Source organism: Methylococcus sp. S1M (assembly GCF_051295855.1).
GTDB classification, from domain to species: domain Bacteria; phylum Pseudomonadota; class Gammaproteobacteria; order Methylococcales; family Methylococcaceae; genus Methylococcus; species Methylococcus capsulatus.
The window spans coordinates 399,727-511,183 of the sequence record NZ_JBPDXO010000001.1 but is presented as its reverse complement, the minus strand read 5'-3'; the positions used below and the strand labels follow the sequence as shown (position 1 = coordinate 511,183).

General features: G+C 63.6%; 107 protein-coding genes, 2 tRNA genes and 1 other RNA gene (2 of these 110 running past the window's edge). 36 read left to right on the top strand and 74 right to left on the bottom strand.

Annotated elements, in window-relative coordinates:
• Positions 1 to 356, bottom strand: partial view of a transcription termination factor NusA gene (gene nusA / locus ACSHWJ_RS02305; protein WP_017365885.1) — the start only. 1,144 nt of this gene lie to the left of the window's left edge; only the first 356 of its 1,500 coding nucleotides appear in the window; the start codon lies at positions 354 to 356; its stop codon lies off the left edge, out of view.
• An 18-nt stretch (positions 357 to 374) separates the two neighbouring features.
• Positions 375 to 827, bottom strand: a complete 453-nt coding sequence (gene rimP, locus ACSHWJ_RS02300; protein WP_010960598.1) for a ribosome maturation factor RimP — start codon at positions 825 to 827, stop codon at positions 375 to 377.
• A 227-nt stretch (positions 828 to 1,054) separates the two neighbouring features.
• Between rimP and ACSHWJ_RS02295 the strand changes: the two genes are divergently transcribed.
• Positions 1,055 to 1,801 carry a UDP-2,3-diacylglucosamine diphosphatase gene (locus ACSHWJ_RS02295; protein WP_432539228.1) on the top strand — a complete coding sequence of 249 codons (747 nt, stop codon included), beginning with the start codon at positions 1,055 to 1,057 and terminating at the stop codon, positions 1,799 to 1,801.
• An 11-nt stretch (positions 1,802 to 1,812) separates the two neighbouring features.
• Here the strand turns inward: ACSHWJ_RS02295 and epmA are convergent, their stop codons facing one another.
• Together epmA and efp are read right to left on the bottom strand one after the other, a co-directional pair.
• Entirely contained in the window at positions 1,813 to 2,802 is a 990-nt protein-coding gene (gene epmA, locus ACSHWJ_RS02290) for an EF-P lysine aminoacylase EpmA (protein WP_218797654.1), read from the bottom strand.
• A complete protein-coding gene (efp, locus tag ACSHWJ_RS02285) occupies positions 2,792 to 3,358 on the bottom strand; it encodes an elongation factor P (protein WP_010960601.1) in 567 nt (188 codons plus the stop codon). Before efp ends, epmA begins: the two co-directional genes overlap by 11 nt.
• Positions 3,359 to 3,457: 99 nt before the next feature.
• Between efp and epmB the strand changes: the two genes are divergently transcribed.
• Entirely contained in the window at positions 3,458 to 4,429 is a 972-nt protein-coding gene (gene epmB / locus ACSHWJ_RS02280) for an EF-P beta-lysylation protein EpmB (RefSeq protein WP_432539227.1), read from the top strand.
• A 72-nt stretch (positions 4,430 to 4,501) separates the two neighbouring features.
• Here epmB and ACSHWJ_RS02275 read toward each other — a convergent pair whose 3' ends face one another.
• Positions 4,502 to 5,446: a 5'-nucleotidase gene (locus tag ACSHWJ_RS02275; protein ID WP_432539226.1), complete on the bottom strand. Its 945-nt coding sequence runs from the start codon at positions 5,444 to 5,446 to the stop codon at positions 4,502 to 4,504.
• Between the two features lie 147 nt (positions 5,447 to 5,593).
• Between ACSHWJ_RS02275 and ACSHWJ_RS02270 the strand changes: the two genes are divergently transcribed.
• Positions 5,594 to 6,028: a hypothetical protein gene (locus tag ACSHWJ_RS02270; RefSeq protein ID WP_010960605.1), complete on the top strand. Its 435-nt coding sequence runs from the start codon at positions 5,594 to 5,596 to the stop codon at positions 6,026 to 6,028.
• 34 nt (positions 6,029 to 6,062) lie between these two features.
• Here ACSHWJ_RS02270 and ACSHWJ_RS02265 read toward each other — a convergent pair whose 3' ends face one another.
• From ACSHWJ_RS02265 to ffs, 5 genes are all read right to left on the bottom strand, one after another.
• Positions 6,063 to 6,407: a histidine triad nucleotide-binding protein gene (locus tag ACSHWJ_RS02265; protein ID WP_010960606.1), complete on the bottom strand. Its 345-nt coding sequence runs from the start codon at positions 6,405 to 6,407 to the stop codon at positions 6,063 to 6,065.
• A 27-nt stretch (positions 6,408 to 6,434) separates the two neighbouring features.
• Entirely contained in the window at positions 6,435 to 7,031 is a 597-nt protein-coding gene (recR, locus tag ACSHWJ_RS02260) for a recombination mediator RecR (RefSeq protein ID WP_432539225.1), read from the bottom strand.
• Between the two features lie 6 nt (positions 7,032 to 7,037).
• Positions 7,038 to 7,361 (bottom strand): YbaB/EbfC family nucleoid-associated protein, encoded by a 324-nt coding sequence (locus tag ACSHWJ_RS02255; protein ID WP_010960608.1) that lies wholly within the window; start codon positions 7,359 to 7,361, stop codon positions 7,038 to 7,040.
• 9 nt (positions 7,362 to 7,370) lie between these two features.
• The gene (dnaX, locus tag ACSHWJ_RS02250) at positions 7,371 to 9,014 is read right to left on the bottom strand and encodes a DNA polymerase III subunit gamma/tau (protein WP_218800010.1); all 1,644 of its coding nucleotides are present in this window, start codon (positions 9,012 to 9,014) and stop codon (positions 7,371 to 7,373) included.
• Positions 9,015 to 9,050: 36 nt separating this feature from the next.
• Positions 9,051 to 9,147, bottom strand: an RNA gene (gene ffs, locus ACSHWJ_RS02245) — signal recognition particle sRNA small type.
• 149 nt (positions 9,148 to 9,296) lie between these two features.
• On the opposite strand from ffs, the gene ACSHWJ_RS02240 reads away from it, so the two are divergent.
• Positions 9,297 to 9,473, top strand: coding sequence for a hypothetical protein (locus tag ACSHWJ_RS02240; protein WP_435928688.1), 177 nt, complete (start codon positions 9,297 to 9,299; stop codon positions 9,471 to 9,473).
• Positions 9,474 to 9,522: 49 nt separating this feature from the next.
• Here ACSHWJ_RS02240 and ACSHWJ_RS02235 read toward each other — a convergent pair whose 3' ends face one another.
• Positions 9,523 to 11,010 carry a beta-barrel assembly-enhancing protease gene (locus tag ACSHWJ_RS02235; protein WP_432539224.1) on the bottom strand — a complete coding sequence of 496 codons (1,488 nt, stop codon included), beginning with the start codon at positions 11,008 to 11,010 and terminating at the stop codon, positions 9,523 to 9,525.
• 64 nt (positions 11,011 to 11,074) lie between these two features.
• Here ACSHWJ_RS02235 and tusD point away from each other — a divergent pair, with 64 nt between their 5' ends.
• The 6 genes from tusD to ubiA all read left to right on the top strand — a co-directional run bounded on the left by tusD (position 11,075) and on the right by ubiA (position 13,940).
• The gene (gene tusD / locus ACSHWJ_RS02230) at positions 11,075 to 11,446 is read left to right on the top strand and encodes a sulfurtransferase complex subunit TusD (protein ID WP_432539223.1); all 372 of its coding nucleotides are present in this window, start codon (positions 11,075 to 11,077) and stop codon (positions 11,444 to 11,446) included.
• On the top strand, positions 11,443 to 11,811 hold the full coding sequence (gene tusC, locus ACSHWJ_RS02225; protein WP_432539222.1) for a sulfurtransferase complex subunit TusC: 369 nt from the start codon (positions 11,443 to 11,445) through the stop codon (positions 11,809 to 11,811). The genes tusD and tusC overlap by 4 nt, the downstream gene beginning before the upstream one ends.
• Positions 11,808 to 12,116 carry a sulfurtransferase complex subunit TusB gene (gene tusB / locus ACSHWJ_RS02220; RefSeq protein WP_017365895.1) on the top strand — a complete coding sequence of 103 codons (309 nt, stop codon included), beginning with the start codon at positions 11,808 to 11,810 and terminating at the stop codon, positions 12,114 to 12,116. The genes tusC and tusB overlap by 4 nt, the downstream gene beginning before the upstream one ends.
• Positions 12,107 to 12,430, top strand: coding sequence for a TusE/DsrC/DsvC family sulfur relay protein (locus tag ACSHWJ_RS02215; RefSeq protein WP_010960615.1), 324 nt, complete (start codon positions 12,107 to 12,109; stop codon positions 12,428 to 12,430). Before tusB ends, ACSHWJ_RS02215 begins: the two co-directional genes overlap by 10 nt.
• A 146-nt stretch (positions 12,431 to 12,576) precedes the next feature.
• A complete protein-coding gene (locus tag ACSHWJ_RS02210) occupies positions 12,577 to 13,065 on the top strand; it encodes a chorismate--pyruvate lyase family protein (RefSeq protein WP_017365897.1) in 489 nt (162 codons plus the stop codon).
• Positions 13,062 to 13,940, top strand: coding sequence for a 4-hydroxybenzoate octaprenyltransferase (ubiA, locus tag ACSHWJ_RS02205; RefSeq protein WP_017365898.1), 879 nt, complete (start codon positions 13,062 to 13,064; stop codon positions 13,938 to 13,940). The genes ACSHWJ_RS02210 and ubiA overlap by 4 nt, the downstream gene beginning before the upstream one ends.
• Before the next feature lie 114 nt (positions 13,941 to 14,054).
• Here ubiA and ACSHWJ_RS02200 read toward each other — a convergent pair whose 3' ends face one another.
• Entirely contained in the window at positions 14,055 to 14,876 is an 822-nt protein-coding gene (locus ACSHWJ_RS02200; protein WP_432539221.1) for a cytochrome C assembly family protein, read from the bottom strand.
• A 102-nt stretch (positions 14,877 to 14,978) separates the two neighbouring features.
• On the opposite strand from ACSHWJ_RS02200, the gene ffh reads away from it, so the two are divergent.
• Positions 14,979 to 16,337 (top strand): signal recognition particle protein, encoded by a 1,359-nt coding sequence (gene ffh / locus ACSHWJ_RS02195; protein WP_010960619.1) that lies wholly within the window; start codon positions 14,979 to 14,981, stop codon positions 16,335 to 16,337.
• Positions 16,338 to 16,393: 56 nt separating this feature from the next.
• Here the strand turns inward: ffh and merR are convergent, their stop codons facing one another.
• Complete coding sequence (gene merR / locus ACSHWJ_RS02190) at positions 16,394 to 16,801, bottom strand: Hg(II)-responsive transcriptional regulator (RefSeq protein WP_017365900.1); 408 nt, start codon at positions 16,799 to 16,801, stop codon at positions 16,394 to 16,396.
• Positions 16,802 to 16,872: 71 nt separating this feature from the next.
• Between merR and merT the strand changes: the two genes are divergently transcribed.
• From merT to ACSHWJ_RS02160, 6 genes are all read left to right on the top strand, one after another.
• Positions 16,873 to 17,223 (top strand): mercuric ion transporter MerT, encoded by a 351-nt coding sequence (gene merT, locus ACSHWJ_RS02185; protein ID WP_017365901.1) that lies wholly within the window; start codon positions 16,873 to 16,875, stop codon positions 17,221 to 17,223.
• A gap of 12 nt (positions 17,224 to 17,235) precedes the next feature.
• Positions 17,236 to 17,514, top strand: a complete 279-nt coding sequence (gene merP, locus ACSHWJ_RS02180; protein WP_432539220.1) for a mercury resistance system periplasmic binding protein MerP — start codon at positions 17,236 to 17,238, stop codon at positions 17,512 to 17,514.
• Between the two features lie 3 nt (positions 17,515 to 17,517).
• Positions 17,518 to 17,775 carry a mercury resistance system transport protein MerF gene (gene merF, locus ACSHWJ_RS02175; protein ID WP_218800016.1) on the top strand — a complete coding sequence of 86 codons (258 nt, stop codon included), beginning with the start codon at positions 17,518 to 17,520 and terminating at the stop codon, positions 17,773 to 17,775.
• A gap of 7 nt (positions 17,776 to 17,782) precedes the next feature.
• Positions 17,783 to 19,456, top strand: coding sequence for a mercury(II) reductase (gene merA / locus ACSHWJ_RS02170; RefSeq protein WP_432539219.1), 1,674 nt, complete (start codon positions 17,783 to 17,785; stop codon positions 19,454 to 19,456).
• 571 nt (positions 19,457 to 20,027) lie between these two features.
• Positions 20,028 to 20,102 (top strand) — tRNA-Val (locus tag ACSHWJ_RS02165).
• Between the two features lie 284 nt (positions 20,103 to 20,386).
• The gene (locus ACSHWJ_RS02160; protein ID WP_432539218.1) at positions 20,387 to 20,848 is read left to right on the top strand and encodes a winged helix-turn-helix domain-containing protein; all 462 of its coding nucleotides are present in this window, start codon (positions 20,387 to 20,389) and stop codon (positions 20,846 to 20,848) included.
• A 202-nt stretch (positions 20,849 to 21,050) separates the two neighbouring features.
• Here ACSHWJ_RS02160 and ACSHWJ_RS02155 read toward each other — a convergent pair whose 3' ends face one another.
• From ACSHWJ_RS02155 to ACSHWJ_RS02065, 19 genes are all read right to left on the bottom strand, one after another.
• Positions 21,051 to 21,998: a site-specific integrase gene (locus tag ACSHWJ_RS02155; protein ID WP_249385473.1), complete on the bottom strand. Its 948-nt coding sequence runs from the start codon at positions 21,996 to 21,998 to the stop codon at positions 21,051 to 21,053.
• A gap of 444 nt (positions 21,999 to 22,442) precedes the next feature.
• The gene (arsB, locus tag ACSHWJ_RS02150) at positions 22,443 to 23,531 is read right to left on the bottom strand and encodes an ACR3 family arsenite efflux transporter (protein WP_249385384.1); all 1,089 of its coding nucleotides are present in this window, start codon (positions 23,529 to 23,531) and stop codon (positions 22,443 to 22,445) included.
• A gap of 795 nt (positions 23,532 to 24,326) precedes the next feature.
• Complete coding sequence (locus ACSHWJ_RS02145) at positions 24,327 to 25,778, bottom strand: NADH-quinone oxidoreductase subunit N (RefSeq protein ID WP_432539217.1); 1,452 nt, start codon at positions 25,776 to 25,778, stop codon at positions 24,327 to 24,329.
• A 1-nt stretch (position 25,779) separates the two neighbouring features.
• Positions 25,780 to 27,249, bottom strand: coding sequence for an NADH-quinone oxidoreductase subunit M (gene nuoM / locus ACSHWJ_RS02140; protein ID WP_432539216.1), 1,470 nt, complete (start codon positions 27,247 to 27,249; stop codon positions 25,780 to 25,782).
• Positions 27,246 to 29,087, bottom strand: a complete 1,842-nt coding sequence (gene nuoL, locus ACSHWJ_RS02135) for an NADH-quinone oxidoreductase subunit L (protein ID WP_432539215.1) — start codon at positions 29,085 to 29,087, stop codon at positions 27,246 to 27,248. Before nuoL ends, nuoM begins: the two co-directional genes overlap by 4 nt.
• An 8-nt stretch (positions 29,088 to 29,095) precedes the next feature.
• Positions 29,096 to 29,404 (bottom strand): NADH-quinone oxidoreductase subunit NuoK, encoded by a 309-nt coding sequence (nuoK, locus tag ACSHWJ_RS02130; protein WP_010960630.1) that lies wholly within the window; start codon positions 29,402 to 29,404, stop codon positions 29,096 to 29,098.
• Positions 29,405 to 29,415: 11 nt separating this feature from the next.
• Positions 29,416 to 29,910, bottom strand: coding sequence for an NADH-quinone oxidoreductase subunit J (gene nuoJ, locus ACSHWJ_RS02125; protein WP_432539214.1), 495 nt, complete (start codon positions 29,908 to 29,910; stop codon positions 29,416 to 29,418).
• 22 nt (positions 29,911 to 29,932) lie between these two features.
• Positions 29,933 to 30,448, bottom strand: coding sequence for an NADH-quinone oxidoreductase subunit NuoI (nuoI, locus tag ACSHWJ_RS02120; RefSeq protein ID WP_010960632.1), 516 nt, complete (start codon positions 30,446 to 30,448; stop codon positions 29,933 to 29,935).
• Positions 30,449 to 30,461: 13 nt separating this feature from the next.
• Entirely contained in the window at positions 30,462 to 31,412 is a 951-nt protein-coding gene (gene nuoH, locus ACSHWJ_RS02115) for an NADH-quinone oxidoreductase subunit NuoH (RefSeq protein WP_017365912.1), read from the bottom strand.
• The gene (gene nuoG / locus ACSHWJ_RS02110) at positions 31,409 to 34,198 is read right to left on the bottom strand and encodes an NADH-quinone oxidoreductase subunit NuoG (RefSeq protein ID WP_218797662.1); all 2,790 of its coding nucleotides are present in this window, start codon (positions 34,196 to 34,198) and stop codon (positions 31,409 to 31,411) included. Before nuoG ends, nuoH begins: the two co-directional genes overlap by 4 nt.
• Entirely contained in the window at positions 34,191 to 35,474 is a 1,284-nt protein-coding gene (nuoF, locus tag ACSHWJ_RS02105; RefSeq protein WP_017365914.1) for an NADH-quinone oxidoreductase subunit NuoF, read from the bottom strand. The genes nuoG and nuoF overlap by 8 nt, the downstream gene beginning before the upstream one ends.
• Entirely contained in the window at positions 35,474 to 35,947 is a 474-nt protein-coding gene (gene nuoE, locus ACSHWJ_RS02100) for an NADH-quinone oxidoreductase subunit NuoE (RefSeq protein WP_218797663.1), read from the bottom strand. The genes nuoF and nuoE overlap by 1 nt, the downstream gene beginning before the upstream one ends.
• Before the next feature lie 12 nt (positions 35,948 to 35,959).
• On the bottom strand, positions 35,960 to 37,723 hold the full coding sequence (nuoC, locus tag ACSHWJ_RS02095) for an NADH-quinone oxidoreductase subunit C/D (protein ID WP_218797664.1): 1,764 nt from the start codon (positions 37,721 to 37,723) through the stop codon (positions 35,960 to 35,962).
• 18 nt (positions 37,724 to 37,741) lie between these two features.
• Positions 37,742 to 38,383, bottom strand: a complete 642-nt coding sequence (locus ACSHWJ_RS02090) for a NuoB/complex I 20 kDa subunit family protein (protein WP_017365917.1) — start codon at positions 38,381 to 38,383, stop codon at positions 37,742 to 37,744.
• Positions 38,384 to 38,392: 9 nt separating this feature from the next.
• Entirely contained in the window at positions 38,393 to 38,812 is a 420-nt protein-coding gene (ndhC, locus tag ACSHWJ_RS02085; RefSeq protein WP_017365918.1) for an NADH-quinone oxidoreductase subunit A, read from the bottom strand.
• A gap of 183 nt (positions 38,813 to 38,995) precedes the next feature.
• On the bottom strand, positions 38,996 to 42,160 hold the full coding sequence (locus ACSHWJ_RS02080) for an efflux RND transporter permease subunit (RefSeq protein ID WP_218797665.1): 3,165 nt from the start codon (positions 42,158 to 42,160) through the stop codon (positions 38,996 to 38,998).
• Positions 42,157 to 43,353: an efflux RND transporter periplasmic adaptor subunit gene (locus tag ACSHWJ_RS02075; RefSeq protein WP_249385382.1), complete on the bottom strand. Its 1,197-nt coding sequence runs from the start codon at positions 43,351 to 43,353 to the stop codon at positions 42,157 to 42,159. Before ACSHWJ_RS02075 ends, ACSHWJ_RS02080 begins: the two co-directional genes overlap by 4 nt.
• A 100-nt stretch (positions 43,354 to 43,453) precedes the next feature.
• Positions 43,454 to 45,043: an efflux transporter outer membrane subunit gene (locus ACSHWJ_RS02070; protein WP_432539213.1), complete on the bottom strand. Its 1,590-nt coding sequence runs from the start codon at positions 45,041 to 45,043 to the stop codon at positions 43,454 to 43,456.
• A 237-nt stretch (positions 45,044 to 45,280) separates the two neighbouring features.
• The gene (locus tag ACSHWJ_RS02065; RefSeq protein ID WP_017365922.1) at positions 45,281 to 45,532 is read right to left on the bottom strand and encodes a hypothetical protein; all 252 of its coding nucleotides are present in this window, start codon (positions 45,530 to 45,532) and stop codon (positions 45,281 to 45,283) included.
• A gap of 257 nt (positions 45,533 to 45,789) precedes the next feature.
• On the opposite strand from ACSHWJ_RS02065, the gene ACSHWJ_RS02060 reads away from it, so the two are divergent.
• Complete coding sequence (locus ACSHWJ_RS02060) at positions 45,790 to 46,674, top strand: RodZ domain-containing protein (protein WP_432539212.1); 885 nt, start codon at positions 45,790 to 45,792, stop codon at positions 46,672 to 46,674.
• Between the two features lie 602 nt (positions 46,675 to 47,276).
• Here ACSHWJ_RS02060 and ACSHWJ_RS02055 read toward each other — a convergent pair.
• The 4 genes from ACSHWJ_RS02055 to ACSHWJ_RS02040 all read right to left on the bottom strand — a co-directional run bounded on the left by ACSHWJ_RS02055 (position 47,277) and on the right by ACSHWJ_RS02040 (position 51,397).
• Positions 47,277 to 48,362: a YkgJ family cysteine cluster protein gene (locus ACSHWJ_RS02055; RefSeq protein WP_010960644.1), complete on the bottom strand. Its 1,086-nt coding sequence runs from the start codon at positions 48,360 to 48,362 to the stop codon at positions 47,277 to 47,279.
• A 62-nt stretch (positions 48,363 to 48,424) separates the two neighbouring features.
• The gene (locus tag ACSHWJ_RS02050; protein ID WP_010960645.1) at positions 48,425 to 48,928 is read right to left on the bottom strand and encodes a hypothetical protein; all 504 of its coding nucleotides are present in this window, start codon (positions 48,926 to 48,928) and stop codon (positions 48,425 to 48,427) included.
• 18 nt (positions 48,929 to 48,946) lie between these two features.
• Positions 48,947 to 50,851 carry an ATP-binding cassette domain-containing protein gene (locus ACSHWJ_RS02045; RefSeq protein WP_432539211.1) on the bottom strand — a complete coding sequence of 635 codons (1,905 nt, stop codon included), beginning with the start codon at positions 50,849 to 50,851 and terminating at the stop codon, positions 48,947 to 48,949.
• A gap of 21 nt (positions 50,852 to 50,872) precedes the next feature.
• A complete protein-coding gene (locus ACSHWJ_RS02040) occupies positions 50,873 to 51,397 on the bottom strand; it encodes a YcxB family protein (protein WP_017364120.1) in 525 nt (174 codons plus the stop codon).
• A 175-nt stretch (positions 51,398 to 51,572) separates the two neighbouring features.
• Here ACSHWJ_RS02040 and bfr point away from each other — a divergent pair, with 175 nt between their 5' ends.
• Both bfr and ACSHWJ_RS02030 read left to right on the top strand, forming a co-directional pair.
• Positions 51,573 to 52,052 (top strand): bacterioferritin, encoded by a 480-nt coding sequence (gene bfr, locus ACSHWJ_RS02035; RefSeq protein ID WP_218800030.1) that lies wholly within the window; start codon positions 51,573 to 51,575, stop codon positions 52,050 to 52,052.
• A 131-nt stretch (positions 52,053 to 52,183) separates the two neighbouring features.
• A complete protein-coding gene (locus tag ACSHWJ_RS02030; RefSeq protein ID WP_010960648.1) occupies positions 52,184 to 52,387 on the top strand; it encodes a (2Fe-2S)-binding protein in 204 nt (67 codons plus the stop codon).
• A 501-nt stretch (positions 52,388 to 52,888) separates the two neighbouring features.
• Here the strand turns inward: ACSHWJ_RS02030 and def are convergent.
• The 4 genes from def to ACSHWJ_RS02010 form a co-directional block, all read right to left on the bottom strand.
• Positions 52,889 to 53,464 carry a peptide deformylase gene (gene def, locus ACSHWJ_RS02025; protein ID WP_432539210.1) on the bottom strand — a complete coding sequence of 192 codons (576 nt, stop codon included), beginning with the start codon at positions 53,462 to 53,464 and terminating at the stop codon, positions 52,889 to 52,891.
• A gap of 1 nt (position 53,465) precedes the next feature.
• Entirely contained in the window at positions 53,466 to 54,287 is an 822-nt protein-coding gene (locus tag ACSHWJ_RS02020) for an NADPH-dependent oxidoreductase (RefSeq protein ID WP_218800032.1), read from the bottom strand.
• A gap of 17 nt (positions 54,288 to 54,304) precedes the next feature.
• Entirely contained in the window at positions 54,305 to 54,712 is a 408-nt protein-coding gene (locus ACSHWJ_RS02015; RefSeq protein ID WP_432539209.1) for a TauD/TfdA family dioxygenase, read from the bottom strand.
• Between the two features lie 391 nt (positions 54,713 to 55,103).
• Complete coding sequence (locus ACSHWJ_RS02010; protein WP_432539208.1) at positions 55,104 to 56,834, bottom strand: porin; 1,731 nt, start codon at positions 56,832 to 56,834, stop codon at positions 55,104 to 55,106.
• Between the two features lie 354 nt (positions 56,835 to 57,188).
• Between ACSHWJ_RS02010 and modA (ACSHWJ_RS02005) the strand changes: the two genes are divergently transcribed.
• The 6 genes from modA (ACSHWJ_RS02005) (at position 57,189) to ACSHWJ_RS01980 (ending at position 61,929) form a co-directional block, all read left to right on the top strand.
• Complete coding sequence (gene modA / locus ACSHWJ_RS02005) at positions 57,189 to 57,938, top strand: molybdate ABC transporter substrate-binding protein (protein WP_218797672.1); 750 nt, start codon at positions 57,189 to 57,191, stop codon at positions 57,936 to 57,938.
• Positions 57,939 to 57,967: 29 nt separating this feature from the next.
• Positions 57,968 to 58,738 (top strand): molybdate ABC transporter substrate-binding protein, encoded by a 771-nt coding sequence (gene modA, locus ACSHWJ_RS02000; protein ID WP_017364598.1) that lies wholly within the window; start codon positions 57,968 to 57,970, stop codon positions 58,736 to 58,738.
• A gap of 10 nt (positions 58,739 to 58,748) precedes the next feature.
• On the top strand, positions 58,749 to 59,429 hold the full coding sequence (gene modB / locus ACSHWJ_RS01995) for a molybdate ABC transporter permease subunit (protein WP_010960656.1): 681 nt from the start codon (positions 58,749 to 58,751) through the stop codon (positions 59,427 to 59,429).
• A gap of 1 nt (position 59,430) precedes the next feature.
• Positions 59,431 to 60,501, top strand: coding sequence for a molybdenum ABC transporter ATP-binding protein (gene modC, locus ACSHWJ_RS01990; RefSeq protein WP_010960657.1), 1,071 nt, complete (start codon positions 59,431 to 59,433; stop codon positions 60,499 to 60,501).
• Positions 60,502 to 60,598: 97 nt separating this feature from the next.
• Complete coding sequence (locus ACSHWJ_RS01985) at positions 60,599 to 61,027, top strand: TOBE domain-containing protein (RefSeq protein WP_218797673.1); 429 nt, start codon at positions 60,599 to 60,601, stop codon at positions 61,025 to 61,027.
• 98 nt (positions 61,028 to 61,125) lie between these two features.
• Positions 61,126 to 61,929 carry a sulfite exporter TauE/SafE family protein gene (locus ACSHWJ_RS01980; RefSeq protein ID WP_041360995.1) on the top strand — a complete coding sequence of 268 codons (804 nt, stop codon included), beginning with the start codon at positions 61,126 to 61,128 and terminating at the stop codon, positions 61,927 to 61,929.
• Positions 61,930 to 61,974: 45 nt separating this feature from the next.
• Here the strand turns inward: ACSHWJ_RS01980 and htpX are convergent, their stop codons facing one another.
• On the bottom strand, positions 61,975 to 62,859 hold the full coding sequence (gene htpX, locus ACSHWJ_RS01975) for a protease HtpX (RefSeq protein WP_010960660.1): 885 nt from the start codon (positions 62,857 to 62,859) through the stop codon (positions 61,975 to 61,977).
• A gap of 108 nt (positions 62,860 to 62,967) precedes the next feature.
• On the opposite strand from htpX, the gene ACSHWJ_RS01970 reads away from it, so the two are divergent.
• Together ACSHWJ_RS01970 and radA are read left to right on the top strand one after the other, a co-directional pair.
• A complete protein-coding gene (locus ACSHWJ_RS01970; RefSeq protein ID WP_432539207.1) occupies positions 62,968 to 63,711 on the top strand; it encodes a class I SAM-dependent methyltransferase in 744 nt (247 codons plus the stop codon).
• 29 nt (positions 63,712 to 63,740) lie between these two features.
• Positions 63,741 to 65,084: a DNA repair protein RadA gene (gene radA, locus ACSHWJ_RS01965; RefSeq protein ID WP_432539206.1), complete on the top strand. Its 1,344-nt coding sequence runs from the start codon at positions 63,741 to 63,743 to the stop codon at positions 65,082 to 65,084.
• Between the two features lie 479 nt (positions 65,085 to 65,563).
• Here the strand turns inward: radA and ACSHWJ_RS01960 are convergent, their stop codons facing one another.
• The 11 genes from ACSHWJ_RS01960 to ACSHWJ_RS01910 form a co-directional block, all read right to left on the bottom strand.
• The gene (locus tag ACSHWJ_RS01960) at positions 65,564 to 66,061 is read right to left on the bottom strand and encodes an arsenate reductase ArsC (RefSeq protein ID WP_432539205.1); all 498 of its coding nucleotides are present in this window, start codon (positions 66,059 to 66,061) and stop codon (positions 65,564 to 65,566) included.
• Positions 66,058 to 66,399 carry an ArsR/SmtB family transcription factor gene (locus ACSHWJ_RS01955; protein ID WP_017364605.1) on the bottom strand — a complete coding sequence of 114 codons (342 nt, stop codon included), beginning with the start codon at positions 66,397 to 66,399 and terminating at the stop codon, positions 66,058 to 66,060. Before ACSHWJ_RS01955 ends, ACSHWJ_RS01960 begins: the two co-directional genes overlap by 4 nt.
• Before the next feature lie 141 nt (positions 66,400 to 66,540).
• Positions 66,541 to 66,795 (bottom strand): formate dehydrogenase subunit delta, encoded by a 255-nt coding sequence (locus ACSHWJ_RS01950; RefSeq protein ID WP_017364606.1) that lies wholly within the window; start codon positions 66,793 to 66,795, stop codon positions 66,541 to 66,543.
• A 26-nt stretch (positions 66,796 to 66,821) separates the two neighbouring features.
• A complete protein-coding gene (gene fdhD / locus ACSHWJ_RS01945; RefSeq protein WP_432539204.1) occupies positions 66,822 to 67,712 on the bottom strand; it encodes a formate dehydrogenase accessory sulfurtransferase FdhD in 891 nt (296 codons plus the stop codon).
• 6 nt (positions 67,713 to 67,718) lie between these two features.
• The gene (gene fdhF, locus ACSHWJ_RS01940) at positions 67,719 to 70,562 is read right to left on the bottom strand and encodes a formate dehydrogenase subunit alpha (protein WP_432539203.1); all 2,844 of its coding nucleotides are present in this window, start codon (positions 70,560 to 70,562) and stop codon (positions 67,719 to 67,721) included.
• A 56-nt stretch (positions 70,563 to 70,618) separates the two neighbouring features.
• On the bottom strand, positions 70,619 to 72,169 hold the full coding sequence (locus tag ACSHWJ_RS01935; protein WP_432539202.1) for a formate dehydrogenase beta subunit: 1,551 nt from the start codon (positions 72,167 to 72,169) through the stop codon (positions 70,619 to 70,621).
• Positions 72,166 to 72,645, bottom strand: coding sequence for a formate dehydrogenase subunit gamma (locus ACSHWJ_RS01930; protein WP_010960670.1), 480 nt, complete (start codon positions 72,643 to 72,645; stop codon positions 72,166 to 72,168). Before ACSHWJ_RS01930 ends, ACSHWJ_RS01935 begins: the two co-directional genes overlap by 4 nt.
• Positions 72,646 to 72,788: 143 nt before the next feature.
• Positions 72,789 to 74,420, bottom strand: a complete 1,632-nt coding sequence (locus ACSHWJ_RS01925; protein ID WP_432539201.1) for a GTPase — start codon at positions 74,418 to 74,420, stop codon at positions 72,789 to 72,791.
• A complete protein-coding gene (locus ACSHWJ_RS01920) occupies positions 74,417 to 76,210 on the bottom strand; it encodes a GTPase (RefSeq protein WP_432539200.1) in 1,794 nt (597 codons plus the stop codon). Before ACSHWJ_RS01920 ends, ACSHWJ_RS01925 begins: the two co-directional genes overlap by 4 nt.
• 146 nt (positions 76,211 to 76,356) lie before the next feature.
• A complete protein-coding gene (locus ACSHWJ_RS01915) occupies positions 76,357 to 77,088 on the bottom strand; it encodes a hypothetical protein (RefSeq protein ID WP_017364613.1) in 732 nt (243 codons plus the stop codon).
• Positions 77,085 to 77,360, bottom strand: coding sequence for a hypothetical protein (locus ACSHWJ_RS01910; protein WP_432539199.1), 276 nt, complete (start codon positions 77,358 to 77,360; stop codon positions 77,085 to 77,087). The genes ACSHWJ_RS01915 and ACSHWJ_RS01910 overlap by 4 nt, the downstream gene beginning before the upstream one ends.
• A 173-nt stretch (positions 77,361 to 77,533) precedes the next feature.
• Between ACSHWJ_RS01910 and ACSHWJ_RS01905 the strand changes: the two genes are divergently transcribed.
• Positions 77,534 to 77,962 carry a hypothetical protein gene (locus ACSHWJ_RS01905; protein ID WP_010960675.1) on the top strand — a complete coding sequence of 143 codons (429 nt, stop codon included), beginning with the start codon at positions 77,534 to 77,536 and terminating at the stop codon, positions 77,960 to 77,962.
• A gap of 67 nt (positions 77,963 to 78,029) precedes the next feature.
• Here the strand turns inward: ACSHWJ_RS01905 and ACSHWJ_RS01900 are convergent, their stop codons facing one another.
• Together ACSHWJ_RS01900 and ACSHWJ_RS01895 are read right to left on the bottom strand one after the other, a co-directional pair.
• Positions 78,030 to 80,522 (bottom strand): ABC transporter permease, encoded by a 2,493-nt coding sequence (locus tag ACSHWJ_RS01900; RefSeq protein WP_432539198.1) that lies wholly within the window; start codon positions 80,520 to 80,522, stop codon positions 78,030 to 78,032.
• On the bottom strand, positions 80,519 to 81,178 hold the full coding sequence (locus ACSHWJ_RS01895) for an ABC transporter ATP-binding protein (RefSeq protein ID WP_010960677.1): 660 nt from the start codon (positions 81,176 to 81,178) through the stop codon (positions 80,519 to 80,521). Before ACSHWJ_RS01895 ends, ACSHWJ_RS01900 begins: the two co-directional genes overlap by 4 nt.
• 118 nt (positions 81,179 to 81,296) lie before the next feature.
• On the opposite strand from ACSHWJ_RS01895, the gene ACSHWJ_RS01890 reads away from it, so the two are divergent.
• Entirely contained in the window at positions 81,297 to 81,839 is a 543-nt protein-coding gene (locus tag ACSHWJ_RS01890) for an arylesterase (RefSeq protein ID WP_345774371.1), read from the top strand.
• Positions 81,836 to 82,189, top strand: coding sequence for a HopJ type III effector protein (locus tag ACSHWJ_RS01885; RefSeq protein WP_282213376.1), 354 nt, complete (start codon positions 81,836 to 81,838; stop codon positions 82,187 to 82,189). Before ACSHWJ_RS01890 ends, ACSHWJ_RS01885 begins: the two co-directional genes overlap by 4 nt.
• Positions 82,190 to 82,193: 4 nt before the next feature.
• Here ACSHWJ_RS01885 and ACSHWJ_RS01880 read toward each other — a convergent pair whose 3' ends face one another.
• The 3 genes from ACSHWJ_RS01880 to ACSHWJ_RS01870 all read right to left on the bottom strand — a co-directional run bounded on the left by ACSHWJ_RS01880 (position 82,194) and on the right by ACSHWJ_RS01870 (position 85,635).
• A complete protein-coding gene (locus ACSHWJ_RS01880) occupies positions 82,194 to 83,399 on the bottom strand; it encodes a transglycosylase SLT domain-containing protein (RefSeq protein ID WP_282213375.1) in 1,206 nt (401 codons plus the stop codon).
• 167 nt (positions 83,400 to 83,566) lie between these two features.
• Positions 83,567 to 84,883: an FAD-binding oxidoreductase gene (locus ACSHWJ_RS01875; protein ID WP_432539197.1), complete on the bottom strand. Its 1,317-nt coding sequence runs from the start codon at positions 84,881 to 84,883 to the stop codon at positions 83,567 to 83,569.
• Positions 84,884 to 85,558: 675 nt separating this feature from the next.
• Positions 85,559 to 85,635 (bottom strand) — tRNA-Met (locus tag ACSHWJ_RS01870).
• 246 nt (positions 85,636 to 85,881) lie between these two features.
• Between ACSHWJ_RS01870 and ACSHWJ_RS01865 the strand changes: the two genes are divergently transcribed.
• From ACSHWJ_RS01865 to asd, 4 genes are all read left to right on the top strand, one after another.
• The gene (locus ACSHWJ_RS01865) at positions 85,882 to 87,069 is read left to right on the top strand and encodes an aminotransferase class V-fold PLP-dependent enzyme (protein ID WP_010960683.1); all 1,188 of its coding nucleotides are present in this window, start codon (positions 85,882 to 85,884) and stop codon (positions 87,067 to 87,069) included.
• A gap of 94 nt (positions 87,070 to 87,163) precedes the next feature.
• Positions 87,164 to 88,135: a 2-hydroxyacid dehydrogenase gene (locus tag ACSHWJ_RS01860; protein WP_218797684.1), complete on the top strand. Its 972-nt coding sequence runs from the start codon at positions 87,164 to 87,166 to the stop codon at positions 88,133 to 88,135.
• 9 nt (positions 88,136 to 88,144) lie between these two features.
• A complete protein-coding gene (locus tag ACSHWJ_RS01855; protein ID WP_017364623.1) occupies positions 88,145 to 89,110 on the top strand; it encodes a hypothetical protein in 966 nt (321 codons plus the stop codon).
• Positions 89,107 to 89,973: an archaetidylserine decarboxylase gene (gene asd, locus ACSHWJ_RS01850; protein ID WP_218797685.1), complete on the top strand. Its 867-nt coding sequence runs from the start codon at positions 89,107 to 89,109 to the stop codon at positions 89,971 to 89,973. Before ACSHWJ_RS01855 ends, asd begins: the two co-directional genes overlap by 4 nt.
• Here the strand turns inward: asd and lapB are convergent.
• From lapB to ACSHWJ_RS01785, 13 genes are all read right to left on the bottom strand, one after another.
• A complete protein-coding gene (lapB, locus tag ACSHWJ_RS01845) occupies positions 89,939 to 91,144 on the bottom strand; it encodes a lipopolysaccharide assembly protein LapB (RefSeq protein ID WP_154656730.1) in 1,206 nt (401 codons plus the stop codon). The two genes, asd and lapB, sit on opposite strands and share 35 nt — an antisense overlap.
• A gap of 75 nt (positions 91,145 to 91,219) precedes the next feature.
• Positions 91,220 to 91,507, bottom strand: coding sequence for an integration host factor subunit beta (locus ACSHWJ_RS01840; protein WP_010960688.1), 288 nt, complete (start codon positions 91,505 to 91,507; stop codon positions 91,220 to 91,222).
• 74 nt (positions 91,508 to 91,581) lie between these two features.
• A complete protein-coding gene (rpsA, locus tag ACSHWJ_RS01835) occupies positions 91,582 to 93,249 on the bottom strand; it encodes a 30S ribosomal protein S1 (RefSeq protein ID WP_010960689.1) in 1,668 nt (555 codons plus the stop codon).
• A 118-nt stretch (positions 93,250 to 93,367) separates the two neighbouring features.
• The gene (cmk, locus tag ACSHWJ_RS01830; RefSeq protein ID WP_010960690.1) at positions 93,368 to 94,036 is read right to left on the bottom strand and encodes a (d)CMP kinase; all 669 of its coding nucleotides are present in this window, start codon (positions 94,034 to 94,036) and stop codon (positions 93,368 to 93,370) included.
• A gap of 6 nt (positions 94,037 to 94,042) precedes the next feature.
• A complete protein-coding gene (gene aroA / locus ACSHWJ_RS01825) occupies positions 94,043 to 95,356 on the bottom strand; it encodes a 3-phosphoshikimate 1-carboxyvinyltransferase (RefSeq protein ID WP_218797686.1) in 1,314 nt (437 codons plus the stop codon).
• Complete coding sequence (locus tag ACSHWJ_RS01820; protein WP_017364627.1) at positions 95,349 to 96,221, bottom strand: prephenate dehydrogenase; 873 nt, start codon at positions 96,219 to 96,221, stop codon at positions 95,349 to 95,351. The genes aroA and ACSHWJ_RS01820 overlap by 8 nt, the downstream gene beginning before the upstream one ends.
• Positions 96,218 to 97,333: a histidinol-phosphate transaminase gene (hisC, locus tag ACSHWJ_RS01815; protein ID WP_218797687.1), complete on the bottom strand. Its 1,116-nt coding sequence runs from the start codon at positions 97,331 to 97,333 to the stop codon at positions 96,218 to 96,220. Before hisC ends, ACSHWJ_RS01820 begins: the two co-directional genes overlap by 4 nt.
• 10 nt (positions 97,334 to 97,343) lie before the next feature.
• Positions 97,344 to 98,432 (bottom strand): prephenate dehydratase, encoded by a 1,089-nt coding sequence (gene pheA / locus ACSHWJ_RS01810; RefSeq protein WP_432539196.1) that lies wholly within the window; start codon positions 98,430 to 98,432, stop codon positions 97,344 to 97,346.
• Between the two features lie 29 nt (positions 98,433 to 98,461).
• The gene (locus ACSHWJ_RS01805) at positions 98,462 to 98,947 is read right to left on the bottom strand and encodes a hypothetical protein (protein ID WP_256996443.1); all 486 of its coding nucleotides are present in this window, start codon (positions 98,945 to 98,947) and stop codon (positions 98,462 to 98,464) included.
• A gap of 9 nt (positions 98,948 to 98,956) precedes the next feature.
• Positions 98,957 to 100,039 carry a 3-phosphoserine/phosphohydroxythreonine transaminase gene (gene serC, locus ACSHWJ_RS01800; RefSeq protein ID WP_218797689.1) on the bottom strand — a complete coding sequence of 361 codons (1,083 nt, stop codon included), beginning with the start codon at positions 100,037 to 100,039 and terminating at the stop codon, positions 98,957 to 98,959.
• A 126-nt stretch (positions 100,040 to 100,165) separates the two neighbouring features.
• Positions 100,166 to 102,748, bottom strand: a complete 2,583-nt coding sequence (gyrA, locus tag ACSHWJ_RS01795) for a DNA gyrase subunit A (protein WP_432539195.1) — start codon at positions 102,746 to 102,748, stop codon at positions 100,166 to 100,168.
• Positions 102,749 to 102,841: 93 nt separating this feature from the next.
• On the bottom strand, positions 102,842 to 104,644 hold the full coding sequence (locus tag ACSHWJ_RS01790; protein WP_041361006.1) for a hypothetical protein: 1,803 nt from the start codon (positions 104,642 to 104,644) through the stop codon (positions 102,842 to 102,844).
• 23 nt (positions 104,645 to 104,667) lie between these two features.
• On the bottom strand, positions 104,668 to 105,387 hold the full coding sequence (locus ACSHWJ_RS01785) for a glycosyltransferase family 25 protein (RefSeq protein WP_218798421.1): 720 nt from the start codon (positions 105,385 to 105,387) through the stop codon (positions 104,668 to 104,670).
• A gap of 140 nt (positions 105,388 to 105,527) precedes the next feature.
• Here ACSHWJ_RS01785 and ACSHWJ_RS01780 point away from each other — a divergent pair, with 140 nt between their 5' ends.
• Positions 105,528 to 108,344 carry an MFS transporter gene (locus ACSHWJ_RS01780; RefSeq protein WP_432539194.1) on the top strand — a complete coding sequence of 939 codons (2,817 nt, stop codon included), beginning with the start codon at positions 105,528 to 105,530 and terminating at the stop codon, positions 108,342 to 108,344.
• Here the strand turns inward: ACSHWJ_RS01780 and ACSHWJ_RS01775 are convergent.
• The 4 genes in view from ACSHWJ_RS01775 to ACSHWJ_RS01760 are tightly spaced (at most 4 nt apart) and all read right to left on the bottom strand, a layout consistent with a single transcriptional unit that may run on beyond the window.
• A complete protein-coding gene (locus tag ACSHWJ_RS01775) occupies positions 108,339 to 109,721 on the bottom strand; it encodes an O-antigen ligase family protein (RefSeq protein ID WP_010960701.1) in 1,383 nt (460 codons plus the stop codon). The two genes, ACSHWJ_RS01780 and ACSHWJ_RS01775, sit on opposite strands and share 6 nt — an antisense overlap.
• Positions 109,721 to 110,311, bottom strand: a complete 591-nt coding sequence (locus ACSHWJ_RS01770; protein ID WP_282213370.1) for an acyltransferase — start codon at positions 110,309 to 110,311, stop codon at positions 109,721 to 109,723. Before ACSHWJ_RS01770 ends, ACSHWJ_RS01775 begins: the two co-directional genes overlap by 1 nt.
• Before the next feature lie 4 nt (positions 110,312 to 110,315).
• On the bottom strand, positions 110,316 to 111,332 hold the full coding sequence (locus ACSHWJ_RS01765; RefSeq protein WP_017364274.1) for a glycosyltransferase: 1,017 nt from the start codon (positions 111,330 to 111,332) through the stop codon (positions 110,316 to 110,318).
• On the bottom strand, positions 111,325 to 111,457 hold the 3' portion of the coding sequence (locus ACSHWJ_RS01760; RefSeq protein ID WP_017364273.1) for a glycosyltransferase family 4 protein. 926 nt of this gene lie beyond the right edge of the window; only the last 133 of its 1,059 coding nucleotides appear in the window; its start codon lies off the right edge, out of view; its stop codon occupies positions 111,325 to 111,327. The genes ACSHWJ_RS01765 and ACSHWJ_RS01760 overlap by 8 nt, the downstream gene beginning before the upstream one ends.

Here is a 111,457-nt window from a genome sequence, read left to right as displayed (position 1 = left end):
TTGGCGGTCTGCGCGGCGATGCGGCCGAACTCGATGGAGTCGAAGGGTTCTTCTACGAACTCGCCGACGGTGATGCCGGGGTGAGTCTTGCGCGCTTCTTCGAGGGATATCTCTCTTTCCGGGAATTCGACACCGTTGCCGAATTCCTCCCGGGGTTCCACCACCTGCCAGCGGCGGAAGGTTTCGTAGTCGCCGGTCTTGCGGTCGATACTCACGCGCACATCGTACCTGCCGTCATGCCGCTTGATCGTGGCGGTGCGGAGCGCCTCTTCGATCGCGGAAAAGATGACTTCTTTTTCGATGTCCTTTTCGTTCGACACCACGTCGACTACCAGCAGGATTTCTTTATTCGCCATCAGGTCGTCCTACAATGTTCAGATATCAAATTCGGGTATGAGCCGGGCCTTGTCGATCAGGTCAAAAGGAATGGCATGCAGGCCGTTGTCGTCTTCGAGGTCGATCACATCCCCCCGGACGCCTGCAATCTCCCCCTTGAACCGGCGCTGACCATCCAGGGAGCGCAGTGTTTGCAGCCGCACCCGACGGCCCGTGAAGCGTTTGAAATGCTCGAGGGTGAACAACGGGCGGTCGAGGCCGGGCGACGATATTTCCAGCTGGTACTGACCGGGAATGGGATCCTCCACGTCCAGCATACCGCTGAGTTGGTAGCTGACCTTCGAACAGTCGTCCAGACCTATCCCCTGGGGATGGTCGATGTAGACGCGCAGAACCCTGGCACGCGCGTCGAACTCGATTCCCGCCAGTTCATAACCCAATCCGGTAACGACGGGCTCGATCAATCGCTGCAAGTGTTCGGGCATCCGCATGGTCAGTTTCCGGCCCACAAAAAAAGGGCACAAGGCCCAATGTTGTTATCCCGTTCCTTCAGAAACTAAAAACGCCCGCAAGGGGCGCCGTTCGGGACGCTGGTCCTCCAGGCTGGAAGACCCGTCTCATCAGTCGGCGTATGCTAACATAAATGATAAGAGGAGATAAACCCCCAGATTCTCAAGCACTTTACCCCGCCGGTCGGTTGAACCGGCGATCTTTTTCCATGGCTTCCCTGGAGCAGACTTTGAGACTGGAGACGTTGTTCATTGCCGATCTGCACTTGAGCGCGACAGAACCCGGCCGGGTCCGGCTGTTCCAGGACTTTCTTGCCGGTCATGCCCGCGGCGCCGAGGCTCTGTACATACTCGGCGATCTGTTCGACGCGTATATCGGCGACGACGATACCGCTTTTCCCGCCGGGGTGGTGCGGCGAAGTCTTCGGGAGCTGACACAGTCCGGCACCCGGGTGTTTTTCCAGCAGGGCAACCGTGATTTCCTGGTCGGTCCGGAGTTCGCCGCGGCCACCGGGGCAACTCTGCTCGACGATTACACGGTCATCGACCTGTACGGGCACAAGGCCGTGGTCACGCACGGCGACCTGCTGTGCACGGACGACCGCAAGTATCAGCAGGCCAGGGCGCGGGTCCGCACCGACGCATGGAAGCGCCACGCCTTGGGCAAACCGCTTTGGGTGCGCCGACTCTACGCACGCTGGTACCGCTTGCGTTCGGTGCTGGACAAGCGTGGCACCGCGCCGGAGATCATGGACGTCAACGCCGCCGAAGTGGCGCGGGTGTTCCGGGATTTCGGCGCGGACGTCATGATCCACGGCCACACCCACCGGCCGGCGGATCACGACCTGGTCTGTGGTCGTCCGGTCCGTCGGATCGTGCTGGCGGAGTGGCACAGCGAAGGCGAATTCCTGCGCTGGACACCGGAAGGGGGGAGGCGGGTACGGATTTCCCCGTAAGTTCGAGCGGCTCAGGCCTTGGCCAGGGGGAAGGCCAGGGTATCGGCGATCGCGTCCAGCCGGTGGAGGCCGAGCAGCAGCCGGTCGATGCCGAGGGCGATCCCGGCGCAGTCGGGCAGACCGGCTTTCAGAGCATCCAGGAGACGCCGGTCTTTTTCCGGAACGGGAAGCCCGGCGTCGATGCGGGCAGCGATGTCACGGTCGAACCGGCATTCCTGTTCGAGGGGGTCGCTGAGCTCGAAAAAACCGTTGCCCAGCTCCAGACCGTCCAGGAATACCTCCACCCGCTCCACCAACCGCTCGTCGTCCGGTTTGAACCTGGCCAGGGATGGCAGGATCGCGGGAAAATCGCGCACGAACGTGAAACGGCCCCGCCCCAGATGGGGCTGGACGAGGTGGCTGAACAGCAGGTCGAGCCAGATCGAACGGTCCGTTCCGCAGATTGCTTCGGCTTCCTGCAAACCGTGGCTCGCAGCACAGCCGGCGAAATCGGCGAACCCGGCGTCGAGCGGATCGATGCCGGCATGTCTCAGGAAGGACTCGCGGTAGCTCAGGTGTTCGGACGCGGCCAGCGGACGGATGTTTTCACTCAGGACCTGCAACAGCGCATCGGTTTCTTCGATCAATTCGTCGAGCCCGAAACCGACCCTGTACCATTCCAGGAGAGTGAACTCGGGGTTGTGGAAGCGGCCGGATTCATCCCTGCGGAAGGCCTTGCAGATCTGATAGATCGAACCGCTGCCGGCGGCCAGCAGCCGCTTCATCGCGAATTCCGGCGAGGTCTGGAGGAACAGCCGTGACGAACCGTCGCTGCCGCCACCGACGGAAAAAACGCTCAGGTGCGGATCGGTCACGGTACCGTGCGAGAGAAGGGGAGTCTCGACCTCCAGCACCTCCCGTTCGGCGAAGAACCGTCGGATTTTCCGAAGGAGTTCCGCCCGCCGGCGCAGCATGGCCGGCGGGCAGGATGGACGCCAGTCGGAGGGCGCCCTATTTGACACGGGAGACGTATTCCCCCGTGCGGGTGTCCACTTTGATGACCTCGCCGGTCTGGACGAACAACGGTACCCGGACTACGGCGCCGGTTTCCAGGGTGGCAGGTTTGCCGCCGCCACCAGAGGTGTCACCGCGCACGCCGGGGTCGGTTTCGGTAATGGTGAGCTCCACGAAATTGGGCGGCTGAACGGCCAGCGGGACGTTGTTGAACAGGGTCAGGATGCAGATGTCCTGTTCCTTCAGCCACTTCTTGGCGTCGGCGACGGCATTCTGATCAGCGGCGTACTGCTCGAAGGACTCCGGTACCATGAAATGCCAGAGCTCGCCGTCGTTGTAGAGATACTGCATTTCCACGTCGACCACGTCCGCGGTTTCCAGGGTCTCGCCGGACTTGAAGGTCCGTTCCACCACCCGGCCGGTCTTGAGGTTGCGCAATTTGACCCGGTTGAAGGCCTGGCCCTTGCCCGGCTTGACGAACTCACTTTCGAGCATGGTGCAGGGATCACCGTCCAGCATCACTTTCAAACCGTTCTTGAACTCACTCGTGCTAACAATAGCCATGCATACCTCGGGTCGATGCATCTGAAAAAATACAGAGCATTATAATGGACGCTTTTTTATTGCGGAACCGTACAGCGCCGATCAAGGACGGTGGACGATATGAGTGAGCAGTGGCAGGCCGAACTGGCCGAGGGTTTTGGCTGTGTCCAGGATCTCCTGGATTTTCTCGGCATCGCCGCGCCGTTTTCGGCGGAGGCGGCGGGAAAGTTCCCGTTCCGCGTGCCGCGCGCCTATGCCCGGAAAATGAGGCCGGGCGACCCGTATGACCCGCTGCTCCGGCAGGTTCTGCCGCTGGCGCAGGAACTGGCCTCTCCCGAGGGTTTCGTCGGCGATCCGGTCGGCGACCGGCCGGCTCTGAAGGTGCCTGGCCTGCTGCACAAGTATCAGGGCCGGGCGCTCTTGATCACGACTGGCGCCTGCGCGGTCCACTGTCGCTATTGTTTCCGCCGCGAGTTCCCCTATGGCGAAGGCCAGTTCACCCGCCAGCGGGAGAAGGCCGCTTTGGATTATATCGTCCGCGATCCTGGGCTCACTGAAATCATTCTGAGCGGCGGTGACCCGCTGCTGCTGAGCGATGATCGCTTGGCACGGCTGACGGAGCAGCTCACAGCGATCCCGCACTTGCGGCGGCTGCGTGTCCACAGCCGGGTGCCGCTGGTGCTGCCTTCCCGCATCGACGAGAGGTTGCTGGAAATCCTCGCCGGCCACCGGCTCAAAACCGTGGTGGTGATTCACGCCAATCATCCCCGGGAACTGGACGCCGAGACCGTCAGCGTGCTGGCAGCCATGCGGCGTGCCGGTCTGACGTTGCTGAACCAGTCCGTGCTGCTGCGGCAGGTCAACGATTCCGTCAGCGCCTTGTGCGAACTCAGCGAAAGACTCTTCGAATGTGGGGTGTTGCCTTACTACCTTCACCTGCTGGACAGAGTGCGCGGCACCGCCCATTTCGAAGTTCCGGAGGCCGAAGCCCGGGCGTTGCACGAAGCCCTGCGCCGCCGGCTGCCGGGGTTTCTCGTGCCGCGGCTGGTCCGGGAAGTCGAAGGGAAGCCCTACAAGCTGCCGGTCAGCTGAAGCGAAACAATGCGAAGCGTTTCTTTGTCCACCTCTTCCGCAATCGGGAGACGGACGGGGTGAGAGGAATGCTCACGGCGAGCGGCTGCCTGCATCCGTCCCCAGTGGCCGGTCGTCAGCGTCATCGGGTGCGTTGGCCACGCCGTGCGGCACATGGCCGGTCGCCACGTGGCGGCTCGCGGCTTCGCAATTGCTTTTCTGATCGTCGAAAAAGATATCCGCCCCGAAAGCGGCCAGGAACTGGCTCTTATCCCGTCCACCGAGGAACAGCGCCTCGTCGATCCGGATATTCCAGGCTCGCAGCGTCCGTACCACCCGTTCGTGAGCGGGCGCGCCACGGGCCGTCACCAGGGCGGTGCGCAGCGGTGAACCGTCGGCATCGAAGCGGGTCTGGATGTGATGGAGTGCTGCGAGGAAATTCCGGAACGGGCCGCCGGGCAAAGGTTCGCGTGCGGCGACGCGTTCATTCTCGGCGAAGGCTTCCAGTCCCGCCGAGCGGTAGATGCGTTCGGACTCGTCCGAAAACAGCACCGCGTCGCCGTCGAAGGCGATGCGCAGCTGGTCGGTATCGCTGCTGCGGGCAGGAGCCGTGATGATGGTAGCCGCCGCCTGTCCGTCGTTGAGGGCGTCGGCGACGTCGCCGGCGTCCGCCGACAGGAACAGATGGGCCCCGAAGGCTGCTACGTATTTGAACGGTGAGCGGCCGCCGGTGAAGGCAGCCCGGGTGATGTCCAGTCCGTGGCGCTGTATGGAGTTGAAAATCCGGAGGCCCGTGTCGGCGCTGTTGCGCGAGAGCAGAATGACTTCGACCAGCGGGGTGCCGAGGCGGTCGTTCATCGCCAGCAACTTGCGCACCAGCGGGAAGGCGACGCCCGGCGCCAGGATTTCGTCTTCATGCGCGATCTGATATCGGCAATAGGCTTCCCGGCCTTCCTGTTCGAAGATGCGGTGCGATTCATCGAGGTCGAAAAGCGCTCGGGAGGAGATGGCGACGACGAGGCTGGAAGGCTGGTTCATGGCCTGAAAATCGCGAAGGTTCCGGCGGCTCCGGTATACATTTCGACAGCGGTGCCGCACAATTGATCGTTTTCCGTGGCGTCTCCCCAAGGGACCCCCGGATTCCTGGCAATCAGAACATAAGCAGAACAAAACGAGAGGAGCATCATGCGCCGCAACATCTCCCTTCTATTACTGGTTTTATTCATCGTCGGTCTTTACGTACTGCAGAACAAGGGCGTGACACCTTTCGTGATGAAGGTCCTCGAGTCCGATCTCTTCGATATGAAGGAAGAAGAGGAAGAGCAACTCGGCAAGGTCAAGACCCCCCGTACCGACTTCGCTTATCTGCATTGCAAGGCGGCGATGCTGGAAGACCACGTGGTGCCAGAGAATTCGGAATTCCTGGATGACAAATACGAGGCCTGGGCGCTGGGCGGCAGGAATTACATTCTGCGGTCCGAGGTGCTGGTCGATTCCCCGCAGGGCCGGATCGCCCAGAAATTCGTGTGCAAGCTGCGTATGACGGGCGACGACCAGGCCAATCCGGACGACTGGTCCATCCTCGGCACCGAGCTGAATCCCGCCGATGGCGGCGAATAGGGTTTACCCTTCCGCCCGTACCGGTCACGGGGGATCAGCCCGGTGGCCAGTGCAGGCGGCGGCCGCCGAGGACGTGTAGATGCAGATGGTCGACTGCCTGGCCGGCATCGCCCAGGCAGTTGACCACCGTGCGGTAGCCGGATTCGGCAATCCCTTCCAGCGCGGCGACCCGCTTGACCGTCTCGAACAGCGCCGTGGCCAGACCCGGCGCGTCCGCCGGCAGCTCGTTGAGGTTGGCGACGTGCGCCTTGGGAATCACCAGCACATGCACCGGCGCCTGCGGGTTGATGTCCCGGAACGCCAGCGTCAGTTCGTCTTCATGAACCACGGCGGGTTTGATCGTCCCGGCGACCATCTGGCAGAAGATACATTGCGACATAGCGGCTCCTTGGGTGGGTAGGTCTTTTCAGAAATCCTTGCGGCCGTCGAAGGCATGGGAAAGCGTGGCGCCGTCGACGTATTCCAGCTCTCCGCCGAAGGGGATGCCGTGGGCGATGCGGGTGGTCCGGACGCCGTGGCGCCGGGCCATGTCGCTGAGGTAATGAGCGGTCGCTTCGCCCTCGACGGTGGTGTTGGTCGCCAGGATCAGTTCCGCGACAGCATCGTCCTTCAGCCGTTGCTCCAGGACGTCCAGCCCCAGCTCTTCGGGACCGATGCCATCGAGCGGCGACAGGCGTCCATTGAGTACAAAAAACAATCCCTTATAGCCGGTGGAGCGGCTGATCGCGAGCACCTCGGCCGGCGATTCCACGATGCAGAGGAGGGACCGGTCCCGTCCCGGGCTGGCGCAGTACTCGCATAGTGAGTGCTCGGTCAGGGTGCGGCACTGGGCGCATAACCCCACTTTTTCCAGGGCCTGGCGCAGGGCTTCGCTCAGTCTGCCGGCAGCGTCGCGGTCGCGCTGCAACAGGTGAAGCGTCATGCGCTGCGCGGTCTTGGGCCCGACGCCGGGCAGACAGCGCAGCGCTTCAATCAGCTCGGCAATGGCACCGGCTTGCCGCATGCGGGACTAGAATGGCAGGTTGAAGCCGGGCGGGATGCCCAGGCTTCCCGTCAGGCCGGCCATCTTCTCCTGCTTGAGCTTGGCGACCCGGCGCACGCCGTCGTTGAAGGCTGCGGCGATCAGGTCTTCCAACACTTCGTGTTCCTCCTGGCGCAGGCTGGGATCGATCTCCACTTTGAGCACTTCGCGCTTGCCGTTCATGCGGATTTTCACCAAGCCGCCGCCGGACTCGGCCTGGATTTCGGTCGCCGCTATCTCTTCCTGGGTTTTCTGGAAGGTCTCCTGGAAGCGCTGTGCCTGCTGCATCAGGTTGGCCAACGGGTTTTTCATGGGATTACCTCAAGGTTCGGTGTGGTCTAGCGGTCGGGTCGAGCCGGCCACGATCTGTGCGCCGAACATGTCCTTTAGGGCGTGGACGGTCGCATCGTTTTCGATTTCGAGTTCGGCCTCGCGCTGTCTTTCGATCTGCGCGCGCTGATCGGCGGCGGCCGGCGTTTCCGCGTCCAGGGATTCGCAGCGGATCGTTAGCTTGATGGGGCGGCCGAGGAGCTTTTGCAAGGCGGTCTCGAGATTGCTTGTCACCGTTGGCGTGTGGATCTGGGCCTGTCTGGGGTCCAACGCCAACTCGCAGGCATGTTCCGTCAGCGTCCTCAGCACGCAATGGCTGGCGAGCTGGCGGGTCATGCCAGCGAGGCGCATGGCCTCGATCATCCGCGGCCAGTTCAGCGCGTCGCTTGTCGTCCCAGGACTTGCCCCGGACGAGGAAGCTTCGGCAGCGGCCGGGGGCGGAGCTTGCCGGGTGACTTCCCGAGCGCGGTGCGGCTCCCGAATGCCGGTATCGGAGGGTGCCCGCATCGCCGGGGCGGCCGCGGTCGGGACGATCCTCGGCGCGGCTTCGGCGGAGTGCGGCCGGAAGGCCAGCATCCGCAGCAGCAGCATCTCGAAGCCATCGCGCGGGTCGGGGGCCAGCTGCAGATCCTTTTGCCCCTGCAGCGCGATCTGGTAGTAGAGCTGGGTATCCTCCGGTGTAAGACGGCGGGCGAGGGTCAGTACGCGTTCGGCCTCGTCGTCTTGGCGGATGGCGTCCGGGGCAAACTGGGCAATCGCAATCTGGTGCAGGATCGCCAGCAGTTGCTGCACCACGTCCTGGTAATCGGGGGAAAATTCGGCGAGGGTCGCGGAGACTGCAAGCAACTCATCGGCCCTGGACTCCGCCAGGGCCTCGAGCACGCCATAGACCGGCTCCCGCGATACGGTGCCCAGCATGGCGCTGACGCCGGTGTTGGTGAGCCGGCCGCCACAGTGGGCGATGGCCTGGTCCAGCAGGCTGAGGCCGTCGCGCATGCTGCCCTGGGCGGCGCGGGCCAGAGCCTTGGTGGCGGCGGGCTCGAAGTCGATACTCTCGGACGCCAGAATCTGGGCCATCTGGGCGCGGATCTGCTCGGGCGTCAACCGTTTGAGGTTGAACTGCAGGCAGCGCGATAGCACGGTGACCGGAATCTTCTGCGGGTCGGTGGTCGCCAGCAAGAATTTCACGTGCGGCGGAGGCTCTTCCAGTGTCTTCAACAGGGCGTTGAAACTGTGCCCGGAGAGCATATGGACTTCGTCGATCAAGTAGACTTTGTAGCGCCCCTGGTTGGGGGCGTACTGGACGTTGTCCAGGAGGTCTCGGGTATCCTCGACCTTGGTACGTGAAGCGGCGTCGACCTCGATCAGATCGATGAAGCGGCCTTCGTCCACCTCCCGGCAGATCAGGCAGCGGCCGCAGGGGTTTGCGCCCTGCCGGTCTTCGCAATTGAGCGCCTTGGCTAGAATCCGGGCCAGCGTCGTCTTGCCGACGCCGCGGGTACCGGTGAACAGATAGGCATGGTGCATGCGACCGGCTTCCAGCGCATGCGTCAGCGCCTTGACGACGTGCTCCTGGCCGACGACTTCGGTGAAGTTGTGGGGTCGCCACTTACGCGCAAGCGCTTGGTAGAGCATGGGGTTGCGACGGAAGGGTAGGTAATGGGCGGCTCACCGCACCAGCCACACCCCGGCACACGAGTCCGCTGTTACCGTTGCTCCCTTCCGGGCCTGGCGGGGTTCACAGCGTATCATTGCGAGGGGACCGATGCGGCTTGCCATAGAATCGGTGAGCCGGCGTGCTCCTAGAGAGCGCGCATTATGCCTGTTAACGAAGCGCCATACAAGGAGCTATGTCCATAGTGCTGGGAGCAAATAAACCGTCCGGCGAGGTAGCACGCTGCAAGGGGGCATCGTCCGATGCCCCGGGCGGAAATACGGGAGCGGTCCTTTGCCCCATTCCCGGGCGGCAGCCAGGACCATGGGCAGGGTGAGCAGGGGGCGCGGGTGGGCAAGGACAACGGCGTCCGCTTCGACGGCGTGGTCCTGCAAATGCCGCCTGATCGGCGCCGGTGCCGCTACGCCAACGAAAATTAGGCGGGCGGCGATCCGAAGCGGGCGTTTCGAAACGGCGTCGTCATCCTGCTCATTTTTCCCTTTCCTCCCTCTGCTCTTCCATCAGCTCCTTCAGTCGCTCCTCGATCGCCGCGTCGGTCTGGAAATCGCGGCCGGGTGCTCTCTGTGCCAGCTTGAGGTGCAGGATGGCGTTGCGGGTCTGACCGTCGGCGTAATAGGCTTCGGCCAGGTAGCGGTGGGATTCTGCTTCGTTGCCGAGCTGGGAATGGGCTTGCGCCAATAGTTCATATACCTCCGGCGTAGCGGGAAAATGGAGCAGGTAGTCCTGCAGCCGCTTGCGCGCCTCCAGGGGTTTGCCGGCGCGGACCAGGGTCTGGGCATAGTTCAAAGTGAGCGCGCGGTTGCCGGGAAAGCGCTTCAAGGCTTCCTCGTAGATAGCGAAGGCGGCGGGGTAGGTCTTGGCTTCGCGTTCCGCGTCAGCGAGGGCATTGAAGAAGTGCGACTGCTCGGGATAGCGGCGGATGAGTTCCTCCAGCATGGGTCTGCCTTGACCAATCTTGCCTTGGGCGACCAGGGCAAGGGCCAGTCCGTAATGGGCCACGTCTTGCTGCTGACGGGTGCCCACCTCCGAAATGGCGGTGAAATAATCGACGCTTTCCTGAGGATTGTGGGTCGTCTGAACGTGCAGCTTGGCCCGGATGATCTGGTAGGTGAACGAGTCGGGATATTGCTTGTAGGGATATTGTTCGGCCCGCCCGCGGGTGTCGGCGATACGCGACACGGTGACCGGGTGGGTCAGGAGAAATTCCGGCGTGCTGCGGCCGGTGGAGAAGCGGGTGGATTGCTGCATTCGTTCGAAGAAGGTGGGCATCGCACGGGGATCGAAATTCGAGCCAGAGAGGATTTTCATGCCCACCCGATCGGCTTCCGCCTCGTTGTCCCGGGTAAAATTGATCTGCATCTGTTGGCTGGCTGCCGTGGCGGCGATGACTGCAGCCTGGCCCAACTGACTGGAGCCAGTGCCTGCGCCCAGCAGCACGCCGGCCAGCATGGCCGCCGCGGTCGGCAGCGATAGCCGGCCGGCGGCCTGGAATGCCTCGTAGAGATGGCGCTGGGTGATGTGTGCGATTTCGTGTCCGAGCACCGAGGCCAGCTCGCTTTCGCTTTCGGTGATGAGGATCAACCCCGAGTTGACGCCGATGTAGCCGCCGGGACCGGCGAACGCGTTGATGACCGGCTGATTGACGACGAAGAAGTAGAAAGGCTGGGCTGGCGTGTCGCTGTTTTCCACCAGCTTCCGCCCCAGCGCTTGAATGTAGTCGGTGACTTCCGGATCTTCGTTGATCTGGACCTGGAGGTGCAGATTCCGGTAAAAGGCCTCGCCCAGCGCTTTTTCCTGCTGGGGCGTGAAAAGGGTGCCGGTGGAGTCGCCCATGTCCGGCAGCTCGAGGTTGAGGGGTTCGCCGGCCGCGGGAAGGGTTGCGGCGATCAACGAAATCGCCAGTAGGGCGGTTACCGCCTGGAATAGCGTGCGGGCGGGGCGGCGTGGACGTGTCATGAAAGGGATTGGGACAATCGGGCGGAAAACCGGGGCAAGGCGGTTCGTGGTGGGAGCGCTGATCATGAAATTCGTCATACAGATCGATGCGAGCCCGCATGAGGCTCAGGCGGCGAACACCGCGTATCAGTTTATCAAAGCCGCCCTGGCGGGCGGGCACCATATCCTGCTGGTATTCTTTTACTATGACGGCGTGTGTAACGCACAAGTTTCATCGTTCGCCGGCAAAGACGATCTTTCCGGCCGCTGGAGCGCCCTGGCGCGTGAGTATGGCCTGGATCTGGTCCTGTGCGTTTCCGCGGCCCAGCGCCGGGGTCTGGTTTCAGCGGAGGGGAAAGACCAGGGACTGCTTGCGCCAGGCTTTCGCATCGGGGGGCTGGGCCAGTGGGTGGACGCCTGCCTGAAAGCGGACCGGATACTCACCTTCACATCATGAATCATTCCAAGTGTTTCGTCTTCGTGGTTCGGCAACCACCTTTTCGGGGCGACCGCACCGTTGAGCTGGTGGACCAGCTGCTGGCGGTTGCAGCCTTCGACCATCCGGTGGACGTCCTGTTCCTTGACGATGGCGTGTGGCAGTTGCAGGCGGCTCATCTCCTCGAAGGCGCGGGGCTTCGCCCGTCGGCGCCGCTGCTACGGACCCTGGAGTTCTACGACGTCCGCGAAGTCGCGGCGGAACACGAATCGCTGGCCGAGCGTGCTCTCTCGCCGGATGGGCTGGTCCTGCCGGTGCGGTTGCTGGCGCGGAGCGAGGTTCCGGCTTGGATCGCCGGCCATGATGTCGCCGTGGGGTGCGGATGAGCGTGCTGCATCTGGTCAATGCCTCGCCCTTCGAGAGCGCCGCCCTCAGCCGATGTCTGGCCCGGGCGGGGGAGGGCGACGCCGTGCTCCTGCTGGAAAACGGCGTCTACGGCGCTCTGACCGGTTGCCGGTTTTCGCGCGAAGTGGCCGAGGCGGCGGCGTGGCTGGACATCCGCGTGCTGGCGCCGGATCTCCGCGCCCGCGGCCTTTGCGCGTCGAGCCTGCTGCAAACGCTCGGCCAGGTGGATTATGACGGCTTCGTCGAACTCGCGGTGCGGCACGAGCTTTCGCTGACATGGACGTGAATCAGCCCTTGCGGCTCGGCGCCGACGGTTTCCTGTTGGACTCGCACTCCTGGGACGAAGCTACGGCGGAACGCCTGGCCGAAACGATCGGCATCCGGTTGACCGACGCGCACTGGGAGATCGTCCGCTTCATCCGCGACTACCATCGCCGCTTCGATCATCTGCCGAACGCCCGCCTGTTCGTCAAGGCGGTCCAGAAAGAACTGGGAGAAACCAAAGGCAACAACCGTTATTTGCATGGCCTGTTTCCCGGCGGGCCGCTCAAACAGGCCTGCCTGATCGCCGGCCTGCCCAAACCGCCGGGCTGCCTGTAGCTCCCGCGGCATGAGGCTGCGGTCTGCTAAAATCCGGCGTCTTTTTCCACCGAGCGCACGCCTTGTATTCCAGGAGCAAACTTTTCTCTTCCCTGCCGAAATTCCGTAATGCACATCGGGGCTGCGGCCCGGCGATACCGCGGCCCATGGAATCCTGGGTGTTCGAAAGGGGCTCGCTGACCCGGCGTCTGAAAGCCGCTTGCGGCGCCGACTTCAATGTCCGGGTGATCCGCCAGGGTTTCGCCCATCCCTTCCCGGACGAGGCCTTGCTGCTGAAACTCAGATCCGGCCGTCGCGCGCTGGTGCGCGAAGTCGAACTCCGATCCCGCGAACGGCGTTTGGTCCTTGCCCGCAGCGTCCTTCCGGTACAAACCCTGAAGGGTGCGGGACGCCGGCTGGCGCACCTGGGCAATCGGCCGCTGGGCGAAATCCTGTTCGCATCACGGCGTCCGCGGCGTCATGGGTTCGAGGCGGCCCTGGCCGAGGACCGCCATTGGCGGCCGGCGGTTCGCGCCGGATCAGGTTCGGCCGGGCCCGTCTGGGGTCGTCGCTCGCTCTATTCGATCGCTGGCAGGCCCTTGCTGGTCGCCGAGTTCTTCCTTCCCGCCGTGCTTTCCGTCCCGGAGTCCGCATGAACGTCCCGCACTCGGTGAAATCGCGTGCCGATGCCTACTGGCGCCTGATGCGTTTCGACAAACCCATCGGCATCTTCCTGCTGCTCTGGCCTGCTCTGTGGGCGTTGTGGATAGCCGGGGAGGGGCGCCCCGATCCTGGCGTGGCGGCCGTGATCGTGTTCGGTGTGGTGTTGATGCGGGCTGCGGGCTGCGTCATCAACGACTACGCCGACCGTGAGTTCGACCCGCACGTCGAACGCACCCGGCTGCGACCGATCGCGGCAGGGGAGGTGACGTCGAAGGAGGCTCTCATCCTGTTCGTGGTCCTGTGCCTGACGGCCTTCGCGCTGGTGCTGACGATGAACGGGCTGACCATCGCCCTGTCGGTGCCGGGCGCGTTCCTGGCAGCCTCTTACCCCTTCACCAAACGCTATACCCATCTGCCCCAAGCCTACCTCGGCCTGGCCTTCGGCTGGGCCATTCCCATGACTTTCGCTGCCCAGACCGGCTCGATTCCGGTCGTGGCCTGGGCGCTGTACGCGGCGACGGTGCTGTGGGCACTGATCTACGACACCATGTACGCCATGGTGGACCGGGAGGACGATGTAAAGATCGGGATCAAGTCGACCGCGATCCTGTTCGGAAAGTACGACCGCGAGATCATTGGCGCCCTGCAGATCGCCATGCTGGCGATTCTGGCCGGCATCGGCCGCTATCTGGGCTTGGGGGGGCTCTACGCGCTGGGCCTGGCTGCCGCGGCGGGATTCTCGGTCTATCAGCAGGTCTTGATATTCGGGCGGGAGAAGTCCAAGTGTTTCCGCGCCTTCCTCAACAATCATTGGTTCGGTGCGGCGGTATTCGCCGGGCTGTTCGCCGATTACCTCTGGGCCGGATGAGTCGTCCGCTGTCGAAGGCCGGTCGAGCTCATTTGCTCGTCATGGAATGGGAAGGTCTTTTCAAACTGACGTAGATTGCTGCCAGCGAACGAACCTTCTCCCGACTCATCGGCATCATATCCGATGCAACACCAGCTCCAGCACCATCTTGCTGCCGAAATAGGCCAGCATCAGCGCGGCGAAGCCGCCCAGAGTCCAGCGGATGGCGGTCCGGCCGCGCCAGCCGCGGAACCGGCGCCCGCCGAGCAGGGCGGCGAATACGCCCCAGGCGGCGATGGAGAGGACGGTCTTGTGGGCCAGATGCTGGCCGAACAGGTCTTCGACGAACAGAAATCCGGTCACGAGGGACACGCTGAGCAGGACGAATCCGGCGCCGATGAGCTGGAACAGCAGTTTCTCCATGGTCTGGAGAGGCGGCAGCGAGCGGACGAACCCACTGGCGTGGTGGGTTTTGAGGCGCCAGTCCTGAACGGCGAGTACGATCGCCTGCAAGGCGGCGATGTTGAGGAAGCTGTAAGCCAGCATCGACACGACGACGTGCAGGCGCATTTCCAGAGAATGGTTCTTCAGGAAATGCGTGCTCTCGGGGAAGGAGAGCTTCAGGGCCAGGCCCAGGGCTGCCATCGGAAACACCACGATGCCGAGTTTCTCCACCGGTCTGAAGAAGGTTACGGCCAGCAGTACGGTGGCTATCATCCAGGCCGCGGCGGACAGGGTATTCAGAAAGCCGATGTTGAGGTCCCCTTCGGTGTCGAACAGCGTGGAAAGCGTCAATGCATGGCACCCCACCGCCAGAAAGCCGAACACCAGCGTCGCCCCTTTCTGACGCCGTGTCTCCAGCGCGGAGAGGTAATCGGTACGTAGCGACTGGTAGATGGACGCGGCGGCGGCGAGGTAGGCCAGGATCGCGGTGACGGCGAAGATCGTGGAATGCATAGGGGGTCATGTCCTCCGGGACGTAGTCTGGCATAATGCGCGGTCTGTTTGAAGCCGCGCCGACCGCGTTGCACCGAAAGTCAAGACCTTAGGAAACCTGCCATGTTCGACAACCTGACCGACCGCCTCTCCGATTCCTTGCGCAAACTGCGCGGCCAGGGCCGTTTGACCGAGGCCAACGTCCAGGATGCCCTGCGCGAAGTGCGCCAGGCATTGCTCGAAGCCGATGTCGCATTGCCGGTGGTCAAGGATTTCATCGAACAGGTGAAGGAGCGGGCGCTGGGCCAGGAGGTGCAGAAGAGCCTCACACCCGGCCAGGCCATGATCAAGATCGTCAACGAGGAACTGGTGACGATCATGGGCAAGGCCAACGAGAAACTGAACCTGGCCACCCAGCCGCCGGCAGTGATCCTCATGGCGGGCCTCCAGGGTGCAGGCAAGACCACCACCGTCGCCAAGCTGGCGCGCTGGATCAAGGAGAATCTGCGCAAGTCCGTGCTGGTGGCCAGCGCCGACGTCTATCGTCCGGCCGCCATCCAGCAGCTGGAGACATTGGCCAGCGAGGTGAAGGCCGAGTTCTTCCCCAGCGATGCGAGCGAACGGCCCGTCGATATCGCTCGCCGCGCCGTCGAGCACGGACGGAAACGCTATATGGACGTGGTCATCATCGACACCGCCGGGCGTCTTCACATCGACGAAGACATGATGGACGAGATCAAGGCCGTGCACGCGGCGATCAAGCCGATCGAAACCCTGTTCGTGGTGGACAGCATGACCGGCCAGGATGCCGCCAACACCGCAAAGGCCTTCCACGACGCGCTGCCACTGACCGGCGTCATCCTGACCAAGACCGACGGCGACGCCCGCGGGGGCGCGGCGCTGTCAATCCGTCACATCACCGGCAAGCCGATCAAGTTCATGGGTGTGGGCGAGAAGACCGCGGCTCTGGAGGTGTTCCATCCGGACCGCGTGGCTTCGCGTATCCTCGGCATGGGTGACGTGCTCTCGCTGATCGAGGACGTCGAGCGCACCATGGACAAGGCCAAGGCGGAAAAACTCGCCAAGAAGATCCACAAAGGCAGGCGTTTCGACCTCAACGACTACCGCGACCAGTTACTGCAGCTCAAGAACATGGGCGGCCTCGCCGCCATGCTGGACAAGCTGCCGGGCGTGGGGAACGTACCCCAGCACGTCAAGGACAAGATCAACGACAAGGAGATGTACCAGCAGCTGGCGATGATCGATTCCATGACCCCCGCCGAACGGTCCGACCCCGACATCCTCAACCCTTCCCGCAAGCGCCGTATCACCCTGGGCTCGGGCACCGAGGTGCAGGACCTGAACCGCATGCTCAAACAGCACGAGCAGATGCAGAAAATGATGAAGAAGCTCAAGGGCGGCAACATCATGAACCTGATGAAAGGCATGCGCGGTCAGCTCGGCCGCCGGCTGCCGTTCTGACCGGAGCAGCTCGCGAAACGGAAAAAATCGTACGCCAAGCCCGAACTGCTCTCCGTTCAGCAGCAGTGCAATGCCGCGATCAATGGGCAGGAAATGTCGCCGCTATGCGCCTTGCACTCGCCAACCAGCTTCGCCAGCTCTGCCTCCATCCGCTGTAAGTCTGCCAGGCGGGCGCGTACATCCGCCAGCCGGTGGGCGGCCAGTTCGGCCGCTTCGCTGCAATGGGTGCCGTCCTCGAGTTTCAGGAGCCGGCCGACTTCATCCAGGCTGAACCCCAGGCGCTGGGCTGATTTCACGAATTTCACCCGCGCCACGTCCGTCCGCCCGTAACGGCGGATGCCCCCATAAGGCCGCTCCGGCCGGGGCAGCAAGCCCTTGAGCTGGTAGAAGCGGATGGTCTCCACGTTGACCCCGGCGGCCTTGGCGAAGGCGCCGATGGTCAGGTTCTCTTGAGCGCTCTCCATGGTGCTTGACTCCGTAGTCGACTACGGAAGTAACGTTACCGCACCAAGCGAAGTCCCGGAAGGAGAACCTCGTGTCGGAATCCAAGAGCGGTCGCGGCGCACTGGTGACCGGCGGCATCGCGGCCGTCCTCGCCTCCGCCTGTTGTCTCGGCCCCCTCGTGCTGGTCGTGCTCGGCTTCTCGGGCGCGTGGATCGGCAACCTGACCGTGCTGGAGCCGTATCGGCCGATCTTCATCGGCGCGGCGCTCATCGCACTGTTCTTCGCCTGGCGCAGCATCTTCCGACCGGCCCATGCCTGCAAGCCTGGTGACGTCTGCGCCGCGCCCCAAGTGCGGACGGCCTACAAGATCGCTTTCTGGATCGTGACCGCCCTGGTCCTGGTTGCCCTCGTGTTTCCCTACGTCCTGCCGCTGTTCTACTGAAAGGGCATTGCCATGAAGAAACTCACCGCAGTGATCGCCCTGTCCGCCGCCCTGAGCACACCCGCCTGGAGTGCTGGCCAGACCATCACTCTGTCCGTGCCCGGCATGACCTGCGCGGCCTGTCCGATCACGGTGAAGAAGGCGCTCGCCAATGTCGACGGCGTGAGCAAGGTCGAAGTGAACTTCGAGAAACGCGAAGCCGTCGTCACTTTCGACGACGCCAGGACCAGTCCGGAAACCCTCGCGCAGGCAACCGCGAACGCCGGTTATCCTTCGACTGTCAACGAATGAAGCATGGCTGACAAAACCTTAACGCGCACGGGCATCGTCGGTTACATCGTCACCGCGATTTGCCGCGCGCTCCCGATACTCGTGGTCCTGCTGGGTGCCGTGAGTTTTTCGGCTTGGGCTGGTGGGCCCGATTACGTTCTCATCCGCATGCCCATCGTATTCGTCGGCCTCACGGTTTATGCCTTGAATCGACGCCGGCGTGTCGTGCAGTGCTGTGTGCCCGCGACAGTGCCAAACTCCGGCAATGGAAAGAATGAGTAGGCATGAGTTGCTCATCGACGGCATGACCTGCACGTCGTGCGCCGAGCACGTCCGGCAGGTTTTGGAAAAGGTGCCCGGCGTGCGTTCGGCCTCGGTGTCGTTTCTGCGCAAACGCGCCGAGATCGAGGCGGATCCGGGCGTGGGCCCGGATCCGCTGGTCACGGTCGTGACCGCGCTCGGCTACCGCGCACGGGTTTCCGATACACCGGGCAAGTCCGCCGGCGGCTTGTTCGACGAGACGTTCGGCTGGCCGGACGGCGGAACGAAGCGCGGTAGCGGCGAGCCAGCACTGCACGTGACCGTGATCGGCAGCGGCGGCGCGGCAATGGCGGGTGCATTGAAGGCCGTGGATCTCGGCGCGCGCGTGACGCTGATCGAGCGCGGCACCATAGGCGGCACCTGCGTCAATGTCGGCTGCGTGCCCTCGAAGATCATGATTCGCACCGCCCACATCGCCCACCTGCGCCGCGAAAGCCCGTTCGATGAGGGGCTTCCGCCGACACCGCCGGTCGTCCTCCGCGAGCGGCTGTTGGCCCAGCAGCAAGGCCGCGTCGAGGAACTGCGCCACGCCAAGTACGAAGGCATCCTGGCGAGTACCCCGGCCGTCACCGTGCTGCGCGGCGAGGCCAGGTTCATGGATGCGCATACGCTCACCGTGGCGCTTTGCCACGGCGGCACGCGCGAGCTGAGCTTCGACCGTTGCCTCGTCGCTACCGGCGCGAGTCCGGCGATTCCACCGATCCAGGGCCTTGCGGATACGCCCTACTGGACTTCCACCGAGGCGCTGGCGAGCGACACGATCCCCGAGCGGCTGGCCGTGATCGGCTCGTCGGTGGTGGCGGTCGAGCTGGCGCAGGCCTTCGCCCGGCTGGGCAGCCGGGTCTCGATACTGGCGCGCCGCACGCTGTTCTTCCGCGAAGATCCGGCCATTGGCGAGGCCGTAACAAACGCGTTCCGTTTGGAGGGCATCGAGGTGCTGGAGCATGCCCAGGCGAGCCAGGTCGCTTATGCGAACGGGGAATTCGTGATGACTACCGGTCACGGCGAGCGGCGCGCCGACAAGCTGCTGGTTGCCACCGGGCGCGCGCCGAACACGCGCAACCTGAATCTCGAGGCGGCGGGCATCGAGGTCGACGCGCAAGGGGCCATCATCGTCGACCGCGCCATGCGTACCAGCGCGCCGCACATCTTTGCTGCCGGCGACTGCACCGACCAGCCGCAATTCGTGTATGTGGCGGCGGCGGCCGGTAGCCGCGCCGCGATCAATATGATGGGCGGCAGTGCCGAGCTGGATCTGACGACGATGCCGACGGTGGCGTTCACCGATCCACAGGTGGCAACGGTGGGCTACAGCGAAGCCGAAGCGTGCCACGACGGCATCGAGACCGAGAGCCGCACGCTCACGCTCGACAACGTGCCGAGGGCGCTGGCCAATTTCGACACCCGCGGCTTCATCAAGCTGGTGGCCGAAGCCGGCACTGGGCGTCTGATCGGCGTGCAGGCAGTGGCTCCGGAGGCGGGCGAATTGATCCAGGCGGCCGCGCTGGCGATCCGCCACCGGATGACCGTGCAGGAATTGGCCGACCAGTTGTTTCCCTATCTGACCATGGTCGAGGGTCTGAAGCTCGCGGCCCAGACCTTCACCAAGGACGTCAAACGGCTTTCCTGCTGCGCCGTCTGAGAAAAAGATCGGTTCGATGACCAGGTGCACGGCGTCGCAACTGGCCCAGGAGGCCGGGATGATCGCAAATATCGTGCGCGACTGGACTCTGGCGGACCGGGTTCCCTTCGCAGCATTCGATTGAGGGAGCGCCGCTGGCAAAAACCACCGGACTGTTCATTGCAAAACAGCGCCTGCCGAGATCATCGGTCGCTTTCGGCCTTGCCTGTGGCTACGCAATGGCGGGTCCCTGGGGTTGCCGACTCCAGCCCATCATTGATAGTGAAACCTTCGTCCCGCCTGGCGGCACATTTCCGTGATTGGCATGCCCCCTTCGGCCCGTTTTGGAGAACCCGATGACCTGTTCTTCTTCATGTCCGTCGTTCTCCATTGGTTGACGGACTTATCTATTTCACTCTGGTATGGCTGGATGGGGGCAGGTTGCTACACCACGGACAGTTTATTTGTTCTCGACAAGAGCATTTACAATGTTTGGATTTGAAGATAAATTACGCGGATCGAAACCATGCGTCCGGGCTGCGGTATTTTTTTTCGGTATCCGCACGGCGCCATGACAGGGTTCGCAGGACAAGGGCGGTTAGCTCAGCGGGAGAGCACTTCCTTCACACGGAAGGGGTCGCAGGTTCGATCCCTGCACCGCCCACCATTCAAAACCACCACTTAGTCACTTTGCGGCCACGTCGAGAATCTTGCCGTGACGCATCCCAACCCAGGATCTCCACCGCGTCGCGCAGACTGTCCGGCGCCCTTTGACCGCATGCTCCATGTCGTTCAAGGGGATATCGCTGCGCTTGCAGAACCGTTACGATTAACCCTGATCGGCGAATCATTCGATCGCTGCCGTCCGACGAGTTGCGAATGTCATCCGATAAACCGCTTCTTTCTGAGCCCGGTACGACCTCACCGGTACCCCGAACCGGTATCGGCCGAGTGGGTGAGAAGACACAGGAAACACACAAGCGGCGTAGCAAGAAAACGGTGCACCCACGGCGCTGTTTTGTCGAGCCGAGGTTCAAACTGACTTTGCGCCTGCTCTATGGTACCGAAATCGCCTTCGGTCCCGGCAAGGCGGAGTTGTTGGAGGCGATCGAGCAAACCGGGTCGATATCGGCAGCCGGCCGCAGCATGGACATGAGTTACCGGCGCGCTTGGCTGCTGGTGGACACCATGAACCGTTCCTTCCGCGAACCGGTGGTGGACGCCTCCCGCGGAGGGAGACACGGGGGAGGCGCTCACCTGACGCCCTTCGGCAGGGATGTGCTGGAGCGCTATCGCGAAGTCCAGGGCGCGCTCCAGCAGGTCGCCGATACTTACCTGCGGCTGTTTCGCCCTTGTATGGCCACGACGCCGCCGATCGGCGATCCCGCCGAAGTTCCCCATCCGGATTCCTGACGGCGGCAGGAGAGCGGGTCAGGGTTCCACTGCCACCGATACGGTATCGAACACCAGGGGCGAATGGCCGGTCGGTTTGACGCGAACCCTGAGCGCTCCCTGGCGGGTGGTCTGCTTCCGAGTCGGCTTCGTCAAACGTCCTCCGGCCGCTCAACCCGCAAGCGCTGTCGTCGCCCTCATGGCATGCAGGAAGCCTTCGCCGTCAACTCACGGGAGGTGCCGTGTGCTCGATGCCATAGTCGAGCTTGGTCAATTCGCGCAGGAGTACATCCGGATGGGTTTCCCAGAGAGGTCTGGCGCAGCCGCCGGCACCGCTTCCGGTCAGCCCCAGCAGGGCGTCGACATGCGATTCGGTAACGCCCGCCTGCTTCAAGAAGGCACGGAACGTGGCGCGGAAGACGTCGGAACGCCGCCCTTCCTGCTTCAGTCCCAGCGCGTTCAAGTGCCGGTTGAGCCACATTCCAAAGTTCTGTCCTTTGCTGCCCAAGCGCGGAATTTTTAACCCTGGCCACATCGTGCCGTGGCCGCGCTGATTCCTTGCGTGCTCGAGCAGCCCAAGGGCCACCAACCGGGGATGCAGGGGCACGAAACGCAATTTGCGTATGACGGGCAGCCGGGCGTTGGCCGTTACCAAACGGAAAGCCGGGATGCCGCCGGGAAGCTCCACGATGTCTTCGGGGGTGAGCAGGCAGATTTCGCCGATACGGGCGCCCGCATAGAGCTGGATCAGGGGAATCCAATATTTGTAGGCCGTGTTGACGCCTTTCCGTGCATGCTCGGACTCGAAGAAGATCTTCAGTTGTTCCGGGCTGAACGGTTTATCGGCACTCTGCTGGCGCAGTTCCGCCACGACGCTCTCGTTTGGCAGCCGGCAGCCGTTGCAAGGATTTCGCTCGAGGCCGTAGCGTCGCTCCGCGATGGCCCAGTTGAACAAGGCCGACAGCGAACCGAGATAACCGTTGGCGGTCGCGGCGGACAGGCCATAGGCGCTGCGCAGCTCGTTCAGCAGAATACGGATATCGTCGGGCCGGTATACACCGATCGGCCGGTCGCCGAGGATTTCGGCACAGCGGATCAGATGGCTTTCCGCCTGCCGCAACCGTTCATAGCGGACTTTGTCATGTTGGACACGGATGTAGTCCCGGATCACTCCCCCCAAGAGGAAGCCACTATTCCGCAGCGAGGGCTGACCCGATTTTCCGATCGGCCTATCGAGCCGCCGAGATTGCAATGCTGCAGTGGCGAATGTCACTGTCTTCACTTCGTCCTGGCCAAACAATCAAAGATATGCGTGGATTGTGAACGAACGCTCCAACGTTTTCTTGGACAAAAGAGCACTTGGGACGGGACAATTGCGCAATGATCGAGATCGGAGCCCGTCGAAACGAACCCGCTCATTTCCGGATGCCGGCCGGAGATGAGCGGGGTTTGAATTCGGTCTTGCGGCCAGGGCAATGTCTCGACGAACCTGGCCTTGTTCAGCTTGACCTGGCACTGGTTGAGTGACGGGAAATGACGCGCGGCCAGCACCGCCAAGGCAGAGGGTGCCGTCATGCACCGGGGTGACGGAACGGCGGTCGCGGAGCCCCGCCCGCTATTCATTTGCCTGCATGCCGATGCGCGTCCACGGGCAGCATTCTTCGTGGCTGGGAACGCCTGAACGCAGCTCGTACCAGGCGCGACTGCGGTTGACAACGCCCACGGCCAGCAGCATCACAGGCACCTCGATCAAGACACCGACTACTGTCGCCAGGGCCGCTCCGGATTCGAAACCGAACAGAGCGATAGCGGTGGCAACCGCCAGTTCGAAGAAGTTGCTGGCACCGATCAGCGCAGAGGGGCCGGCGATGCAATGGGGGGAGCGAACGGCGCGGTTCAGGAGATAGGCCAGCCCCGAATTGAAAAACACCTGGATCAGAATGGGCACCGCCAGGAGAAGGATCACCAAAGGCTGGCTCAAGATCTGCTCACCCTGGAAGCCGAACAGCAGCACCAACGTGGCCAGGAGTGCCGTCAGCGACACGGGATGCAAAACCTGCAACAGTCGGTCCAAGCGCGCATACCCATGCTCGTGGCGCAACATCAGGGCACGCCCGAAGTTCGCCAGCATCAGCGGCACCACGATGTAGAGCAGCACCGACAGGAGCAATGTGTCCCAGGGCACAGTAATGGCCGACAGTCCCAGCAGCAGGCCGACGAGGGGCGCGAAGGCGAAGACCATGATGACGTCGTTGAGTGCCACCTGTGATAAGGTGAAGTGCGGTTCGCCACGCACGAGATGGCTCCAGATGAACACCATGGCCGTGCAGGGTGCTGCCGCCAGGAGTATCAAACCGGCGATGTAGGCGTCGATCTGGTCGGACGGCAGCCATGGGCGAAACAGGTTGCCGACGAAGAGCCATCCCAGGAACGCCATCGAGAACGGCTTCACGCCCCAGTTTACCAACAGGGTCACACCAACTCCGCGCCAATGCTGCACGACGCCTTTCAGCGCTTTGAGGTTTATCTTGAGCAGCATGGGAATGATCATCAACCAGATCAACGCTGCGACCGGGAGATTGATCTTGGCGATTTCCCATCGTCCCACCGCCTGAAACATCGCGGGGAAGAAATGCCCCAGGCCAACGCCGCCGACGATGCAAAGAACTACCCAGAGAGTCAGGTAGCGATCGAATACGCTCAAACGTCGTGGCTTTGACGGTGACTCCGATTTGTCGCCGACGGCTACCCGTGCGGGCTTCCTCACAGACCGAGACGGGCCCTGTGTTGGGGGATCGGTGATCGTCGGAGTGTTTCGGGTTTTCCGCTTTTTCATGGCCGTGGTTCTCTGGGAACAAGTCGGTTATCGAGAAAGAAATCTACCTGCAACTCGGATTCAGAGCTTCGGAGGCTTCCGCCGTGAAGGTTAGGAATCCCCAGATATTAACCCGGCAATCGAATATCCTGAAACGCTGGGCGGACTCAATTGACCCGTCCCCGCCGTGGCGTACCAACGGAAAGGGGTAAAGTCCGCCCGATCAGGAGACGCGGACATGAAGAAGAGCAGGTTCACCGAAGACCGGATCCTCGGTTTTTTGAGCAGGCTGAAGCGGGATTGCCCTTCGCGGAGGTCTGCGCGATGGCTGCAACGGCAAGTTCCGGGACGAGTGCCCGAACGAGCACGGGTTCGAGTCGTTGCCCCAGGCCGGGACTACAACGAGGTCAGGCTCCACGGCGGCATCGGCGGGATACCACCGGCCCGATTCGCGGTTTCGTGCCGCGCCATCGGCAACCCGGCAACCGAGGAATCGTTTGACCTCCAACGCTGACTTTTTTCCCGGATTCAGCGGCATGCCCAGGGGGTAGGTCACCGCTTTCCGAGCGCTGTTCGCCGGCAAGCAAGCTTGCCGGCGCTTTCCTTCCGGGAAGAGCGGTGCGATGAGCAGGTAGCAGGTGGCGCGGAACCGTCTTATGGGACTCCGCCCGTCGCGGTGAGCCGTTACGGGCTGTCGGCGGTGGGGGGCGGTTGTGGCACGTTGGCGGCGGCATCGATCAAAGGCTGCGGAAACAATCCGGCCGCGAGAATGACCAGTGCCGCAGCGGCCAAAGCGGCTCCCGCCGCCGGATGCAGCGTGACCCGCTGACCGACACCGGCCGGCTGGATCATGGTCAGCACGACACGGAGGTAATAGTAGATGCCGATACCGCTGCCGATGACGACGGTCGCCACCAGCGGCCAGGTCTCCGCCTGCACGCCGACGGCGAAGACGTAGAACTTGCCGACGAAGCCGACTGTGAGCGGGATTCCCGCCAGCGACAGCAGGGAGAGTGTCAGCACCGCGGCAAGCCAGGGCGAGCGCCAGAACAGGCCGGCGTAGTCGCTGAGCCGGTCGGATTCGCGGTCGTCGTCGGACAAGGCCGAGATGGCGCCGAAGGCGGCCAGACTGGTGACCGTGTAGGCGGCGAGGTAGAAGGCGATCGTTTCCGTCTGCAGGTCCCGCCGCAGCAGTCCCGCCGCGACGAACCCCGTCAGTAGGTAACCCATGTGGGCGATAGAGGAATAGGCGAGCAGGCGTTTCAGACTGACCTGCAGCAGCGCCAGGAGATTGCCGGCCAGGATGGAAACGACGGCCAGGAGGCCGAGCACGCAGAGAAAGGTTTCCGATCGCTCGGCGTGGACGGCGGTGAAGAACCTGAGCAGCAGGGCGAACACGGACGCCTTCGACACGGTTGCCAGGAAGGCGGTGACCGGGGCGGGCGCGCCCTGATAGACGTCCGGCGTCCACAGGTGGAACGGCACCAGCGACAGTTTGAAGCCGATCGCGGCCAGGATCAGGAACAGGCCGGCGAGAGCGAGCGGTTTTTGCCCCAGTTCCGCGCCATGCGCGCCGATCTGTCCGAACGAGAGTACGCCCAGGTCGCCGTAGACCAGTGCCATGCCGAACATGAGGAAAGAGGAGGCGAGTCCCGACAGCATCAGGTATTTGATGCCCGCTTCCAGCGGGCGGGAGGCCCGGACGCTATAGGCGATCATCGGGAACAGGGAGATCGTCAGCACCTCCAGGCCGAGGAAGAACATGGCGAGATGGGCGCTGGATACCAGCAGCAGGGCCCCCAGGGTCGAGGTGAGGAGCAGCACGAAGATTTCTTCGTTCTCGTTCTCGCGCCGGCGGAAATACGCCAGGCACAGGAGGGCGACGACGAGCGCGGCGAGCAGGAAAAGGGCATGGAAGAACAGGCCATAGGCGTCGACCCGCAGCAAGTCCGTGACCTGGAGCGGCGCGACGGACGAAGCGTGGGGTAGGGTGGACAGGCCCGCCAGCAGCCCGCCGAACGTCAGCCAGAAAACGAGGCGGAAGCTCCGCCGGATCGCGATGGCCAGCATCACGGCAACGGCGGCCGCCGACAGCACGATGAAGGGGAGCAGGGCGGTGAGAGCGTCGGCGGTCACGTCAGGTTCCTCGCTGGGCCAGGGTCCGGGTCAGTCCGTTCACCGTGGCGTCGGTGTAGGCCAGCATCGATTGGGGATGGAGCCCCATCCAGGCGGTCGCGGCGGCCAGGCACAGCATCACGCCCATTTCGCGCAGGCCGAAATCGCGGACTTCATGGCGGGAGGCCGGTCCGTGGAACGCCCGCTGCATCACGTACAGCGCATACACCGGTGCCAGGATCAGGCCGAGCGCGGCGAACGCGGTGAGGACGGTATCGACGCGGAAGCTCCCCAGCAGCACCAGGAATTCGCCGACGAAGTTGCCCAGCCCCGGCATGCCCAGCGCGGCGACCGAGAAGAACAGGGTGATCGCGCCGATGCGGGGCGTCAGCGTCCACAACCCGCCCATCGCGTCCATGTCGCGGGTGTGCAGCCGCTCCTGCAGGGCGCCGGCGACCATGAACAGCGCCGCCGCACTGACGCCATGGGCCAGCATGGTCATCACCGCGCCTTGCAGCGCTTGCGTGTTGCCGGCGAAAGCGCCGAGCAGCATGAAGCCCATGTGGCTGACGCTGGTATAGGCGATGAGACGCTTGAGGTCGGTCTGGGCGAAGGCGATCTTGGCGGCATAGAGGATGCTGACCGCTCCCAGGATCATGGCGAAAGGCGCGAAATCCTGCGCCGCACCGGGAAACAGCGGAATCACGAAGCGTAGCAGGCCGTAGGCTCCGGTCTTCAGCAACACCCCGGCGAGGAGCACGCTGCCGCCGGTCGGCGCCTGGGTATGGGCGTCCGGCAGCCAGGTGTGGAAGGGAACCGCTGGCAGTTTGACCGTGAAGGCGACGAAGAAGCCGAGCATGATCCAGCGGGCCGCGCCGGGATAGAGATCGGCCTCGAGCAGCTCGAAATAATCGAAGCTGAGCGTCCGTGTCGTCTGGTAGTGCAGGAACACCAGGGCGAGGATCGCGATCAGCATCAGGAGTCCGCTGACCTGGGTGAAGATGAAGAACTTCATGGCCGCATACGCCCGGTTCTCGTGTCCCCAGATGCCGATCAAGAGATACATCGGGATCAGCATGACTTCCCAGAAGAAGAAGAACAGGAACAGGTCCAGGGCGAGGAACACCCCGATGACGCCGGCCAGCGTCCACAGCAGGTTGAAATGGAAGAAGCCCGACCGTTCGCGGATCTCGGTCCAGGAACAGAGCACCGCGACGAAGCCGAGGAACACTGTCAGGGCGATGAGCAGCAGACTGAGCCCGTCCAGCGCCAGATGAATACGGATGCCAAAGCGCGGAATCCAGGCCCAGTCGATCTGCGCCAGCCAGGTGGATTCGGGCACGGTGTCGGCGAACACGGCCAGCAGCAATGCGGTCTCCCCGGCCAAGGCGGCCAGTGCCAGCCAGCGCGGGGCATTGTCCCGCCGGCGTCCGGCCGGGAGCGACAGCAGCCCACCGATCAGTGGAACCAGGATCAGCCAGAGCAGGATCATGCCCATACCCCCACGGCCAGGATCAGCACGGCGCCGAACAGCATGCCGGCGGCGTAGCGCCTGAGCTGGCCGGTCTGGGTGGGCACCAGCAGGCGATGGCCCAGGCGGGTGAGCGCGACGATGCCCCGGTAAGGCTGGTCGACGGCATCGGCCTCGTTCAGCCGGGCGAGGACGACGAAAGGCAGAACGAACAGACGGTCATACAGCCAGTCCATGCCCCAGCCGCTGAACCACAGACGGCGCAACGCCTCGCTTCCGGGGAGCTTCAGCAGTGCTTCGGCGGAAGCGGTGCCGGTGCGGTAGACGAGGTAGCCGATCGCGACGCCGAGGAAGGGCGCCGCCGTGGTCAAGAGGCCGGGGGAGTCGCCGGCCTGGTCCGTTCCGGTTTCGGGCAGCGCCGGGAACAGGGGCAGTTTCGCCAGCCCTCCGGCCAGGGAAAGTATGGCGAGCACGACCAGCGGCGCTGCGATGTTCGAGCCATAATGCCGATGCGCCGGTGTCCGTTCCGGGCCGAAAAAGGCGATCAGCAGCAGCCGGGTGCTGTAGAGGCCAGTGAGGACCGCGCCCGCCGTGCCGGCGGCCCACAGCCAGGAGCCGGCGCTGCCGGCTCCGTAAGCGGTGAGCAGGATTTCGTGTTTGCTGTAATACCCGGAAGTGAAGGGCAGGCCGACCAGGGCGGCCAGGCCGGCGAGGAAGGTCCAAAATACCAACGGCAGGCTGCGCCGCAGGCCTCCCATCCTGAAGATGTCCTGTTCGTGGTGCAGTGACAGGATGACGGCGCCCGCGCCGAGGAACAGCAGTGCCTTGAAGAAGGCATGGGTGGTCAGGTGGAAGATCGCCGCCGACCAGGCGCCCACGCCCAGAGCCAGGAACATGTAGCCGATCTGGCTGATGGTCGAATAGGCCAGAACGCGCTTGATGTCGGTCTGGGTCAGGGCGCTAAAACCGGATATCAGCAGGGTGATGGCGCCGATGACCGCGACCAGGGTCTGCACTTCGGGCGCCAGGGTGAACAGCGCATGGGTGCGGGCGATGAGGTAGACACCGGCCGTGACCATGGTGGCGGCATGGATCAGGGCGCTGATCGGGGTGGGGCCCGCCATGGCGTCGGGCAGCCAGACCTGGAGCGGCAACTGGGCCGACTTGCCGACGGCGCCGCCGAGCAGCAGCAGGGCCGCTGCGGTAGCGAGGGTCGAGCCTGCCGGCCACTGAGCGCCAGCCCGGCTCATCGCTTCCTGGATGTCCAGCGTGCCGAGCTGGCTGAACAGCAGGAACAGCCCCAGCGCCATGGCGGTGTCCCCGACGCGGGTGACGACGAAGGCCTTGCGCGCCGCATAGCCGTTTTCCGGCTTCTCGTACCAGAAGCCGATCAGAAGATAACTGCACAGTCCGACGCCTTCCCAGCCGAGGTAGAGCAGCGGCAGGTTGTCCGCCAGCACCAGGATCAGCATGGCGAACACGAACAGGTTCATGTAGGCGAAGAAGCGGGCCATGCCGGGGTCGTCCGCCATGTAGCCGGCGGAATAGACGTGGATCAGAAAGCCGATCCCGGTGACCACCAAAAGCATGTTGAGTGACAGTGCGTCGAGGTAGAAAGCAAAATCGACGCCGAAATCGCCCGCTGCCATCCAGTGCCAGAGCGTCTGCCGGAACACCCGGGTGTCCGGCTCCAGGGTCATGAGCTCGAAAGCCAGAGACGTCGCCAGGGCCGCCGAGAGTCCGACCGACCCGGCGCCGATCCAGGGGACGTAAGCCCTGGGCAGCCGGCCTTCGCTGCAGGTGAGGATCAGGAAGCCCGTCAGAGGAAGGAAGGGGACCAGACACAACAGTTTCAGCATGACGACTCCTAGCCTTGCATTTCGCTCAGGCGATCCACGTCCAGCGTCTTGTGGCGCCGATAGACCTGCAGCCCCAGCCCCAGCCCTACGCCGACCTCTGCGGCGGCCAGGGTCAGGATCAACAGGAACATGACCTGGCCATCGGGCTGGCCCCAGCGTGACCCTGCCGCGATGAAGGCCAAGCCCGCGGCGTTCAGCATGATCTCCACCGACATCAGCATCACGATCAGGTTGCGCCGGATCAGCAGGGCGACCAGGCCCAGCACGAACAGGACCGAGGCCAGCACCAGCGCATGTTCGAAAGGAATCGGCGCCATCGCTTCAGCTCCTAAGACTTGAGGGGACGACCGAGGTGATAGGCGCCGACCAGCCCCGCCAACAGCAGCATGGAGGCGGTTTCGACGGCCAGCAGATAGGGGCCGAACAGGGCGATACCGAGCGCCTTGGAGTCGACGATCCGGCCCGCCTCATGGGCGCCGGAACGCATCAGGATGAACAACAGCTCGGCGAAGAGGATGGCACAGAGTGCGGCAGGACCGTACCAGATGCCGGGACACAGCCATTGTCTTTCCTGCTCGATCGTTTTGCTGCCGAGATTGAGCATCATCACCACGAACACGAACAGCACTATGATGGCCCCGGCGTAGATGATGACTTCCAGCACTGCCGCGAAAAACGCCCCCAGCAGGTAAAAGATGAAGCCTGAGGCCAGCAGGGAGACGATGAGATAGAGCAGGGCGTGCACGGTGTTGCACTGGATCACCACCATGAAGGTGGCGGCGACGGCGACCAGGGCGGAGAGGTAGAAGAGGATCAGTTCCATGTCGATGCCTGTGGGGTTGGCGTCAGGGCAGAAGGCTGTGGACGTCGATCGGAGGCGCTTCGTTTTCCGCCTGGCCTTTGTCTTTGCCGGCGATGGCCTTGCCTGCCACCCGGTAGAAACTGTAGCCGGGATATTTGCCGGTGCCCTGGATCAAAAGATGTTCCTTTTCATATACCAGGTTGCGGCGGTCGTACTCGCACAGCTCGAAATCGGGGGTGAGCTGGATCGCGTAGGTCGGGCAGGCTTCTTCGCACAGGCCGCAGAGGATGCAGCGGGAAAAGTTGATACGGAAGAATTCCGGATACCAGCGCCCGTCAACGTCCTCGGTCTTCTGCAACGCGATGCAGTCCACCGGACACACCGCCGCGCAGAGGTTGCAGGCGACGCAGCGCTCCTCGCCGTCGGGGTCGCGGGTGAGGACGATGCGGCCGCGGTAGCGCGGATAGAGCTTGGGCCGCTGTTCGGGGTACTGGACCGTGTCGGCGCGGGAGAAGGTGTGCTTGAGTACGATCCACAGGGTGCGCAACTGGCTGATCATCCTGCTTCCTCCCTCATGGCACCGACAAGCCGACGGCCCCGGTGACGACGATATTGGCCAGGGTCAGCGGCAGCATCACCTTCCAGCCGAAACTCATGAACTGGTCATAGCGCGGCCGGGCCAGCGCCGCCCGCAGCAGGATGAAGAAAAGGATGAAGACCAGGGTCTTGAGGATGAACCAGGCCAAAGGCGGCAGGAAGGCCGGTCCCAGCCAGCCGCCGAAGAACAGCGTCACCAGGATGGCCGAGTTCAAGGTGATCCCCAGGTATTCGCCGACGAAGAACATGCCGAATTTCATGCCGGAATATTCGGTGTGGAAACCGCCGGTGATTTCCTGTTCGGCTTCCGGCAGGTCGAAGGGCGCGCGATGGCATTCCGCTACGGCCGCCACGAGGAAGGCGAGAAAGCCGGCAAACTGCGGCAGTACGTACCAGCCGTCTTTCTGCGCTTCGACGATCTCCCGTAGGTTGAAGCTGCCAGCCAGCATCACCACGCCCATGGCGGCCAGCCCCATGAAGACCTCGTAGCTGATGCTCTGGGCGGCGGCGCGCAGGCTCCCCAACAGCGAATATTTGTTGTTCGAGGCATAGCCCGCCAGCACTTGGCTGTAGACCGCCAGCGAAGACAGCGCGAAGAAATACAGCAGGCCGAAATTGAAGTCGATGACGCCCACGCCCGGCGCGAACGGTACCACGACGAAGCCGAGCAGCATGGTCACCATGACGATGGCCGGCGCGATGACGAACACCGGCTTGTCGGCGAAAGGCGGAATCCAGTCCTCCTTGAAGAAGATCTTGACCATGTCCGCCACGACCTGTCCCAGTCCCAGCGGGCCGACCCGGTTGGGGCCGAGCCGGTCCTGCCAGATTCCGATCATGCGGCGCTCCACCCAGATCAGCCAGGCCGCGACGATCACGGTCGAGAGCAGGATGCCGATGACGACAGCGGGTGATCCGACGGTCATGATGTCTCATCTCCAGGTTTGTTCGGTTTCCACGACTGCCAGGCGGTTACCGGGACGGGCAGGTCGGGCAGGCCGGCCGGCACGCCGGCGATCCCTGCCGCGAGACCGGGCAGGCATTTCACCGGCAGCCAGACGTCCGGGGCGAGTTCGACTTCTTCGCCTTCGGCGAGACCGAGTCGGGCCGCGTCCTCGGGGTTGAGGGCCACATAGGGATGCGGGGCCCGTTCCGCCACTGCGGACGAGTGCATGCTGGTCTCGTCGCTGCCGAAGATGTGGTGCAGCGGTACCAGCCGCAGCGCGTCCGCAATGGACGCTTCGGTTTCCGGCGGCACGGACCACGGTAGGCCGGTTCCGGCGCCATCACCGATCAGGCGGATGCCGGGATCGCCGCCGGAGAGATGCCCGCCGGCTTCGTCCTGGAACTTGCCGACCGCTTGGTTCGAGTTCCAGCCCGGCGCCCAGACGAAGGGATTCAGGGCCGGCGGATGGTCGTTTGCCGCTCCCTCCATGGAGAAGGCCAGGGCCGAATCGGTATCCTCCGGCTGTTTCGGTTCGTGGATGCGGATGTCGGCCAGCATCGCGGTGCGTCCGCTGTAGCGGTGCGGCTGGCGCGGGATCTTCTGGCCCGCGATGCGGAAGGCCGCTCCCGGCGCACAAGCGGTGATTTGCTGGAACACCGGCAGCGAGTCGGCCAGCGCTCGGGTCAGATCGTCGAGGCGGGGCCACGGCCCGAGCCAGCGCCAGCCATCGCGGCTGTCGCCGGCCGGCTGCATCGCCGCGAAGAAGCGCTGGGCGCGGCCTTCACTGCTGACCAGCGTCCCTTCGGTCTCGGCGAAGCTGGCGGCCGGCAGGACGAGGTGGGCGCGCTCCGCCGTGGCGTGCAGGGTATGGTCGATCACGATCACCTGTCTGGCACGTGTCAGCAGCGCATCGACCGTGGTTCGGTCCGCCCGCCGGTAGAGATCGTTCTCCAGGATCAGCAAGGTGTCGGCCTCGCCCGATTCGATGGTGTGGGCGGCGTGTGCCAGAGATTGCGCTTCCATCAGCGCCAGCCCCAGGCTGTTGCATTCCGGCACGGCGAAATGCACCGCAGTGGCCCGTCCCGGCCGTGCCGCCGCCAGCGCAGCGGCGATCTGGCCCACCGCCCGCAGCACGTCTTCGCTCAGGCAGCCGGTACCGGCCACGATCAGGGGGCGTTCGGCCGAGGTCAGAGCCTGGGCGATTTCCGCGGCCAGGGCTTCGTGCTCGGGTGTCAGACCCGTGACGGCCGGCGCTTCGGGGCAGATGCCATGCGCGACGGCGAAGCCCAGCCGGGCGATGGTCCGGGGGGATGCGCGGCAGGTTCGCGCGGCGATGTCGTCCAGCCGGGTCGGCGCCGGACTGGCGATGAACAGCGGGCTCTTTTCGGCCTGGGCCGCTTCACGCACGGCGGCATCCTGCCAGTGCGGGATACCCAGTTCGTCGGCGATGGCCAGGGCGCGGTTGCGCACCGCCTGGCGCAGCGCCAGCGCCAGCCGCGGCGCGGTCTGGGTCGGGTCTTCGCCGAGGATGAGCACGGCATCCGCCCGTTCGGCCTCGCGCAGCGACACGAGGTGGAGGGGGAGGTTCCGGACGAGGTCGAGCAGGGTGCGCAGGCAACCGTGTTCGGCGTCGCCGATGCCGGCATGGAAACGCTCCGCGCCGACCCGTTCCCGCAAGGCGAAATTGGCCTCGAGGCTGGCACGGGGTGATCCGATGCCGACGATTCCCTTGGCATCCTCCAGCATGGCGCGCAAGCGGTTTTCGGCGGTCGACACGTCCAGCGGACCGGTTTCGGCGGAGCGGGCCTGATACAGGCGGGCCGGGCCGTTGACGAAGCCGTAGCCGAATCGCCCCCGGTCGCAGAGGAAATAGCCGTTGATCTCGCCATGGTAGCGGTTGACGATCCGCCGCAGGCTGCCGTAACGCTCACCGGGGCTGGTGTTGCAGCCAATGCCGCAGTGGACGCAGATCGAAGGCGCGGTCTGCAGATCCCATTTGCGGCTGTAATGCCGGCTGAAGGTTTTGTCGGTGAATACCCCGGTCGGGCAGACCTCGACGAGGTTGCCACTGAACTCGTTCTCCAGCGCTCCGTCCTCATGGCGGCCGAAATAGACGTGGTTGTGCGAGGCGAACACCTGCAGATCGTCGCCGCCGCAATAGTCCTGGTAATAGCGGACGCAGCGGTAGCAGGCGATGCAGCGGTTCATCTCGTGGTTGATGAAGGGACCCAAGTCCTGGTTGCGGTGGGTGCGCTTGAGGCCGCGGTACTGGCGGATGGTATGGCCGGTCATCACGGTCATGTCCTGCAGATGGCATTCGCCGCCTTCCTCGCACACCGGGCAGTCGTGCGGATGGTTGGTCATCAGCAGTTCCAGGATGCCGGCGCGGAAGGCTTTGGCATCGGGGCCTTGGAGAGAAATCCGCATACCCTCCGCGACCGGCGTCATGCAGGCCATCACCACCCGGCCTTGGGCGTCGTTCGCATCTTTGAACTGGATCACGCCGCACTGGCGGCAGGCGCCGACCGAACCCATGGCCGGGTGCCAGCAAAAATAGGGTAGATCCAGGCCCAGCGAGAGGATCGCCTGCAGCAGGTTTTCCCCTGCCTTGACGGGATGGTTCTTGCCGTCGATCTCGATGTGCAGACCCGCCTTCGGCGGTCCAAAATCGTTCCCGACGATTTTGTGCGGACTCCCTCCCTGGAGTCCGTCCTTCGGACCCGCCTTCGGCGGTCCAAAATCGTTCCCGACGATTTTGTCAGGCATACATGCCTCCGCGGGTGGTTTGCGGCTGGAGATAGCGCTCGAAATCGGCGCGGAAGTACTTGAGGGCGCTCTGCAGCGGTTCCATTGCACCGGGTGCGAGGGCGCAGAAGGTGTTGCCCGGGCCGAGCAGGCCGCACAAGCGCTCCAGAGTCGCGAGGTCCTCCGGCCGGCCGCGCCCTTCGATCAGCCCTTCGAGCAGGCTGACGGTCCAGGGCAGGCCATCCCGGCAAGGGGTGCACCAGCCGCAGGATTCCTGAGCGAAGAACCGTTCCAGGTTGAGCACCATCTGCACCGGGCAGGTCTTATCATCCAGCAAGATCATCGTGCCGGTACCGAGCCGGCTGCCGGCCTTGCCGATGGAGCCGTAGTCCATGGGAATATCCAGGTGTTCGGGCAGCAGGAAGTCGGTAGAGGCCCCTCCCGGCAGGTAGCCCTTCAAACGGTAGCCGTCGCGCATGCCGCCGGCGTGCTCCTCGATGATCTCGCGCGCCGTCGTGCCCATGGGCAGCTCCCAGGCGCCGGGGGACCTGACCCGGCCGCTGACGCCGTAGATCTTGGTGCCCGGTTCGCCGGTCCGGCTGAGTCCTTTGTACCACTCCACCCCGTTGCGGAGGATGTGCGGCAGGTTGCAGAGGGTCTCGACGTTGTTGACGATGGTGGGCTTGCCGAACAGGCCGGAGACTTGCGGAAACGGCGGCTTGGCGCGGGGGTTGGCGCGCTTGCCTTCCAGCGAGTTGAGCAGGGCGGTTTCCTCGCCGCAGATGTAGCGCCCGGCGCTGGTGTGCAGGCGCAGGTCCAGGCTGAATCCCGAGCCGAGGATGCCTTCGCCGAGCAGCCCCTGCGCTTCGGCTTCGGCGATCGCCTGCCGCAGTCGCGCCGCCGCCAGCCGGTATTCGCCGCGGAGGAAGACGTAGGCGATATTGGCCTGGATGGCGTAAGCTGCGATGACCACGCCTTCGATCAGCTGGTGCGGATCGCCCTCCAGTAACAGCCGGTCCTTGAACGCACCGGGTTCCATCTCGTCGCCGTTGACCACCAGGTATTTGGTCCGGGGTGCGTCCTCGCCCATCGGCACGAAGCTCCATTTCAGGCCGGTCGGGAAGCCGGCGCCGCCGCGGCCGCGCAGTCCGGAGTCTTTGACCCGTTGTTGTACGTCGAGAGGGGCGAATTCGGCGAGGGTTTTTTTCAATCCTTCGTAGCCGCCGCTGGCGAGATACTCGGCCAGAGTCACGGTCGAGCCGTCGGATTTGATGTTGCGGGTGAGCGGCTTGTCCATCAGGGCGCTCCGGTTTCACCGAGAATGTCGTCCAGTCTGGCGGGATCGACGTTGAAATGGGTCTCGTCGCCGATCATGAGTACCGGAGCCTTGTCGCAGGCTCCCAGGCAGACGATGGGCAGCAGGGTGTATTCGCCGTTCCCCGTGGTTTCCCCCACAGCGATGCCGAGTTTTTCGCTCAGATGGCGGCGGTTGTCTTCGGCGCCCAGCATCCAGCAGCTCACGCTGTTGCAGTAGTGGATGACGCGTCTGCCGACCGGCCGGCGGTAGATCAGGTTGTAGAAGGTGGCGATGCTGTCCAGCTCCGCCGGCGACATTCCCAGCAGTTCGGCGATCTCCTGCAGCAGCTCATCGGAAATCCAGCCGTGACTGCGCTGCACGATGTTCAACGCTTCGATCGCGGCCGCCGAAGGGTGAGGGAAATGCCTGGCTTCCCGGAGGATGGCTTGGATTTCGTCGGATGTGAGGGTCATGTTCCGGTTCCTTCAGCGGTCCACATCGGCCATCACGAAATCGATGCTGGCGAGGATGGCGATCAGGTCGGCGACCATCATGCCCCGGCTCATCAGCGGGATCATTTGCAGATGCGGGAACGAGGGGGTGCGGATGCGGGTACGGTAGGACATGGTGCCGCCGTCCGAGGTCAGGTAATAGCCGTTCAGGCCCTTGGTCGCCTCGATCGTCATGCAGACCTCGCCCGGCGGGATCACCGGGCCCCAGGAGACGCTGAGGAAATGCTGGATCAGAGTCTCGATGTCGTGCATCGTGCGTTCCTTGGGCGGTGGGGTGGTGAGCGGGTGCTCGGCTTTGTAAGGGCCGGAAGGCATGTGCTCCACACACTGCTCGATGATCCGGAGGCTCTGCCGCATCTCTTCCACCCGCACCGCGCAACGGTCGTAGCAGTCGCCGTTCGTGCCGGTAGGAACGTCGAATTCGAAGTTCTCGTAACCCGAATAGGGCCGTGCCTTGCGGTAGTCCCAGGGCAGCCCCGTGGCCCGCAGTCCCGCGCCGGTCACGCTCCAGTCGATGGCCTCGGTCGTTGTGTAGGCGCCGATCCCGCGGGTGCGGCGCTGGATCAGCTTGTTGGCCATCACCGCCTTGTCGTATTCGGCCAGACGCCTGGGAAAATAGGCGATGAATTCACGGATCAGTCTGTCCCAGCCCTCGGGGAGGTCCATGGCCACCCCGCCGATGCGGAAGAAGCTGGAGTGCATCCGGGCGCCGGTAAACGATTCGATGATCTCGAACACCCTCTCGCGGTCGATGAACATGTAGAAAATCGGCGACATCTGGCCCACGTCCTGGGCGAACGTCCCGTAGAACAGCAGGTGGCTGGCGATCCGGTAGAACTCGGAAATCATGACGCGGATGACCCGGGCGCGCTCCGGCACCTCGATTCCGGCCAGCTTCTCCACCGCCATGACGTAAGGCAGGTTGTTCATCGAACCGCCCAGGTAATCGATCCGGTCGGTGTAGGGGATGTAGCTGTGCCAGGACTGGCGTTCCCCCATCTTTTCCGCGCCCCGGTGGTGATAACCGATGTCGGGCACGGCATCGACGATCTCCTCGCCGTCGAGCTGGAGGGCGACGCGGAACACACCGTGCACGCTGGGGTGATTGGGGCCCAGGTTCAGGAACAGGAAGTCGGTGTCCTCGCTCTGGCGCTGCATGCCCCATTCCTCGGGCACGAAGCGCAGGGCTTCCTGCTCCTGCTGTTGCACATCGTCCGGCAGGCTGAACGGTTCCATCTCGGTGGCCCGGGCCGGATGATCCTTGCGCAAGGGATGGCCCTTCCAGGTCGGCGGCATGATGAGGCGGCGCAGGTTGGGATGCCCGTCGAAACGGATGCCGAACATGTCCCAGACTTCGCGCTCGTACCAGTTGGCGGCGGGGCAGACGGCAACGATGCTGGGGAGCGCCGGATCGGTCTCCGGCAAGGCGATTTTCAGCCGGACATCGGCGTTGCGCTCCAGCGAGACGAGGTGATAGACGACCGTGTAGGCGCTTGCCGGCATGCCGTCACGGTGCTTCCGGACCCGCTCATCGACGGCGGTCAGGTCGAACAGCAGGGCATAGGGGCGGTCGATTTCCGAACGGAGGTAGCGGATCGTCTCCACGAGGATTCGGGCGGGCAGCCACAGGGTGGGAATGCCGTCAGCGGTGGTCTGCTGGACGAAGGTCTCGCCGCCGAAGCGCCGGCACAGGGCCGGGACGATGGTTTCGGCATGTTCCGTCGTCGGGGCTGCCATGTCTGGATTTCCTCCCGCTTAGTCCAGGCTGAACGGGTCGTGCAGTTCGGTCGCCCGGTTGCGTTCGGCCTGCTTGAGATCACGCCGGCTCGGCGCGGGGGCCTTTTGAATGCCTTGCGGTCCGATCACCCAGCTCAGGGGCCGCGCCTCTTTTCCCACCGATTCCTGCAACATCATCAGTCCCTCCAGCAAGGCTTCCGGCCGTGGCGGGCAGCCCGGCACGTAGACGTCGACGGGTAAGAATTTGTCCACGCCCTGGACCACGCTGTAGATGTCGTACATGCCGCCGGAGTTGGCGCAGGAGCCCATGGAAATGATCCACTTGGGTTCGAGCAGCTGGTCGTAGAGGTGCTTGACCACAGGCGCCATCTTGCGGAACACCGTACCGGAGATCACCATCAGGTCGGCCTGGCGGGGACTGGCGCGGATCACTTCGGAACCGAAACGGGCGATGTCGAAGCGGCTGGTGAAGGCCGTCGCCATTTCCACGTAGCAGCAGGAAAGGCCGAAATTGAACGGCCAGATCGAATTCTTGCGGCCCCAGCGCACCAGGTCGTCCAGGCGGGCGAACAGGATGTTGCGCCGCAGCACTTCTTCGTAGGTTTGCCGGCCCGGCTGAGGCATCGGGCTTTGGTCTGCTCGTTTCAGGCTCCAGCGCATGAGGGGCTCCTACTGGTGGATCGTGGCTTCGATGCCGCGTTGGCGGGGTGTGCGCCAGTCGAGCGCGCCGATGCGCCACAGATAGACCAGTGTGGCGACCAGGACGCCGATGAAGATCAGGATTTCGATGTAGCCGGGCCAGCCGCTTTCGCGGAACGCGATGGCCCAGGCGAAGATGAAGACGGCTTCCAGGTCGAAGATGACGAAGAAGATCGCGATGAGATAGAAGCGGACGGAAAAACGGAGCTGGGAGCTGCCCACCGCGACGATGCCGGATTCGTACGGCTGTTCCGTCGCCGGGGTGCGGCGGGTGCGGCGTTCCCCCAGGAAGGGGGGCAGCGCGAGCATCGTGCCCACGACGACCAGCACCAGCTCGAAATAGAGCAGGAGCGGCCAAAGATCGGTATGTGGAACGCCAGCGGAACTCATGTGCGCATGTCTCCCGATGTCAGCGTAAGCATCACCCGTCGAGGCGGAGGATGTACCACAAAGCTGGCTACACTTTCGTCAAGCGGAGCCGGGTTGTCAATCGTAATCATGGGAGTCGACCAAAGCCTGCTTCCGTCGAGCTCCCACGGGACCGGTGAGGCCGTGACACTCCTACGGGCCGCCTCAGCCGGTCGCCGGAGATTCCGGTTTTCCTCCCTTGTTCCGCTCGCTCCAGCGCTGGGTGATGACGTAGAACACCGGTACGAAGGGGATGGCCAGGATGGTCGAGGCCAGCATGCCGCCGAACACCACGGTGCCGATCGCCTGCTGGCTGGCCGCGCCGGCGCCGCCGGCCTTCATCAGCGGGACGACACCCAGGATGAAAGCGAACGAGGTCATGATGATGGGCCGGAACCGGCGCCGGGTGGCTTCCACCGCGGCGTCGGCGATGGCCATGCCTTCGGCGCGCAGTTCCCGGGCGAATTCCACCACCAGGATGGCGTTCTTGCTGGCCAGCGCGATCATCAGTACCAGTCCGACCTGGGTGTACAGGTTGTTGTCGAAGTGGCGGATGATGAGGGCGACGATGACGCCCACCAGAGCCATGGGTACGACCAGGATCACCGCGGCGGGGCTGGCCCAGCTTTCGTATTGAGCGGCCAGCACCAGGAAAACCAGAACGATGGACAGAAGATAGATGTAATACGCCTGGTTGCCGAGCTGCTTTTCCTGGAATGCGGTGGCGGTCCATTCGAAGCTCATGCCTTGCGGTAAGGTGTTCTTGGCGATCCGTTCCATCAGCTGGATCGCTTCACCGGAACTGGACCCCGGCGCTGCGGAGCCGAACACCGGTGCTGCCGGATAGAGGTTGTAACGGGTGACCAGTTCGGAACCCAGCATGTGCTTCACGGTCAGGAGGGAGCCCAGCGGGACCATTTCCTCCCGGACGTTCTTCACGTAGAGATTCTGGATGTCCTCCGGCCGCAGTCGGTAGGGTGCGTCGGCCTGCACGTAAACCTGGAACGACTGATTGAATTTATTGAACAGATTGACGTAAGCGGATCCGAGATACGCTTGCAGGGTGGCGAATACGTTGCTCAGCGGAACTTCCTGCGACTGCGCCTTGGTGCGGTCGATGTCGAGGTAAAGCTGAGGGCTGCGGTTGCTGAAGGTCGAACCCACGAAGCCGAGACCGGATTGCGTGGACCCGGCGCGGGTCAGTTCCTGCACGCCCTTCTGCAATTCGGGCAGGCCGAGGCTGCGCCTGTCTTCGACCATCATCTGGAAGCCGCCGGCCTGGCCGAGGCCGCGGATGGGCGGCGGAATCATGATGGCGAACTGGGCTTCCGGAATGGCGTCGAGCCGCTTTTTCAGGCTGCCGAGAATATGGCGCTGATCGAGCGCTTCGCCGCGCTTGTCCCAGTCGTCATAAATGACGAAGGTGGTGGAAGCGTTCGAGAGATTGGCGGTATCGAGGATCGACAACCCCCCGATCACGACCCAGGCATGCACGCCGGGCGTTTTTTTCAGGACTTCGTCGAGCTTGCGGCTGGCTTCCCGGAGTCTGGGCTGGGCGGCGCCGTCCGGCAGGCGCGTCATGATTATGGCGTAGCCCTGATCCTCGCTGGGCAGGAAGCCTGTCGGGTGGATGCTGAACAGCCAGCCGCCCATGGCGATGAAGGCGAAGAAAACCGCGGCCATCGTTCCGGCCCTTTTCACCATCCAGCGGACCACTCGGGTATAGGCTGCCTCGATTGCGGCATAGACTTCGTTGAAGCCGCGGTAGAATGCGTTCGGACGGTGATCGGCCGGCCGTGCCTTGAGGTAGAGGGCGCACTGAGCCGGTTTGAGGGTCAAGGCGTTGATGGCGCTGATGATCGCGGTAGAGGCGATCACAAGGGCGAATTGCCGGAACATCTGGCCGGTAATGCCGGGCAGGAAGGCCGAAGGCAGGAATACCGCAGTCAGCACCAGGGTGATGCCGATGACCGGGCCGGTCATCTCGCTCATGGCCTTGATCGACGCCTCCTTCGGCGTCAGTCCCTTCTCGATGTAGTGCCAGGCGTTCTCGACGATCATGATGGCGTCGTCCACGACGATGCCGATCGCCAGGATCAAGGCGAACAATGTCATCAGGTTGACCGAGAAGCCGAGCATCGCCATCGCGGCGAAGGCGCCGATGATGGTCACCGGGACGGTCGTGGCCGGCACCAGGGTCGCCCGCCAGTTCTGCAGGAACACCATGATGACGATCAGCACCAGCACGCCGGCTTCGAACAGGGTCTCGTAGACCGCGTGGATCGACTGGTCGATGAATTTGGTGGTGTCGTAGAAGATCGCGTATTTGAGCCCTTGGGGGAAGTCCTGGCTCATTTCCTCCATCGACTGTTTGATTCTTTCGCCGACGTCGATGGCGTTGGCGCCGGGCAGGGTGTAGACCACGATCTGGGTCGATTTGTGGCCGTTGACCTCGGCGTAGTTGGTGTACGTCTGTTGGCTCAGTTCGACTCGGGCGAGGTCCTTCACGCGCACGATCCGGGCTGCATCTTCGTTCGTGACCGACTGCTGCGGTTTTCCCCGGCTCGTCTTGATGATGATGTTCTCGAATTCCGAGACATCGGACAAACGGCCCAGGGCGTTGATGGTGAACTGGTAGGGTTGGTCCTCGGGCACCGGGGGGCCGCCGAGTTGGCCCGCCACGACCTCGACGTTCTGCTGCTGTATCGCGTCGGCCACATCCTTGGCGGTGAGGCCGTAGTAGCGCAGCCTCTCCGGATTCAGCCATACCCGCATGCTGTAGGAGCCGGCGCCGACGACCTTGATCTGCCCGACGCCATGGATGCGGGCCAACGGATACTGCAGGTTGATGACGGCGTAATTGGAAAGATAGGTTTCGTCGAAGCGGTCGTCGTCCGAATACAGGCTGATGACCTGCAGCATGTCGGTCGACACTTTCTTGACGGTGACGCCCTGTTTCTGCACCGCATCCGGCAGCTGGGCCAAGGCCCCGTTGACCATGTTCTGCACCAGGGCCAGGCCGGTGTTGAGATCGCTGCCGACCCGGAAAGTCACGGTCAAGGTATAGGAGCCGTCGCTGCCGCTGGTCGAGGACAGATACAGCGAGTTTTCCACGCCGTTGACCGCCTGTTCGATCGGGATGCCGACCGTATTGGCGATGATCTCGGCGCTGGCCCCGGGATAGCGGGTGGTTACCTGGATGGTGGGGGGCACGATGTCGGGATACTGGGCGACCGGCAAATTGATGAGGCTGACGGCGCCCAGAATGATCGTGACGATCGCGATGACGTTGGCGAAGATCGGCCGTTCGATGAAGAACTTGGAGATCATCGGGCGGGCGCTCCCGCGGAATCGCCGGCCGGTTCAGCCGCCAGCGGCTGCCGGACGGGGGTCACTTCCTTGCCGGGAATGGCGCGCAGCAGGCCATCGACCACGATCCAGTCGCTGCTCTTCAAACCGTCGCTGACCGACATCATGCGCCCGGCAGGGGGGCCGGTGGTGATGCTGCGCCGCTCGACCAGGTTCTTGTCGTCGACGACGAGCACGTAGGGGCCGAGCTGGTCGTAGCCGATGGCTTCCACCGGGATGAGCAGGGCGGACTGCGCCGCGTCGACCGGCACCTTGAGCCGGGCGAACAGGCCGGGAAGAATGGAATAGTCCGTGTTCGGGAAAATGGCGCGCAGCAGCAAGGTGCCTGTGGTGGGGTCCAGCCGGATGCCGGCGAAATCGAGTTTGCCCTGGTGCGGATAGCCGTCCTCGTTGACCAGACCCAGGAACACGGGCACGTCCGGTGTGTGGGGATTGGTCGCCTCGTCCTGATGCTGGCCCCGGACCCGCAGCAGATCATGCTCGCTGATCGTGAAATAGGCGTAGATCGGGTCGATCTGGTTTATTTCGGCGAGTACGGTTTTCTCGCCGGCACCGACCAGGTTGCCCGGATCCTTCAGGCGTCGCCCGGCGCGGCCGGTGAACGGCGCTCTGACCTCGGTGTAGCTCAGATTGAGTTGGGCCAGTTCCACGTTGGCTTCCGAGGCCATGACTGCGGCCTGCGCCGAATCCCGTTCGTAGTGCCAGCGGTCGACGTCGGTCTGGGCGGCGGCATTCTGCTTGAGCAATCCCGAGAAACGGGCGAACTCGGTTTCTGCATGCATCAGGCGGGCCTTGTCGGCGAGCACCTGGGCCTTGGCCTCCTTCAATTTGGCCTGGTAGGTGTTCTGCTGGATGAGAAACAGCAGTTGTCCCTCCTTGACGATTTCGCCCTCGCGGAACAGGATTTTTTCCAGATAACCTTCGACCCGGGCGCGGAGTTCCACGGTCTTGATCGCCTGGGTGTTTCCGGTGAGTTCGAGATAGGGCGTGACCGGGCCTACGACCGGCTGGCTGATGATGACGGGCGGCGGTGGCGGCGGGACGTAAGTGTTGGGTCGATCGCAGCCGCCGATGCCCAGGAACAGCATGGAAGTAAGGATGCCGGCAAGGGTGCGCTGCATGCGTCCCAGGCGGTGGAGAGTCGTGCGAATCACTGGAAGGGTCTCCCTGAAGTCGTTTCCGGTGGTGTTGGCAGAATCGGCTGGAGCACGGCTCGTCGCCAATGAGTCGAGAGTTTCGCGAAACTTTGCGGCCTTACCAGTCCGGCGCCCGGATGAGGCTGGACGGGGGAGTCTTGGGCACCGCCCCGGGCTTCAGCAGATCGCCCCAGTGGGTTCGCTCGGCCATCGCTTGCAGGATCGGCTCGGGCACGAATTCCTTGCCTTCGCGAATCTGCCAGCCGCCGCCCAGAGTGCGGTAGACGCCGACCAGGTTGGTGGCGATGTTGCCGAGGGTCTGGGCGAAATTGTCCTGCTGTTTCAGCAAGTCCTGCTCCGCCGTGAGTACCGTGGTGAAATCGGTGATGCCTTCGCGATACTGCAAGGTTGCCAGATCCAGCGAGCGCTGGGCGGCGGCGGTGCTCTCGGCCAGGAACTGTGCGGAATTCTGGGCCTTGAGGAAACCGATCAAGGCGCTCTCGGCCTCCTGCTGCGCCTTCAGCACGGTGTTCTGATAACTCAGGGCCAGCTCCTGGAAGCGGGCATCCTGGGCGCGGACCTGGTTGGTGAGCTGGCCATAATTGAACAGGTTCCACTGCACCGAGGGCCCGAAGGCGTAGTAGTGCTGGCCCCAGTTGAAGATATCGCTCAGGCTGTGGCCCTGGGAGTTGGTGGCAAGGAAGCCAAAGCTGCCGCTGATCGAGAAGGCCGGATAGAGCGACGCCTTGGCGATGCCGATGCGGGCCGATTGCGCCGCGGCACTCCGTTCCGCACGGCGCACGTCCGGGCGGCGGCGCAGCAGGTCGGCGGGAATGCCGACGGCGACCTGGACCGGCGGCGCCGGAATTTGACCGAACTGCGCTGCGCCGCCCAGGGGCTCGTCCAGCTTCTCCGGCGTCATGCCGAGCAAGTAGCAAAGCGTGTTTTTTGCCTGCCGAAGCTGCCCTTCCAGTACCGGAATGGTGGCCTGGGTGCTGGCGAGCACGGTCCTGGCCTGTTCCACGTCGCGCTGGGTGCTGGTGCCGCCGTGGAATTTGGCGTCGGCGATGCGCAGGCTCTCGCTCTGGGTCTCGACGTTATGGCGGGCGATATCCAGGCGCTTTTCCAGGGTCCGGATCTGCACATAGGTGTTGGCCACGTCGGCGGTGAGGGTGACGAGGATGTCGTCGTACTCGGCGACGGATGCCATCAACTGCGCGTCGGCCGATTCGATGGCCCGGCGGTACTTGCCCCAGATGTCGATTTCCCAGTTCGACATGACGCCGATGCGGGTATACCAGAGGCTGTCGCCCAATCCCAGATTCCGCAGAAGAGGCATGCCGAAATCTTCGGTTTGGCCTTGGAACGCCTGGCTCTGCGGGAACAGATTGCCGGTCGCGATGCCCAGCTCCGCGCGCGAACCCAGGATGCGGACGGCGGCGATCTGTAGCGGAAGGTTCTGTGAATAGGCGGTTTCCACCAGCTTGTTCAGGACCGGATCCTTGAACACCCGCCACCACTCACGGAAATCGCCCTCCTTCCTGGAGACACGCCTGTCCTCGCTTTCGAGCCAGTCGGGGGAAACCCGGGTTTCGGGAGTCTGGTAATCCGGACCGATCTTCGTGCTGCAACCGCCGGCGAGTACCGCCGGAATGATCAGAAGCAGCTGGCATCCGGTGTTTTTCAACAGATCGATTCTGGGCTCCATCCTGTACGGAATCCTGCATTGAAGGTCCTGGTGGGGGCGTGTTTCGCCGGCCGCGCGTCGGAACATGCCATGACGGCTGTCTAGCATGTCTCATGTCTCCCCGGGTGTCGAGCCGTGCCTCAGAAATGTCATCAATACGGCGGTATGTCCGATTGACCGGTTGCGCGCGCCGGCGCGCTCCGTCGGCTGCTGCTTCAGGAACACGAAGGGGCTCCCTCCCTTCGTGCCCGCATTCGCTTACATTTTTCCAAGCATGAACAACACCACGCCCGGCATCGCGAGCGCCGGTCCCCACCAGGCGCCGCCCAGGGTGGCCACGATGCCGGCTGCAAGAGCCAGGATGCCGATGGCCTGGAATTTTCCGCCGAGCTTCCGGATGGGAGGTTCGTTTTCACCGGCGGATGATTCGGCCGATTTTCCGCAGCCTGGGCAGATGCTTGCTGGCGCGGAGATTTTGGTTCCGCAATGGACACAGTTGCCGAGTTCCATAGTTTTCTCCTCAAGATTTTGTATGCGGGCCCACGGCCCTTTGTCATCTGGGCAAGGGAGACCACGCAGCCTCACGCCGGAACGATCGTCCGGTGCGGCTATTCTGACACCTCGGGAAGGGACGTGGCACGCAAGGCGCCTTGCACTCAGGAAAGCAGGGACGGAATCGAACTTGCAAAGGCGTGACCGTATGCGTTTGAATGCGCAGACGGGCGGGCGCTTACAATTATTCGTTTTTCGGAAGGCGGAACGACGACATGGGCGACACGAATGACGGTCTCGCAGAACGGCCGGGAGGAGAGAGCGCTGGGCAGCGGCTTCGAGCCGCCCGCGAGGCACGGAGGCAGGGGATCGACAAGGTGGCACGCGAACTGCACCTGTCCGTGGGGACCGTCGGTGCTCTGGAGCGCGACGATTATGCCAGCCTGCCGCCTCCGGCTTTCGTGCGCGGCTATCTGCGCGGTTACGCGCGCTTGCTGGGACTGCCGGAGCAGGAAATCGTCGATGCCTACAACCGAGTCGCCGTGGGGGGATCGGATCCCGAGCCGGGATCCGTGGTGCGCGGCCAGAGCGAGGCGAGCCCCACCTCCTGGTTTGGTCCGCTGGGACTGGTCCTGCTGGGCATGGCGGGTATCTGGGGCTACCAGCATTGGCGTTCGTCGCAGATTTCCGGGGAGGCTCCATCCCCGGTCGAGCTTTCCGAACCGGTACCGGTGGAACCGGCTGTGAACGGGACCGCCATGCCCGGGAGGGAGGAGGTAGCGCCCCCCACCGGCGGGCCTGCCCCCGCCTCGAACCCAATGGCAGCGGCCGACGCGCTTGGCTCGCCGGCCGCTTCGCCGTATCCGTCGATGCAACCGCAGCCCTCTCCACAGCCGCTGCAGCCGGAGGTGGATACTCTAACCCTGAGCTTTTCGGGGGAGTCCTGGGCCAGCGTCACGGATGCCGAGGGAAAAAAACTTCTTTTTGAAAACGTGACCGAGGGGCAGGTCAAGACCGTCCAGGGAAAGGCCCCGTTCAAGATAACCCTTGGCCGTCCCGCCGACACCCATTTGGAGTTTAACGGGCAGGCTTACGACCATGGGTACAAGACAAATCGTACCTCTGCCAGGTTCATCGTTCCCAGGAATGCGGGGCACTGACGCCAATGGCGTGACGCGGGATATTTCATGTGAAGGTGGGTGTCGGGCATTGCCAGAAGACCATATCCCGCCAGGCGGAAACGATCAGCGCTGAGTGGACAAAATGGCCTGCCGTCATTCTTCCCGGCCTTTCCTTCGCAACTGCGGGGCGGATCGGCTTGGCCGGATTCCCGGTGGGGGAGAGCTTGCATGCGCGTCCCCGGGAAATCGAGGACCGCAGGGTTCCTGGACAGGGGGAAGGCGACCTCATCGAGGAGGCGGCGAATCGCTCCACGGCGGGCACGTGGGTCGAGCGCGCCAGCCGCCCGGGCGGCCCCGGAGGGATCGACCGCGGCCGTCGATCGCATGTAGGAGCCCATGCGCAAGACGCTGACCCATGACCCGGGCGAGGAAACGGGCCGACACGAGAAGCGGACCGGCGTGACGGTCCGTTTCGCCGATCCCCACCGTCCCGGCCGGCGCGGCAGGCACGAGAACACCCCTGGCCTGTTCCGCCCATGTCGTCCCGAGGGGACCGACCCGGTCGAGCTGCTCATCGATATTCAAGCCCACCCTTCCAATGGCCTTGCTTCAAGCGTCCCACTCGGTGTTTGGACCCGCCGTCACAAGGACAGGCCGACTCTCCGGCGGGCGTCCAGACAATTCGCACTGCCGGGTGTGAAATCTCGGCAGGTGCGGGGGCGGTCTTCATAGATCCGGCAGGCATAGGATTGGGCGGGATCGTTGCCGCCCGTCAGGGCGGCGCAGCGCTCGCCATCGCGGCGCAGTTTCCGGCGTTTCCCGGCGACGACGACCAGGTCGGGATGCAGGCGGACGAGTGGTTCGCGAGTCGACAATTCCACCGCTTGGTAGGCTTCCCGGCAGCAGGCGCCGCACGTGAGGCAATCGAGATCTTTCGCGGGCTCCCAGCGCATGCAGGCCGGCGCATCCGGAGCGAGGCGCACTTTCGGCGCATGCCGGCAGCGAATCCCCTGGCGAGCGACATATGACCAGGCGCAGCTGGCGCAGCCCTTGTCCGCCGGGTAGCGAGCGACGGCGGCATGGCCCGCCGGATGCAGAGGAGGGGGCGGTACCACCGTGCTCCACAGGGAAGTCATTCGCTCCTCGCCGGCGTCATCGCTTCGGATGTGGCGGGGAACGACGCCAGCAATGGCCGCGGTCGCCGCCAGAGCGGCTTGAAGGTGCGGAGCCCAGCGCGGCTGCGATGCGCGCCAGGCGGCCAGCCGGGCGGCGACACAGGAAGGCTCGCGGCGGCCGCCTCTGTCCGACGGAGCCGTCATCGGGTCGTCACCGAGGGTGGGCCAGAATTTGACGCGAAAGTCGGTGGTGGGGGCGAAAAAATCGCGCAGGCCCACGCCGTCGGCGAGATAGGCCTGCAGCCGGAGGCAGGCATGCTCGCGCCACAGGTGCCGGTTGCTGGTGTTGTCCAGGCCCCAATCCACTTGGGCCTCACCGGCCTCGCCCTCCACCAGCGCGTGGCACAGCTCGTGGAAGATCATCTGCGCGAGGGAATCGTCCGGGTCGAGCAAATCGTCGCTGCCGATCAGAATCGTGCCTTGTCCGTCCGTGGATGCATACACCTCGGAGCTGCGCGCAATGCGGAAGCCGACGTTTTCGGCGCAGGCGATCCAGATCCGCGCCAGGGGGTCCTGGTAACGGTGATGAGGCTGGCGCAGGAATGCGGTCATGTGCCGGGAGCGACTGTGTGCCGTGAGAGGAGCAAGGCGGAAGGCGAGGATTGCCGATGCCGTCAAACGGACGTAGGGGGGAACAGCGTCATCATGACACTGTAGCTTCCCGCCACATACGCGACGGCGAGCAGCAAGCCGGTGGCCCAGGGTTGGGACAGCGCATGCCGGAAGATGTGCGCGACGACGGCGACGTGCCAGAGCATCATGCCGAACAACATGAGGTGGATACCGGCGGCGTCGGGCACCGCCAAGGTCCAGCCCACCAGAGGGATGGCGGGCGCGCTGATGACGACGTCGCTGCCGAGCATGGCGATGACCGTCTTCTGCCAGCGTGGCGTTTTTTTGAAGAGGGCCAGCAGCAGCCAGACGAAACCGAGGAGCATCGCCAGTTCCGCCAGCGACTCGACGACTGCCGGCAGCCAGTCCACTTCCAGCCCGAGCAGGATGAAGCCGACGAGGAGGTAGGCTGCCGCCGTGAGCCACAGCAGCAGAAGGGACCGTGGGACATCCTGAGGCCCTTTGCGGAACAGGCAGATTTCGATGAACAGTCGGATCAGCGGCATGCGGGGTCTTCTCCGGATTCAGGCCATGTCGGTCTGCAGCTGTGCCTGTTCCAGCGCTTCGCTGGCGGCATACCAGGCTGCTTCGGCGCGGACCAGTGAAGCTTCCGCCTCGGCCTTCTCCAGCAGCAGGCGTTTGAGCCGGTCCCTGGCCTCCTCGGCATAAAGACCGGGATCGGCCAACTGGGATTCGAGTTCTTCCCGCCGCTTCAAGCAGTGCTCCAGTTCCGCTTCGGCACGTTCGAGCTGCAGGCGCAAAGGCCGGAGCCGCTGTCGTCTTTCGGCATCGGCCCGCCGGGTTTCGCGGCGGGACGTCCCCGCGTCGCGGTGGTCCTCGGCGCCGCTGGAGTTGGAGGAGGCGCGGTTGCGGAGCCAGGCGCGGTAGTCGTCCAGATCACCGTCGAATGGGGTGACCCTGCCATCGGCGACCAGGAAGAAATCATCTGCCACCGCGCGCAGCAGGTAGCTGTCGTGCGACACCAGCACGACCGCACCTTCGAAATCCTGCAGTGCCCGGATCAGCGCCAGCCGCATCTCCAGATCCAGATGGTTGGTCGGTTCGTCCAGCAACAGGAGGTTGGGTCGCTGGTAGACGAGAAGGGCCAGCACCAGTCGGGCTTTCTCGCCGCCTGAAAACCCGGCGACGGGTTCGAAAGTCCGTTCGCCGCTGAAGCCGAAGCCGCCGAGGAAATTGCGGATGTCCTTTTCGGAAGCCTTGTCGTCCAGACTCTGGACATGGAACACGGCGTTTTCCGCGGGGCGCAGCAGTTCCACCTGATGCTGGGCGAAATATCCCAGTCGCAGTTCGCCTGAAACCCGGCGCTCACCGCTCAAGGGCGGATGCAGCCCAGCCAGCAGCTTGATCAAGGTCGATTTGCCGGCGCCGTTGCGGCCCAGCAGGCCGACCCGGTCGCCCGGCATCAGCGACAGCCCGATGTTTTCCAAGAGCGTAACGCCTTCGTATCCCACCGTGACGTCTTCGGTCTGCAGCAACGGACGGGGCAGTTTTTCCGGCGGGCGGAAGGCGAATTCGAAGGGGGAATCCACATGGGCCAGTGAAATGACCTCCATCTTCGCCAGCAGTTTGAGCCGGCTCTGGGCCTGGCGCGCCTTGGTCGCCTTGGCACGGAACCGGTCGACGAACCCCTGCAGGCGGGCGATCTCGGCCTGCTGCCGGCGGAACGCCGCCTGGTTCTGCGCCAGCCGCTGGGCCCGCGCTCGTTCGAAGTCCGAAAAATTGCCCGTGTTGAGAATGACCTGGCCGTTTTCGATATGGAGGATGTGATCGGCCAGACCGTCGAGGAAGTCGCGGTCGTGCGAGACGAACAGCAGGGTGCCGGGATAGCCGGCCAGCCATTCCTGCAACCACAGCACGGCATCGAGGTCGAGGTGGTTGGTGGGCTCGTCGAGCAGCAGGAGATCCGAGCGGCCCATCAGCGCGCGGCCCAGCGCGAGCCGCATGCGCCAGCCGCCAGAAAAGGCGTCGACCGGACGCTCCCCGTCGCCCGCTGCGAAGCCCAGACCGGCGAGCAACCGCCCGGCCTTGGCTCTGGCCTGATAGCCGCCGATCGCCTCGTAACGGGCATGGGCGCGGGCCAGTGCAAGGCCGTCTCCGGAGGCTTCGGCCGAGGCGATCTCGCGTTCGACTTCCCGCAGCTCGGTGTCGCCATCCATGATGAACTCGATCGCAGCCCGTGCGTCCGATGGCGTTTCCTGGGCGACATGGGCGATGACCCAGTTCGGCGGGAGCCGGACTTCGCCGGCGTCGGTCTGCCTGCTCCCGGTCACCAACCCGAACAGGCTGGACTTGCCGACGCCATTGGCGCCGGTCACGCCGACTTTCTGGCCGGGAAAGATGTTGAACGAGGCGTGCTCGAACAGGCTCCGGCCGCCGATCCTGAGGGTGACCTCGTGAAACTCGATCATCGTGAGACAGACACGGCCGCTTCAGTCCGCCGCGGCGATCCGTTCGTCCGCCGCCTTTACGAAATCGCGCAGCTTTGCCGCATTGGTCGTGGCCCGTGGTACGATCAACGCCTCGTCGATCGCGACGAAAATGAACGCGTATTTGTCGGTGAGTTCGATCCGCAGGATTTCACTCCAGGGAATCCGAGTCTCCTCGCCGTCCAGCTTCTTTTCGATCAGCGCGTCCCTGGCCACGCTCAGCCGGTAGCGACCCAGGATGCGGCGCTTGTCTTCCTGCGAGTACATCGCGAGCAGCTGTTTGCGGGTGGTCCAGCGTATGTAGGCAGGGACCAGAAAGCCCCATGCCAGCGCTATGACGCCCACGTAGGCTGCGGATACCATGTCCTGGTAATAGAACCAGAGAAACAGCGAAATGGCGACGAAAAATGCCGGGATCGTGGCCTGATGCCGTTGCCGCCGCTTCTTCAGCGCCTTGGTCTCCCGTATCTGATGATCGCTGAAAGCCAGCAGATCCCGTTCGCGCAGTTCGTACTCGATTTCGTTCATTGGTTCAGGTGGTCCGGTCGCCGATGTGGTGGTCTTCTTTTTGCGTGCGCCGCGGATCGGGCGTAGGTTCGAATGTGGCAGGGCTTTTTCTGGCTGACTAGTATACGTAATTCTGTTTCAATTACGTACGACAACCACAAAGGCCCTGAAGGGCGGCGTTTCGGGAGATGGGGAAATGCAAGGTCAGCCTGAGGTGATAACGGCGCTGAATCGGCTGCTGGCGGGCGAGCTCGCCGCGATCGACCAGTATTTCATCCACGCGATGATGTATCGGGACTGGGGTTTTCATGCGCTGTATGAGCACACCGCCCACGAAATGCAGGAGGAGCAGGCTCATGCCAGCGCGCTGATCCGGCGTATCCTGTTCCTGGAAGGGGTTCCGGACGTGGGTGCCCGGGATCCGATCCATGTCGGACGGAACGTGCCGGAGATGCTGAGGAACGACCTCGGCGTCGAACACGCCGTCATCGGCCATCTCCGCGAGGTGATCGGCCTGTGTGAGGAAAAGGGCGACTACGAGACCCGGCGTATCCTGCAGGTTCTGCTCGACGACACCGAGGAGGATCACTGTCTGTGGCTGGAGATCCAGCTTCGGCTGATCGAGAGCATCGGTCTGGAGAATTATCTGCAAAGCCAAACGGAAGAGAGGGTTTAGGTACCGTTTCGGTCGCCGGATGGGGAATGCTGTCTTGCCGATTCGGGAACAAAATTTTTTCCGTTTCTTGTTTGAGAAACGTTCTCAGTTCTGATATTCTAAGCTCGTCTCCAGTCTTGAGGCCCATCCTTATGTATGTCTGCATCTGTAGGAGCGTCACTGACCGCCAGGTTCGGGAAGTCGTCACTCGCCACGGCGCGTACAATCTGCGCACCTTGCGGACGCGCCTGGACGCCTGCAGCCAGTGCGGGAAATGCGCGCTGGAAGTCAAGACGCTGATCCAGGAAACCTTGGCGGAGAACGCCGTATTGGAACAGCAGAACATGGCCGCCTGAGTATCGCTTCGGTTCGGTGGTGACGTTCCCCTATGGGTCGGGCAGACGGGCGAGCGAGGAACCATTCCAGCAGCCGGACCATTCCCGACGGAACCGACCACCCCGAGGGTCTGACGATGGATGGCCTGGGTCAGACGCACTTCCCCCTCCTCGATTTCCTTCTGCTGCCGTAATCCGGTCTCGCGCACCTGACCGGCGGTCGCCACGTCCTTCGACTGGGAACAGCGGTCCTCCAGATGCTCGAAGACTTCGGCGATCGGTTTGACGCGCGTCTTGTCCTCGCCCGCCCCGGTCAGTTGTTCGTAGAGTCCTGGCGCTACGCTCATGGCCGTTCCGGAAACCGCTCGCGTCGCGGTTTGGCATGGGTCCGCCAGTCCATGAGCCCGAAAGGTCACGGTTCATCCCATTGCCTCGACCCCGGCTCCACCCCCGGGGCGCAATTGGCCTCGGTTCCATGTGTCGTTGTGGTAATGCTGCCGGCTTGGCAGCCCGCCGTTGCTATCAGCTGGTTTCGATGTCGCCGTAACGGACGTGGTTGGGCTGGGTAGTGAAACTGCATGGGTCCATGCGGTCGATGTAGAGCCTCCCGTGCAGGTGGTCGATCTCGTGCTGCAGGATGCGGGCATACCAGCCGCTGGCCTCGACGGTCTGCGGTTCCCCCCGGTGGTCCAGGCAGGATACCCGCACCCAGCGGGCACGCTCCACCCGTGCGCTGAAGCCCGCGAGGCTGAGGCAGCCTTCGTGGAAGACGTCGGTCTCTTCCGAGCGGGCGACGATTTCCGGGTTGACGATGACGTGGAAGGGTACCGGTTCGCGTCCTCGCGCCGCCAGTTCCTCGGCCGACAGGCCCCTATGGTAGTCGGCGCGGTCTTCGATGACGGCCAGTTGCAGACCCTGGCCGATCTGCGGCGCGGCGAGTCCCACGCCCGGCGCGTCGCGCATCGTCTCGCGCATGTGCCCGATCAGTGCCTGGACCGCGGCGCTGCGGATTTCTTCCGGGCTCAAGGGACGCGCCCGCTGCCGCAGCACCGGTTCGCCGGCCTGGACGATCTTCAATCTGAGGGCAAGGCCGTCCATGTCAGCGCAGTTCGAAGCCGAGGGCGTTCAGAGCCGCCTTGAGCCGGTCGCGGCCGGACAGCTTGGCAGGACCGGAGATGCGCGAGGCGGAGTGTTTCGACCAGTCACCCCCGACCGCCATGTTCTGTTCGGCATAGAACTCCGACATCGCGGCGTTGTAACGCTCCACCGCCTCGTCCTGGCTTTCCAGGGCATAGGTTTCCCGGTGCAGCACCGCGTTCTGGGGCAGACGCGGCTTGATGGCGGGGAGGGCGGCCGGGTCGGGGTGGCCGACGCACAGGCCGAAGACGGCGAAAACCCCCCGAGGCAGGCCGAGTTCCGCCGCCACCCGTTCCGGGTGGTTGCGCATCGCGCCGATGTAGACCGTGCCCAGCCCCAGCGATTCCGCGGCGACCACGGCGTTCTGCGCCGCCAGGGCGGCGTCGACCACGGCCATGGTGTACATCTCCAGATAGTCCAGTCCCTCGGCGGCGATGCCGCGCCGGGCGGCGATCCGCCGCAGACGGGCATGGTCGGCCAGCCAGACCAGGAACAACGGCGCCTGGACGATGTGGGTCTGGTTGCCGGCAAGCTCGGCGAGGCGGGCGCGCCGCGCGCCGTCTTCGACCGCGACCACGCTCCAGAGCTGGAGGTTGGACGAACTGGCGGCGGATTGAGCCGCAGCGACCAGGGCTTCCAGCGTGCCAGGCGCCAAGGGCTCGGCGGTGTAGGCGCGGACCGATCGGTGGGAAAGCAGGTGTTCCAGGACAGCGTTCGCGGCGATGGCCGGCACGGGTTCATGCCTGCCGTAACGTGAAGCGAGTAGCGTTGGGATCGAGCTCATGGTTTTCGATCGATGGTTCAGAGGGGCCATCCTCCCGCCAAGCCGGTGCGCTTGCGCACGCGCCGCGATTCAACGGGAAACGGGGTTCGCACAAGCACGGCGGCCTGGTCGTCCCGGCACACGATGCCGCCCACGCGCCGCCGGTGGCGATAGGCGAGACGCGGGTCCAGCGGGTGTGCCAGCGACCGCTCTATCAGGGCTACGCTCTCCCGCGGCTCCCAGCCGGCGATTTCGGTGGCTGCGCCGAGATACGGCAGCGTCCTGCCGCTCTCGGGATGGGTGCGCACCAGTGGGTGGGGGGAAATCCTCCCTGCTGGCTGGGGCGGCCGGGTCGAGTCGATAGCGGGGTCGCGGGTCGCCCGGCTTGCGCTCGAGGGGATTGTAGGCGATGAGCTGCAGGCCGTCGATGAGGCGCTCGGTGGCATCGCCCCCGGTTTCCGCCATTTCCAGCTCATACAGCGGCGGGCCGGCGGAAGGAAGGGGCGTTCCTTGATGACGAAATGGGCGGATCAGGCGAGGGGGGCCGTGCCTGCCGCGCCGGTCCGCTCCCGGTGTCGGCCCGTTTCCTCGCCCGGGTCATGGGGCAGCGTCTTGCGCATGGGTTCCCGGCTGACCGGCGATGGTGCGCGACACGGCGTGGGAGCGGAGCCACGCCCGCTGTCCCCCTCTCCTCGCATCGGCATGATCGTCGCTCGTTCCTCGGCACCCGGTCGTGCGTGCTTCGTTCCCATCGCAACACCTTGAGGAGATGGTCTTCGAGTCCGTCCATGAAAACATACCGCAAGCGGCATGCGGCACGCCTGCCGGGGCGAACACCTAAAACGCGATCTGAAACCGCGTAAACCATGCCTGTTCTTGCCGGCGATTTTCGCCCTTCAATCCGCCGCCGCCGGTGAACCAGGTGTTGCTGTAATCGGTCTGGAACTTCATGAACGGGTTCAGATACCAGTTGAGTGCCGTAGTGAAGGTATTGGCGCCCGAGACAGAGGTGAGCGGGTTGGCGAGGGTGGCGTCCTTGCCATTCGCGCCTTTGAACGGCTCGAAGGCGTGGGAGTCCATGGTGAGGCCGGTCCAGCGGCCGGCGAGCACGAAAGCGCCCCAGTTGCCCGCCAGCGGATCGAAATTGTTCTGGGGCTTGATACCGAAGAACCCGTCCCGTTCCCCGGTGAGCACATAGCTGGCCTCCAGGTTCCACGCCCGGTTGTTCATGCTGGTCTCGTAAGTGGTGGACTTGGTGCCAGAAGTGCTCGTGGCCAGCACCTCATGGTTGGTCCAGATGTATTCGCCGAGCAGGCCGAACGGACCATAGTACCAGTAGGCCTGCGGGTAATAGCGGTAGGCGTTGCCGTTGGCGACGACCGACGAGGTGTTGGTGCCGCTGCCGCCGTAGTTGAAGATGGTCTGCTGGCCGACGCTGATCAGCTTGTTGAGCGTTTGGTTGATCGGGTTGCCCCAGGTGCCGGCGACGCCGATCCCCAGGCCCTCCAGCGGTTCGATGCCGCTCTTGAGGAAGGGATGGGAGAAGATGCGGGCGGCGATGTCCTTCTCTTGGTCTACTTCCACGTCGCTCTGGCTGACCGGCGTGCTGTCGCCGGTGCCGTTGAACCAGCCGAACTCGTAGGAAATCCAGTCGCGGAACACCGGCTGGATCGAGTACTGAGGCTTGTATCCCGGATAGCCGATCTGTCCGTGGAGCATGGCGCCGACGTCGCGGTTGGGCGCGATCTGGGCGGGATATCCACGCTCCACGAAATCCAGGTTGGTCGCGGTCTTGTAGCGTTCCAAACTCATGGGCACGCGCATCTTTCCCACCTGCAGGGCGGCTTCCGGGATGTAATGGGCGTCGATGAATGCGTCGAACAACTGGAGCTGGCTGTTGGCGAAATCGGGCGATACCCGCCAGTCGACCCATTTGAACAGCTGGCCTTCCAGGGTAAGGCGGGCGCGCCGGATCAACGCCGAATCGGTGAGATTCGAGCCCGGATTCTTGGTCTTGTTGGAGCCGTCGAAGAAAGCCCGGAAATCGGTCTGCAGGTAGCCGCGCAGGGCGAGCTTGTAGTTGCCGTCGGCGGAAGACCAGGCGATGCCGCGGTCGCCGATCTCCATGAGCGTGCTTTTCTTGGCTTTCTCCTCCGCTGCGGCCTTCTGGGCTTCAGTGGCTTTTTCCAGGGTCGTGACCCGCTCGTGCAGTTCAGTGACCTTGTTGGGGTAGAAGCCTTCGGTCGGCCATTGCTGGAAGCTGCTGACCCAGCTTTCCAGTTCTTTGTCGGCCTTGGCCTGGGCCGATTTGTCGGTCTGTTCGCCTGCCGGTTTGGCGGGTCTGGCGCCAGCACTGGCGGTTGCGGCAACGACCCTTTGCGTTGCCGCCAGTTTTTGTCTCAGGTCGGCGTTTTCCTGCTCGGACTTGTCCAGTTTCTTTTCGAGCTGCAGCATGCGCTGCTCCATGGCCTGCAAACGTTCTTCCATGGTCATCGCGGCAAGCGCCGGTGTCTGAAGCAAGGCAGGGCCTGCAGCCATCAGCAAGGGGGGCAGTCGTCTGGCTCTCATGTGACGGATTCCTTGGGCATTGGGTGTTATCGATTCGAAATGTTGGTGTGGATATAACGATTGGAAAGCCATTGCCGTCTGAACGGCGAAAAAACCTTTCACCTGGAAGGGTAAGGCGTGGCCGTGAAAAAGGCGATACGGCGATTCATCAACGATTTGTTTCCAAACTGTAATATGATCGACTCTCCAGTCGGCGTGTAAGATAGCCGCAGTCCCCGGCAAGATACGTTCATCGATATATCCAAAAAAAACGATCGAGCCAGGAATCGTCCTGGTGCGTCCGGCGAGCTTCCATCGCCGGGGTGAACGACTCTGCGGGAGGGAACGCCTGCTCACACTTTGGAGAAATGTGCCATGAAATCCCTGAAAATTCTGCTGTTGCATTTGTGCGTCCTGGTTATTCCGGAATCCTGGGGTGCCGAGGTGAACGTGGCCGTCGCCGCCAATTTCACCGGCCCGATGGAAAAGATCGCCTCGGCTTTCCAGAAGGCGAGCGGGCATAAGGCGGTGATCGCCTACGGCACGGTCGGAAAGTTCTACGCACAGATCAAGAACGATGCGCCTTTCGACGTGCTGATTTCTTCCGATGCCGAAACCCCGAGTCGCTTGGAGAAGGACGGGCTGGCGATCCCTGCAAGCCGCTTCACCTATGCCATCGGCAAGCTCGTGCTGTGGAGCGCCAAGCCCGGTGTCGTCGACGACAAAGGGGAGGTACTCAAACGGGGTGCGTTCCAGCATTTGGCGCTGGCGAACCCGAAGATGGCTGTTTACGGCGCTGCGGCGGTCGAGGTCATGAACAAGCTGGGTGTGGCTGCGGCGCTCGAGTCCAAGTTCGTGCTGGGAGAGAGCATCACGCAAGCCTACCAGTTCACGGCCAGCGGTAACGCGGAGCTGGGCTTCGTCGCTTTGTCGCAGATATATCAGGATGGCCGTTTCGCGCCTGGATCGTATTGGGTGGTGCCGACGGAACTGTATCCGCAGCTCAAGCAGGAAGCGGTGTTGCTCGTCAAAGGGAAAAACAACGCCGCCGCCCAGGCCCTCCTCACTTATTTGAAAAGTGATGCGGCCAGGCAGGTCATTCGCGCCTACGGTTACGAACTTTGATCCCGAATACAAAACAAGGAGAAAATGCAATGAGCTTCATCAAAACGCTACTGGCCGCATGCTTCCTGCTCTCGACCAGCGCAGCCCACGCCGGGAAGATCACGGTCGCGGCGGCGGCCGATCTCAAATTCGCGATGGATGAGATCGTCGCGACCTTCAAGAAATCCAATGCCGGCGAGGAGGTGGAGGTGATCTATGGCTCCTCCGGCAAATTCCACACCCAGATTCAGGAGGGGGCGCCCTACGACCTCTATTTTTCCGCCGACATCGATTTTCCCCGTGAACTGGTGAAAAAAGGCTTGGCCGCCTCGGAAGTCAAACCTTACGCTTTCGGCCGGATCGTGTTGTGGAGTGCGACCCTCGATGCGACCAAAATGAATCTGACCAGTCTTGCCGATCCCAAGATCGCCCGCATCGCCATCGCCAACCCCAAGCATGCGCCTTACGGCAAGCGGGCCGAAGAGGCATTGCGTGCAGCGGGCATGTGGGACAAGGTGGAGCCGAAACTGGTGTACGGCGAGAATATCGCGGCCACGGCGCAGTTCGTACAGACGGGCAACGCTCAGATCGGCATCATCGCGCTGTCCCTCGCGCTGAATCCGGAGCTGGCGAACAAGGGAGGCTACTGGCTGATTCCGGATTCCCTGCATGAACCTCTCGAACAGGGTTACATCATCACCAAGCGGGCGGAGAACAATCCCTTGGCCAAACGTTTCGCCGACTACATGAGTAGCAAGCCGGCTCGCGCCGTGATGACACGGTACGGTTTCGTGCTGCCGGGCGAGAATCTGAAAAAATAGGAGCCCCGGGATGTTCCTGTCCGACAGCGATCTGCAGGCGATCTGGCTCACCGTCAGGCTGGCGAGCATCGTCACCGCGATCCTGCTCCTCGTCGGGACGCCCATCGCCTGGTGGCTGGCGCGTACGCGATCGAAATGGAAGGGGCCGATCGGCGCCGTGGTGGCCTTGCCCCTGGTGCTGCCGCCATCGGTGCTGGGATTCTACCTGCTGTTGGCGATGGGGCCACATGGCCCGGTCGGTTACCTGACCCGAGAGTTGGGCATCGGCCCGCTGCCGTTCACGTTCTGGGGACTGGTGCTGGCCTCGGTATTCTATTCATTGCCTTTCATGGTTCAGCCGGTGCAGAACGCCTTCGAGGCCATCGGCGACCGGCCGCTGGAAGTGGCCGCGACACTGCGTGCCGCGCCGATGGATGCTTTCTTCAGCGTCGCACTGCCGTTGGCTCTGCCGGGCTTCCTCACCGCCGCCATTCTGACGTTCGCCCACACCGTCGGGGAGTTCGGCGTCGTGCTGATGATAGGCGGCAACATACCGGGCGTGACGCGGGTGGCCTCGGTGCAGATTTACGACCATGTCGAGGCGTTGGAGTATGCCCAGGCCCACCGGCTGGCTGCGGTGATGCTTATGTTTTCCTTTCTGGTTCTGCTGGCGCTCTATGCTTGGCGGCCCAATCCCAAGAAGGCCGGATGACATGGAAGACATTCACGCGCGCTTTCACATCGACTGGCCGGGTTTCCGGCTCGACGTCGACCTCACTTTGCCCGGACGGGGAGTGACGGCCTTGTTCGGCCATTCCGGTTCGGGAAAGACCACGCTCCTGCGCTGCATTGCAGGCATCGAACGTGTCTCGGCCGGCCGCCTGACGTTCAACGGCGAAGTCTGGCAGGATGAAAAAATCTGGGTTCCTACCCACAAGCGGCCGCTGGGCTATGTTTTCCAGGAGGCCAGCCTGTTTCCTCATCTGACCGTGCTCGGCAATCTGCGTTTCGGGATGAAGCGGGCGTCGGGGCCGGTACGGGTGAGCCTGGATCAGGCCGTGGAACTCCTGGGGATTGGCCATCTCCTCGACCGCAAGCCGGACCGGCTGTCCGGCGGAGAGCGCCAGCGTGTCGCCATCGCCCGGGCGCTGGCCGTCAGCCCGCGGGTCCTGCTCATGGACGAGCCGCTGGCTGCGCTCGATCTCAAGCGCAAGCAGGAAATCCTGCCCTACCTCGAGCGCCTGCATGACGAACTCGACATTCCGGTCCTATACGTGAGTCATTCTCCCGATGAGGTGGCTAGGCTGGCGGATCACCTCGTTGCGATGGAGGAGGGGCGGGTGATCGCCGCCGGGCCCCTGAAAGAAACCCTCGCCCGGCTCGATCTGCCCATCCGGCTCGGCGAGGATGCCGGGGCCGTGCTGGATGCCGTGGTGGGGGAGCGGGACGAGTCCTGGCATCTGGCGCGCTTGGATTTTCCCGGCGGCAGTTTGTGGACCAGGGATAGGGGGATTCCGGTGGGACGCAAGATCAGGGTGCGCGTGCTGGCCCGCGACGTCAGCCTGGCCCGGCAACGGCAGGAGGAAACCAGTGTGCTCAACCTGCTGCGGGGACGGGTGGATGCGATCGAGGACGAAGACCATCCGGGATTGGCGCTGGTACGGGTTCGGGTGGGAGAATCGCCATTGCTTGCGCGGTTGACGAAGCGCTCCGCCTCGGCGCTCGGCATCGTCCGAGGCCAGGAGGTATGGGTCCAGGTGAAGTCCGTCGCTTTGATGGAATGAACCGGCGGCGGTATCGTCCCTGTTCGCTGTGACGGAGGTTGCCGCTACTTCCGGAAATCACATTGTCTGGCGGCTAACGAGGCAAAGGAGTCGAGTCATGAAAACGAGTGCACGAAATCAGTTTTTCGGCAAGATCACAGCCGTCAACGTCGGCGCGGTCAATGCCGAAGTGGCCGTGGGACTCAAAGGAGGACAGAGCATCGTTGCGGCGATCACCAAGGAGTCGGTGGAGAAGCTCGGGGTCAAGGTGGGCGGCGATGCCGTCGCGCTGGTCAAGGCGCCCCAGGTCATCGTCGTCACGGACGACGCCGGCTACCGCCTGTCCGCCCGCAACCAGTTGAGCGGCACCGTGAGCCGCATTCACAAGGGCGCGGTCAATTCGGACGTCATCATCGATCTGGGCGGCGGCGAGACCGTGGCCGCGACGATCACCAACGACAGCCTTGAAGCATTGGGGCTGGCGGAGGGCCAGACCGCGATGGCGGTATTCAAGGCCGGCTCGGTCATTCTCGGCGTGGCGGCCTAAAACGCAATCGGCCGCTCCGTCCCAGACCTGGGCCGGAGCGGACTTTCCAATCCCTATGGGACCTGGGCTCAAGCACGAAGCCCGGGGGCAATCAGCACATGCTTTCCAGAACCCAAGATGTCCGTACGCCGTTCGCCGCGTTCGGGAGCGGTGCCGCGATCGGTATGCTGGGGGGGCTGATCGGCATCGGCGGAGCAGAGTTTCGGCTCCCTCTGCTGATCGGTCTGTTCGGTTTCGGTGCGCTGGAGGCGGTCATACTGAACAAGGCGATGAGCCTCATCGTAGTGGCAGCCGCCTTGCCGTTCCGCGCCGGCGCCGTCCCCTTTTCCAGCGTACTGTCGCATGGGGACGTCGTCCTCACGCTGCTGTCCGGAAGTCTCGGCGGGGCCTGGATCGGCGCTGGTTGGGCGACGCGGCTCCAGTCGCGGATTCTCTACCGGGTAATAGCAGTACTGTTGGTGGGAATCGCAGCGGCCTTGCTTTGGGGGCATGATGTGGAGTCCGGATCGGCCGCCCGGCTGGAGGGCATCGCCCTGGTCTTGGCCGGTGCGCTGGCCGGTGTCGGCATCGGAATGGTCGCGGCGGTTCTGGGTGTTGCGGGAGGCGAACTGCTCATACCCACCCTGGTGCTGCTGTTCGGACTGGACCTCAAACTCGCCGGCAGCCTGTCCCTCGCCGTAAGTCTGCCCACCATGGTGACGAGCTTTACCCGCTACAGTCGCGACCGAAGCTTCGCGGTGATCGCCGCGCAACGCCGTTTCATCGCCCTCATGGCCCTGGGATCGCTCGCCGGGGTCTGGCTGGGCGGCCTGCTGCTCGGTGTGGTTCCTATGGCCTGGCTGTTGCCGGTGTTGGCGGCGATTCTGGTGCTGTCGGCCGTCAAGATGTGGCGCCATGGCTGACCCCCTCGCACGAGGAGAGGGTCAGGACGGCACCGAAGGCGTGGCTCAGCGCAGGTTCTGCAGCGCGGCGATGCGTTCTTCCAGCGGCGGATGGCTCATGAACAGCCGGCTCAGGCCGCCGCCACCGCTGATGCCGAAGGCAGCGAGCTGGCCGGGAAGGTCGTGCGGCTCCCGTGCCCGTTGGAGTGCGCGCAGAGCATCGATCATCTTGCCTCGACCGGCCAGGCGGGCGCCACCGGCATCGGCGCGGAACTCGCGCCAGCGCGAGAACCACATCACGATCATGGTGGCGAGGATCGACAATATGATCTGCGCGATCATCTGGGTGATGTAATAAGCCGGGCCGTAGCCGCCGCGGTCGTCCTCCGAGCGGAACAGCACCCGGTCGACCAGATGGCCGGCCACCGTGGCGAAGAAATATACGAAAGTGTTGACCACACCCTGGAGCAGGCCCATGGTCACCATGTCGCCATTGGCGACGTGGCTCATCTCATGGCCGAGCACGGCTTCGACTTCGTCCGGGTTCATGTTCTGCAACAGGCCGGTGCTGACCGCGACCAGCGAGCTGTTCTTGCTGGCTCCGGTGGCGAAGGCGTTCGGTTCGGGGGAGTCGAAGATGCCGACTTCCGGCATGCCGAGCCCGAGCTGCCGGGCCTGGCGGGCGACGGTGTCGATCAGCCAGCTCTCGGTACTGTTGGACGGCCGTTCGATGACGAAGACGCCCATGGACTGTTTCGCCATCCATTTGGACATCAGCAGCGAGATGAAGGACCCGCTCATGCCCATGACGGCGGAGAACACCAGCAGGCTGTCGAGATCCAGGTTGACGCCCTGCTGTGCCAGCAACTGGCCCAGGCCGAGCACGTTGAAAACGATGCTGATCAGCACCAGTACGGCGGCGTTGGTCAGCAGGAACAAAAGGATGCGCATGGCGGGAATCCCCGTGGTTGGTTTGAGTGCTACCATAATCTGCGGCGCCCGCATGAAAAATCAAGCGGGCCACGGTTTTCTTCCAAAGGTGGGGTGTCTTCAGTTCCCATGAACGCGATTTCCAATTTGCACACTGCCGAGCGGCTGTTTTCCGGCCCGATAGCCGAAGAGTACGAAAAGCTTGCATTGATCTGTCCGGCTGCTGCGGACATGAGCCGGCGCGTAGGAGAGTTCGTGGCCGGATGGCTGCGCGGACGGGCAGTCCCGGACGACGCATTGGAACTCGGTTGCGGCACCGGCGTGACGACCGCAGCCTTGCTCGCGGCACTGGACGAGGTGCCGCTGACGGCCGTCGACTCCGAGCCGTCCATGCTGGTGCAGGCGGGGGCGAATCTGGCGTCCTGGATCGAGGCGGGGCGTTTGCGGCTGGTCGAGAACGATGCCCTGTCGTTTCTCCGTGACCAGGCCGATGACAGTTTCGAGGTCATCGCTTCCGCCTTCACCCTGCATAACTTCATGAACGGCTACAGGCGCGAAGTGCTGCAGGAAATCTTCCGCGTGCTCAAGCCCGGTGGGCTGTTCGTGAACGGCGACCGCTATGGATTGGACGATACCCTGGAACACACCCGGCTCATCCAGGAAGAGGTCAAACAGTATTTCAAGGTATTCCGGGAACTGAACCGCATCGATCTGCTGGAGCACTGGATCGTCCATTTGTTCAGCGACGAATCGCCCGACCGCGTGATGCGGCTGGCTCCCGGCCTCGACGCGATGGCGGAGATCGGCTTCCATCCGGTGAGCGTGCATTATCGCGACGAGGTCAATGCCCTGGTGACGGGGAGCAAGCCCTGAGCGCCGCCAGAGGGTCCAAGGCGGGCAGGGTGGTCTACCGCTGCACCGGGTGTGGCCAGAGTCAGCCCAAATGGTCCGGCCAGTGCGGTGGCTGCGGCCAGTGGAACACCCTGGTCGAAGAAATCGAAGCGCCAGCGGTCGGCAGGCGTCTGGCCGGCTACGCCGGTGCGGCGGAGGGCAGCATGCCGGTGTCGTTGGCCGAGGTGTCCCGCGAGGACCTCTCGCGCATCACCAGCGGCCTCGGTGAGCTCGACCGGGTGCTCGGCGGCGGGGTGGTGCCGGGGTCGGCGATCCTGCTGGGCGGCGATCCCGGTATCGGCAAATCCACTTTGCTGTTGCAGACCCTGGCCTATCTGGGAAGGAGCACCCGCACACTGTATGTGACCGGCGAGGAATCGCTCAGCCAGGTCAGTCTCCGGGCCCATCGCCTGGGACTGGACGGTCACGGCATTCAGGCACTGGCCGAGACCTCGCTGGAACGCATCCTCGACACCGCGGAGCGGCACAAGCCAGAGGTGCTGGTGGTCGATTCGATCCAGACCGTATACAGTGAAGCCTTGCAGTCCGCGCCCGGTTCAGTGGGGCAGGTGCGGGAATGCGCGGCGCAACTGGTGCGCTACGCCAAGCAGAGTTCGACCACCGTGTTCCTGGTCGGCCACGTCACCAAGGAGGGCGCGCTGGCCGGCCCCCGGGTGCTGGAGCACATGGTCGATACCGTGCTGTATTTCGAGGGGGACGCTTCCAGCCGCTACCGGGTGGTGCGCTCGTTCAAAAACCGCTTCGGGGCGGTCAACGAACTGGGTGTCTTCGCCATGACCGAGACCGGGCTCAAGGAAGTCCGCAACCCTTCGGCCATCTTCCTGTCGCGAGGCGATGAGGACATGCCGGGCAGCATCGTCACCGTGACCCGGGAAGGCAGCCGGCCTTTATTGGTCGAAGTCCAAGCCCTGGTCGACGAATCCCATCTCCAGTCCCCGCGACGGCTGGTGGTGGGCATGGAAATGAACCGGCTGGCGATGCTGCTGGCCGTGCTCCACCGCCATGGCGGCGTGCCGGTCGCCGCTCAGGATGTATTCGTCAATCTGGTCGGCGGTGTCCGTCTCACCGAAACCGCCGGCGACCTCGCCATCGCCTGCGCCGTCGTCTCCAGTTTCCGCGACCGCCCCGTGCCCGGCGAGTGGGTCATCTTCGGCGAACTCGGTCTCAATGGTGAAATCCGTCCCGTCCCCAACGGCGAAGAGCGCCTGCGCGAAGCCGCCAAGCACGGCTTCAAGTACGCCCTGGTGCCCGCCAAGAACGCGCCGAAGCAGGGTGTGCCGGGAGTTTCCATCATCGCTGCAAGGAATCTGCGGGAAGCGATCAACGCGCTTTGACGGCGCGCTTCTCACCGGCGCGTCTGCCGGGTCCGGAGCCGACGCCAACGGGTGAGCGAAACCTGAGCGCCGCGGAAGGACCCGCCGACCCCATCTTGTTCGCCTTGCTTGGCTTGCTCCGGTTGCATGCTGATGCCGCAAGGTGGGCCGTCGACGTCTTCCGCTCCCACCGTATCGATATCGACACCGACCACCCGCGCGATTTCCCTCCAAGAGGATTTCGATTCCGTACGCATCCGTAGCGCCCGCCGTCGCATTTCGTCCTGGACTTCACAGGATGATTTCCGGACACAGATTCTGCCCGATGTCGCATCACCAACCGCTCTTCGATGGCCGGGTTAGTAAACCATATCGCCGTTGGCCTCCCCGGATTTGCTGCCCGGTCCTTCAGCAGGTACGCCGTGCCTGCACAAGGTCGCCAGCGCATGGCGGTTGACCTTTCCGGTTGGATGGCTCTCGGCGCTCCTGTGCGTCTTGTGTCAAGCCGTCCGTCCGATGTCGCGAAGCTTCCGCTCCAGGGCGAGCCGTTCCAGGCTGTGGGGGTTGAGGGCGGTGAACAGGGTGATGCGCCGTTCGAGAAGCGCGAAGGTCTGGGCAAATGCGAACCGTCGCTCGCTTTCAGAACCTTCGACGGCCGCCGGATCGGGCAATCCCCAATGGGCGGTGATCGGCTGGCCGGGCCAGACCGGGCATACTTCGCCGGCGGCGTTATCGCAGACCGTGATGACGAAATCCAGCGGCGGTGCCCCTGGGACAGCGAACTCGTCCCAGCTTTTGCTGTGTGCCTCGTCCGCCGGAACGCCTTCTTTGGTCAGTCGTTCCAACGCTAGCGGATTGACGCGACCGGTCGGATGGCTGCCGGCGCTGTAGGCACGAAAACGTCCCTTGCCGAGATGGTTGAGTAGCGCCTCCGCCATGATGCTGCGGGCCGAATTGCCGGTACACAGGAAAAGCACGTTGTAGGTTCTCTCGCTCATTCAGGAGTCTCCTGATCGGTAGCGCATCGAATCGGGGTGGACGTCGTACAGGGGGCGCCGCGGCAGCAGTTCTCGGTCAAAAACCCGATCAACTCGTTCATTACCTCGAAATTCGCCGAATAGATGACATAACGGCTTTCCTGACGTGATCTGACGAGACCGGCATGGACCAACTCCTTGAGATGGAAGGACAACGATGAAGGGGCGATTCCCAGGGCTTCGGCGATTCGGCCGGCGGAAAAACCCTCCGGCCCGGCCTGGATCAACAACCGGAATACGGCCAGACGGGATTCTTGCGCCAGGGCGGCAAGGGCAATCACGACGGACTTCGATTCCATTTTTCTATGATTATGGAAGTATCGATTAAAAGCAAGACGCTCGCGGCATCCTTGTCCGGCTTGCAGGGGATGAAACCGACCCCGCGGCAAGACGGGGCCGGAAGGGGAGCGTGCCGGTGCTACGCGGTGGTGGAAAACCGGTCAGGCCGCATTCTTCTGTTGCTCGTTCATGAGCACGGCCACGGCTTCACGTGCCAGCGGGCTCAGTCCTTCGCCGCCGGCCTGGAGGTGGGCGATGATCTGGCGGCGCATCCGGGGCTCCCAGAACTTGTGCAGATGATCGACCACGCCCTGAACGGCTACGGCGTGGTCGGGCTCCGCCTGGAAAAAGGCGCCGATGTTGTTTGCCATCTTGACGAGATTTTCGCTGTGCATATGCAGGTAGGGCCCCTTCATTTGGGTGTTGTGAGTCGGAAACTCGCTTATTGTTCGAGCAGCCGGTGGGGGTGGCTATAAACCACGCATGTCTCGCCGCGGACGAAACCGGCCAGGGTCAGGCCGGTTTCCAGCGCGAGCCGGACGGCGAGGCCGGTGGGTGCCGAAATCGCGGCCAGGAAGCCGATGCCGGCCTCTGCGCATTTCTGTACCATCTCATAGCTGGCGCGGCTGGTGACCAGGACGAAGCCGTCGTTGCGCGATGTGCGGGTTTTCGCCAAGACCCCGATCAGTTTGTCCAAGGCATTGTGGCGGCCCACGTCTTCCCGAAGATGGACGAGCCCCCGACCGGGCACGATCCAGGCCGCGGCGTGGACCGCACCGGTCAGCGAATTGATGTCCTGTCGTGCCCGCAGTTCATCCTGGGCGCGGCGCAGATCGGCCATCGACACGACAGCGCCCGCTCCCACCCGCGGAGGGCGGCGCACCGCTTGCTGCAGGGTCGCCGAACCGCACAGGCCGCAGCCGGTACGCCCGGTGAGATTGCGCTCCTTGCCCGGCAGGACGGCGAAACGCTCCTCGGTGATGCGTAGCCTCACCTCGATGCCTTCGCTGCGGTTGTGGGGGCGGACCGCCAGGATCTCGGACGGTGAGCGGACGATGCCCTCGGTCAGACTGAAACCGATCGCGAAATCCTCCAGGTCCAGGGGCGTCGCCAGCATGACCACATGCGGCACCCCGTTGTAGACCAGCGCAACGGGCACCTCCTCGGCCACTTCGTCGGTTTCGACGCTGACGACCCCGTCACGCAGGCGCTGGACCGTGACCCGGCAGTGGCTGGACCGGCTGCCGTCTTCCGGGATCCATGCACCCGGCGCATCCTCTGTGCTGCCCGGGCGAAGGACCGGATCGGAGACGGTCGCGGCCGGATCCGTCATCCCGAATCAGCCCGCCGTGGCCTTTTCCAGGAAGGACAATTGCTCTTCCGTGAAGCTGCGGAATTTCTGCTGCCACTCCGAAGGCGCATTGACCTTGGTAACCTGCACGGCAGTGACTTTGTACTCCGGACAATTGGTGGCCCAGTCCGAATTGTCGGTGGTGATGACGTTGGCGCCGGATTCCGGGAAGTGGAAGGTGGTGTAGACCACCCCGGGTTGCATGCGCTCGGAAACCACCGCCCGCAGCACCGTCTCGCCCTGCCGGCTCTTGATGCCGACCCAGTCGCCGTCCTTGATGCCCCGGTTCTCGGCGTCGTGGGGATGGATCTCCAGACGGTCTTCCGAATGCCAGGCCGTGTTCGCAGTGCGGCGGGTTTGCGCGCCCACGTTGTACTGCGACAGGATGCGGCCGGTAGTCAGGATCAGCGGGAATTTGCTGCTGGTGCGTTCCTCTGTGGGGACGTATTCCGTGAGCATGAACCGGCCTTTCCCCCGCACGAAATGGTCGACGTGCATGGTGGGCGTGCCGTTAGGCGCCTCCTCGTTGCATGGCCACTGCAGGCTGCCGACCTCGTCCAGGCGCTTGAAGCTGACCTTGCTGAAGGTCGGCACCAGGCTGGCGATTTCGTCCAGGATCTCCGAGGCATGGCTGTAGTTCATCGGATAACCCAGGGCGTTGGCCAGCATCTGCGTCACTTGCCAGTCCTCGTAACCGGCCAGCGGCGGCATCACCCGGCGTACCGGCGAAATGCGTCGTTCGGCATTGGTGAAAGTACCGCTCTTTTCCAGGAAGGAGGCGCCGGGAAGGAAGACGTGGGCGAACTTGGCGGTTTCGTTCAGGAACAGATCCTGAACGACGACGCATTCCATGGCCTCCAGCGCCGCGAACACGTGCTGGGTGTCCGGGTCGGACTGGGCGATGTCCTCACCCTCGCAGTAGAGTCCCTTGAAGCTGCCCTCCAGCGCGGCTGCGAACATGTTGGGAATGCGCAGGCCTGGTTCGGGATCCAGCCGGGTGTTCCAGGCCGCTTCGAATTGGGCCCGCACCGTGCTGTCTGAGACATGGCGATAACCTGGCAGCTCGTGGGGGAAGGAGCCCATGTCGCAGGAACCCTGCACGTTGTTCTGCCCGCGCAGCGGATTGACGCCCACGCCCTCGCGGCCGACGTTGCCGGTCGCCATGGCCAGGTTGGCGATGGCGATCACGGTGGTCGAGCCCTGGCTGTGCTCGGTGACGCCCAGGCCGTAGTAGATCGCCGCATTGCCGCCGGTGGCATAGAGCCGCGCCGCTTCGCGCAGGGTCTGTGCCGGTACGCCGGTGACGGACTCCATGGCTTCCGGCGAGTTGCGTTCATGGGCGATGAAATCCTTCCATTTGTTGAAGGACTCCGCCTCGCAGCGCGCATTCACGAAGGCTTCGTCGACCAGTCCTTCTCTGACGATGACATGGGCGAGCGCGTTGACCACGGCGACATTGGTGCCGGGCTTGAGCTTCAGGTGATAATCGGCCTCGATGTGCGGCGAGCGGACCATGTCGATGTCGCGCGGGTCCACCACGATGAGCCTGGCGCCCTGGCGCACTCGCTTCTTCATCAGCGAGCCGAACACCGGATGGCCGTCGGTGGGATTGGCGCCGATGACCATGATCACGTCGGACTTCATCACCGAGTCGAAGGTCTGGGTCCCGGCCGACTCGCCCAGGGTCTGCTTGAGGCCATAACCGGTGGGTGAGTGGCAGACGCGGGCGCAGGTGTCGACGTTGTTGTTGCCGAAAGCGGCGCGGACCAGCTTCTGCACCAGGTAGGCCTCCTCGTTGGTGCAGCGGCTGGAGGTGAGTCCTCCGACCGAATCCTTGCCGTATTTGGCCTGGATGCGCTTGAATTCCGAGGCGGCATAGTTGATCGCCTCTTCCCAGCTCACTTTCTGCCAGGGATCATGGATGCTCTTGCGGATCATCGGCGAGGTGATGCGGTCCGGATGGGTCGCATAGCCGAAGGCGAAGCGGCCTTTGACGCAGGAATGGCCATGGTTGGCCTGGCCGTTCTTGTCCGGGACCATCCGTACGACCTCGGAACCCTTCATCTCCGCCTTGAACGAACAGCCGACCCCGCAATAAGCACAGGTCGTGATGATCGAATGATCGGCCTGGCCCTTTTCGACCACGGATTTCTCGATGAGTGTCGCGGTCGGGCAGGCCTGGACACAGGCGCCGCAGGAGACGCACTCGGAATCCATGAAGGCCTGGTTCTGTCCGGGTGAGATCTTGGACTCGAAGCCGCGGCCGTCGATGGTGAGAGCGAAGGTGCCCTGGGTCTGTTCGCAGGCGCGGACACAGCGCGAGCAGACGATGCACTTGGAGGGCTCGAACTGGAAGTACGGATTGCTCAGGTCCTTTTTCGCATCGAAATGGTTGGCACCTTCGTAGCCGTAGCGTACTTCCCGCAGACCGACCACGCCGGCCATGTCCTGGAGCTCGCAGTTGCCATTGGCGGAACAGGTCAGGCAATCGAGGGGGTGATCGGAGATGTACAGCTCCATGATGCCGCGGCGGATCTGGGCCAGCCGGTCGTTCTGGGTCACGACCTTCATGCCCTCGAACACGGGCGTGGTACAGGAGGCTGGAAGCCCGCGCCCGCCTTCGATCTGGACCACGCACAAACGGCAGGAACCGAACGGTTCCAGGCTGTCGGTGGCACAGAGCTTGGGGATGTCGATGCCGATACTGGCGGCCGCCCGCATGACCGAGGTGCCTTCGGGCACGGTGGCGGTGAAGCCGTCGATTTCCAGGGTGACCATTTTGTCGGAAGTGCTGGGCGGCGTGCCGAAATCTTTGTCTTTTAGTAGAGCCATGGGGCTATCTCCTCTCTTGGTCGGTGCTTGCGGGGCACCCGTCAGGGAAGGGGGCGTCAGGCAACCTGCGCCACACTCTTCTCGCCGAAATCTTCCGGGAAATGATTGAGGGCGCTGAGGACGGGGTAGGGCGTCATGCCTCCCAGTGCGCAGAGCGAACCGGCCAGCATGGTGTCGCCCAGATCCCGCAGCAGCGCCAGATTCTTCGCCCGGTCCCGGTCGTCGATGATGCGGTCGATGACTTCCACGCCTCGGGTCGAACCGATCCGGCAGGGTGTGCATTTGCCGCAGGACTCGAGCGCGCAGAATTCCATGGCGTAGCGCGCCATCTTCGCCATGTCGACCGTGTCGTCGAATACCACGACACCGCCATGGCCGAGCACGGCCCAGATGGCGCTGAACGACTCATAGTCCAGCGGGGTGTCGAACTGCGATTCCGGCATGTAGGAACCCAGCGGGCCGCCGACCTGCACAGCGCGGATCGGGCGCCCGCTGGCGGAACCGCCGCCATAGTCGTACAGCAGCTCGCGCAGGGTCATGCCGAAGGCCTTCTCGATCAGGCCTGGCCGCTTGACGTTGCCGGCAAGCTGCAGCGGCAGGGTACCGCGTGAGCGGCCCATGCCATAGTCGGCGTAGTATTTGCCGCCCTTGTCCAGGATGATCGGCACCGAGGCCAGCGAGATCACGTTGTTGATGACCGTGGGCTGGCCGAATAGGCCCTCGATGGCGGGCAGCGGCGGCTTGAAGCGCACCATGCCGCGCTTGCCTTCGAGGCTTTCCAGCAGGGCGGTTTCCTCGCCGCAGACATAGGCGCCGGCGCCCAGACGGACTTCGAGCTGGAAGCGCTTGCCGCTGCCGAGGATGTCATCGCCCAGGTAGCCGGCCTGGAGAGCGGCCTCGATGGCCTGATTCAAGGCCACCCCGGCATGGGGATATTCGATGCGGAGATAGATGTAGCCCTGGGTTGCCCCCACTGCGAGACCGGCGATGGTCATGCCCTCGATCAGCACGAAGGGGTCACCTTCCATGATCATGCGGTCGGAGAAGGTACCGGAATCACCCTCATCGGCGTTACAGACGACGTACTTCTGGCCGGCGGGGGTATTGAGCACCGTCTTCCATTTGATACCGGTGGGGAAGGCCGCACCGCCGCGACCCCGCAGGCCGGAAGCGGTGACTTCCTCGACGATCGCGGCGGGCTCCATCGCCAAGGCGTTACGCAGTCCGCGGTAGCCCCCGTGAGCCAGATAATCTTCCAGGCAGACCGGATCGGTGATGCCGACGCGGGCGAACGTCAGGCGTTCCTGATTCTTGAGGTAAGGTATTTCCTCCGTCAATCCTTGATACAAGGGATGTGCCTTGCCTTCCAAGAAGCCGGCTTCGAACAGGCCGGCGACGTTGCCCGGCCGCACCGGACCATAGGCGACACGCCCGCCGGGGGTGACGACCTCTACCAGGGGTTCGAGCCAGTACAGGCCGCGTGAACCGTTGCGGACCAGCTTGATCGCCGTGCCGCGCCTGGCGGCCTCGAGCTGGATGGCATTGGCCACCCGCTCGGCACCGAGACCGAGGGCGCTGGAATCACGGGGGACGTAGACCGTAATCATGCGGCGACCTCCTTCAATTCATCGATGATCGCGTCGAAGCTCTGCGGCGAGACGTGCCCATACACCTCATGGTCGATCATCATCGAGGGCGAGCAGGCGCAATTGCCGAGGCAGTAAACGGGTTCCAGGCTGAAGGCACCGTCCGCCGTGGTTTCGTGGTAGTCGATGCCGAGGCGTGCTTTGACGTGGGTTTCCAGGGACTCGGAGTTCATGGCTTGGCATGATTCGGCCCGGCACAGGTGGATCGTGTGCTTGCCCGGCGCGGTGGTGCGGAAATAGTGATAGAAGCTGATGACGCCATGGACTTCGGCCCGCGAGAGATTCAGCGCCTTGGCGATTTGTGGAACCGCGTCCTCCGGAATGAACCCGATGCGGTCCTGGATTCCGTGAAGAATGGGCAAAAGTGCCCCCGGCATGGACTTCTTCTGTTCGATGACTTCCGTCACCGCATCGCGGTCCCATTCGGTCTGCGTCATGGTGCGTCTCGTGCGTGCCTGGCAAAAATAGTTGATTAAAGTAGTATGGATTTATAGCACAAAGGCAATCCGGTGCAACAGGAGTTAACTAAAAAATTAAAGCACTTTTGTGTTGCATGCTCAACGACGCATGGCTTTGCCGTTCAGCGTCCCGGCAGCAGTCGGGCGATTCTGGAATCCCCGATGATCCTGTCGTCACCAGGGATTTCACAGGATTTCAGCCATTCGGAAGCGGTTTCGGCCAGTTGCTCGCTGCGGCGCCCCAGCTGCTCCAGCGACCGGGACACCCCGGTTCCGATTTCATCCAGGCCGGCGTCGAGTCCTGCGCGGATTCCCCTAAGGGCGGCCCGCTCCGCAGACGGTTTGAGGGCACGGTACGACAAGTAGGGCAGCAGCCATGCCAGGATGATCAAAAGGGCACTGTGGACGGCGAAATCGACGCCCAGATACCCCAGGTGCTCGGTGCTGCTACGGTAGTAGAACGTCACCACGTTGAAGGTCACCCAGCCGGCCGCTCCCAGCGGAAGGAGCAGGGAGGCGATTCGGCACAGACGGTAAAGCACCCGCTGCAGCCGGTTGCCCGGCCGTGACAGAGCGCAGCGCAGCCTTTCCTCGACCCGCCTGCCAACCGTGGCGGAAGCACCGGTCGCCAGCGGTGCCAGTGCCTGCTGCAAAGGTAGCCGCGGCAGTTTCCGGTCGTCTGCGTCGACGGTCAGACCCGCTAGCACGTCTTCCCAGCGCTGTTGTGCCCAGGGATCCCAGACGGCATTGACGGGCGGGCCATCCCCATCGGCGGCGGATTCGGGCGGCGCCAGTGATTTGAGCCGGCCGGCCAGGAATTCCTCCGCGGCCCGCTGCGTCACCCAGGCGAGTCCCTGCTTGAGCTCTGTCGCGACCTCGTTCCATTGTGCCTCCCAGCTGCCACGCTGCGCATCCCAGGCCGATCGCTGCTCCAGGCGTGCCTTGACCACGGCGAGACAGGTTTGCAGTCGCCGGGTGCGGCAGGCCAGTGCCTGGGACTCGATCTGATCGACCAGATGTTTGTCCGCCAGTTCTTCGATCAGCCGTTCCAAGGACGCAAAATCGTCCGCCGCTGCGGGCGTTCCGTCGTCGCTGGCGCATTGGGTGCGGAACAGGTAGGGCTCGGCAAACCCGCTGTTTTTCAGCAGTGCGAGGAAATCCTGAATCTGCACGGGATCGCCGTGGTCCCACTGGTTCATGACGAAAGCCCAGGCGTGGGTGCCGCGCTGCTCCATCAGCATCGCCCAGCCGCAGTCGTCGCGATAACGCTCCGGACTGACTACATAGATCAGGAGATCGATGTGAGGGATCCAGCGCAGAGCCAGTTCCCGGTTGGCGGTCTCGGCGCTGTCGATGTCCGGCATGTCGATCCAGACCAGCCGGCGCAGGGTGTCATTGTGGTGATGGGCCAGACGGATCCGGTCTAGAGGCAGATCGGGGGGGAAACGGTCGAGCCGCACCGATTCGTGGGCGTAGAGCGAGACTTCGCGCGAGGTCGGTCGTTCGACGCCCACCCGGGCGATCGCCGCGCCGGCGAGGCGGTTCAGCAGCGAGCTCTTGCCGACGCCAGTGCCGCCGAAAAAGCCGATCACCAGCGGGCGGTGGATGCTGCCGTCGAACAACGTGCCCGGACTCGTGTCGTCGAGGCCGGCGAAGGGCTCGACGTCCTCACGGCTGAGCCAGCCGGCGTGCGCCAGTGCCTGGACCCAGGCGAGGATTTCGCTCCGGATGGCCGAATATTCCTGTTGATTCATGGTGTACCGGGGGCGGCGGCGAGTTCCCGCTCCGCTGCTTCGAGGGTGCCGGCGGGGATGAAGAAGCCGGTGTCATGAGGCATGTCTTCTGGCGCACGGAGCAGGTTCGCCGCGAGATGATCCTCGAACAAACAGCTCACTGCGGCAGCCTGACGTTTTTTCAGATCCTCGGCGGCTCGCTGGACGTAGTGGCCCAGGGCGCTTTCGGTCAGCAGCGAGGTGAGCGACAAGATGGCCGGCGCGATCACGAAGTCCTGCAAGCCGATTCCGCCGGTATGCAATCCGACTGCCAGTGCCGCGGCGTCGGTGGTGACACGGGTGGCCCTGAGACTGTTGAGCACCGCCGGATGTTCCCGCAGACGGTCGTACAATGCATGCGCGGTCTTTTCGACTTCCGGCCCGAACTCGCGCGAATAGGTCGAGACGGCCTGCGAGAAACGGTCGAGCACGGCGGCTTGCCGGTGGCCGATCTCGCGTCCCAACGCCAGCCACCAGGGCCTGGTTTCCGTGGCAGTCTCTGCGATCTCGGCCACCTCCTGGCGCAGCGTGAGCATGACGTGGAGGGCGATCTGCTGCAGTAACGAGCGTTCGCTGCCCAGATTGGCGGCATCGGGCCGCCACCGCCGTCCGAGCTGCCTGACCGGCCAGGTCATGATCCGCCGCATTTGCGTCAACACGCGAGCCACGCCGGGAATTTCCAGCAGGGTCAGCAGTTCGGCGAGTGCGCGCTGGAAGGTTTCGTAATGGTGGGGGTGGTCGAGATAGTCACGGCGGTAGAGCCGGCTTGCCGAACCGATCGCCCGGCCGACCAAGGCTCGCCACTCCTGCTGGGCCTGCTGCTCGACGCGGACCGGCGCGAGCCAGCTTTCCCAGTTCGCCCGCACGAATCGCATCAGTCCCAGGCACTGGCGCGAGCGGTCCGTCTGCCTGAGCAGGGTCCGGGTGGTTTCGACCAGCGCATCCACGCCGGGAGGCTCGGAAGCGTTCCCTCCCAGATAGGGCAGGGTGACGATGGGCGGCATGGCGTCACTCCGAACCTGGCGCCACTTTCCGCCCAGCGAGCGTACCACCGTCTCTGCGGTTGCCGGAGGCGTCTTGTTCAGGCAGATGAAGCTGGGGATGCCGAGCGGCTCGATCATGGCCAGCAGCTCCCACACCGACTGGTCGGCATATTTGTCCTTGCTGAGCACGCAAATCAGAAGATCCGAAAGCGCGATGGCCCGGAGCAGGCCGCCGCGGTAGCGTTCCGAATCGATCGAATCGAAATCCGGCGTGTCCCAGACGGTGACGGCAAGGCCCAGCCGGGGAAGGCGGGCAGGCATCGGTTCGAAACCGAAAAACCGGAAATCCTCGGCGGGCAGGTCGGCGACGCGTCTTGCCTGCAGGGGATCGAAGTAGCGGTACAGTGCGGTCACGGCCTCTCCCTCGCCGCCGTAGGCGAATCCTTGCGGATGGCGGGTGAATCCCGCCAGGGGGCTTGCCACGGCCGCATTCTCGCCCAGGAGCCAGTTGATCACCGAGCTCTTGCCGGCCTGGGTGGGGCCGATCACGGTGATCTGAGGCAGCATCGCGCCCGTTCTGAGCCAGCGCAGCCTGAGGTTCGCCAGCTGGAGCGAGTACAGGTTCCGGCGATGATCCGCGGGCCGCGCCGGCCCGGTCTTCGCCAGATGGTCGTCCTGGCGCACGTAGCATCGTTCCAGGCTGGCGAGAAACTGCCGAAGCGCCGGCCCGCCGGGACCGTCGCCGGAATTCACCAGCAAGGCATTACGGCCTGCGCGCTCCTTCGCCATCAAAGGAAGCTCCCCGCTGCGGCAATCAGAGAGGCGGGGCCGACGGTTTCCGGGTTTCGATAGGCTGGGCTGGAATACATGAGCGGTGAGGTGGTCGGGGAGATGCGGACTTCGTTCCTCGGGGATTTTAACGCGTTTGAGCGCAGTCAGCGGCTTTCGCGCAGCAGCACGTCCTTCGCCTGATTGATCTTGGCCGCGAGATAATCCGATCCGCCCCGGTCCGGGTGCAGCTTCTGCATCAACCGCCGGTGGGCTTCGACGACGGCCTCGCGCGGTGCACCCTCTTTCAATCCCAGGATCGCCAAGGCCTCGGCCCGGCTCATCCGACCCGATTGCGACGAACCGGTGGCCGTGTCATCGGCTCCAGCGCGGGCCCGCCAGCCGGTTCCGATCACGCGGTCCAGGTAGACTCCCAGCAGGCGGGCCGATTCGCCATCGGCCTGCAGCAGTTCGGCATGGAGCTCCCGCAGATCCGCGAGACTCAGCTCACAGAGCCGACGGCCGGCCTGTCGCCCGGCGAGCACTTCACCTCGGATTTCCCCGCTGCTGCGGTCCAGGCGCAGCCGGAGGAACCGCGTTTCCACGACGGACTCTCCCGCGGCGCCGAAGGTTTTCCGGCGCCACAGCCGCTGCAGGACGGGCAGCAGGGGAATCAGCCCGGGCAGCAGTCGCAGCAAGGCCGCCAGCAACGCACCTGCGAGCGGCACGACCCAGCCGAGCCGTCCGGTAGCCGCCAGTCCCGCAAACAGCAACAGAACGAGCCATGGTGCAATCCGCCGCATTTCTTTCGCCAGGCGGGGACGCAGGGCGCGCAAAAAGGCCGCCAGTGGGGGCAGGACGAGCAGCAGGACCAGGAGCAGGAGGACGATCTGGATCAAGGCTGACGCAGCCGGCGGATCGATTCGGGTATTTCGGCATCCCCACGCTCCGGCGATGCCTGCATTGGATGGCCACCCCCTGCGGCATAGGCGGCCGCTGCTCGGAGCAGACGGGCGAGCCGATCCGGTCTGGCGGCATCGAAGTCGCCTGGCGCCCGACCACCCGCCTCATGGCCCGGATGTTCGAAGCCGCGGCGCAAGCCCGCCGGGCGGCCGTACCCGTCCGCCATCACCAGGGATTCGACCGCTTCGACAGGATGCTTGTGACTCATGCGAAACCTGCCGATCGCGGATGTTTTCTCGTCATGCGCCACAGTGTACAGGAGACGCCGTCGGCCTTCGAATCCCTGCCCGAGCCTCCTCCTTGTTCGAAGATGGGGCAACATGGTAACGTGCGCGTACCCTGGGAAGGGGAGACTTGATCCCAACGAGGAGGTAATAACGAATGTCTAACGAAAACAATAGCGAAGGACCCGCCAAAGCAAACATTTTAGATACGCTCAAGTCCAATCCGAAAATACTGTACGTGATCGGTGGGGTCGCTGTCGTGATCCTGCTCGCACTGGCCATGGGCGGCGGCGGGAGCGGAGAGGTCCAGGTGAAGACCGCGGTCCAGGTCGGTCAGACGGTGGTGGTGTCCAATCCCAACGTGGGCGACTCCCAGCTGACCGCGGCGCCCGGCCTGATGAACGTCGCCTCGGGGGAGGAGGAAAACGACGAGCAGAAAGTCTGCGTGGTGAAATCGGGCACCCGGGCGACGGTGGAAGAGGAATCGATCGTGGGCGCTTTGCCGTTCGTGAAACTCAAGATTCTGGACGGTGCCTGCGAAGGCAAGAGCGGCTGGACTTCCAAGGTCAACGTGTCTGCGAATTGAGTGACGCCGGCGATGGGGAGGGCAGCGGGTTGCCCCCCATCGCTGCTGCCGCGGATGCTTCTTCGTTTCAGGACAGGTCACGCAGAACGTCGTTGGGACTCACCGCGACGACCCGGCGGACGCTCCATCGTCCCGCCATCCCCACAGTGATCGCGCCCAGGCAGGGTGCGGCCAGCCATAGCCAAGGGTGTGCCTGTGGCGCCAGATTCATCACTCTGGAAAATGCCACGGCACCGACCAGTTCGGTGGAGGCGGCGGCAAGGATGCCGGCAAGAAACCCCAGGACTGCAAACTCGATCCACTGACTCCTCTTCAAAAGCGGTGTGTCCGCGCCGAGGGCCCGTAACAGTGCATCCTCCCGCAGCCGCTCCTCCGCCGTGGCGTGCACCGCCCCGAATAGGACCGTGAAACCGGCGACCACCGCGAATCCCAGAACGACCTGGACCGCCAGCGTCACCTGCTGCAGGATCGCTTGAAACTGTTTCAGCAAGGCATCGACATCCAGCAGAGTGATCCCTGGGAATGCCTTGACCAGGTTACTGAGCACGGTGCTCCGTCCCGAAGGAACATGAAAGCTGGTCAGATAAGTGCGTGGCTGGTTCTGCAGGCTGCGAGGGGAGAAGATCATGTAAAAGTTCGGAGTCAGGGCGTCCCAGCGGACGCTGCGTATGCTTTCGACCGTCGCGGACACCGGCGTGCCGGCCACATCGAACGTAAGCTGCGAACCGATCCGGATGCCCAGTTCTGCGGCGAGCTTCTCTTCCACCGATACCCGTAGAGGCACACCCGACCACCAATGGCCACGGACGATACGGTTGCCGGCCGGCAGCCCCTCGCTCCAGGTCAGGCTGAGGTCCCGCTCGAGGGCGGCTTCGGCATGGGAGTCCTTCGGCGCGAGCTCGTGTGCATCGATCCCGTCCACGCTGACCAGACGCCCTCGAACGATGGGATAGATCCCGCTGCTTTCGATCGATTCGGCCTTGAGCATTTGCCGGAACCGGTCCAGTTCGGTCTCCTGCAGATTGAGTGCGAAAAAGTTGGGCACATTGTCCGGCGACTGCCGTTTCCACTCGGACACGAGCTCGTTCTGTACGACGTGGCTGATCAGCATGGCGGCCATGGCCAGCCCGAACCCCATGATCTGAACCGAGGCGAGACGGCGACGGCGCAGCAGGGAGTGCAGGCCGAGACGCCAGACCAGAGGACGCCGGCGCAGCAGCGTCGGCAGCAATCGCAGAAGACCGTCGAGGCAAAAACCGAAACCCGCCAGTGTCGCCGCGCCTCCCATGAGGACGAACCCCACCAGTGCGGGATCACGCGCGGGGCGCAGAAGCAGGGCCGCCAAGGTCACGATGGCAATGCCGAGACCCAACCAGACGCTGGGCGGGGTGGGTCCGAGGTCGCGCCGCAAGACTCTCAGCGGCGGCACGCGCATCAGCTCCGGCAGAGGCGGGACGGCAAAACCCACGAGGATGACCATTCCGATCAGTGGTGCCGTCAGCAAACTTTCCAGCCCCGGCTGGGCCAGGTCATGGGGCAGGAGCCCTGCGACCGAGCGGGCGATAGCGGCCTGGACCAGATAACCGAGGGCGCTGCCGAGAAGGGAGCCGGGGAGCCCCACCATCATCAGGACGCAGATGTGGATCGCCAGGATGTCGTTCTTCGTCGCCCCCATGCATTTGAGCAGGGCGGTCGTGTCGGAATGGCGCTCGGTATAACGCCGAGCGCTCATACCGATCGCCACACCGGCGATCAACACGATCATCACGCCGGTCATGCCGAGATAACGTTCGGCGCGGTTCAATGCCGTTCCGACTTCGGGGCGGTCCTCATGCACGTCCAGCAGCCGCTCGCCTCGCTGCAGCCGGGGCCGGAGCCAGGCTTTGAAACGGCGTACGGCGGTGTCCTTCCCGGCGAACATGTCGTAGTAGTGCACCCGGCTGCCGGGCTGAATGACCCGAGTGGCCGGTAGATCGCCGAGGTTCATGATCACACGCGGCGAGAGGCTGTAAAGGTCCCCGCGCCGGTCCGGTTCGTGGGTGAGGAGCCGCTCGACGCGGAATTGTGCGCTGCCGACCGTGAGTGAAGCGCCGAGCGTGAGGCCGAGGGTAGTCAGCACCCGAGATTCGACCCAGACGGTGCCCGGTTGCGGAATGCCACCCGCCGGCCTTTCGTCCACCGCTCCCGCAGCTCGGGTGCGGACTTCCCCGCGTAAGGGGTAGGCGGGACTCACGGCCTTGATCCCTCCCAGCAGAATCTGCTCGTTCTCCATGAGCACGCTGGGGAATTCCGCGCTGGCCGCGTGCTTCAGGCCCAGGCTCGCCGCTTGCTCGAGCCACTCCGGAGGGATCTGGCGATGGCTTGCCAGCGTCAGGTCACCAGCGATGAATTCCGCCGCATGATCGACCATGGTGCGGGCCAGGCGATCGCTGAACAACTGGGTCGCTGCGGTGGCGGCCACGGCGATCAGGAGTGCGGCGAGCAGCACACCGAGTTCGCCACCCCGCCAGTCACGCCTGGCGAGCCGCCAGGCCAGGCGGAAACCGTAGGCGGCCCTCATGACTCGAGCATCCGCCCGGCCTCCAGCCGGAGCAGGCGATCACAACGCGAAGCGAGACGGGCATCGTGCGTCACCAGGACCAGCGTGGTGCGATGCTCGCGGTTGAGGTCGAACAGCATATCGATGATGGTCTGGCTGGTACGGTCGTCGAGATTTCCGGTCGGCTCGTCGGCGAAGAGGATGTCCGGCACCGTGACGAAGGCGCGCGCAAGGGCCACTCGCTGCTGCTCCCCGCCGGAGAGCTGGCGGGGATAATGTCCCAGGCGATGCTGGAGGCCGACCCGGGCCAAGAGTCCCCGGGCGCGGTCCCGGGCTTCGTCGAGACGACCGCCGAGTTCCAGCGGCAGCATGACATTTTCCAGGGCGGTGAAGCTGGGCAGAAGCTGGAACGACTGGAACACGAAACCGACGTGCCGCGCCCTCAGCCGTGCCAAACCATCTTCGTCCAGTTGCGAAAGGCGGCAGCCGGCAAGCTCGATCTCGCCCGCAGACGGCCGGTCGAGGCCGGCGAGCAGACCGAGCAGAGTCGACTTGCCGGAGCCGGAGGTTCCGACGATCCCGACGCTCTCACCCGGTTTGATCGCCAGGTCCACACCTGTCAAGATATCCAGTCTTTCACCGGCGCTTACGACCCACTTGTCCACCTGTCTCGCCATGATCAAAGCGCGCCTGCCCTCCGGTCCGGCATCGTTGCTGTTCTTGTCCATCGTGTCTGGCTTCATCTCGATAACTCCCCTTTCGGCGGATTCAGCGGCGGCCGATTCTTTGCTCGTCGTGGGCGACAGCCTCAGTGCCGGCTATGGCCTCTCGGACAGCGGCCAAGGGTGGGTCGCATTGTTGCAGCAAAGACTGCAGCCTCGAAACATCACCGTGGTCAACGCCAGTATTCCCGGCGATACCAGCGGCGGCGGACTGGCCCGCCTGCCTGCAGCGCTGGCAGCGCACCGTCCCCGGATCGTGATCCTTGAGCTCGGCGCCAACGATGGCCTACGCGGCCTGCCTCCGGCGGCGTTGAAAGCCAACCTCGGCGCCATGATCGATCAGGCGAGATCGACCGGGGCGCAGGTCCTGCTTCTGGGCATGAAGCTTCCGCCGAATTACGGCGGCCGCTATGCGGAGGCCTTCGAACGGGTGTATCAGGAACTCGCCGAGGAGAAACAGGTTCGACTCTTGCCATTTTTTCTCGACGGGGTCGCAGGGGACGAACATCTGCTACAGTCTGATGGCCTCCATCCAAACGCCGAGGCGCAACCCCTCCTCATGAAAAGCGTATTCGAGAAACTCGAACCACTCCTAGCATCGATCGACCGACCATGACCCCAGAAGAACTCATTGCCCGGATACGGCAAGGCGACCGCATCGCCTTCACAGACACCGTCGAAGCAATCGACTCGGCTTATCATTTTACTCCGACCGAATTTCGCAACGGACGGGGGGATGAGGTCGTGATCAATCCGGCCGGTACCAACTCGGGTTCATGCAAGATTTTCGGTTTCGCCCGGCTGCACAGGCTGTCGGTCACCGAAACCCTCGCATTGTTCGGCGACTATTACTGGGAGGACGTGCTCGGTCGTCCGGACGGCGACGATCATCGCAACATCCGGACTTTCATGAAATATGGTTGGGAGGGGATCAGCTTTCCGAAAAGTCCTCTGGCGCCGCGCTGAGTCGCTAGCCGTGCCCGGACTGCCGGCCGAGAGCCGACAGCGTGGCGCCACGTCTACCGCCCCTTTTCCTGGCCGCCGTAGGTTTTGCGCCGTCGAGGATCGAGGCCAGCGCCGCGGCGCTCTCGACCGGCAGCAGGACGTCATACCGGCGTTTGGGCGGTTGCACGCCGGGTTTGAGGGCAGGATTCATCCTGAAAAATTCCTGTTCGGGGAGTCCCGAGCTAGCGACGACCTCGGCCACACGGACCTTCGAATCGACCTCCACCCTCGTCAGGTAGGGCCGGTCCCGGATTTTCCTGAGCTTCAGGCCGTAGCCTTCCGGATGGGCTATGATGCGGGATAAGGCCAGTATCCGAGGCACGTAGGCCCGGGTTTCGGCCGGTAGATCGAGCGTCCAGAAGCTGCCACCCCGGCCGGCCTTGAGGCTGGCAGCGACCGCCCGTTGCACCGCTCCCTCGCCGGCATTATAGGCGGCCAAGGCCAGCAGCCAGTCGCCGTTGAAAACGGTGCCGAGATGTTTCAGGTACGACAGGGCCGCGGACGTCGAGGCATGTATGTCGTAACGGCCATCATAGTTTTCGTCCACGGTGAGTCCGTGTTCTTCGCCAGTGCCCCGCACGATCTGCCACAGGCCGACGGCGTCGCGGGGGGAGGCTGCCAAGGGATCGAACGCACTTTCGACCATGGGGACGACAAGCACGTCCATGGGCAGCCCTTTGCGCTCGATTTCGCTTGCCAGATAATGCAGAAAAGGCTCTCCCCGCCTTGCTAGCGCATCGAGATGGGCCGGATTGTGCCTGAAGGCTTCGATTTCGGCATCGACCGCTTCATGTCGAATGTCGCTCAGAACCAGCTTTTGCCTGATATGCTGCCACAGGCCTTCTTCCCCCGGTGAGCCGGAAGCCGCTCTGGCCAGACGCAGACCGGGTGCTGCCCTGGGTTTCCGTCTCTTGGTCGCCGGAACCCTGGCCGTTTCGGAATCTTCTCCCACCGGCAGATCCCCGTCCCACAGGCGGCTCGCGAGCCGGTCCTGCAGTAGCGCCAAGTCCGAAGGCAATCGAAGATAAGCCGGGTCGACCGGTTTTTCCGGCGGCGATTCGACATCGCGATGCGACACCGAATGCTGGCCGGCAGGCGGCAGGGTGTGAGCGCAGGCTGCCAGGAGCGGCGGAAAAGTCAGCGTGCCAATCAGTCGCGTCGCTCTTCGCAATAACGCAGACCGCCCCTTGTGTCCGACACCGAGAGGGGCGGTTGGGTATAATCGATCGGGCATAGCTTCAATGAATTAAGCCAGAAATGCTTGATCCCTGTCTCATGAGATTCGGATTCTGCCTCAAACACCCCTCCGTGGCAAGTTCTGTATCCTAGGGGCAACGCTTAATGCTTTTTCTTCATCCGACGGACTTCAACGGGGGATGCCCGGCCCGCAGTCGATACTTTGTCGTATACCTCGTCGAATGCCAGCTTGCATAACGGTAATTTTTCGCGCAGACGATCATAGCTGCCATGATTGAACATTCGACGGAAATCGGTGCGGCTCAAAGCCGTTTTCGCATATAACGCCTGATATCCGTGATGCTGCAGGACGAATTGTTCGAGCAAGCCGAGCACATCCCTGGCATCTCTGTCTTTCTTTTTAAGAGTGCCGTAAGCGCCGATATCCACGAACAGCTCATCCTCGACGCCGTTTTCGTCGCAGAAGGGACGGACAAACCCGATATCCTCACTGTTCCGCCGGATCGACATGGGTGATAGCCAGAGAGGATAGAGTCCAGTATGCTCGTCGAAATACTCGATTGATTTACTGAGATATCGTATGGGCATCAGCATATCCTGAATCATCTGATGACGCTCCCTGAGCTCTCTGGTGGTTTCAGTTTCCGTATACTTCAGAAGTTCGATACGTGGCGGCATCGCCCAGCCCAGCAGAACCCGAAACAGCGGATGGTTGCCGAAGGGGATGATGTCTTTCATCATCCAGAAATAGCTTCTTGTATGCCTGTGAAAGTAATCCTCCAAAGGAATGTATTCGACGTTGTTCGAGTTCGGCCGGAGGCGATTCTCCACGTGCTTGAAGAACCAGGGTTTATACCACCGGTTTATGGGGTTGACAGGGCCGTCGTGTCCTGCTGCGTCCATCAGTCTGCCGCACATGATGACGGCTGCGTCCCTGTTGTATACGATCCCTTCCACGAAATCGTTATCGGTGTTCCTGGCCTCGGACTCGAACAGCTTCGCCATTTCGTTCAAAGAAGATACGGGCTGATAATGCAATCGTACATATTTTTTTGCGGGTATTATTTGGAGTTCTGCGGCCACAAGAAAACCGAGTGTGCCATGGCTCCATGGAATTTGATGAAACAGCTCTGGATTCTCGCTGCGACTGCAGGTAACCAAAGTTCCTTCTGCCGTTATGATCTCGAAAGATTCGCATATATGTTGAAATAGACCGTATCTATGGCTGCTGGTTTCGACGCCGAACCCCATGATCAGTCCGCCCACCGTCAAGTCATTCAGCTCGGGAACCACGGGAAGCATCCATCCCTCGACCTTCAAGGTGGAGGATAAATGCCCCATCGTGACCAGAGGTTCAACTCTCACGACACGCCGGCTCACGTCGATTTCCAGAATATCATATAAATCAATATGGATTTTTCTGTGGGAATATTTATATATTGGGATGAGCTCGCTCATGCTTTTCCATCCCGAACGACCCGTGCATAATTTTTCTTTGCATCCTTGCTCTTTCCATAGATCGATCTGTCTGATCACTCGTCTGACTTTTTCATCATGTCTGGCGGGTGCACTATGACAGAGAAAAATGATGCGGTTTCTCAGAGTTACGTAGGCGCCGTAAATGACTGATATGGGCAACAGGAACAGCGTAGCGAAAAGGCCGCGATGGTATGTCAATATATATTCGAGCATGCCGAGATGAACGTTGGTGAGTGTAAGGCAAGCCCCGGCGCTGCCGCTGGGCCCAAGGGGGCGTGCCAGAAATCGGGAACCGAGAAGACCAAAGAGGTGACAGAGAGTACCAGACTCCCGTCCGCAGACGACAGGTGTCGAAGGCGGGCCATTTGAGGACGATGGCGCGGTTCGGCTTTGGGTCAAGCTTTGACGCGCATGCGGAGAGACCAGGAAGCATCTCCGGTCGATGCCGGCGGAGATGCGGTTTTTTCGTTTTACGAATGCGGAGGACCCGGGTCTCCGGTCGGTCTGACGTAGCCGCGAGCCGCTCCAGATATGCGCATAATGTATATTATGTTAAATCGTAAAAAGCGATGGGTCGCCTTTGACAGACAGGAAGAGAATAGCCCGCGAAGCCTTGGCGTTTGCAAGGTCTTTGGATCTTGGCGAGGCTGGGGATGGTGGTGGCGGGCGGAATTGAACCGCCGACCTAGGGGTTATGAATCCCTCGCTCTGACCAACTGAGCTACGCCACCGTCGGAATGGACACGCCGACAAGCGCGCCCGGGGTGAAGGTGCGCATTATCAATTTCGGTGACGTGCGTGTCAAGAGCGCCTCATGATTGAAGAATGTCCGGCCGCTGTGGCATGATTGCCGTCCTTCCTGAGGGGATGAGCCCGGCTGGCGGCGGTTTTCCATGTCGAGGCTCGTCCCGTTCCCATCCGTACCTCTACGAATATTTAAGAGCAATATCTCGATCCTATAACACAAGGTGAATTTGATGCCTGGTCGCAACCATCTTTACGTTCCTGGTCCGACGAACATTCCGGATGCCGTTCTCAGCGCGATGCACGTACCGATGGAGGACCATCGGCGACCGGACTTCCCTGCCCTCGTGACCCCGCTGCTGGAGAATCTGAAAAAGGTATTCCGGACAGAAGCAGGGCAGTGCTTCATCTTTCCGGCCACGGGAACCGCGGGTTGGGAAATTGCTCTCTCGAATACGCTCTCTCCCGGCGACAAAGTGTTGTCCTATCGTTTTGGACAATTCAGTCATCTGTGGATCGACCTGGCCAGACGTCTGGGCCTCGAAGTGGAGTACGAGGAGGTGCCGTGGGGTCAGGGGGTGCCGCTGGACAGACTGGAGGCGCGCCTGAAAGCCGACACCGCTCATGAAATCAAGGCGGTGCTGATCTGCCACAATGAGACTGCAACCGGTGTGACCAACGACCTTCCGGCCGTACGCAAGGCCATCGATGCGGCCGGCCACCCTGCCCTGTTCTATGTCGATGGCGTGAGTTCCATCGGTTCTCTGGATTTCCGCATGGACGAATGGGGCATCGATATCGGCGTGGCCGGCTCCCAGAAAGGCTTCATGCTGCCGGCCGGTCTGGCGCTGCTGGGCTTCAGCCAGAAGGCACTGAAGGCGCGGGAGTCCGCTAAGTGCAAGCGCGCATTCCTGGACATCAACGATCACATCCTTCACAACGCTGGCGGTTTTTTCCCGTATACCCCGTCGATCCCGCTGCTGTATGGTCTGCGCAAGTCGCTGGAACTGCTGCTCGAGGAGGGGCTGGAGAACGTTTACGCCCGCCATGCCCGCTTGGCCGAGGGTGTCCGCCGGGCGGTGGCTGCCTGGGGGCTCCAGCTCTGCGCCCAGGATCCGAAATGGTATTCGAACACCGTGTCGGCCGTCGTCGTACCACCGGAGTTCGATGCGCGCGACGTGATCCACACGGCTTATTTCCGCTATAACCTGTCGCTGGGTGCGGGGCTGAGTGAAGTCTCGGGGAAAGTATTCCGCATCGGTCACTTGGGGGATCTCAACGAATTGAGCCTGGCCAGCGCCATCGTGGGTTCGGAAATGGCCATGCTGGACGTGGGTATTCCCTTGACGCCGGGCAGCGGCATCGCGGCGGCCAGCGCCCATTGGCGCGAGACCGCTCCGGTAATCCAGCCCCGAGTCTGATCCGCCGGACCTCGCCGGAGACTGATGGTTGCGGCGAGGCACGATTCCAACGGGCGCGCCGGCGGGCGCGCCCTCCCCTTTGTCTGGAGCCGCCATGAGCAAACCCAAAGTACTGGTGACGCGACGCTGGCCGGAATCTTGTGAAAGTAGACTCCGGGAGTCGTTCGACGTCGTCTTCAACGCCGACGACCATCCCATGAGCAGGGACGAGTTGAAGGCGGCCCTGCGCGATTACGATGCGGTTCTGCCTACGGTGACCGATGCCATTGATGCGGATGTGCTGTCTGTAGAGCCACTGCGCTGCAAGATCCTCGGCAATTTCGGGGTGGGCTTCAACCATATCGATCTCGATACCGCCCGGCAGCGCGGCATCGCCGTCACCAATACTCCCGACGTGCTGACGGACTGTACCGCCGATATCGCCATGCTGCTCATGCTCGCGGTCGCCCGTCGGGGTGGAGAAGGAGAACGGGAAGTCCGAAGCGGCCGCTGGACGGGATGGCGCCCCACCCACATGCTCGGTACCAAGGTGACCGGCAAGATCCTGGGACTCGTCGGATTCGGTCGGATCGCCCGCGCCATGGCGAAAAAGGCCCATTTCGGATTCGACATGCCCGTCATCTTTTACGATCCTTTTCCGCCGCCGCAGGACTTGATCGATGCCCTGGGCGCCGAGCAATGCGGCACCCTGGAAGAGGTACTGGAACGCGCCGATTTCGTCGCGCTCCACTGTCCCGGCAGCAAGGAAAACCGGCATTTGATCAATGCGGACCGTCTGGCTCGGATGAAGCCGCAGTCCTATCTCGTCAACACGGCCCGCGGAGACGTGGTGGACAATGAAGCCCTGATCGAGGCCTTGCGGAACCGGCGCATCCGGGGCGCGGGACTGGACGTTTACGAAGGCGAACCCCGGCTGAACCCGGGTTTTCTCGAACTCGACAATGTCGTGTTGTTTCCCCACCTGGGCAGTGCCACCGAGGAGACGAGGATCGCGATGGGCATGCGCGTCATCGACAACATCACTGCGTTTTTCGAAGGGCGTCCCCCCCGAGACAAGGTGACCTGATTGCCGGCAATGGCGGCCGATCCGTTCCCTTTGTGGCCCGCCCGGATAGTGGCGGAGGACGTCTACCGGTCTGTCTGGGAGCGGGTCCGCCCGGCTTTCCTGGCCTCGATGGCCACACAGCGCATTCCTTTGACTCTCGCCGAATCCTTGGCGAGAGTCTATGTGCCGCTGGCAGCCTGGGTCCTTACTCACAGGGACAACGGCCCCTTCGTGCTTGGCGTCAACGGCGCGCAAGGTTCCGGCAAGTCGACCCTATGCGACTTCTTGGCGCTGATTCTGCGCGAGGGCTATGGGTGCAAGGTTGCCGGTTTTTCCATCGACGATCTCTACAAGACGAGATCTGAAAGGGAGAGGTTGGCGCGGGAAGTGCACCCTCTGCTGATGACACGGGGTGTTCCGGGTACTCACGATGTCGAGCTGGGATTGCAGACGCTCGATCGACTGACGAAGATTGGGCCGGAAGTCTCCGTGGCTTTGCCGGCATTCGACAAGTCGGTCGATGACCGGCGCCCGCTGTCGGCCTGGCCGCAAATCACGGCTCCGGTCGATGTCGTCATCTTCGAAGGCTGGTGTGTCGGCTGCGTTCCTCAGGTCGGAGAGGATCTGGTCCGTCCGATCAACGCCCTGGAGTCTGGGGAGGATGCCGACGGTAGCTGGCGGACCTACGTCAACGAACAGCTCGGTGGCCCTTATGCCGAACTGTTCGACCGACTGGACAGATTGATCATGCTGAAGGTCCCCGATCTGGAATGCGTATACCGGTGGCGAGGCCTGCAAGAGCGTAAGCTGGCGGCAGCGGTCCGGGGCAACGGCTCCTCGAGCCATCGTCTGATGGATGAGGCGGCGCTGCGGCGTTTCATCATGCATTACGAACGGCTCACCCGGCATATGCTGGCGGAAATGCCCGCACGTGCCGACATCACACTGTTTCTTGACGAAAATCATCGCTTCGTCCGCGCTCATATCAACGAATGATCATGGCCGCCTTGCCGTTCAAGCTGTTTGCCAGCATCCAATATCTGCTGCCTCAACACGGCCTTTCACGGTTCGTGCACTGGGCGGTCCGCATTCGCCAGCCCTGGTTCAAGAACGCTCTGATCCGTGCCTTCTGCAGGTTCTATCGGGTCGATCTCGCGGAGTCCGTCTGCAGTTCGCCGGAGTCGTTCGAGTGCTTCAACGCCTTTTTCACACGTGCGCTGAAACCCGGCGTGCGATCGGTCTGCAGCGAGCCCGACGCCATCGCCTGTCCGGCGGACGGTATGATCAGCCAGCTCGGTGCCATCGAGGGTACACGGTTGTTCCAGGCCAAAGGACGCTGCTTCGAACTGGCCGGACTGCTTGGCGGTGATCGCAGCCGGACAGAGGCATTCGAAAACGGTAGCTTTGTCACGGTCTATCTTTCGCCCCGTGATTACCACCGTGTCCATATGCCGGTGGCAGGTACCCTGGCAGCTATGACGCATGTGCCAGGCGCCCTGTTCAGCGTCAACGTCGCGACGACGGAAAACGTCCCGAATCTCTTTGCACGAAACGAACGGCTGATCTGTTATTTCGATACCGCCGCGGGACCGATGGCGGTCATTCTGGTTGGCGCGATTTTCGTGTCGAGCATTGAGACCGTCTGGCACGGCGAGGTCACACCGCCCCGCTCGAAGACGATCAGGCGGTGGGATTACTCAGGGCAAGGCCTCCGATTCGAACGCGGTGCTGAAATCGGCCGCTTCAACATGGGATCGACCGTGATCGTCCTTTTCGGTCCCGGCCACGCGCGCTGGATGGCCGGGATCGGTGCCGGCATGTCCGTCAAGATGGGGTTGTCGCTGGGGTCTTGCCGCTGAAACCGACACCCGGATCGGCCGGCTGGATGGTTTCCCAGGCGCGGCAGGTGGGACAGTGCCAATGCAGCTCACGGCATTCATAGCCGCACTGTACGCAACCGTAACCGGGATGCCTGGACGCTAGGCCGTCGAGGGCGGTCAGGCAGCGCCGCAGGATCGACAGGCAATCACCGTCGATGCAGGTGGCTGCTCCGGCATAATGCAGCGTGCGGCGGATCAGGTTCAGGCTCGACCGCTCGGACAGAAGACCCGTCAGATAGCTCGCCGCCGCGGGCGCCCCTTCCCGTTGCGCCAGTTCGTCGGCCAGAAGTAGGGCGGCCGCTTCTGTACGATAACGCTGATAGACATAGTCGAGATAGGTCAAATACCCGTCCATGTCCCGAAGACTGGCATGGCAGAGCCGCAACTGCCCTATGACCTCCGGCAGAAAGGCGGGATTTTGGAATTCCACCGACCGTAGCAGGGTACCCGCTTCCGCCCATTGCTGTCGTTGCAGAGCGAGCCTTGATTTCAGGAGGGTCGCCCGGACGCAGCGCGGATCTTCGGCCAGGGCCTGCTGAAGATGCGCATGGGCCGCGACTGTTTCTCCCCGGGCGATCGCCGATTCGGCCTGCTCGCACAGGAGATGGGCTAACGTGGCGTTGCGCTGGCCGGCGTCGAACTTCTTGAGTGACCGGGCGCATTCGGCCGCCCTCACCCAATCCTTTTCGCTCTGGTAGATCGCCAGCATTTGCTGGAGCGATGCCTTGCCGTGGGAAGCAGTCGCGGTCAGGCCAGCGAAGACGGTTTCGGCCCGATCCAGCAGCCCGGCGCTCAGATAATCCATGCCCAGTTCGAAACGAATGGCGTGCAGCTGTTCGTCCGACATCTGGGGTTGGGAATGGAGGCGTTCGTGCAGTTCGATCGCCTTGGAAAGCTCTCCACTCCTGCGCAGCAGGCCGCCGAGGGCCAGTTGCAACTCCAGGGTCTTGGCGCTGGAATCAGCGATCTGTCTGAGCAGATGAAACGCCTCATCGGCTCTGGCTCCGATGGCCGTATCGGTGGGGGTCTGATAGGCCCGCTGGAGCCCGTCATTCAGTCCGGCCGACAGGTTTCGTCCGTGGTGTCTGGCCGCTGCATACCAACCGGAAGCGGCAGCCACCGGAAGCAACAGGGTCAGCAGTTCAAGCATCGGGACGTCCGACATTCGGTGCCTCCACCATTCGTCCGAGGAGGGCGAGGCGATTTGTTGCTTGCCGAAAAGTCCTTAGTCCTTGATCGAATTGACCCGGTCGCGCAACTCCTTACCGGGTTTGAAATGGGGAACGCGCCTGGATGGCAGATGAACGGACTCCCCGGTCTTGGGATTCCTGCCGACCCGGGGGGGACGATGGTGCAGGGAAAAACTGCCGAACCCCCTGATTTCGATGCGCTCGCCTCCGGCCAGAGCCTCACTCATGCAGCCGATCATCTCCTTGATCGCATGTTCGATGTCCCGGGGGGACAGATGCGGATACTTTCCGGCCAAGGATTCGATCAATTCCGATTTAGTCATGTCGATCTCCAGGTTCCAAAAAGTGGACCGGAAGGGGCCTTACGACCCCCTCCTCCGGGGAAAACCGGAAACGATCAGCGGTTTTCCATCTGTTCCTTGAAAATGTCGCCGAGGGTCGGGGTGCCGGACACCTGCTGCGAGTAGTCCTTGATCGCCGCCGCTTCCTCATCCTGATCCTTGGACTTGATCGACAGGGAGATCGACTTGGTTTTCTTGTCGACACCGATGAATTTGGCTTCGATTTCGTCACCCACGTTCAGCAGTGCCCGCGCGTCTTCGACCCGGTCACGCTGGATTTCGGAGGCGCGCAGATAGCCTTCCACGTTGTCCGCCAGAGTGATGACCGCGCCTTTGGCATCCACCTCTTTTACCACGCCGCGCACGATCGAACCTTTGTCGTGAGCCGCCAGGAAGTTCTGGAACGGATCCTGTTCGAGCTGCTTGATGCCCAGCGAGATGCGCTCGCGTTCCGGATCGATCGCCAGGATGACGGTCTCCAGCTCGTCGCCTTTCTTGAACTGGCGGATGGCTTCCTCGCCGGGCACCGACCAGGAAATGTCGGACAGATGCACCAAGCCGTCGATGTTGCCGTCGAGGCCGATGAAGATACCGAAATCGGTGATCGATTTGATCGTGCCCCGGATCTTCTCGCCCTTCTTATGGGTCGCAGCGAACTCGTCCCAGGGATTCTGTCTGCACTGCTTCATGCCCAAGGAGATGCGGCGCCGTTCCTCGTCGATGTCCAGGACCATGACCTCGACTTCCTCACCGAGCTGGACGACCTTGGCCGGATTGACGTTCTTGTTGGTCCAGTCCATCTCCGAGACGTGGACCAGACCCTCGACGCCCTCTTCCAGTTCGACGAAGCAGCCGTAATCCGTGAGGTTGCTGACCTTGCCGAACAAGCGGGTGCCGGCGGGATAGCGGCGGGCGATGTTGACCCAGGGGTCTTCACCGAGCTGTTTGAGGCCCAGTGACACGCGGTTCTTTTCCTGATCGTACTTGAGCACTTTGACCTGCAGCTCCTGGCCGATCTGGACGGCTTCGGACGGGTGACGCACGCGCTTCCAGGCCATGTCGGTGATGTGGAGCAGGCCGTCGATCCCGCCCAGGTCGATGAATGCGCCATAATCGGTGAGATTCTTGACCACGCCGGTGACGATGGCGCCTTCCTTGAGGCTTTCCATCAGCGCTTCCTTCTCGGCGCTGAACTCGGATTCGACCACGGCACGGCGCGACAGCACCACGTTGTTACGCTTCTGATCGATCTTGATGACCTTGAACTCCAGGTCCCTTCCTTCCAGGAAAGCGGTGTCGCGCACGGGGCGCACGTCGACCAGGGAGCCGGGCAGAAACGCCCGTAGGGCGCCGATGGCCACGGTAAAGCCACCGCGGACCTTGCCGACGATACGGCCGACAACGGTCTCGTTGTTCTCGAAAGCTTTCTCCAGGTCTTCCCATGCCTTGAGCTTTTTCGCCTTGTCGCGGGACAGCAGGGTCGCGCCGAGGCCGTCCTCCACCATATCCAAAGCGACCTCGACCTGATCGCCCACCTGGACTTCCAGCTGGCCGTCGGCATTGAGGAATTGCCACTTCGGAATGACGCCTTCGGATTTCAGTCCGGCGTTGACGACGACCGCATCGGTGCCGATGTCGACGACGGTGCCGGTGATGATGCTGCCCGCGCGCATCTCGGCTTTCGCCAGACTTTCTTCAAACAGTTCTGCAAAGCTTTCGCCCATGATCGATGATTCCAGCGTCCGAGGTATGAAATCGGACGAATGTTGATAGAGTTGGTTGACGATCGTGTCCGCTCGCCGCGCGGCGGAACACACCCTGTACTGTATTGGCCTCAGGATTTCAGTGCGATTGCACCACGGAGAGGCAAACCTGGATCACTTCATCGACGCTCAGGTCCGATGAATCGATCACGACGGCATCCGCCGCCGCTCGAAGCGGCGCGATCTGCCGCTCCCGGTCGCGCCGGTCGCGTTCCTCGATCTCTTCGGTCAAGTGCGCTAGGCTAACATCCATGCCTTTTTCTTTCAACTGGTTATAGCGCCGGCGGGCGCGAACCTCCGCGCTCGCGGTGAGAAAGACCTTGTAAGGGGCGTCCGGGAAAACCACCGTCCCCATGTCGCGGCCGTCCGCCACCAGCCCCGGGGGCCGGCGGAAGCCGCGCTGTTTGTCCAGCAATGCCTGCCGCACCGCCGGAAACGCCGCCAGCTTCGAGGCCAGATTGCCGCATTCCTCGGTGACGATACGTCCGCTAATGTCGGCGTCCCATAACAGGATGCGCGCCGTCGAATCCGCTCCGAACACGAGATCCAGCGATGCCGCGAGCGCCGCCAGCGCCGACTCGTCCTCCCGGGAGACGCCCCGGTCCACGGCCGCGACTGCCAGCGCCCGATAGATCGCACCGCTGTCCAAAAAATTCCAACCGAGCCGGGCGGCGACCGCACGGGCCGCAGTGCCCTTGCCGGCGCCGCTGGGGCCGTCGATGGTGAGTACGGGAATGGTGTCCTGCATGCCGGTTCAGCTGACCTCGATGTCCAAACCCAGGGTCCGCGCCAGTTCGACGAAATTGGGAAAAGATGTCGCCACGTTGGCGCAGTCGTGAATCTCGATGGGGATGGGAGCGCGCAATGCCGCGATCGAGAATGACATGGCGACGCGATGATCGCCGCGCGAATCGACTGCGCCGCCGCGGAAACTCCCGCCCCGGATGACCATGCCATCGGGGGTCGGGCGGGCATCGATGCCCAGCGTGGTCAGGCCGTCGGCCATGGCCTGGATACGGTCGCTTTCCTTGACCCGCAGCTCCTCGGCCCCGGTCAGCACCGTTTCGCCTGTGGCGCAGGCTGCGGCGATGAACAGGGCCGGGAATTCGTCGATGGCCAGCGGCACGGTATGTTCGGGAATGCGGATGCCGCGCAGTTCCCGGTAACGGATGCGGAGGTCCGCCACCGGTTCGCCGCCGACTTCGCGCGGAGCGAGTATCTCGATGTCGGCGCCCATTTCGCGCAGGATTTCGATGACGCCGGTCCGGGTCGGATTGATCCCGACATGGCGGAGGAACACGTCGGACCCGGGGCTGATCGCCGCGCCTATCATGAAGAACGCCGCCGAGGAAATGTCCGCCGGCACGTCGATACGGGTCGCGGAAAGCTTGCCGCCGGATTGGATGCATACGCGGTTGCCATCCCGCGCCACCGGATAGCCGAAACCCGCCAGCATGCGTTCGGTGTGGTCGCGGGTCGGCGCCGGCTCGGTGACACAGGTCTTCCCTTCCGCGTAGAGGCCCGCCAGCAGCAGACAGGATTTCACCTGGGCGCTGGCGACCGGCATCGCATAGTCGATCCCTTTGAGGCGGCTTCCGCCGGCGATGTGCAGCGGCGCGGTGCCGGCTTCGGTGGTGTCGATCCGCGCGCCCATGGCCCGCAACGGTTCGGTGACCCTGCGCATGGGCCGACGTACCAGCGACGAATCGCCGGTCAGTGTCACATCGAATGTCTGGCCCGCCAGCAGTCCGCTCAAGAGGCGCATCGACGTCCCGGAATTGCCGAGATCCAGGGGCGCGGCAGGTGGCTTCAGGCCATGCAGGCCGACGCCATGGATCCGCAGCCGGCCCTCCGTCGGGCCTTCGATTTCGACGCCCATGGCCCGGAACGCCGCCATGGTCGCCAAACAGTCCTCAGCCTGGAGGAAGCCACTCACCTCGGTCACGCCCTCGGCGAGCGAGCCCAGCATCACCGACCGGTGGGAGATGGACTTGTCGCCCGGTACCCGGATGTCGCCCTGCATCCGTCCACCGGGCCTGGCGGTGAATACCACGTCTTTGTCATGCATGATTGTTTTCCGTCAGCTGTAGAAATTTTTCGCGGGCGGACCTGGCTTCGCTGAAACAGGCGTAGAGACGGCCGGCGTCGTCGTTGCGAATCAGTCCTGCCACCTCGCGCAGCGCCGCCTCGTATTCGGCCAAGAGCTCCAGCAGAGGCTCCCGGTTGGCCCGGCAGATGTCCAGCCACATCCTTGGATCGCTGGAGGCGATACGGGTGAAGTCGCGAAAACCGCCGGCGGCGTAGCGGAAAATTTCCGCCTGCTCATCCTTGCGGCCCAGCATTCGCGCGAGTGTGAACGCCAGCACATGGGGTAGATGGCTGGTCGCCGCCAGCACTTCGTCATGGCGTTCGGCTTCCATTCGCTCCACCTTCGCGCCCAGATACGTCCAGAACTCTCCCACCCGTGCCAGCGCGTCGGGTGCGCTGTCCGGCAGGGGCGTCAGGATGACGCGCTTGCCTTCGAACAGGCTGGCATCGGCGGCCTCCACACCGCTGCGCTCGGCGCCGGCGATTGGATGGCCGGGGATGAAATTGCTTGGCACCTTGCCGAACACGCGCCGGGCCGCATCCACCACGCTGCCTTTGGTGCTGCCCGCATCGGTGTAGACGCACTCCGGTCGCCATACCGGCCGCAGTCTTCGGAACAAGGGCTCGATGGTACCGACGGGGGTGGCGATGAGCACGAAATCGGCCCCTTCCACGCCCTGCTCCGGATCGACACGGCCGCGGTCGACGACTCCCAGCGCTTCTGCGCGGTCGAGGTTGGCCGGATCGGCATCGACGCCGACGATTTCACCACAAAACCCGCGGGCGCGCAGGGCGGCCGAACCGCCGATCAGGCCGACGCCGATGATGCAGAAGCGCCGGATCATGGAACCAGCACGCGGTCCAGGGCGGCGAAGAAGAGGTCGATTTCTTCTGCGGTGCCGACCGACACCCGGAGATGGTTCGGCAGGCCGTAATTTCCCAATGGCCGCACGATGACGCCTTCGCGTAGCAGCGCGTCGAAAACCGGAGTGGCCGGCCTCCCCAGGTCGAAGCTGACGAAATTGCCGGCGGAAGGGATGAAATCGAAGCCCCGCTCTCGGAAACCGGCTTCCAGCTGGCTCCGGCCGGCGTCGTTCGCCTGTACCGTGGCTTCCAGGAAGCCGGTATCTTCCAGGGCGGCGGCCGCGGCGGCCAGTCCCAGGGTGTTGACGTTGAACGGCTGCCTAGCACGGTTCAGCAGGTCGGCGATCTCCACCCCGGTAACCGCATATCCGACCCTAAGGCCCGCCAGTCCGTAGGCCTTGGAGAACGTGCGGGTGACGATCAGGCCGGGAAACTCCCCCAGCCACTCCAAGGCGTCCGGATGGTCGGGGCACCGTGCGTACTCGAAATAGGCCTCGTCCACGACTGCAATGACATGCTCGGGCAGCGCCGCCAGAAACGAATACAGCTCGTCCCGGCCGAGCAGCGTCCCGGTCGGATTGTTCGGATTGGCGATGAAGACCACGCGGGTATCGGGATCGATCCGCTCCAACATGGTCTCCAGATCATGGCCGAAGCGTGGACCCCGGCTGCCGTCATGGGCCGGGGCCGGTTTTCCCGTCGCTCCTGCGGTCTGGGTCGCAATCGGATACACGGCGAAGGCATATTCGGAATACACCGCATTGCGTCCGGCCGTGAGGAACACCCTCGCCACCAGATCGAGCACATCATTGGATCCATTGCCGAGGACGATCTGCGCCGGCTCGACGCCGAGTTTTTCAGCCAGTGCCGCCTTCAGTTCGAAGCCGCTGCCGTCGGGATAAAGGTGAGTACCCCCGAGTATCCGCCGCACGACTTCCAGCACCTTGGGGCTCGCGCCGAGGGGATTCTCATTGGAGGCCAGCTTGACGATGCGCTTCAGAGCGAACTCCCGTTCCAGCTCGCCGATGGGTTTGCCGGGCTGATAAGGGGTGAGTCCGCGAACGCCGGGGACGGCGAGTGTGGTGATGCTCATGGCGAAAGTGTCAGCTCAGTGCGCGTGGATAGGAACCGAGGATACGCATCATGCAGCAGTGTTCCCGCACCTCGGCCAGGGCCTGCGCCAGGGTGGGATCGGCCTGATGCCCTTCCACGTCGATGAAAAAAAAGTAGTCCCACATGCCGCGCCGCGAAGGCCGCGATTCGATCTTGGTCATGCCGATCCCCAGGCGCGCGAATGGCTCGATGAGGCGGAAAAGCGCACCCGGGTCATTGCGGGTGGACAGCAACAGCGAAGTTTTGTCGTGGCCGGTCGGTCCCACCGGCTGGCCGCCGATGACCAGGAACCGGGTGGTATTGTCGGGTTCGTCCTCGATGTTGCGGTTCAGGATCTCCAGGCCATAGAGTCCCGCCGCCACTTCGCCGGCGATCGCCGCCGTACCGGCGGTTTCCGCCGCCCGCCGGGCGGCTTCGGCGTTGCTGCCGAGGGGGGTGCGGCGTACACCCGGCAGAAAACGGTCCAGCCAGCCCCGGCATTGCGCCAGCGACTGCGGATGGGAGAACACTTCGGTCAGCTCGGTCAGCGCGGTCGGTGTCCTGCACAGCAGGTTGTGGTGGATGCGCAGCTGCACCTCCCCGGCGATGATCAGGCTGAAGCGCACGAAGCTATCGAGGGTGTGGGTAATGACGCCTTCAGTCGAATTCTCGACCGGCACCACACCGTAATGACAGGTACCGCTCTCCACAGCCCGGAAGATTTCGTCGATGGCCGGCATCGGGACGGCCTGGATGGCGTGGCCGAAATGCCTGTAGGCCGCCTGCTGGGTGAAGGTTCCTTCCGGTCCGAGGAAGGCGACGCTCAGCGGCTTTTCGAGGGCCAGGCATTCCGACATCACTTCGCGGAAAAAGCGGACCACGGCATCTCGGCCGAGCGGGCCGGGATTGTTCGCTGTCAACCGCTGCAGGATTTCCGCTTCCCGTTCGGGACGGTAGAAGCAGTCGGTCTCGCCTGCCGCCACCTTGATGTCGGCTACCCGCTGGGCACACCTCGCCCGCTGGTTGAGCAGTTCCAGCACCCGGTCGTCGAGTTCGTCGATGCACTTGCGCAGTTCCGCGAGAGAAGGATCGTTCGCCATGCTTTCCTGGAAAAGTTTCCGTCTTGAGTTCAGTGGGCGGATGACCGATGGATGGACGGCACCCTGCGGATGTTCGCGGTCCTGTCCGGAATGGCCGGTGGAGCTTCCACGTTCAGGTCGACGACCGTATAGGCGTAGTCGCCCCGCGATTTGTCAACCGATCCGGGGACGTTCGGGTTCGCCTCCCCCAAGGCTGCCGAGCGGCTCACCATGTCGGGGACGTTTCCGTTGGCGATCCCGATGTGATGGGGGTGGCAGCGCGGCATTTCGGCCGTCGGGAGGAAGCCACGGATCTGGTTCGCCACCATGACTGCGCAGTCGTCCACCGGAATGCCGTTGACGCCGGCGCAGCCGATGCGGCGGACCGATTCCGGAATGGCAACACTTTGCAGGTCGAAGGAGCGCAGCAGGATGGCGTCCGGATGCTGGATCCCCGAAGCGACCTCGTAAGGATCCCGTGGCAAGCGCTCCAACCCGGCCATCGCGATACGGTCGTAGGTCAGCACCGCGTACACGGTATTCCCCTAGCCATACCGGCGTTCGAAGTCCGCCATGAAGGCGATGAGCGCGTCCACCCCGGCCTCCGGCATGGCGTTGTAGATGCTGGCGCGCAAGCCGCCGACGGAACGGTGGCCTTCGAGCGCCTCCAGCCCCTGTGCCGCGGCTTCGGCGGCGAAGGTCTTTTCCAGACTGGCATCGGCGAGACGGAACGGTACGTTCATGCGCGAGCGGAACGCAGGGTCGATCGGATTGGAATAGAAGGACGAAGCGTCGATGGCGGCGTAGAGCTTCTCGGCCTTGCGGATGTTGCGGGCATTCATGGCCGCCACTCCGCCTTCCCGCTTGAGCCATTCCAGCACCAGCCCTACGAGGTACCAGATGTAGGTCGGCGGCGTGTTCAGCATCGAGCCATTGTCCGCATGCTTCCTGTAATCGAACACCGTGGGCGTGCCCGGGATGGTCTTGCCGATCAGGTCTTCCCGGACGATGACCACGGTGATACCCGCCGGTCCCATGTTCTTCTGGGCCCCCGCATAGATCAGCCCGAACCGCTCCACGTCGACCGGCCGGGACAGGATGTTGGACGACATGTCGCACACCAGGGGCAACCCGCCGGATTCCGGGACGTCCTGAAATTCCACGCCGTTGATCGTCTCGTTGGCGGTGTAATGGAGATAGGCCGCTTCGGGGTCGATCCGCCATTCGTCGCGCGCCGGCACGGTGGTGAAACCGCCCGCCCTGGCGGTGGCCGCGACCACGACCTGGCAGTAACGGCTGGCCTCCTCGATCGCTTTTCCCGACCAGATACCGGTATCGACGTAGCAGGCCGAGGTCCTGTCCCGCAGCAGGTTCATCGGTACCATGGCGAACTGGGCGGTGGCGCCGCCCTGCAGGAACAGTACCTTGTATTCCGGTGGAATGGCGAGCAGTTCACGCAGATCAGCCTCCGTCTTTTCAGCGATGGCGCCGAAATGCTTGCCGCGATGGCTCATCTCCATCACGGACATCCCGCTCTCGCCCCACTCGAGGATTTCTTCCCCGGCGCGGCGCAGCACCGCTTCCGGCAGCATCGAAGGGCCGGCACTGAAGTTGTAGATGCGTGTCATGGACAGGTTCCCGGTATTTGCAGACGTGCAGGGCCGTTCGAAAACCCCGGCCGGAGCTTCGGCACCGGTTCCACGCCGTTCCTGGACACCCGAAAGATTTCATCGATCGCCATGGCAGGCCTGGATTTACAAGGTTTCCGCGGAATCGCCGGAACCGTTGTCCAGCTCGTCCTCTTCGCCACCGGGCAGGCTGCCGATGCGATCCATGCCGACGACCTTTTCGCCGGGATTCAAGCGGATGACGGTGACTCCCTGGGTGTTGCGGCTGAGCACGGAGATTTCACTGACCCGCGTCCGCACCAGGGTGCCGGCGTCGGTGATCAGCATGATCTCATCCTCGTCCTCGACCAGAGCTGCGCCGACGACCGCGCCATTGCGGGCGCTGGTCTGGATGGCGATGACCCCCTGCCCGCCCCGCCGGTGACGGGGAAACTCCTCCAGGCGCGTGCGCTTGCCGTAGCCGTTTTCGGTGATGTTGAGCACGGTCCCTTCGCTGGCGATGATCAGGGCAATGACTTTCCGCCCTTCCTGCAAAGTCATGCCGCGCACCCCGGCGGCGGTACGGCCCATGGCACGGACATCCGTCTCGTGGAAACACACCACCTTGCCGTCGCTGCTGAACAGCATCACGTCCTGTTCGCCATTGGTGATCGCCACGTCGACCAGGCGGTCATCGTCGCGCAGCTCGATGGCGATCTTGCCGCTGGGCCGGGGGCGCTCGAACTCACTGAGCGCGACTTTCTTGACCGTGCCTGAGGCTGTGGCCATGAAGATGAAATGGGCTTCGTCGAACTCCCGGATCGGCAGGATGGCGTTGATGCGTTCACCTTCCTCCAGCGGCAGCAGGTTGACGAAGGGTCGGCCGCGAGCGGTGCGGCTGGCCACCGGGAGTTCGTATACCTTGAGCCAGTAGACCTTACCGCTGCTGCTGAAGCACAAGATGGTGTCATGGGTGTTGGCCACGACCAGCTTTTCGATGTAATCCTCTTCCTTCGTGGCGGCCGCCTGCTTGCCGCGGCCGCCACGGCGCTGGGCCCGGTAATCCGACAGCGGCTGGGCCTTGACGTAGCCTTCGTGTGAGACCGTCACCACCATGTCTTCCTCGGTGATGAGATCCTCGGCCGAGAGGTCGAGACGGTCGGCGATGATCTCGGTGCGGCGGGGATCGCCGAATTGTTCGCGGATGGCGACCAGTTCATCGCGGATCACCTGCATCAGACGGGTGTCCTTGGCCAGGATGTCCAGCAGATCGGCGATCTGCTCCAACAGCGCCCGATATTCAGCGATGATCTTGTCCTGCTCCAGACCGGTGAGGCGATGCAGGCGCAGATCCAGGATCGCCTGTGCCTGGATCGGCGAAAGGTGATACGCGCCCTCGCGCAACCCGTAGACCGGGTCCAGATCGCGCGGGCGGGAGGCTTCCGCCGCATCCGCTCGTTCCAGCAGTTCGGTGACGACACCGGGCCGCCAGGCGCGCGAAACCAGGCGCTCCTTGGCTTCGGCGGGACTCGGCGAGCTCTTGATCAGTTCGATGACTTCATCGATGTTGGCCAGCGCTACCGCCAGACCTTCCAACACATGCGCCCGCTCTCTGGCCTTGCGCAGTTCGTGCAGCGTGCGCCGCGTCACCACCTCGCGGCGGTGGTCGATGAAGGCGGCGATCAGGTCGCGCAGGTTCATGAGGCGCGGACGGCCGTTCAGCAGCGCCACCATGTTGATACCGAATACGCTCTGCATCTGGGTCTGCTGATACAGATTGTTCAGCACCACCTCGGGCGCCTCGCCCCGGCGCAGTTCGATCACCATGCGCATGCCGTCCTTGTCGGACTCGTCGCGCAGGGCGGAGATGCCTTCGAGTTTGCCTTCCTTGACCAGTTCGGCGATCTTCTCCAGCAGCCGTGCCTTGTTTACTTGGTACGGCAGCTCGTTGACGATGATGCTCTGGCGGCCACCCTCCTCGCCCTCGAACTGGCAGCGGGCGCGCAGGTAGATGCGGCCGCGGCCGGTGAGATAGGCTTCACGGATGCCGGCGGCACCGTTAATGATGCCCGCCGTGGGAAAGTCCGGGCCGGGCACGAAAGCCATCAAATCCTGCACGCCGGCTTCCGGATTCTCGATCAGCGCCAGACAGGCGTCGACGACTTCTCTGAGATTGTGTGGCGGAATGTTGGTGGCCATCCCGACTGCGATACCGGCCGAACCGTTGACCAGCAGGTTGGGAATCCGTGTCGGGAGAACCGACGGTTCCCGTTCCGAGTCGTCGTAGTTGGGGACGAAGTCGACGGTTTCCTTGTCCAGGTCGGCCAGGAGGTCGTGGGCGATGCGTGCCATGCGGACTTCGGTGTAACGCATGGCCGCCGGCGGGTCGCCATCGACCGAGCCGAAGTTGCCCTGTCCATCGATCAGCATGTAGCGGAGCGAGAACGGCTGGGCCATCCGCACGATGGTGTCGTACACCGCCGTGTCACCATGTGGATGGTATTTACCGATCACGTCGCCGACCACGCGGGCCGATTTCTTGTAGGGTTTGTTCCAGTCGTTGCCGAGTTCGTGCATTGCGTAAAGCACGCGCCGGTGCACCGGTTTGAGACCGTCGCGGGCATCCGGCAGGGCGCGTCCTACGATCACGCTCATGGCGTAATCCAGGTAGGACTGCTTCATCTCGTCTTCGAGGTTGACCGGAATGATTTCTCTGGCGAAGGCTGTCATCGGAACCGAGCGGTAGGGAATGGGCGTGGCGGCGATGCCTGCCCGGGACGGAATCCGCGCATTATAACAAAAGCGTGATCCCTTGCCCCGGACTCATTCCCGGGGCATCGCGGCCCTGACCGCATCGTATTTCGGCGCGCCAGGCTGGTCCCGGTATTCGAGCAGGCCCCAACTGCCCCAGCGGGTATAGGGACCGGCGCTGTTCCACAGGTTGTAGAGCCCGCCCCCCGCCGCCCGCCAGTCTTCCAGGTGGCGAAGGTAGGCCTCACCCATGCGCTCGTCCCGGTTGGCTGCCACGAACAGGGCGGTAATCGCCGGATCAGTGCCGGCTTCGCCGACGCCCACCAGATGCTGACCGCCTTCGTAGGCCACCAGGTTCAGCCCATACTCGCTGGCAAGGCGTTTGTTTTCCTGCATCTGACGCTTGGCTTCCTCCAGGGCTCCGCCGGCCGGGCCGCCCGGAAGCTCGCCGCCGTAGAAGATTTCAGTGAACAGTCGGTGCAGTCCCCCGTCGGGATCGGTGCTCCATTCCTTTACCACTGCCGCATGTTCTGGCAGGCCCAGGTAGTGGCCGAAATAGGGAGCAATGGCCAACGCCCGGACATGATGCCGATAGCAGGGCGCGCCGCCGCGTTCGGCCCGCCACAGTCGACAGTCCAGCGCCTGGCGTGCGGTCCAGGGATTGGCGGCCTGGCTTCCCATGACACAGATCACCCGGTCCCCCTCCTCGGCCCAGACTTCTTCCCAGATGTCGCAGATTTGTGCGGTGCGCATTCCGTACCATTGCAGCCTTTTGCCGTAGGCGCTCTCACCCGCGCCCGGCCATTTCGCCAGCGCCTGCACTTCCATCCAGCGACCGGCGGAGAAGGCATCGTTCCAGGCTTCGTTGCCGTATTCGACGTAGACCTTACGGTCCTTGTCGAGCTCCCGCCGCACCAGCATGGCGAACTGGCGGACGTAGCCGTCGTCGGCGCGCGCAGGCATGTTTACCCAGACGTCCGCCTGCAGGCGGTTGCCCAATGCCGGGATCAGCTCAGCCGGACCGCCGTCTCCGCCCTCGGACGCCCAGGTCCGGCTGTCCGGAACGGTGCGATCGGTCCAGCCAACGGCGGTGGAATCGTTGGTGTTCTGGTAGGCCATGAAACGGATGGCGCGGAACGGCGCCAGGTTGCGCAGGAATCGGGGATCGAAGATGGGGTCCGCTTCCTCGAACGGCCGGCAGGCACGTTGCGTCCCGCAGGTCTGGGTGTCGGTGCAGAAGGCCGTGGGCCGTCCTTCGCAGGTGCCGCCTTCGGGCACGACTCTGATGTTGCGGAGGTGATCGCCGTTGCCGCCGGGATCCGTGGCCAGGATGGCGAGTTCGAACCAGTATTCGCCACCGGTGCCAGTCACGTCGACGACGTCCCGTCCGGGTCTGGATAGAACGGCATTGCGAACGGCGCCCCGCGCATAGCCGAGCGTGCCCTGGCCCTGGTAGCGGACGATGAAACGTCCGGCCGGTCGGGAAGGATTCAGGTCGGTCGGTACCAGGGTGGCGACGGAGGTGAAACGACTGCCGGACGCGTCGTTTCGGGCAGGATCCGACAGCGATTTCGGATACCCCGCCGCATCCAGTGCCAACGCATCCTGTTCGAGCGTGTTCCAGGCGCTCGCGCCGGGAGGCCAGCCTTGTCCGTTGCAGCCCGGATCGCGCCCGGTCCGGCATTGGGTGAGCCAGGGTCCCGAGAGTTTGAACAGATCGACGAAAGGAATTTCAGTGCCGTAATAGGCCAGACCGGCGATGTTCACACCGATACCGAAGCCGGAGTCCGGTGTCGGAGCATCGGGTTCATCACAGGCCGTCAGGCCGAGACAAAGCGCCGCGGCGTAAATCCCGTCGAGCCACCGGCCGCCCATACCATCCACCACCCACCGAAGGCTCAATGCCGGCGGTTGCCGCGTAACCATGTCTTGCCCCGCCGGGCCAGGGCGACCAGGCTCCGCGCCAAAGGCCAGCGGTCGTACCATCGGTTGGGAGCGATGTCGCTGCGCGAACTGCGCTGCCATCCCTGGCTGGGCACCGCCACCAAGGTGACCACGTCGGGATTCTGCTGCCGGAACGTCGAGTACGCTCCATCCACGTGCATGGGTCCGCCGTCCGGATGGCCCGGCGGACGCTGCAACAGAGCATCGAGAAACCCCAGCAGGCGGTCGATCACGGCACCGTTGACCGCATAGAAGTGCGCCGTGACGATGGGGCCGGCGTAGGGTTCCAGGTGCGCCCTGTCTGACGGGACTTCGGGAAACTCCAGTACATGGCCGAAGAACGCGAAATCCCAGGGGGTTTCGCGCAATTCGCCGAGCAGCCTCTCTTCAACTTCGGGAAACTGCGCGGCGAAGGTGAGGTCGTCCTCGAGTATCAGGACATTGCGGAGACCCTGGGTCTTGGCCGCACGCAAAATGCCCAGATGGCTCAGGAAGCAGCCGTGCGCGCCGATACTGGGAAACGGCCCGGCGGATTCGGGCCGGATCGCCGGGTAAAACTCCACCCGGCCGGGCATCGGCGGCATGCCGGCCCGTTCCAGCTCCTTCTCCATCTCACGCCGGCGATCACGGCGTTCGGGCAGATTGATGATGTAGCAGCGGTCGAAATAATCCATCAGATGCACGGTTTCCCCCTCCTCATGCGCTCGATGCCGTCCATCATACCCCAGCCGTCGTCGATCCACAGGTCGCTGCAGCCGGCCGCCCGTGGGCGTGGCAAAATAACGCGCCCTTCGAAGCACCGGAGCTGCACTCCATGGCCGACGATCACCGCAACGCCCATACCCGCCTCTCCAGGAATGCCATCGCCAGCGTCGTCGGGCAGCTGATCTATCTGGTCACCCGTGTCGGCCTCCCGCCGTTCATCCTCCTGCACGTTTCGCTGCAGGACTACAGCATCTGGGCCACCTGTTTCCTGGTGCTGGGTTACATCGGCATGAGCACCTTCGGCATCGCCGGGGTGTACATACGTTATTCGGCGGAATACTACGCTCATGGCCGGCTCGACGACATCGGGCGCATGATGGGAGCCGGCATCTGGCTCACGCTGGCGCTCGGGTGCCTCATCCTGGGGACATTGTGGGTGTCGATGCCTTGGCTCTACGCCTGGTTCCATGTCGACCCGGGGATGCAGGAAACGATGCGGCTCCTGGTGCTGGGCGTCGTGGGGGCGATGCTGCTGGAGCTTCTGATTCCTTACGGTTACGTCATGGGCGGCATCCACCGCAACGCGGAAAACGCGGTGATCTCGCTGATCTGCTCGACCCTGGAGGCCGTGCTGATCGTCGTCTTCCTGCTCCAGGGCTGGGGTCTGGTCGGGATGATGGCAGCCTACGTGCTGCGCGCCGTGTTCGCGCTGACGCTGACCCTGACCTGGTTTCACCGGCTGCTGCCCGGGTTCCGCATCCATCTGTGGGGACTGGGAAAGGCCCAGTGGCGACCGTTCCTGGAGTATGGCGGTGTCATGCAGGCGAACGGCCTGCTCAGCGTCTTCCTGAATACCAGCGAACGGGCGCTGGCCGGCTATGTCACCCACCATCCCGGCGCGGTCGGTCTGCTGGACATCAGTCAGAAATTCCCGATGATGGCCACCCAGCTCTTCAATTCGGCGACCAACAGCCTGCTGTCGGCGATCACCCATTTGCACACTCTCGGCGAGCGTGAAGAGCTGGTGCGGCTGTATCTGCGCTCCTCGCGCTACCTGAATGCGCTCAATGGCCTGGCGCTGGGATTCATGGCACCGTTCGCGACGGTGCTGATCACGGCCTGGATGGGACAGAGCGTCCCGGTCGCCGATGCCGCGACCCTGCTGCTCTATGCCGCGGTCGGCTTCCACATCCACGCGCTGACGGCCCCGGTCACCAGTTATTTCCAGGCGATCAACTCGCCCGCCCGCACTTTCTGGGCTTTCATCGTGCCGCAGATCGTCCTGTTGGCGGTGGGCCTGGCCTGGATGAAGTGGCGGGGTGAAACCGGCCTGCTCGCCCTGGCCGGGACGATCATGCTGACCCGGATCGGCAGCAGCCTGGGCGTCATCGTTTATGCCAACGCGCAATTGGGCATCGGCCAGTTCCGGTTTTTCCGGGAGGTCGCTCCCATCGGGGCTCTGCCCTATCTGGTCGGCTATCTGGCCAGCCGGGCCGTGTCCGGCCGGCCCGAGCTCGCCGGGCTCGGTCGGTGGGAGGCGTTCGGCATGCTGGTCTTGTTCGGCGTGGCCTATGGGGCTGTCACCCTCGGTCTCGTGTTCGCCCTTCTGGCCCGGCCCGACGAGCGGCGGGTCGTGCACACTGCCCTGGCCAGACTGGGCCAGATGCTGCGTATCGGCCGGCGTGGCAGCGATTCACCCGGGGCGGCGGCCCCGAGCGACTTCAGCCGCTGGCCGGTCCCGGTCGCCACATTCGGTGTATTCACGGGTCTTGGACTGTTGTACTCGCTCGTCCTGCCCGGCGGGCTCCTCGCCAGTCTCTTTGCGCCCGCTCTCATGCCGACTCAGGCGTGGATGTCCGGCTTGGCCGTGCTTGGCGTGGGGTTGGCGGCAGGCTTCGGCGGCCGCTGGGCCGACCGGGTCGGACCTCGTCCGGTGCTTTTCGCCGCCTCCCTGCTCTTTCTGGCCGCTCTCCTGTCCATGCTGTCGGGCGCGCATCTTCAGGCGAGGAATCTGGTTTTGTCCGGCTACGGCATGGCCGGCGGTCTTGGCTTGGGTTTTGGCTATGTGGCCACGATGCCCGCCTTGATGCAGGTCTTCCCCGCCCGCCGTGGAATGATGGCCGGGCTGGCGCTTGCAGGTCTCGGGAGTGGCATTCTGTCGGCCGGGCCTCTGGCGGACGCACTCCCGAAACTCAGCGGAAATCCCGAACCCTTGGGCGTGGCGGAAACCGCGTTTGCCTTGGGATCGCTGGGTTTGGTTTTGTTGCTCGCCGGTTGCCTTGCCATGCGGCTGTCGCCGTCGGATGGCAAGCCGGCCCCCGCTCGGGAATGGCGGTCGCCGCGGTTTTACCTGCTTTGGCCGATGTTTTTTCTCAGCGCCGCCGCCGGCATCGGCCTCTCCCGTCTGGCGGTACCGATACTGCAGGACATGTCAGATGCGGCCGGCACGGGGGCATTCGTCGCGATATTGGGTCTGGCCGACGTCGGCGGCCGTCTGATCGGCGGTTGGGCGTCCGACCGGTTCGGCCGCCAGCCCGTCTGTACCGGGGTCTTCCTGGGAGGCGGGGCGCTCTGCATGGCGCTGCCTTTCGTCGGTCTGGGCGCCGACCTGGCCGTTTTCGTGGTTTGCTGTGCCGGCGCGGTTGGCCTTTTAGGCGGCGGGATCGCCACCTTGCCCGCTTATGCGGCGGATTTGTTCGGGACCTCCAGGACCGGACGGGTTCACGGCAGCCTGCTGACGGCGTGGGCGGTGGCGGCGGTGGCCGTTCCGCCGCTGGTATGTGGGCTGGAAACCTGGCTGACCGGACTCGGCCTCGCCGAGGTCCATGTCCGATTCGCCCTGTTGTGGATGGCATCCGGGCTGTTGCTGATCGGCTTTCTCTGCAATCTGCTGATCGGCCAGGCCAAAGGGGGCGGGGCATCATAAGACCCGCCTGAACCGGAATGGCACCGCCGCCCCGAGCCGCCGCTCGGCCTCGCCGGCGTCGCTCCATTCCGGGCTCCGCCGCTGCATGTAGCTCTCCGCCCAGCCGGTGAGCATGAAGAACATGGGCATCGTTTGCTGACCCATGAACACCGTGGCTATGGCGACGAAATAGGCGAGATAGATGCCGGCCAGGGTGAACGACAGCGAGCTGCCGGGCGGGCCGGTGGGCGGCTGGCGCAGCCCGTGGATCAGGAGGCGGACCAAGGTACCGAGCAGTAACAGGAGGAAGAACACCGAGGCCAAATAACCGTGCATCAGCAACAGCAGCAGGTAGTGGTTGTCGATGGATTCCGCGCCCGGTACCTTCGGCCATTTGGTCAGGCCCCAGCCCCACAGCGGCTGCTGATTGGCGATGTCCACGTAGTGCTCGATCAGTTCGTAACGGTAAGCGGCGGTTTCCTGATTTTCGTCCTTGGCGTTTTCGCGCCCGACCGAGGCATAGTCCAGGAAGGCGATGAGGGCCGGAATTCCGACGATGATCATCCCGCCCAGGATCGTCGCCATCGCCGCCCGTCGGTATTTGCTCCTGCCCACCGCGACCAGGCCGGCGCCGATGAAGCTGGCCAGCCAGGATCCTTTCGCCAGGGTGATGAAGAGGCCGCCAGCCGTGGTGAGACTCAGCCACAGCGCCGGTTTGTAAGGCAGCCACGGCAACAGACCGAACTTGTCCGGCCAGGCTCCGGACCACTGCAGCCAGCGCTGCAGCCGGAAGGCGACGATCATCATGATCCCCGCCAGCAGGGCGTGGGCGTAGGGCCCCCCTGCCCGCGCCAGACCGAAACGGAAGGTCGTGACCCATTCCAGACCTTGGCCGGGAAAGAACCGGTCGAACACGAACCGCCACGGATTCATTCCCAGACGCAGCTCGACCAGATTCAGGATCGAGACGGCCGCCATCGACAGCACACAGATCTTGGCGAACAGGAAGCGGTTGCCGAACGGCTCGATCAGGCTCTTGGCCAAAAGATAAGGGACGACGCCGCTGAACAGCATCGCGAACATCAGATTCTGGGCATCGGAATAGCCGGAAGCGCGATACTCGGAGATGGAGACACACAGCGCATAGCCGAACACCCAGAGATCGTTGAGGCTGAACCGGTAGCCGGGGAAGCCGTTCATCGCGAAGCTCGCCGCCACCGCGACGCAGGCCGCCTGATTGAAGGTCGGGTCTGGCAAGCCGGGGAAAATGCAGCGGTAATAATCCGGCAGGAGCAGCAGAACCGGCAGATAGACGCGGAGAAAGGCGTACTGGACGTCGTGCCGGGTGGCGATCAGAAAGGCCGCGATGCCGGGCAGCAGCGCGATGTAGGACAGCATCAGCCGGCGCGTTTGCGCTCGATGGAACGGGCGGGCACCCCGGCCACGACCGCGCCGGCGGGAACATCGCGCGTCACGACCGCATTGGCGCCGACTACGGCCGCCTCCCCGATCGTGACTCCCCGCAGGATGACCGCGCCCCGCCCGATCCAGGCGTTGCGCCCGATCCGGACCGGCTCGGCATCATGGCCGGTGTCCCGCACGGAGCGGCCTGCGGCGATGCGGTGATTGGCGTCCCGGATGCTGGTGTATTCGCCCACCATCACACCGTCTTCCAGGATGACCGAGGCATAGGACACGATGTGCACTCCGCGCGACAGCACGACACCGTCGCCGATATCGATACGGCCTCGTTCCTGGGTTTCCAGGTACAGGCCGGGATAAAGGAACAGGTCCCGCCCCAGGTGGATGTTTCTGCTGCCATGCAGTTCGGGCGTTCCCAGCACAACGACGGAAGGATCCAGGGCCGAATCGAGGGCCGCCTTGAGCCGTGCATGAGCCCACAGGCGGTGCCAGGATTCCAGGCGGTCGGCGATGGCGGCGGCCGGTGTCAGTAGACCCAGCAGGAGACGTTTGGCGATCTTGGACATGGCATCACTTGTACTCGATCAGGAAACGGCGGTGGTGACGCAGGCGGTCGAGCCGACAGGCGATCTGGCCGGCCAGGATGGGAATCTGTTGGAGATGTGAGTGGATGCCATAGAGCAGCAGCGTCCAGAGCCCGCCCCCTTTCCAGCTGGCCTTCCAGGCCGAGCGCAAGGCCAGCGCCAGGAAGAACGCCAGCGCCAGCACCGGCGGCAGCATGCTCTTGGCGATCGCCAGCCCCACCACTCCGGCAGCGAACAGCAGACTCAGGAAACCGCCGCGCAGCAGGTTCCTCCGGGCATCCGCCAGCCACAGCGGAAAGGCCGTGTGCCGCAGCCGCTCGGACACTTCGGCATAGGCATAGCCCGCCCGGAACGCCCGCTTCCAGTAACTCGCCCAGGTTTTCATGGCCAGGTCGTGCCCGGTCATGGGGCGGTCGACGTGCAGGATGGTGAAACCCAGCGCCCGGATGCGCTGGCACATTTCCGGCTCCTCCCCGGCGATCAGGCTGGCGTCGAAGCCCCCCACGGAACGGACGACATCGGCGCGCATCAGGGCGTCGCCTCCGCAGAAATCGGAAGGGCCGGGCGGATAGATCCAGTCGAGATCCAGCACGCGGTTGAACAACGACTGTTCGGGATGGAGTTCACGCCGGTGTCCCCAGACCACGGCGACCTTCGGGTCGTCAAACTCGGGCAGCGAGTCGGCGACGAAATCCGGGTGCAGTACGGTATCGCCATCGAGAAAGAGCAGATACGGCGCTTTGGCTTCCCGCCAGCCGGCGTTGCGTCCCAAGGCAGCGGAAGGCCGTTCGGGCTTCACCTCGATGACTTTCGCACCGAACGCGCGTGCGCGCGCCACGCTGTCGTCCCGAGAAGCCGAATCGACGTAGATGATCTCGACCGGACCACCGGGATCCCGCATGTCACGCACCGAGGCGAGACAGCGACTCAGGCGCTCGCCCTCGTTCCGGCCGATGACGACGACCGACAGCAGAGGCCGGCCGGAAAGTGTCGGTTCAGTCATCGGTCAGCTCCTCGAACAGTCTGGCATAGCGTTCCAACCCGGCCTTGCTCGAATAACGTTCGCGCAGCCTGGCGTCGGCCGCCGCGACGATGCGGTCCAGGCTCGCCGGCGCAAGGCCGGCGACT

Excerpts from the sequence above, each read along its gene's own strand:
- ACSHWJ_RS01860 (WP_218797684.1), top strand. The coding sequence starts at position 87,164 with ATGAGCAAACCCAAAGTACTGGTGACGCGACGCTGGCCGGAATCTTGT.
- fdhF (WP_432539203.1), bottom strand. The coding sequence starts at position 70,562 with ATGGCTCTACTAAAAGACAAAGATTTCGGCACGCCGCCCAGCACTTCC.
- nuoG (WP_218797662.1), bottom strand. The coding sequence starts at position 34,198 with ATGCCTGACAAAATCGTCGGGAACGATTTTGGACCGCCGAAGGCGGGT.
- ACSHWJ_RS01925 (WP_432539201.1), bottom strand. The coding sequence starts at position 74,420 with ATGAATCAACAGGAATATTCGGCCATCCGGAGCGAAATCCTCGCCTGG.
- ACSHWJ_RS02270 (WP_010960605.1), top strand. The coding sequence starts at position 5,594 with ATGCGCCGCAACATCTCCCTTCTATTACTGGTTTTATTCATCGTCGGT.
- ACSHWJ_RS01840 (WP_010960688.1), bottom strand. The coding sequence starts at position 91,507 with ATGACTAAATCGGAATTGATCGAATCCTTGGCCGGAAAGTATCCGCAT.
- ACSHWJ_RS01960 (WP_432539205.1), bottom strand. The coding sequence starts at position 66,061 with ATGAGCGAGAGAACCTACAACGTGCTTTTCCTGTGTACCGGCAATTCG.
- serC (WP_218797689.1), bottom strand. The coding sequence starts at position 100,039 with ATGACACGCATCTACAACTTCAGTGCCGGCCCTTCGATGCTGCCGGAA.
- ACSHWJ_RS01905 (WP_010960675.1), top strand. The coding sequence starts at position 77,534 with ATGTCTAACGAAAACAATAGCGAAGGACCCGCCAAAGCAAACATTTTA.
- ACSHWJ_RS02015 (WP_432539209.1), bottom strand. The coding sequence starts at position 54,712 with ATGCCACCGAGCGCCTCATCGACGGCCTGCAGCTCATCGCCTACAATC.
- ACSHWJ_RS02275 (WP_432539226.1), bottom strand. The coding sequence starts at position 5,446 with ATGAACCAGCCTTCCAGCCTCGTCGTCGCCATCTCCTCCCGAGCGCTT.
- ACSHWJ_RS02055 (WP_010960644.1), bottom strand. The coding sequence starts at position 48,362 with ATGACCGCATTCCTGCGCCAGCCTCATCACCGTTACCAGGACCCCCTG.
- pheA (WP_432539196.1), bottom strand. The coding sequence starts at position 98,432 with ATGGCGAACGATCCTTCTCTCGCGGAACTGCGCAAGTGCATCGACGAA.
- recR (WP_432539225.1), bottom strand. The coding sequence starts at position 7,031 with ATGCGGCAAGCCGGTGCCATTGCCGAGCTGATTGAAGCGCTGCGCTGT.
- nuoH (WP_017365912.1), bottom strand. The coding sequence starts at position 31,412 with ATGACCGTCGGATCACCCGCTGTCGTCATCGGCATCCTGCTCTCGACC.
- rimP (WP_010960598.1), bottom strand. The coding sequence starts at position 827 with ATGCGGATGCCCGAACACTTGCAGCGATTGATCGAGCCCGTCGTTACC.
- ACSHWJ_RS02030 (WP_010960648.1), top strand. The coding sequence starts at position 52,184 with ATGTATGTCTGCATCTGTAGGAGCGTCACTGACCGCCAGGTTCGGGAA.
- ACSHWJ_RS01920 (WP_432539200.1), bottom strand. The coding sequence starts at position 76,210 with ATGGCGAAGGAGCGCGCAGGCCGTAATGCCTTGCTGGTGAATTCCGGC.
- nuoF (WP_017365914.1), bottom strand. The coding sequence starts at position 35,474 with ATGGACAAGCCGCTCACCCGCAACATCAAATCCGACGGCTCGACCGTG.
- ACSHWJ_RS01765 (WP_017364274.1), bottom strand. The coding sequence starts at position 111,332 with ATGACTGAACCGACACTTTCCGGCCGGCCTCTGCTGTCGGTCGTCGTC.
- ubiA (WP_017365898.1), top strand. The coding sequence starts at position 13,062 with ATGAACGTCCCGCACTCGGTGAAATCGCGTGCCGATGCCTACTGGCGC.
- ACSHWJ_RS01895 (WP_010960677.1), bottom strand. The coding sequence starts at position 81,178 with ATGGCGAGACAGGTGGACAAGTGGGTCGTAAGCGCCGGTGAAAGACTG.
- ACSHWJ_RS02210 (WP_017365897.1), top strand. The coding sequence starts at position 12,577 with ATGGAATCCTGGGTGTTCGAAAGGGGCTCGCTGACCCGGCGTCTGAAA.
- ACSHWJ_RS02020 (WP_218800032.1), bottom strand. The coding sequence starts at position 54,287 with ATGAGCTCGATCCCAACGCTACTCGCTTCACGTTACGGCAGGCATGAA.
- ACSHWJ_RS01900 (WP_432539198.1), bottom strand. The coding sequence starts at position 80,522 with ATGAGGGCCGCCTACGGTTTCCGCCTGGCCTGGCGGCTCGCCAGGCGT.
- ACSHWJ_RS02265 (WP_010960606.1), bottom strand. The coding sequence starts at position 6,407 with ATGTCGCAATGTATCTTCTGCCAGATGGTCGCCGGGACGATCAAACCC.
- tusD (WP_432539223.1), top strand. The coding sequence starts at position 11,075 with ATGAAATTCGTCATACAGATCGATGCGAGCCCGCATGAGGCTCAGGCG.
- modA (WP_017364598.1), top strand. The coding sequence starts at position 57,968 with ATGAGCTTCATCAAAACGCTACTGGCCGCATGCTTCCTGCTCTCGACC.
- merP (WP_432539220.1), top strand. The coding sequence starts at position 17,236 with ATGAAGAAACTCACCGCAGTGATCGCCCTGTCCGCCGCCCTGAGCACA.
- ACSHWJ_RS02235 (WP_432539224.1), bottom strand. The coding sequence starts at position 11,010 with ATGACACGTCCACGCCGCCCCGCCCGCACGCTATTCCAGGCGGTAACC.
- ACSHWJ_RS02295 (WP_432539228.1), top strand. The coding sequence starts at position 1,055 with ATGGCTTCCCTGGAGCAGACTTTGAGACTGGAGACGTTGTTCATTGCC.
- merR (WP_017365900.1), bottom strand. The coding sequence starts at position 16,801 with ATGGAGAGCGCTCAAGAGAACCTGACCATCGGCGCCTTCGCCAAGGCC.
- lapB (WP_154656730.1), bottom strand. The coding sequence starts at position 91,144 with ATGCTTGAACTGCTGACCCTGTTGCTTCCGGTGGCTGCCGCTTCCGGT.
- ACSHWJ_RS01910 (WP_432539199.1), bottom strand. The coding sequence starts at position 77,360 with ATGAGTCACAAGCATCCTGTCGAAGCGGTCGAATCCCTGGTGATGGCG.
- ACSHWJ_RS01785 (WP_218798421.1), bottom strand. The coding sequence starts at position 105,387 with ATGGATTATTTCGACCGCTGCTACATCATCAATCTGCCCGAACGCCGT.
- nuoI (WP_010960632.1), bottom strand. The coding sequence starts at position 30,448 with ATGATCAGCCAGTTGCGCACCCTGTGGATCGTACTCAAGCACACCTTC.
- ACSHWJ_RS02010 (WP_432539208.1), bottom strand. The coding sequence starts at position 56,834 with ATGAGAGCCAGACGACTGCCCCCCTTGCTGATGGCTGCAGGCCCTGCC.
- nuoM (WP_432539216.1), bottom strand. The coding sequence starts at position 27,249 with ATGATCCTGCTCTGGCTGATCCTGGTTCCACTGATCGGTGGGCTGCTG.
- hisC (WP_218797687.1), bottom strand. The coding sequence starts at position 97,333 with ATGAGCATCACCACACTCGCCGTCCCCGGCGTTCGCGGACTCACCCCT.
- ACSHWJ_RS01865 (WP_010960683.1), top strand. The coding sequence starts at position 85,882 with ATGCCTGGTCGCAACCATCTTTACGTTCCTGGTCCGACGAACATTCCG.
- gyrA (WP_432539195.1), bottom strand. The coding sequence starts at position 102,748 with ATGACAGCCTTCGCCAGAGAAATCATTCCGGTCAACCTCGAAGACGAG.
- ACSHWJ_RS02045 (WP_432539211.1), bottom strand. The coding sequence starts at position 50,851 with ATGATCGAGTTTCACGAGGTCACCCTCAGGATCGGCGGCCGGAGCCTG.
- epmB (WP_432539227.1), top strand. The coding sequence starts at position 3,458 with ATGAGTGAGCAGTGGCAGGCCGAACTGGCCGAGGGTTTTGGCTGTGTC.
- ACSHWJ_RS01790 (WP_041361006.1), bottom strand. The coding sequence starts at position 104,644 with ATGGGCGGCCGGTGGCTCGACGGGATTTACGCCGCGGCGCTTTGTCTC.
- ACSHWJ_RS02060 (WP_432539212.1), top strand. The coding sequence starts at position 45,790 with ATGGGCGACACGAATGACGGTCTCGCAGAACGGCCGGGAGGAGAGAGC.
- merF (WP_218800016.1), top strand. The coding sequence starts at position 17,518 with ATGGCTGACAAAACCTTAACGCGCACGGGCATCGTCGGTTACATCGTC.
- aroA (WP_218797686.1), bottom strand. The coding sequence starts at position 95,356 with ATGCATGACAAAGACGTGGTATTCACCGCCAGGCCCGGTGGACGGATG.
- modC (WP_010960657.1), top strand. The coding sequence starts at position 59,431 with ATGGAAGACATTCACGCGCGCTTTCACATCGACTGGCCGGGTTTCCGG.
- ACSHWJ_RS01855 (WP_017364623.1), top strand. The coding sequence starts at position 88,145 with ATGGCGGCCGATCCGTTCCCTTTGTGGCCCGCCCGGATAGTGGCGGAG.
- ACSHWJ_RS01780 (WP_432539194.1), top strand. The coding sequence starts at position 105,528 with ATGGCCGACGATCACCGCAACGCCCATACCCGCCTCTCCAGGAATGCC.
- nuoK (WP_010960630.1), bottom strand. The coding sequence starts at position 29,404 with ATGGCGCCGATTCCTTTCGAACATGCGCTGGTGCTGGCCTCGGTCCTG.
- fdhD (WP_432539204.1), bottom strand. The coding sequence starts at position 67,712 with ATGACGGATCCGGCCGCGACCGTCTCCGATCCGGTCCTTCGCCCGGGC.
- htpX (WP_010960660.1), bottom strand. The coding sequence starts at position 62,859 with ATGCGCATCCTTTTGTTCCTGCTGACCAACGCCGCCGTACTGGTGCTG.
- efp (WP_010960601.1), bottom strand. The coding sequence starts at position 3,358 with ATGGCTATTGTTAGCACGAGTGAGTTCAAGAACGGTTTGAAAGTGATG.
- tusC (WP_432539222.1), top strand. The coding sequence starts at position 11,443 with ATGAATCATTCCAAGTGTTTCGTCTTCGTGGTTCGGCAACCACCTTTT.
- ACSHWJ_RS02040 (WP_017364120.1), bottom strand. The coding sequence starts at position 51,397 with ATGAACGAAATCGAGTACGAACTGCGCGAACGGGATCTGCTGGCTTTC.
- ACSHWJ_RS01775 (WP_010960701.1), bottom strand. The coding sequence starts at position 109,721 with ATGCTGTCCTACATCGCGCTGCTGCCCGGCATCGCGGCCTTTCTGATC.
- rpsA (WP_010960689.1), bottom strand. The coding sequence starts at position 93,249 with ATGGGCGAAAGCTTTGCAGAACTGTTTGAAGAAAGTCTGGCGAAAGCC.
- ACSHWJ_RS01955 (WP_017364605.1), bottom strand. The coding sequence starts at position 66,399 with ATGGAATCGAAGTCCGTCGTGATTGCCCTTGCCGCCCTGGCGCAAGAA.
- asd (WP_218797685.1), top strand. The coding sequence starts at position 89,107 with ATGATCATGGCCGCCTTGCCGTTCAAGCTGTTTGCCAGCATCCAATAT.
- def (WP_432539210.1), bottom strand. The coding sequence starts at position 53,464 with ATGGACGGCCTTGCCCTCAGATTGAAGATCGTCCAGGCCGGCGAACCG.
- nuoL (WP_432539215.1), bottom strand. The coding sequence starts at position 29,087 with ATGCTGAAACTGTTGTGTCTGGTCCCCTTCCTTCCTCTGACGGGCTTC.
- modA (WP_218797672.1), top strand. The coding sequence starts at position 57,189 with ATGAAATCCCTGAAAATTCTGCTGTTGCATTTGTGCGTCCTGGTTATT.
- nuoC (WP_218797664.1), bottom strand. The coding sequence starts at position 37,723 with ATGGCAGCCCCGACGACGGAACATGCCGAAACCATCGTCCCGGCCCTG.
- ffh (WP_010960619.1), top strand. The coding sequence starts at position 14,979 with ATGTTCGACAACCTGACCGACCGCCTCTCCGATTCCTTGCGCAAACTG.
- ACSHWJ_RS02070 (WP_432539213.1), bottom strand. The coding sequence starts at position 45,043 with ATGGAGCCCAGAATCGATCTGTTGAAAAACACCGGATGCCAGCTGCTT.
- bfr (WP_218800030.1), top strand. The coding sequence starts at position 51,573 with ATGCAAGGTCAGCCTGAGGTGATAACGGCGCTGAATCGGCTGCTGGCG.
- dnaX (WP_218800010.1), bottom strand. The coding sequence starts at position 9,014 with ATGCTCTACCAAGCGCTTGCGCGTAAGTGGCGACCCCACAACTTCACC.
- ACSHWJ_RS01875 (WP_432539197.1), bottom strand. The coding sequence starts at position 84,883 with ATGAGCGAGCTCATCCCAATATATAAATATTCCCACAGAAAAATCCAT.
- nuoE (WP_218797663.1), bottom strand. The coding sequence starts at position 35,947 with ATGACCCTCACATCCGACGAAATCCAAGCCATCCTCCGGGAAGCCAGG.
- ACSHWJ_RS02255 (WP_010960608.1), bottom strand. The coding sequence starts at position 7,361 with ATGAAAAACCCGTTGGCCAACCTGATGCAGCAGGCACAGCGCTTCCAG.
- ACSHWJ_RS02240 (WP_435928688.1), top strand. The coding sequence starts at position 9,297 with ATGCCCCGGGCGGAAATACGGGAGCGGTCCTTTGCCCCATTCCCGGGC.
- modB (WP_010960656.1), top strand. The coding sequence starts at position 58,749 with ATGTTCCTGTCCGACAGCGATCTGCAGGCGATCTGGCTCACCGTCAGG.
- ACSHWJ_RS01930 (WP_010960670.1), bottom strand. The coding sequence starts at position 72,645 with ATGACGCAGACCGAATGGGACCGCGATGCGGTGACGGAAGTCATCGAA.
- ACSHWJ_RS01980 (WP_041360995.1), top strand. The coding sequence starts at position 61,126 with ATGCTTTCCAGAACCCAAGATGTCCGTACGCCGTTCGCCGCGTTCGGG.
- ACSHWJ_RS01985 (WP_218797673.1), top strand. The coding sequence starts at position 60,599 with ATGAAAACGAGTGCACGAAATCAGTTTTTCGGCAAGATCACAGCCGTC.
- ACSHWJ_RS02080 (WP_218797665.1), bottom strand. The coding sequence starts at position 42,160 with ATGATCTCCAAGTTCTTCATCGAACGGCCGATCTTCGCCAACGTCATC.
- nuoJ (WP_432539214.1), bottom strand. The coding sequence starts at position 29,910 with ATGGAACTGATCCTCTTCTACCTCTCCGCCCTGGTCGCCGTCGCCGCC.
- ACSHWJ_RS01970 (WP_432539207.1), top strand. The coding sequence starts at position 62,968 with ATGAACGCGATTTCCAATTTGCACACTGCCGAGCGGCTGTTTTCCGGC.
- ACSHWJ_RS02050 (WP_010960645.1), bottom strand. The coding sequence starts at position 48,928 with ATGCCGCTGATCCGACTGTTCATCGAAATCTGCCTGTTCCGCAAAGGG.
- ACSHWJ_RS02200 (WP_432539221.1), bottom strand. The coding sequence starts at position 14,876 with ATGCATTCCACGATCTTCGCCGTCACCGCGATCCTGGCCTACCTCGCC.
- ACSHWJ_RS02065 (WP_017365922.1), bottom strand. The coding sequence starts at position 45,532 with ATGGAACTCGGCAACTGTGTCCATTGCGGAACCAAAATCTCCGCGCCA.
- ACSHWJ_RS01820 (WP_017364627.1), bottom strand. The coding sequence starts at position 96,221 with ATGATCCGGCGCTTCTGCATCATCGGCGTCGGCCTGATCGGCGGTTCG.
- ACSHWJ_RS01885 (WP_282213376.1), top strand. The coding sequence starts at position 81,836 with ATGACCCCAGAAGAACTCATTGCCCGGATACGGCAAGGCGACCGCATC.
- ACSHWJ_RS01770 (WP_282213370.1), bottom strand. The coding sequence starts at position 110,311 with ATGTCCAAGATCGCCAAACGTCTCCTGCTGGGTCTACTGACACCGGCC.
- ndhC (WP_017365918.1), bottom strand. The coding sequence starts at position 38,812 with ATGAGTTCCGCTGGCGTTCCACATACCGATCTTTGGCCGCTCCTGCTC.
- tusB (WP_017365895.1), top strand. The coding sequence starts at position 11,808 with ATGAGCGTGCTGCATCTGGTCAATGCCTCGCCCTTCGAGAGCGCCGCC.
- ACSHWJ_RS01935 (WP_432539202.1), bottom strand. The coding sequence starts at position 72,169 with ATGATTACGGTCTACGTCCCCCGTGATTCCAGCGCCCTCGGTCTCGGT.
- ACSHWJ_RS02215 (WP_010960615.1), top strand. The coding sequence starts at position 12,107 with ATGGACGTGAATCAGCCCTTGCGGCTCGGCGCCGACGGTTTCCTGTTG.
- ACSHWJ_RS01950 (WP_017364606.1), bottom strand. The coding sequence starts at position 66,795 with ATGAAGGGGCCCTACCTGCATATGCACAGCGAAAATCTCGTCAAGATG.
- ACSHWJ_RS02090 (WP_017365917.1), bottom strand. The coding sequence starts at position 38,383 with ATGCGCTGGAGCCTGAAACGAGCAGACCAAAGCCCGATGCCTCAGCCG.
- cmk (WP_010960690.1), bottom strand. The coding sequence starts at position 94,036 with ATGCAGGACACCATTCCCGTACTCACCATCGACGGCCCCAGCGGCGCC.